At 38.4% G+C, this 100214-nt stretch carries 103 protein-coding genes and 1 pseudogene; 15 read left to right on the top strand and 89 right to left on the bottom strand.

Features of this window, described 5'->3' with window-relative positions; all coding sequences use genetic code 11:
• The first annotated feature begins 179 nt into the window (after positions 1–179).
• The 4 genes from BJ095_RS10600 (at position 180) to BJ095_RS10585 (ending at position 3476) form a co-directional block, all read left to right on the top strand.
• Positions 180–632, top strand: a complete 453-nt coding sequence (locus tag BJ095_RS10600) for a prepilin-type N-terminal cleavage/methylation domain-containing protein (RefSeq protein WP_107933071.1) — start codon at positions 180–182, stop codon at positions 630–632.
• A complete protein-coding gene (locus BJ095_RS10595; protein WP_107933069.1) occupies positions 625–1179 on the top strand; it encodes a PulJ/GspJ family protein in 555 nt (184 codons plus the stop codon). The genes BJ095_RS10600 and BJ095_RS10595 overlap by 8 nt, the downstream gene beginning before the upstream one ends.
• A 25-nt stretch (positions 1180–1204) precedes the next feature.
• A complete protein-coding gene (locus tag BJ095_RS10590) occupies positions 1205–2893 on the top strand; it encodes a hypothetical protein (protein ID WP_107933067.1) in 1689 nt (562 codons plus the stop codon).
• Positions 2894–3041: 148 nt separating this feature from the next.
• The gene (locus BJ095_RS10585) at positions 3042–3476 is read left to right on the top strand and encodes a hypothetical protein (protein WP_107933065.1); all 435 of its coding nucleotides are present in this window, start codon (positions 3042–3044) and stop codon (positions 3474–3476) included.
• A 60-nt stretch (positions 3477–3536) separates the two neighbouring features.
• Here BJ095_RS10585 and BJ095_RS10580 read toward each other — a convergent pair whose 3' ends face one another.
• From BJ095_RS10580 to BJ095_RS10560, 5 genes are all read right to left on the bottom strand, one after another.
• Entirely contained in the window at positions 3537–4415 is an 879-nt protein-coding gene (locus BJ095_RS10580) for a hypothetical protein (RefSeq protein ID WP_107933063.1), read from the bottom strand.
• A 277-nt stretch (positions 4416–4692) separates the two neighbouring features.
• On the bottom strand, positions 4693–5247 hold the full coding sequence (gene lepB / locus BJ095_RS10575; RefSeq protein WP_107933061.1) for a signal peptidase I: 555 nt from the start codon (positions 5245–5247) through the stop codon (positions 4693–4695).
• 248 nt (positions 5248–5495) lie between these two features.
• Positions 5496–5867 carry a VOC family protein gene (locus BJ095_RS10570; RefSeq protein WP_107933059.1) on the bottom strand — a complete coding sequence of 124 codons (372 nt, stop codon included), beginning with the start codon at positions 5865–5867 and terminating at the stop codon, positions 5496–5498.
• A gap of 261 nt (positions 5868–6128) precedes the next feature.
• A complete protein-coding gene (locus BJ095_RS10565) occupies positions 6129–6536 on the bottom strand; it encodes a topoisomerase (protein ID WP_235867638.1) in 408 nt (135 codons plus the stop codon).
• Between the two features lie 188 nt (positions 6537–6724).
• Positions 6725–7048 carry a hypothetical protein gene (locus BJ095_RS10560; protein ID WP_215534991.1) on the bottom strand — a complete coding sequence of 108 codons (324 nt, stop codon included), beginning with the start codon at positions 7046–7048 and terminating at the stop codon, positions 6725–6727.
• 127 nt (positions 7049–7175) lie between these two features.
• Here BJ095_RS10560 and BJ095_RS10555 point away from each other — a divergent pair, with 127 nt between their 5' ends.
• Entirely contained in the window at positions 7176–7394 is a 219-nt protein-coding gene (locus BJ095_RS10555) for a DUF5316 family protein (protein WP_107933055.1), read from the top strand.
• 61 nt (positions 7395–7455) lie between these two features.
• Here BJ095_RS10555 and BJ095_RS10550 read toward each other — a convergent pair whose 3' ends face one another.
• From BJ095_RS10550 to BJ095_RS10530, 5 genes are all read right to left on the bottom strand, one after another.
• Positions 7456–7650 carry a DUF6366 family protein gene (locus BJ095_RS10550; RefSeq protein WP_107933053.1) on the bottom strand — a complete coding sequence of 65 codons (195 nt, stop codon included), beginning with the start codon at positions 7648–7650 and terminating at the stop codon, positions 7456–7458.
• A gap of 163 nt (positions 7651–7813) precedes the next feature.
• Complete coding sequence (glnA, locus tag BJ095_RS10545; protein WP_107933051.1) at positions 7814–9148, bottom strand: type I glutamate--ammonia ligase; 1335 nt, start codon at positions 9146–9148, stop codon at positions 7814–7816.
• 79 nt (positions 9149–9227) lie between these two features.
• Positions 9228–9629 carry a MerR family transcriptional regulator gene (locus BJ095_RS10540; protein WP_107933049.1) on the bottom strand — a complete coding sequence of 134 codons (402 nt, stop codon included), beginning with the start codon at positions 9627–9629 and terminating at the stop codon, positions 9228–9230.
• A gap of 308 nt (positions 9630–9937) precedes the next feature.
• Positions 9938–10552 (bottom strand): Bax inhibitor-1 family protein, encoded by a 615-nt coding sequence (locus BJ095_RS10535; protein ID WP_107933047.1) that lies wholly within the window; start codon positions 10550–10552, stop codon positions 9938–9940.
• A gap of 192 nt (positions 10553–10744) precedes the next feature.
• On the bottom strand, positions 10745–11992 hold the full coding sequence (locus tag BJ095_RS10530) for a methionine gamma-lyase family protein (protein ID WP_107933045.1): 1248 nt from the start codon (positions 11990–11992) through the stop codon (positions 10745–10747).
• Between the two features lie 232 nt (positions 11993–12224).
• Here BJ095_RS10530 and BJ095_RS10525 point away from each other — a divergent pair, with 232 nt between their 5' ends.
• Entirely contained in the window at positions 12225–12890 is a 666-nt protein-coding gene (locus BJ095_RS10525; RefSeq protein ID WP_107933043.1) for a trimeric intracellular cation channel family protein, read from the top strand.
• A 173-nt stretch (positions 12891–13063) separates the two neighbouring features.
• Here the strand turns inward: BJ095_RS10525 and BJ095_RS10520 are convergent, their stop codons facing one another.
• From BJ095_RS10520 to BJ095_RS10460, 13 genes are all read right to left on the bottom strand, one after another.
• Entirely contained in the window at positions 13064–13366 is a 303-nt protein-coding gene (locus tag BJ095_RS10520) for a rhodanese-like domain-containing protein (RefSeq protein WP_107933040.1), read from the bottom strand.
• Positions 13367–13535: 169 nt separating this feature from the next.
• Positions 13536–13769 carry an RNA chaperone Hfq gene (gene hfq / locus BJ095_RS10515; RefSeq protein WP_107933038.1) on the bottom strand — a complete coding sequence of 78 codons (234 nt, stop codon included), beginning with the start codon at positions 13767–13769 and terminating at the stop codon, positions 13536–13538.
• Between the two features lie 63 nt (positions 13770–13832).
• Positions 13833–14750, bottom strand: a complete 918-nt coding sequence (gene miaA / locus BJ095_RS10510) for a tRNA (adenosine(37)-N6)-dimethylallyltransferase MiaA (protein ID WP_107933036.1) — start codon at positions 14748–14750, stop codon at positions 13833–13835.
• Entirely contained in the window at positions 14747–15661 is a 915-nt protein-coding gene (locus BJ095_RS10505) for an alpha/beta fold hydrolase (RefSeq protein ID WP_235867637.1), read from the bottom strand. Before BJ095_RS10505 ends, miaA begins: the two co-directional genes overlap by 4 nt.
• Positions 15662–15672: 11 nt before the next feature.
• The gene (locus BJ095_RS10500; protein WP_107933034.1) at positions 15673–17310 is read right to left on the bottom strand and encodes a glycerol-3-phosphate dehydrogenase/oxidase; all 1638 of its coding nucleotides are present in this window, start codon (positions 17308–17310) and stop codon (positions 15673–15675) included.
• 206 nt (positions 17311–17516) lie between these two features.
• On the bottom strand, positions 17517–19439 hold the full coding sequence (gene mutL, locus BJ095_RS10495) for a DNA mismatch repair endonuclease MutL (RefSeq protein ID WP_107933032.1): 1923 nt from the start codon (positions 19437–19439) through the stop codon (positions 17517–17519).
• Positions 19440–19738: 299 nt separating this feature from the next.
• A complete protein-coding gene (mutS, locus tag BJ095_RS10490; RefSeq protein WP_107933030.1) occupies positions 19739–22348 on the bottom strand; it encodes a DNA mismatch repair protein MutS in 2610 nt (869 codons plus the stop codon).
• A gap of 275 nt (positions 22349–22623) precedes the next feature.
• Positions 22624–23217, bottom strand: a complete 594-nt coding sequence (cotE, locus tag BJ095_RS10485) for an outer spore coat protein CotE (protein ID WP_107933028.1) — start codon at positions 23215–23217, stop codon at positions 22624–22626.
• Positions 23218–23989: 772 nt separating this feature from the next.
• A complete protein-coding gene (locus BJ095_RS19055; protein ID WP_181418038.1) occupies positions 23990–24148 on the bottom strand; it encodes a hypothetical protein in 159 nt (52 codons plus the stop codon).
• Positions 24149–24764: 616 nt separating this feature from the next.
• Entirely contained in the window at positions 24765–26282 is a 1518-nt protein-coding gene (gene tnpC, locus BJ095_RS10475) for an IS66 family transposase (protein ID WP_438695937.1), read from the bottom strand.
• A 122-nt stretch (positions 26283–26404) separates the two neighbouring features.
• The gene (gene tnpB / locus BJ095_RS10470) at positions 26405–26758 is read right to left on the bottom strand and encodes an IS66 family insertion sequence element accessory protein TnpB (protein ID WP_061401031.1); all 354 of its coding nucleotides are present in this window, start codon (positions 26756–26758) and stop codon (positions 26405–26407) included.
• Complete coding sequence (locus BJ095_RS10465; protein WP_081102078.1) at positions 26755–26949, bottom strand: hypothetical protein; 195 nt, start codon at positions 26947–26949, stop codon at positions 26755–26757. Before BJ095_RS10465 ends, tnpB begins: the two co-directional genes overlap by 4 nt.
• Positions 26950–27409: 460 nt before the next feature.
• A complete protein-coding gene (locus BJ095_RS10460; protein WP_107933024.1) occupies positions 27410–28450 on the bottom strand; it encodes a M14 family zinc carboxypeptidase in 1041 nt (346 codons plus the stop codon).
• A gap of 333 nt (positions 28451–28783) precedes the next feature.
• Here BJ095_RS10460 and BJ095_RS10455 point away from each other — a divergent pair, with 333 nt between their 5' ends.
• Positions 28784–29113, top strand: coding sequence for a BRCT domain-containing protein (locus BJ095_RS10455; RefSeq protein WP_107933022.1), 330 nt, complete (start codon positions 28784–28786; stop codon positions 29111–29113).
• A 32-nt stretch (positions 29114–29145) separates the two neighbouring features.
• Complete coding sequence (locus BJ095_RS10450) at positions 29146–29448, top strand: DUF3139 domain-containing protein (RefSeq protein ID WP_146223214.1); 303 nt, start codon at positions 29146–29148, stop codon at positions 29446–29448.
• 41 nt (positions 29449–29489) lie between these two features.
• On the opposite strand, the gene BJ095_RS10445 is transcribed toward BJ095_RS10450, so the two are convergent.
• The 13 genes from BJ095_RS10445 to BJ095_RS10390 all read right to left on the bottom strand — a co-directional run bounded on the left by BJ095_RS10445 (position 29490) and on the right by BJ095_RS10390 (position 37884).
• Positions 29490–30041: a hypothetical protein gene (locus BJ095_RS10445; protein ID WP_107933019.1), complete on the bottom strand. Its 552-nt coding sequence runs from the start codon at positions 30039–30041 to the stop codon at positions 29490–29492.
• Between the two features lie 125 nt (positions 30042–30166).
• Positions 30167–30508 carry a DUF4181 domain-containing protein gene (locus tag BJ095_RS10440; RefSeq protein WP_181418037.1) on the bottom strand — a complete coding sequence of 114 codons (342 nt, stop codon included), beginning with the start codon at positions 30506–30508 and terminating at the stop codon, positions 30167–30169.
• 42 nt (positions 30509–30550) lie between these two features.
• A complete protein-coding gene (locus tag BJ095_RS10435) occupies positions 30551–30745 on the bottom strand; it encodes a hypothetical protein (RefSeq protein ID WP_107933015.1) in 195 nt (64 codons plus the stop codon).
• Between the two features lie 61 nt (positions 30746–30806).
• Entirely contained in the window at positions 30807–31406 is a 600-nt protein-coding gene (locus tag BJ095_RS10430; protein ID WP_107933014.1) for a hypothetical protein, read from the bottom strand.
• Positions 31407–31422: 16 nt separating this feature from the next.
• Positions 31423–31572 carry a hypothetical protein gene (locus BJ095_RS19050; protein ID WP_181418036.1) on the bottom strand — a complete coding sequence of 50 codons (150 nt, stop codon included), beginning with the start codon at positions 31570–31572 and terminating at the stop codon, positions 31423–31425.
• A 39-nt stretch (positions 31573–31611) separates the two neighbouring features.
• Complete coding sequence (locus BJ095_RS10425) at positions 31612–31902, bottom strand: hypothetical protein (RefSeq protein WP_107933012.1); 291 nt, start codon at positions 31900–31902, stop codon at positions 31612–31614.
• A 40-nt stretch (positions 31903–31942) separates the two neighbouring features.
• Complete coding sequence (locus BJ095_RS10420; RefSeq protein ID WP_107933010.1) at positions 31943–32170, bottom strand: DUF3953 domain-containing protein; 228 nt, start codon at positions 32168–32170, stop codon at positions 31943–31945.
• A 164-nt stretch (positions 32171–32334) separates the two neighbouring features.
• The gene (locus BJ095_RS10415) at positions 32335–33516 is read right to left on the bottom strand and encodes an acetyl-CoA C-acetyltransferase (RefSeq protein ID WP_107933008.1); all 1182 of its coding nucleotides are present in this window, start codon (positions 33514–33516) and stop codon (positions 32335–32337) included.
• 16 nt (positions 33517–33532) lie between these two features.
• Positions 33533–34279: a 3-hydroxybutyrate dehydrogenase gene (locus BJ095_RS10410; RefSeq protein ID WP_107933006.1), complete on the bottom strand. Its 747-nt coding sequence runs from the start codon at positions 34277–34279 to the stop codon at positions 33533–33535.
• A 1-nt stretch (position 34280) separates the two neighbouring features.
• Positions 34281–35228 (bottom strand): 3-hydroxyacyl-CoA dehydrogenase family protein, encoded by a 948-nt coding sequence (locus BJ095_RS10405; protein WP_107933004.1) that lies wholly within the window; start codon positions 35226–35228, stop codon positions 34281–34283.
• 19 nt (positions 35229–35247) lie between these two features.
• Positions 35248–36558, bottom strand: coding sequence for a GntP family permease (locus BJ095_RS10400; RefSeq protein WP_107933002.1), 1311 nt, complete (start codon positions 36556–36558; stop codon positions 35248–35250).
• A 20-nt stretch (positions 36559–36578) separates the two neighbouring features.
• Entirely contained in the window at positions 36579–37211 is a 633-nt protein-coding gene (locus BJ095_RS10395) for a 3-oxoacid CoA-transferase subunit B (RefSeq protein WP_107933000.1), read from the bottom strand.
• Positions 37198–37884, bottom strand: coding sequence for a CoA transferase subunit A (locus BJ095_RS10390; RefSeq protein WP_181418035.1), 687 nt, complete (start codon positions 37882–37884; stop codon positions 37198–37200). The genes BJ095_RS10395 and BJ095_RS10390 overlap by 14 nt, the downstream gene beginning before the upstream one ends.
• Before the next feature lie 98 nt (positions 37885–37982).
• On the opposite strand from BJ095_RS10390, the gene BJ095_RS10385 reads away from it, so the two are divergent.
• Positions 37983–38582: a TetR/AcrR family transcriptional regulator gene (locus tag BJ095_RS10385; RefSeq protein ID WP_107932997.1), complete on the top strand. Its 600-nt coding sequence runs from the start codon at positions 37983–37985 to the stop codon at positions 38580–38582.
• A 66-nt stretch (positions 38583–38648) separates the two neighbouring features.
• Here BJ095_RS10385 and BJ095_RS10380 read toward each other — a convergent pair whose 3' ends face one another.
• The 5 genes from BJ095_RS10380 to BJ095_RS19045 form a co-directional block, all read right to left on the bottom strand.
• Entirely contained in the window at positions 38649–40265 is a 1617-nt protein-coding gene (locus BJ095_RS10380; protein WP_107932995.1) for a thiamine pyrophosphate-binding protein, read from the bottom strand.
• Between the two features lie 547 nt (positions 40266–40812).
• Positions 40813–40947, bottom strand: coding sequence for a hypothetical protein (locus BJ095_RS19410; RefSeq protein WP_268968882.1), 135 nt, complete (start codon positions 40945–40947; stop codon positions 40813–40815).
• Between the two features lie 86 nt (positions 40948–41033).
• Positions 41034–41639: a hypothetical protein gene (locus BJ095_RS10375; protein ID WP_235867635.1), complete on the bottom strand. Its 606-nt coding sequence runs from the start codon at positions 41637–41639 to the stop codon at positions 41034–41036.
• Between the two features lie 41 nt (positions 41640–41680).
• Positions 41681–42124, bottom strand: coding sequence for a hypothetical protein (locus BJ095_RS10370; protein ID WP_235867634.1), 444 nt, complete (start codon positions 42122–42124; stop codon positions 41681–41683).
• Positions 42125–42376: 252 nt separating this feature from the next.
• On the bottom strand, positions 42377–42550 hold the full coding sequence (locus tag BJ095_RS19045) for a hypothetical protein (protein WP_181418034.1): 174 nt from the start codon (positions 42548–42550) through the stop codon (positions 42377–42379).
• A gap of 156 nt (positions 42551–42706) precedes the next feature.
• Between BJ095_RS19045 and BJ095_RS10365 the strand changes: the two genes are divergently transcribed.
• From BJ095_RS10365 to BJ095_RS10355, 3 genes are all read left to right on the top strand, one after another.
• On the top strand, positions 42707–43486 hold the full coding sequence (locus BJ095_RS10365; protein WP_107932991.1) for an alpha/beta fold hydrolase: 780 nt from the start codon (positions 42707–42709) through the stop codon (positions 43484–43486).
• Positions 43487–43711: 225 nt separating this feature from the next.
• Positions 43712–44116, top strand: a complete 405-nt coding sequence (locus tag BJ095_RS10360) for an RrF2 family transcriptional regulator (RefSeq protein WP_107932989.1) — start codon at positions 43712–43714, stop codon at positions 44114–44116.
• A gap of 83 nt (positions 44117–44199) precedes the next feature.
• Positions 44200–45102, top strand: a complete 903-nt coding sequence (locus BJ095_RS10355; protein WP_107932987.1) for an NAD(P)/FAD-dependent oxidoreductase — start codon at positions 44200–44202, stop codon at positions 45100–45102.
• A gap of 67 nt (positions 45103–45169) precedes the next feature.
• Here BJ095_RS10355 and BJ095_RS10350 read toward each other — a convergent pair whose 3' ends face one another.
• From BJ095_RS10350 to BJ095_RS10275, 16 genes are all read right to left on the bottom strand, one after another.
• Positions 45170–45919 (bottom strand): hypothetical protein, encoded by a 750-nt coding sequence (locus BJ095_RS10350; protein WP_107932985.1) that lies wholly within the window; start codon positions 45917–45919, stop codon positions 45170–45172.
• 178 nt (positions 45920–46097) lie between these two features.
• Positions 46098–46367 (bottom strand): hypothetical protein, encoded by a 270-nt coding sequence (locus tag BJ095_RS10345; protein WP_107932983.1) that lies wholly within the window; start codon positions 46365–46367, stop codon positions 46098–46100.
• A gap of 157 nt (positions 46368–46524) precedes the next feature.
• On the bottom strand, positions 46525–46962 hold the full coding sequence (locus BJ095_RS10340) for a RicAFT regulatory complex protein RicA family protein (RefSeq protein WP_107932981.1): 438 nt from the start codon (positions 46960–46962) through the stop codon (positions 46525–46527).
• Complete coding sequence (gene miaB, locus BJ095_RS10335) at positions 46962–48509, bottom strand: tRNA (N6-isopentenyl adenosine(37)-C2)-methylthiotransferase MiaB (RefSeq protein WP_107932979.1); 1548 nt, start codon at positions 48507–48509, stop codon at positions 46962–46964. Before miaB ends, BJ095_RS10340 begins: the two co-directional genes overlap by 1 nt.
• A gap of 385 nt (positions 48510–48894) precedes the next feature.
• Positions 48895–49347: a hypothetical protein gene (locus tag BJ095_RS10330; protein ID WP_107932977.1), complete on the bottom strand. Its 453-nt coding sequence runs from the start codon at positions 49345–49347 to the stop codon at positions 48895–48897.
• 25 nt (positions 49348–49372) lie between these two features.
• On the bottom strand, positions 49373–50326 hold the full coding sequence (locus tag BJ095_RS10325; RefSeq protein ID WP_181418033.1) for a nuclease-related domain-containing protein: 954 nt from the start codon (positions 50324–50326) through the stop codon (positions 49373–49375).
• Between the two features lie 229 nt (positions 50327–50555).
• Positions 50556–51296 (bottom strand): 5-oxoprolinase subunit PxpA, encoded by a 741-nt coding sequence (locus tag BJ095_RS10320; protein ID WP_181418043.1) that lies wholly within the window; start codon positions 51294–51296, stop codon positions 50556–50558.
• Positions 51297–52166: a 5-oxoprolinase subunit C family protein gene (locus BJ095_RS10315; protein ID WP_107932971.1), complete on the bottom strand. Its 870-nt coding sequence runs from the start codon at positions 52164–52166 to the stop codon at positions 51297–51299. It abuts the gene before it with no gap.
• 3 nt (positions 52167–52169) lie between these two features.
• Entirely contained in the window at positions 52170–52865 is a 696-nt protein-coding gene (gene pxpB / locus BJ095_RS10310) for a 5-oxoprolinase subunit PxpB (RefSeq protein WP_235867632.1), read from the bottom strand.
• The gene (locus tag BJ095_RS10305) at positions 52858–53472 is read right to left on the bottom strand and encodes a pyroglutamyl-peptidase I (RefSeq protein ID WP_107932969.1); all 615 of its coding nucleotides are present in this window, start codon (positions 53470–53472) and stop codon (positions 52858–52860) included. Before BJ095_RS10305 ends, pxpB begins: the two co-directional genes overlap by 8 nt.
• 94 nt (positions 53473–53566) lie before the next feature.
• Positions 53567–55111 carry a methyl-accepting chemotaxis protein gene (locus BJ095_RS10300; RefSeq protein ID WP_146223213.1) on the bottom strand — a complete coding sequence of 515 codons (1545 nt, stop codon included), beginning with the start codon at positions 55109–55111 and terminating at the stop codon, positions 53567–53569.
• A gap of 131 nt (positions 55112–55242) precedes the next feature.
• Positions 55243–56367, bottom strand: coding sequence for a Ger(x)C family spore germination protein (locus BJ095_RS10295; RefSeq protein WP_107932966.1), 1125 nt, complete (start codon positions 56365–56367; stop codon positions 55243–55245).
• Positions 56342–57457 carry a GerAB/ArcD/ProY family transporter gene (locus BJ095_RS10290; RefSeq protein WP_107932964.1) on the bottom strand — a complete coding sequence of 372 codons (1116 nt, stop codon included), beginning with the start codon at positions 57455–57457 and terminating at the stop codon, positions 56342–56344. The genes BJ095_RS10295 and BJ095_RS10290 overlap by 26 nt, the downstream gene beginning before the upstream one ends.
• A complete protein-coding gene (locus BJ095_RS10285) occupies positions 57454–58797 on the bottom strand; it encodes a spore germination protein (protein WP_107932962.1) in 1344 nt (447 codons plus the stop codon). Before BJ095_RS10285 ends, BJ095_RS10290 begins: the two co-directional genes overlap by 4 nt.
• A 257-nt stretch (positions 58798–59054) precedes the next feature.
• The gene (locus BJ095_RS10280) at positions 59055–59921 is read right to left on the bottom strand and encodes a 2-oxoacid:ferredoxin oxidoreductase subunit beta (protein ID WP_107932960.1); all 867 of its coding nucleotides are present in this window, start codon (positions 59919–59921) and stop codon (positions 59055–59057) included.
• Positions 59921–61660 (bottom strand): 2-oxoacid:acceptor oxidoreductase subunit alpha, encoded by a 1740-nt coding sequence (locus BJ095_RS10275; RefSeq protein ID WP_107932958.1) that lies wholly within the window; start codon positions 61658–61660, stop codon positions 59921–59923. The genes BJ095_RS10280 and BJ095_RS10275 overlap by 1 nt, the downstream gene beginning before the upstream one ends.
• 314 nt (positions 61661–61974) lie before the next feature.
• Here BJ095_RS10275 and BJ095_RS10270 point away from each other — a divergent pair, with 314 nt between their 5' ends.
• Entirely contained in the window at positions 61975–62883 is a 909-nt protein-coding gene (locus tag BJ095_RS10270; protein WP_107932956.1) for a nuclease-related domain-containing protein, read from the top strand.
• A 637-nt stretch (positions 62884–63520) separates the two neighbouring features.
• Here BJ095_RS10270 and BJ095_RS10265 read toward each other — a convergent pair.
• The 31 genes and pseudogenes from BJ095_RS10265 to BJ095_RS10115 all read right to left on the bottom strand — a co-directional run bounded on the left by BJ095_RS10265 (position 63521) and on the right by BJ095_RS10115 (position 97982).
• On the bottom strand, positions 63521–63787 hold the full coding sequence (locus BJ095_RS10265; protein ID WP_107932954.1) for a stage V sporulation protein S: 267 nt from the start codon (positions 63785–63787) through the stop codon (positions 63521–63523).
• An 806-nt stretch (positions 63788–64593) separates the two neighbouring features.
• On the bottom strand, positions 64594–65391 hold the full coding sequence (locus BJ095_RS10260) for a TIGR00282 family metallophosphoesterase (protein WP_107932952.1): 798 nt from the start codon (positions 65389–65391) through the stop codon (positions 64594–64596).
• Between the two features lie 329 nt (positions 65392–65720).
• Positions 65721–67409, bottom strand: coding sequence for a phospho-sugar mutase (locus BJ095_RS10255; RefSeq protein ID WP_107932950.1), 1689 nt, complete (start codon positions 67407–67409; stop codon positions 65721–65723).
• Between the two features lie 191 nt (positions 67410–67600).
• A complete protein-coding gene (locus BJ095_RS10250; RefSeq protein WP_107932948.1) occupies positions 67601–68311 on the bottom strand; it encodes a CpsD/CapB family tyrosine-protein kinase in 711 nt (236 codons plus the stop codon).
• Positions 68304–69038 (bottom strand): YveK family protein, encoded by a 735-nt coding sequence (locus BJ095_RS10245; RefSeq protein ID WP_107932946.1) that lies wholly within the window; start codon positions 69036–69038, stop codon positions 68304–68306. Before BJ095_RS10245 ends, BJ095_RS10250 begins: the two co-directional genes overlap by 8 nt.
• A gap of 117 nt (positions 69039–69155) precedes the next feature.
• On the bottom strand, positions 69156–70127 hold the full coding sequence (gene galE / locus BJ095_RS10240) for a UDP-glucose 4-epimerase GalE (protein ID WP_107932944.1): 972 nt from the start codon (positions 70125–70127) through the stop codon (positions 69156–69158).
• Positions 70124–71308 carry a glycosyltransferase gene (locus BJ095_RS10235; RefSeq protein WP_107932942.1) on the bottom strand — a complete coding sequence of 395 codons (1185 nt, stop codon included), beginning with the start codon at positions 71306–71308 and terminating at the stop codon, positions 70124–70126. Before BJ095_RS10235 ends, galE begins: the two co-directional genes overlap by 4 nt.
• 10 nt (positions 71309–71318) lie before the next feature.
• Positions 71319–72065: a WecB/TagA/CpsF family glycosyltransferase gene (locus tag BJ095_RS10230; RefSeq protein ID WP_181418032.1), complete on the bottom strand. Its 747-nt coding sequence runs from the start codon at positions 72063–72065 to the stop codon at positions 71319–71321.
• A gap of 14 nt (positions 72066–72079) precedes the next feature.
• Positions 72080–73003 (bottom strand): O-antigen ligase family protein, encoded by a 924-nt coding sequence (locus BJ095_RS10225; RefSeq protein ID WP_181418031.1) that lies wholly within the window; start codon positions 73001–73003, stop codon positions 72080–72082.
• A 302-nt stretch (positions 73004–73305) separates the two neighbouring features.
• On the bottom strand, positions 73306–73995 hold the full coding sequence (locus BJ095_RS10220) for a sugar transferase (RefSeq protein WP_285842039.1): 690 nt from the start codon (positions 73993–73995) through the stop codon (positions 73306–73308).
• Positions 73996–74039: 44 nt separating this feature from the next.
• Positions 74040–75038, bottom strand: a complete 999-nt coding sequence (rfbB, locus tag BJ095_RS10215; RefSeq protein WP_107932936.1) for a dTDP-glucose 4,6-dehydratase — start codon at positions 75036–75038, stop codon at positions 74040–74042.
• 15 nt (positions 75039–75053) lie between these two features.
• Positions 75054–75947: a glucose-1-phosphate thymidylyltransferase RfbA gene (gene rfbA, locus BJ095_RS10210; RefSeq protein ID WP_107932934.1), complete on the bottom strand. Its 894-nt coding sequence runs from the start codon at positions 75945–75947 to the stop codon at positions 75054–75056.
• Between the two features lie 81 nt (positions 75948–76028).
• Positions 76029–76714: pseudogene (locus tag BJ095_RS10205) on the bottom strand (WbqC family protein).
• A gap of 99 nt (positions 76715–76813) precedes the next feature.
• On the bottom strand, positions 76814–77725 hold the full coding sequence (locus tag BJ095_RS10195) for a methionyl-tRNA formyltransferase (protein WP_107932929.1): 912 nt from the start codon (positions 77723–77725) through the stop codon (positions 76814–76816).
• A 40-nt stretch (positions 77726–77765) separates the two neighbouring features.
• Positions 77766–78992, bottom strand: coding sequence for an ATP-grasp domain-containing protein (locus BJ095_RS10190; RefSeq protein WP_107932927.1), 1227 nt, complete (start codon positions 78990–78992; stop codon positions 77766–77768).
• Between the two features lies 1 nt (position 78993).
• Positions 78994–80478, bottom strand: coding sequence for a lipopolysaccharide biosynthesis protein (locus tag BJ095_RS10185; RefSeq protein WP_107932925.1), 1485 nt, complete (start codon positions 80476–80478; stop codon positions 78994–78996).
• Positions 80468–81433: a glycosyltransferase family 2 protein gene (locus tag BJ095_RS10180; protein WP_235867631.1), complete on the bottom strand. Its 966-nt coding sequence runs from the start codon at positions 81431–81433 to the stop codon at positions 80468–80470. Before BJ095_RS10180 ends, BJ095_RS10185 begins: the two co-directional genes overlap by 11 nt.
• Before the next feature lie 196 nt (positions 81434–81629).
• Positions 81630–82535 (bottom strand): LCP family glycopolymer transferase, encoded by a 906-nt coding sequence (locus tag BJ095_RS10175; RefSeq protein ID WP_107932924.1) that lies wholly within the window; start codon positions 82533–82535, stop codon positions 81630–81632.
• Positions 82536–82613: 78 nt separating this feature from the next.
• Entirely contained in the window at positions 82614–83504 is an 891-nt protein-coding gene (gene galU, locus BJ095_RS10170; RefSeq protein ID WP_107932922.1) for a UTP--glucose-1-phosphate uridylyltransferase GalU, read from the bottom strand.
• Between the two features lie 17 nt (positions 83505–83521).
• Positions 83522–84811, bottom strand: coding sequence for a glucose-6-phosphate isomerase (locus BJ095_RS10165; protein ID WP_107932920.1), 1290 nt, complete (start codon positions 84809–84811; stop codon positions 83522–83524).
• Positions 84812–86143: 1332 nt separating this feature from the next.
• Entirely contained in the window at positions 86144–86278 is a 135-nt protein-coding gene (locus BJ095_RS19405; protein WP_268968880.1) for a hypothetical protein, read from the bottom strand.
• Between the two features lie 48 nt (positions 86279–86326).
• A complete protein-coding gene (locus tag BJ095_RS10160) occupies positions 86327–87613 on the bottom strand; it encodes a flippase (protein ID WP_107932918.1) in 1287 nt (428 codons plus the stop codon).
• 39 nt (positions 87614–87652) lie between these two features.
• Positions 87653–88810: a hypothetical protein gene (locus tag BJ095_RS10155; RefSeq protein ID WP_107932916.1), complete on the bottom strand. Its 1158-nt coding sequence runs from the start codon at positions 88808–88810 to the stop codon at positions 87653–87655.
• A gap of 58 nt (positions 88811–88868) precedes the next feature.
• Positions 88869–90194 (bottom strand): UDP-glucose dehydrogenase family protein, encoded by a 1326-nt coding sequence (locus BJ095_RS10150; protein WP_107932914.1) that lies wholly within the window; start codon positions 90192–90194, stop codon positions 88869–88871.
• A gap of 193 nt (positions 90195–90387) precedes the next feature.
• A complete protein-coding gene (locus BJ095_RS10145; protein WP_107933130.1) occupies positions 90388–91491 on the bottom strand; it encodes a DegT/DnrJ/EryC1/StrS family aminotransferase in 1104 nt (367 codons plus the stop codon).
• A gap of 11 nt (positions 91492–91502) precedes the next feature.
• The gene (locus tag BJ095_RS10140; RefSeq protein WP_107932912.1) at positions 91503–92543 is read right to left on the bottom strand and encodes a Gfo/Idh/MocA family protein; all 1041 of its coding nucleotides are present in this window, start codon (positions 92541–92543) and stop codon (positions 91503–91505) included.
• Positions 92544–92550: 7 nt separating this feature from the next.
• Positions 92551–93933 carry an NDP-hexose 2,3-dehydratase family protein gene (locus BJ095_RS10135; protein ID WP_107932910.1) on the bottom strand — a complete coding sequence of 461 codons (1383 nt, stop codon included), beginning with the start codon at positions 93931–93933 and terminating at the stop codon, positions 92551–92553.
• A gap of 703 nt (positions 93934–94636) precedes the next feature.
• Positions 94637–95008, bottom strand: coding sequence for a hypothetical protein (locus BJ095_RS10130; protein WP_107932908.1), 372 nt, complete (start codon positions 95006–95008; stop codon positions 94637–94639).
• A 351-nt stretch (positions 95009–95359) separates the two neighbouring features.
• Complete coding sequence (locus BJ095_RS10125; protein WP_181418030.1) at positions 95360–95875, bottom strand: hypothetical protein; 516 nt, start codon at positions 95873–95875, stop codon at positions 95360–95362.
• A 177-nt stretch (positions 95876–96052) separates the two neighbouring features.
• The gene (locus tag BJ095_RS10120; RefSeq protein ID WP_107932904.1) at positions 96053–97279 is read right to left on the bottom strand and encodes a GNAT family N-acetyltransferase; all 1227 of its coding nucleotides are present in this window, start codon (positions 97277–97279) and stop codon (positions 96053–96055) included.
• Positions 97280–97484: 205 nt separating this feature from the next.
• Positions 97485–97982, bottom strand: a complete 498-nt coding sequence (locus tag BJ095_RS10115) for a competence protein ComK (RefSeq protein ID WP_107932903.1) — start codon at positions 97980–97982, stop codon at positions 97485–97487.
• A 328-nt stretch (positions 97983–98310) separates the two neighbouring features.
• Here BJ095_RS10115 and BJ095_RS10110 point away from each other — a divergent pair, with 328 nt between their 5' ends.
• Positions 98311–98823 carry an RNA polymerase sigma factor gene (locus BJ095_RS10110; protein WP_107932902.1) on the top strand — a complete coding sequence of 171 codons (513 nt, stop codon included), beginning with the start codon at positions 98311–98313 and terminating at the stop codon, positions 98821–98823.
• A 280-nt stretch (positions 98824–99103) separates the two neighbouring features.
• Here the strand turns inward: BJ095_RS10110 and BJ095_RS19040 are convergent, their stop codons facing one another.
• Positions 99104–99253, bottom strand: coding sequence for a hypothetical protein (locus BJ095_RS19040; RefSeq protein WP_181418029.1), 150 nt, complete (start codon positions 99251–99253; stop codon positions 99104–99106).
• Positions 99254–99583: 330 nt separating this feature from the next.
• Between BJ095_RS19040 and BJ095_RS10105 the strand changes: the two genes are divergently transcribed.
• The gene (locus BJ095_RS10105; protein WP_110561295.1) at positions 99584–100126 is read left to right on the top strand and encodes a hypothetical protein; all 543 of its coding nucleotides are present in this window, start codon (positions 99584–99586) and stop codon (positions 100124–100126) included.
• Positions 100127–100214: the final 88 nt, after the last annotated feature.

Genomic DNA, 100214 nt, shown 5'->3' with positions numbered 1-100214 from the left:
TCGTTATAAGGAGTCAATTATTCAGAATTAAATTTCGTTGGCAAGTGGTTACATTTTTGATTGCCGTTTAATGCATTTTTTGCTTGCCAAATACATTTCAATTGGACATAATAAAAATATGAAGAGTAAATGTATTAATTGATAAGATTATTATAAATTTTTCCTTATGGAGTTCTTCAATGAAAAGACTAAAAAATAATTCCAAAGGCTTCACCCTTATTGAAGTCGTTGCTGCCATCATCATCATTACCATCATCCTGCTCAGTTTTTCGCAACTGTTTATTCAGACGAATCGGACGGCGGCTATGAATACGGAGAAGCTTGTGACGATTAATTTGGCGGATGCGATGCTAGAGCGTGTTCGTGCTAGGACTTATCCGCGGGCTACTGATATTCAGAGTTATTTTGTTGATACTACACAGACGAACAAGAAGCTAAAAAATCCCCCACTCGAGGTAGATTTGAATGGGAGAACTTATAGTGTTTCGTATGTTGCGAGCCAAAGTACGGCAAAATCTAAAAATGCCACTTTTTCAGAAAAGGATCTTAACCTCGTGAAGGTGGTTGTTACTGTCACAGCACCAAATGGGAAAACAAAAGGATCCTCAGAGGGGTATGTTTCGATTGAATAGAAAACGACTAAACGAAACTGGAATTACTTTAGTTGAATTATTAGCTGTTCTTACTTTAATGTCGTTTGTCTCTATTTTTACGATATCCTTAATAGTGAAAAGTACAGAAACGACAGATGCCATTCGAGTTGAAACGAGTCTTCGAGATGAGGCCGACATTATCGTGAGTAGCCTGATCAAATCCCTCTATACAACAAAGCAAGCACATATTATTCAAAATATTACAGATAATGATAATAGTTATTTAAATGTGTCTAGCTCCCCTGCCCTCTGTACGCGTGATACCACTGGCAATCTGATTTTGGATACTGCTTGCAGGAATAGCTTAAAGCCTATCGGATTCGTCACGAGTAATGGAAAGACAAGATTGCATTTAAGAAATGACATTTATGAGGTTTCCAACAATAATATCACCATATTGAAAAGCTCAAGAATTATTGGTGATCCGAATACTGCGACTTCATATCAAATCGTTTTAGTGCTTCAATATACAACGCGAAATACCTTAAAAGAAATTCAATTTGTCAATGAAGTCCAGCCCTTTTAACTGTTAGTCTAGGGAGTCGAATATCATGCACATCACGAAGTCCGAAAAAGGTTATGCCTTATTATTAGCACTAACCGTTCTCATTATATTATCGATTTTGGGGTTAAGTCTTATTACAATTACGAGCAATAGCATCGTTAAAAATGAAAATAGAGAAAATATTGTCCAAGCAAAGGATGTGTCCGATAAGGGCGTTGAATTTCTAACCGCTTCTATTCAAAAGGAATTGCAGACTTATATTAGTGCTGGGACTGTTGGAAAAGCTGATTTTCAAACAAAATTAAATCAAATCATTCAAAACTCTAGATATAGTTGCACTGCTGGTGGTGTAGAAATACCAAGCGAATCAGGTCAAACGAATGTATGTGTTGACGTGAACAATATCCAAAATGTCTACAATGAAAAAAACGAATTGCAGGAGCTAAAAAAAATCGTCCCCATCATTAGTACCGGTATAGTAAATGGAAAAAGAAATGTAACTACCTCCAGAGTAATGTTCGGGACAGATGCGATCCCTGATCAGCTCAGATATGCGATTTCTACCAATAATGGAGGGAATCTTTATTTACATGGCGGCGTAGAGGTTCAAGGGGATATAAAGTCAGATGGCAACCTGATATTATCCAGACAAGCCACATGGTTTTCCGGGACAACCGCTAGATGGGAAGACAGTGTAACGACACGAATTCGTCAGGCGGCAAATAGTGTAACACCGAAGTTAATATTGAATGATCAGAAAAATGTCTTTGTGTTAAACACCAACAATAAGCCTACCTACGATGAGCATGTGGCTGGCACAAGACTAACAAATACAGCGAACTATACACGTTTTAGTCCCACAGCTGCCAACGCTTCTGCATCGATATCAGCTCAATTTTTCAATAGTCCCCAGCTAAATGTGATTACGAAGGATTTATCTGACGATACCGTTGAAATAACCGGAACGATTTTAAACAAAGCAACGAGAGGCACAAACAAAAGATATACTTCTTTGAACATCACTACGTCCACTCACGAAACGAGGAGTTTTGCTAAAAACTACGAAACCCTTGTTGCTGGTGAGACGGATCAATGTGTGTCCTGGTTTGTTTTTTGGTGCACGAAATATGAAAAGACTTTAACGAAAAGCAGCCTTACTATTAACGGAGCATCGACTACCGGAAATCGAACGATTGATTTATCGGGAACGTATTATGTATATGGCGATTTGAACGTGACAAATACGAACCTTCGAACAGATGCATTAATTTATGTAGATGGGAATGTCACAATTCGTGAAAGTACTTTAAATGGGATAAGAGAAAATAGTACCCTTATTATTTTTGCAACCGGTGAAATTAATATTTCCAATATCTCCGTCGATAGGGACACCCCGAGTATCATAAAAGGCTTTTTCTACACAAAGTCCAACATGATTATGTACGGGGTTGGTTCACATATTCAATTACAGGGCGGCATTTCAGCGAATCGGCTCATACTTACTGCTGTACGGGGAAGCTCAAGGAGTAATACCTTTGAATCCGGTGCTGCGCAAGCTCTTCTGTACGACCATGACCGAAATCCAATCACGCCAAATGTGCCTCAACGAAATTCACGTTTAACGGTAATTTATGATCAAAATCTAATCTCGGAGTATACCGACTTTATGAGGGATAAAGAAGAGGAATTCATCACAGAAATTAATGCACCGGAGATTATTGAACGGTCACATTAATAGCGATGATAGCTAAATTTTGCATTAAATTGTAACAAATCTTTCTCAGAAAAATTGTCAATTCATGTAACTCTCTAGTCTTTTGCCCGGCCTTCAGTTACATTAAACTTAAGCAAGTGATTCACAATTGAACTAAGAAGGTGTATTTATGAAAGCACAGAACCAAAAAGGCGCCTCCACTACTAAAATTATCGCAATCACAATTATTATCTTGCTTCTTATAGGTGGAGCCGTAACAATTTTTTACGATGTGGCAGATAAAAGCGTGACATTTTCTGAGGAAGAGATTAGCTCAGCAACAGCTATAGCACAACAAGAATTAAACCTTGCCTCAACAGCCGCTGCGTACTTCACATTCGACAAAAGAGCAGCAGCGATTCAATCGGTCGGTTATGGTGAGCCAGAAATCGAGAAGTCCACAATGACCTTTGAAAAGCATAACGAATCAAACGTCTATGTATTATTAAAGCTACAGCCACACGAAAGCTACGAAGAATTATCTCGTGTACTAATTCAAATTTTCGATAAAGAAAACGGCGCCATGATTACCGAGCTTGATAATGTTTTGACATGGAAAAAATAAACGAAACCCACCTCCCCTTTAGCTAGGGTGAGGTGGGTTTTAATCATTTTAATACATCATTTATCTTCGTATAAATTCAGCTTGAGAAACAGCTGTAACACTCATGTATCTGCCGACTGCAAACTTACGTCCTTTTTCCGTAACAATCACATGTGTATATTCATAGAAACTGCCCTTTATACCAACATGCGGAACATTTTCATAGAATTCATATGGAATGAATTTTGTAATCTTCTCTTTTTCAATAGTTCCATTTGGACGCGTAATTGTGACAATACTTCCTTTTTTTACTGGATATTGGATTTGCACCTTTGTTACTTGCTCACTTACATTTAATTCATAAGAAAATGCAGATTTTGTCTCACTAAATTTAATTTCAGCTTCCCCACCTGCACAATATTCATTAACCAAATCTCCGGAATACATGCCGTGACATCCTTTAAATGATTTTGATTTTTCATCATAATACATAAAAGAAACGCCATCCATAAATTGATTATAATTATAATCAAATCCAAATAAAGTTGATTTTGGAGGTACTAGCGATTTTACTGGATATCCATATACTGCTATAGCCTGTTCGTATATTTTTTGTGGAAGTTGTTCAAATTTAATAATTTCATTTCCTTGAACTGTTACTCCCCCACCAAGATAATATTTAGTAGCTTCAGCTATTTTATTTAGTTTGAGATTGTCATACTTTCTAATTTTCTCAATGTCGTAAACACGGTATGCCTGTCCCTTTTTTCCGATAATAACGGATGTCGAACCATTCGGATTTTGCTTATACAATTTTACATCGGTAGAAAATTTAACAATCCCAATTTGCCCTGAATTTATAGTATAGTTTCCCCATTTTACTGTACTCGCCAGTGCATCCTCATTCACAAACAAATTACAGCTTATAAATAATAGTATTAAAAATACTAACCTTTTCATCTTAAACCCTCACCTTCTCCAAAAGTTATTAAGAATAATCCTTCAATTTTATTATTATTCTAGCATTATTAAATGCTAAAAGCGATATACTATAATATTTGAAGAATTTGACCTAATAACGCGACCGTGAAAAAAGGCGTAATTCTTACTGGAGAATTGCGCCGAATAAGGGAAGAATATAAACAAAGACCGATTCACCTTTAAAATTGAGCCCTTCATTTAAATAATGAAACCTGTATAGTAATCAATGACTTTAAATTAGGCACTCTCTATTGAATTAATTACTGTCTATTAATTGAATCTTTTTAATAGGATAGAAAACGAAATTCGTTGTTCCTACTACCTTTTCGATAGGTATAGCACCGATATGACGACTATCTTTACTGAATCTTCTATTGTCCCCCATAACAAATAAATGTCCTTCTGGGACTATATCACTTTGAACGGGAGTCTCTCGTAAAGTAAATGAATTAGTTAGCAATCCATCTTTTACTTCATGTTTAGCCTGGTCTAAGTAAGGTTCGTCGTAGGATATTCCATTTATAAACAAAGTATCATTTTTATATTCAATACGGTCTCCTGGCAACCCTATTACACGTTTTATATAGTCTTCATTCTCTGTTGCGTGAAAAACAATAATATCAAATCTTTTGGGTTCCCCTATTTTTGTTACAATCATACGTTCTTGATTATATAAGGTTGGTTCCATAGACGCACCATCCACCACAATTGGTGTAAAGAAAAATAGACGAATTACAAAGGTCAACGCTATAGCAATTAAAATAGCCTTAATCCATTCCATACTCTCATTTTTAATTTTATTTACTACCATTACTTCTCACCCTCTCAATTACTCTACTTTTAATATTTTTAATTCCATGTTAACATAACTTTCTATTTCACTTTCAGTATTTTTCCATAAAGTCTATTTAATAAATAAAGACCACAGTTCTATAACCGAAATGTGATCCATAATGATGTGTAACTTAACTTCACAAGGCCAGCTTTTTCTGAAACTTTATAGACATATAAACATTAAATATGAAGTTTCATTGCTTTATTGAAATAAGGTAACTTACCTTACCAATGTACTTGAAGTTTATTACCATTGGGGTCATAAAAGTGGAAAAAGGCATGGCCATTATCTTCTTTTATAGCCTCGACCTTAACTTGATTATCAATTAAGTATTGATGAAATTCAGCTAATTTTGGACTTGTAAAGCCAATGCTAAATTCTTGTTCGTTATCAATTGTAAAATGTACAAATGTTTCATCCTTGGTAGGAACTAAGATAAGTAAGAACGGTCCTTCATTTACTTTTAAAATTGCACGTTCTTCAGTATTGTTTAGCAACTGGAGCCCTAAGACATCTCTATACCATTGCGTAGACAGTTCTAAATCTTTTACAGGAATTCTAATATAATGTACTTGTTCAATAAATGATTTACTCATACATTTCCTTCTCCCCTTTATGTAATCCGGTATATCTAATAATTCCTTTTCTATATACCTTTTTCCTTCCTATTAGAGAAATAGCCTGCTCTTTAACGAACAATAAACTTCATAATTGACCACTTAAAAGGAAAAGACCCCTCTCAAAAGAAATGGGTCCCATAATTGAATTTAGCTACCGATAAAAAATGTAGATTTCTAGCATTAATAAAGTATGTTTCCTATTTAACAACTAAATTTTATGGTTTGGGAAGTTCACCGCTAGTATTTCTCGATTGTTATCGTTACATTTTCTTCGTTAATTGCAACATTCTCTGTTTCAGAAGCTCTCTGAATTGAATCTTCAATAATTTGCTGAATCTCGGTATCATCAACTTTTAAATCCTTCGGGAAACTTACTGAAATCGACATTTCTTTTAGATTACCACCTAACATTATCGCTATTGCCTCATGATCAATTTCCGTTTCTTCTGTAATAGCTGCTAGTATCTCAGTTTGTAATTCTGATAGTAAATTTATTTCATCGTTTTCCTCATTCGTTAAAGCGTCTACAGCTTCCTCCTCACTATCACTCACTACTAATTCTGTTACTTCTTCATTCTCTCCATTACAACCAACTAATAACATTGAGCTAAATACAACGCCCGAAATCAAAGCTTTCTTTATCATTATATAATCCCCTTTTATATTAAATACAAATTCGACAACCATATTCGATTCTTAAGTTTGACATTTGGTTATAGTAAAATTTCATTTTAATATATTTTTATACAATCCTTACCTTTAATAAAAGACTTACATCCCTGGGTAATCTTACAAATACTAAACAAGAAAATGAAGTCTATGTTATTTTAATGCTAAAAAAGATAGACAGTACAAAGCAATATTAATAACCCTAACGCTAATAATTTAACCTTCTGGATTTTACTAATCGACTTCCAGTTTTTAATAGTATTAAAAATAACCCCAATGAAAATTAAGCTGATTGCTAGCTTCGTTATAAAGTAATTATCGAAAAGTGTAATGTTACTAACAAAAAGCAGGTATCCTATAATTGTAATAATTTGAAAAAGAAGTGTCGAAGGTTGTTTTCTTCTTTCTTCTTTCAATTTTGTGTAATCTCTCTTTTTCAAGCCGAGGATGCTGGCAATTATAATAAATCCCGCGAAGAAAATTTGCATTATTAATTCCAAATTCAGTTTCCCTCCATTTCAATGTAAAGGAATTATATAAAAGTTAATAAAATGTTAAATTCTATGAACCACAAGTAATTAGAAAATGTATGTAAATGAAGAAGGAGGCATCTAAATGATGAAATTAATTCTTTATATCGGCGTTATCAGTATTATAATTTCCGGTATTTTTATTGGTGCTTGGACGGATGATCAACGACAAAGAGATAATTTTCAAACTGAAACAGAAACAGATAAGATTTTCAAAACACAAATAGGACTGATTTCTGGTTTAATAGGGATAATCTCTTTAGGAGTTGCTGGATTAATCTATTTTTTACAAATACACTTTTAACCCTTATTAGTTTATAAATTCTTCATTTTAAAAAATGACTTGATTCAGGCTAACTCGAGCTTTAGCTGAAGAAAGCTAAATATATTATTGAAAATAGTATTATTAAGAGGATAAGTATCCCTGCACCTTTCCAACCAATATCTCCAATCATATCTTGCAGACCAGCACCATGGATACTTCCTGCTGGGTTTCTTTTCAACTCTTCCTGTCTCAATCTTTCTCTTTTCTCACCTGGCGTTTCTTTATCTTTTTTCACTTCATTCACCTGCCCACTATTAATTTACAGCAAGACTGATCAACTAATCTTGACTAAATTATGCTACATAGCTTCTATAAATTTTAACATATATTCACAATTTCAATATTAAGTGTTTATACACAAAAAAACCTGACACAAAATGTGCCAGGCTCCATAAGTATTAATACATTTTTAGGTATTGCTCGCGTTCCCATGGGTGTACTGCTGTGCGGAACATATCGAATTCGATTTCTTTTGCTTCACGGAAGTTTGCATAGATGTGTTGACCTAATGCTTTTTTCACTACTTCGTCATTTGAAAGTGCTACTAGCGCATCATCAAGTGAAGCTGGTAAGTTATCGATTCCGTTCGCTTTACGTTCTTCTTCGTTCATCACATAGATGTTGCGGTTAACAGCTGCTGGAGGGGTTAACCCTTGACGAATACCTTCTAAACCAGATTCCAGGATTACCGCTAATGCTAAGTATGGGTTCGCAGATGGATCTACTGAACGAATCTCAACACGAGTTGATAGTCCGCGAGAAGCTGGAATACGAATTAATGGTGAACGGTTTTGTGCCGACCATGCTACGTAACATGGTGCCTCATAGCCTGGTACTAAGCGCTTGTAAGAGTTCACTGTTGGATTTGTAATCGCCGTGAAGCCTTGAACGTGCTCTAAGATACCTGCCATAAATTGCATAGCTGTTTGTGATAAGCCAATTTCAGCACTTGGATCATAGAATGCATTTTCTTTTCCTTTAAATAAAGAAACGTTACAGTGCATACCTGAACCGTTGATGCCGTATAAAGGCTTTGGCATGAATGTTGCATGTAAACCGTGTTTACGAGCAATTGTTTTTACTACAAGCTTAAACGTTTGGATGTAGTCACAAGCTTCGATGGCACTTGCATATTTGAAGTCGATTTCGTGTTGACCAGGAGCTACCTCATGGTGAGAAGCTTCGATTTCAAAGCCCATTTCCTCAAGCTCTAGCACGATATCACGACGGCAGTTTTCACCAAGATCAGTTGGTGCTAAGTCGAAGTAACCACCGTTATCATTTACTTCAAGAGTTGGTTCACCCTTTTGGTCAAGCTTGAATAAGAAGAACTCTGGCTCTGGCCCAAGGTTGAAATGAGTGAATCCTAACTCTTCCATATTTTTTAATACGCGTTTTAAGTTATTACGTGGGTCCCCTTCAAATGGTTTGCCATCTGGTGTGTAAATGTCACAGATGAAACGTGCAACTTTACCATTATCAGTAGTCCATGGGAAAACCATGAATGTGTCAAGATCAGGATATAAGTACATATCTGATTCTTCAATTCGAACAAAACCTTCGATAGAAGAGCCATCGAACATCATTTTGTTGTCTAATGCTTTGTCAAGTTGACTTACTGGAATTTCTACGTTTTTAATTGTCCCTAAAATGTCTGTAAATTGTAAACGAATATATTTTACTTCTTTTTCTTGAACTAGACGTTTAATATCGTCTTTTGTGTATTTACCCACAGCATTCCACACTCCTAATTTTCCCTTATTCGTGAATGACCTTGATCATTCACATGTTTCTATTTATAATTCACGCGTATTATTGGTAAAAACGCGATAAATCCCCTTGTCGCAATGACGTTTTTTGATTACGTCCACTATTAATCATCTCTTCACGCAAAATGCGGCGCAATTCAGCATCCGAAATTTCTTCCTTCGCTTTTGCTTCTTGAACTGCTGGATTATTTCTCATTTCAAATACTTTTTTAATACCTGCCATATTAACGCCCTGCTCTAACATGTCCTTCACATCTAGAAGCGTATCCACGTCATTTAAGGAAAACATACGTCGATTCCCCTCTGTACGGTGCGGCTGAATTAAATCATGCTCTTCGTAATAGCGAATTTGGCGCGCAGATAGTTCGGTTAATTGCATTACAATACTAATTGGTAAAAGCGGCATGGATCTTCTTAATTCACTTGATCTTCTTTCACTACCCATTTAATCCACCTCCCTCACGACTATCTTACTCCCAGTGAGGTTGAATGTCAAGGTTGCGTCAGAAAAACTAACATTAAGAGGCGAATAATAAATTATATATTTATTAGAATATAGCCCTTATAAAGAACTTTTACAATAGTTTAACTATTCATTTTATTATGACATCATTTGTCTGAAAGTTGCCGTCTTCTGACGTTCCCTGTTATATATCGGAGTTTTAATGTTATATCCAGATTCGCTATCCTAAAACTTCATTTTCCAGACAATTAAAAGACTGCAGTGCAAAATCTTAGCACTGCAGTTCCAGATTATCTTTTACGCGAAGAAATTAAGATATTGATAAGGATATAAGCAAGATTCAAATAAAGTCGAAGAGAATAAAACAGGACCTCATTTTCTCGGATAAGGTTATTGCGTATGCTATCCATTTCATAGACCGTGTAAAGTGCAAAAGCCAATACAAATATTCCGGCTACAACTAGGAAAAATGGACTGCTGACTGGAATGAAAATATAAATAAAGGCAAAGACAACAAAGACGATTAATATCGTAAACGCGTACATCAAAGCCTCAGAAATCTGGTACTCTATGAGTTTGATTCCCATAAAGGCGATCGATATGAAGATGATTAATGTTGCTATAAATACTGAAATGATTAGTGCGGCTCCCAGCCAATCAATAAATATAATAAGAAGTAAAAAATGCAGTACGCCAAACAATATAGGAATCAAAAAAATTATAAAGTTCCCTAATCTCATTAAAAAAGTAAGTACAACCAATGCGATGCCCAATAGCGAAAGAATAATCACTATCGAAAGCGGCAGCAACAACGCCACTAACAGCCCTATCACACTCAAAATCCACATACCGACAAAATAGAAGATTATGAGGTCGTAATTTCTATTCCTCCGATAATGCCCCATAAACAACCCCAATCTTAGATGATTTACTATCACTATATTTTTAAACAGTATATGTTATTAATAATTTTTTGCTTGGGGTGTAGGTTTTTGATGATAATAAGTTTAGAAGATGATGTTAATTTTGACTGTCTTAAGAAGCTCTCATAAAAAAAGACAGCCCAGATTCTAAAATCCGAGCCGTCATTATATCATTTATCTCAATTTTTGAACCGCACTGCATATCGCATATTTCACGTGCTCGTATGTTAAGCCACCTTGAATGAATGCCGTGTATGGTGGACGAATCGGACCGTCAGCAGTCAGCTCGATGCTTGAGCCTTGTACGAAGGTACCTGCTGCCATGATAACGTCATCCTCGTAGCCTGGCATATAAGCAGGCTCTGGTGCAAAATGAGCGTTGACCGGTGAAGCTGCCTGTATTTCCTGACAGAAGGCAACCATCTGCTCAGCTGTTTGGAAGGAAACCGATTGAATCAAGTCCGTACGCTTGGCAGTATAGTGTGGATACGTTGCCATCCCCACCTCCTCCAGCATAGCCGAGGTGAAGATTGCCCCTTTCAAGCTTTGCGCGACCACGTGAGGTGCTAAGAAAAACCCTTGGTAAAAGTCAGCTAAAGTATTCAAGGATGCTCCTGCTTCTGCCCCAATACCAGGTGACGTCATACGGTATGCACACTTTTCCACTAGCTCGGCCTTTCCTGCGATGTAGCCACCGATTTTAGCTAAGCCACCTCCTGGATTTTTAATCAAGGATCCAGCCATTAAATCTGCCCCTACTTCTGTCGGCTCCATTGACTCCACAAACTCACCGTAGCAGTTATCTACAAAGATAATTACCTCTGGATTAATTTCACGGATTTTTTTACACATCTCTTGGATTTCTTCTATAGTATACGAAGGGCGTGTTGCATAGCCTTTCGAGCGCTGAATGGCTACCATTTTCGTCTTTTCATTAATTGCTGCACGCACACCATCCCAGTCAATATCGCGATTGTCTATTAAATCCACGTGGGAATAGCCAATGTCGAAATCCTTTAATGAGCCAGTATCCTTCACTCCGCCATCAACAATAGATTGAAGCGTATCATACGGTTTCCCTGTAATATACACAAGCTCGTCACCAGGTCGCAGTACGCCGAATAAACTTAACGTAATGGCGTGAGTCCCAGAAATGATTTGAGCACGCACGATGGCTGCCTCTGCTCCAAAAACTTCAGCATATACTCTCTCTAAGTTATCGCGCCCTTCATCGTCATAGCCGTAGCCGCTCGATGGGTGCAGGTGAAAATCACTTACCTGGTGCTTACGAAAGGCTGCTAGTACCTTTTGCTGATTGAAAAATGCCATTTCGTCTACTTGAGCGTGGATGGGTCTTACTTTAGCTTCCACTTCATTTGCTAGCTGCAGCGTTTCCGGCTTTATTGTTGAAATAAATGTCATGAATAATTACTCCGTTCTATACAAATCGCACGAAGCGATCTTCTAATAAATAATGTCCTTTATTATCTTAACAATTCCTGCTAGCATTTCAACTATTTTAGAATTTTGGAGATTTTGTACGTGTTTGTTTTTATTATTCAAATAATTATTATTTTTAATAAAAAATTACTTTACGAAAAGCTATTAAACTGCTATTCTCAATCTTGCATGTTCATGTAAGGAGGCAATGTCTATGGCATGGGAAGTCTTTAGTATTATTGGCACCATCGCATTTGCGATTTCAGGTGCAATTGTAGCCATGGAAGAAGAATACGATTTATTTGGTGTATATTTATTAGGGATTGTCACTGCGTTTGGCGGGGGTGCAATACGAAATCTGTTGATTGGCTTGCCAGTTTCGACTTTATGGAGCCAAGAAATGATGTTTCAAATTGCCATAGCTGCCATTACGGTATTTTTCCTAGTACCCCACCATCTTATTAAGCATTGGAACCGTTGGGGGAACTTTACGGATGCAATCGGCTTGTCGGCTTTTGCGATTCAAGGTGCAATTTACGCTGTATCACTTGAGCTTCCAATTAGCGCTGTCATCGTGGCGGCAGTTTTAACGGGGTCAGGTGGAGGAATAATTCGCGATTTATTAGCACGGAGAAAGCCATTAGTTCTTCGTGATGAAATATATGCCGTTTGGGCGGCAGGTGCTGGTTTAATCATCGGGCTTCAGCTTTTAGATGGAGATATTTTCTTATATGCTCTATTCATCGTCATTACGGCGCTACGTGTTTTATCATACACGAAGCATTGGAAGCTGCCTGTAAGAACGCTGAAGCAAACAACAGAAACTGAGTCTAACAATACAACGATTAAAATTGATACAAATAAAAGAGCACATAGATGAGTAGATTTGCTACTCACTTATGTGCTTTTTTTGTGGATTGTCGGGATTAGTTGAGAAAGTGTCGGGAAAATTGATAAAAGTGTCGGAATTATAATGCGAAGTGTCGGGAAAACCAGCAATTTTGTCGGGATTCGCAATTCGCAACCAACTACACCCATTCCAACACTAACCCCTTACTTAAACTCTAATTCTCCGTCATAAGCCATCATGCCACCTTCAAGATTGATTACTTGGAAGCCTTGAGACTCTAGGTATTCGCCTGCATTTGCACTGCGAACGCCACCTTTACATACCATGATGTATTCCTTCGATTTGTCTAGTTCAGGAGCTTTTTCCGGAATTGAACCTAGGGGAATGTGGATAGCACCAGGTACCGTGCCTTGCTCCACCTCAAAATCCTCGCGTACATCGATAATGTTTAAATCTTCATTTGCATCTAATAGATTAACTAATTCTTCAGTTGTCATTGTTTTCATAATTAAAAACCTCCATCTTGTTCCATTTCAGCTCGCGAAACTACTTACACGAGCTAGCCCACTTTAGTATAATGAAAAAACGCACCCTTCGCAATTAACGTGATTTCACTCGAAGTTTCCCGTTTTTGGGCACCAAAAAATCGGCAAGTAAACTTAGCCGATTCGGTCATCATTGATCATCGTTGTCTGAAGTGATTGCTACATTTTTTGATGGAGAAAATGTTGAGATGGCATGCTTGTAGATTAAATGCTGCTTGCCGTCTACTTCTAGTAAAACAGTAAAATTATCATAGGATTTCACTAGACCCTTAAGCTGGAAACCATTTAATAAGAAGACTGTTACAAAAGTATTGTTTTTTCGAAGATTATTTAGAAAAGTATCTTGAAGATTGATTGATTTCAACGTATACACCTCGTCCATAGTTTTCTATAGTTAGATATTCGCCATCGAAATCGATTTCCCTTCTTAATATTTGAACAATTTAGAATATTTTTCGATTTTATTCCATTCATTTCCTATCCATTCGACATCCATCTTGTTACGGAAGTATGTCAGCTGGCGTTTGGCATATCTTCTAGAGTTTTGTTTTAGCTGCTCAATGGCGTCATTAAGAGTTAGACGATCATCCAAATAAGCATACAGCTCCTTATAGCCGATTGCCTGTACGGATTGCACATCACGAATGCCGCGCTCCCACAATCCTGTCACTTCCTCCAGTAACCCTTGCTCCATCATGATGTCCACTCGCAAATTAATGCGCTCGTAAAGCTTCTCGCGGTCCATATCTAGCCCGATAATCAAATACTGATAGAGTGGGATATTTCCACGATTGTGTTCCTCACTTGCCTTTGAAACTCCATGCAGCTCGACCATTTCAAGCGCGCGAATAACACGGCGCGTATTGTTCGGATGTATCGTTCCAGCCGTTTCCGGATCAAGCTCCATTAGCTTTGCATGCATTGCATCAGGCCCGATTTTAGCTAATTCGTCATAATAGCTTTTTCTCGCTTCCTCGTCCACGTCTTCCTTCGTGAATTGGAAATCGTATAATACTGACTGGACGTAAAGCCCCGTACCTCCCACAATAATCGGAAGCTTGCCGCGACCTTGGATTTCGGCAATTTTCTCCCGAACCAATGTCTGATATTCAGCAACGGAAAAGCCTTCTGTCGGCTCCTTAAAGCTTATAAGATGATGGGGAACGCCCTCCATCTCCTCTTCGGTAATTTTGGCTGTCCCAATATCGAGCCCCTTATAAATTTGCATGGAGTCGCCATTGATAATTTCCCCATTAAAGGCCTTTGCCATTTTAATACTTAAAGCTGTTTTTCCTGAAGCTGTCGGTCCAACTATGGCGACAACTTCGATTTTTTCATCATTCATCTATTTAACCACCGTGTAATTACAGAATATACATGTTTTCGATTAATCTCTTTTAAAATTTCGTGGCGCATGCCTTCAAAAAGATACACCACTACATCGGTTAGACCTGCTTCATTCATTCCTTTAGCAACCTTAAAGACCCCCGAGCCCTTACTTCCCACCGGATCTTCACTGCCACTAATCAATAAAATCGGTAAATCCTTGCGAATGTTTTTTATCTCTTCTTTTTGATTGATTACTAATAATCCATCTGTTAAATCTACGAAGTACTGATTGGTTGGAATGAAGCCGCAATATGGATCCTTCATATATTTTTCGACTTCCTCCTCGTTGCTGCATAGCCAATCGTAAATTGTTTTGGGATTTAGCACACTTCTACTAAAACTATTGAAGCTTAACTCGTTCATTATCGGACTTTGCACATTTTTCCCGTTCAAGGAGCAGAGTGAACGAGCAACTGTATTTCCTATTTGATGAAGAGCCGTTGTTGCACCCGTTCCACACAAAATACATTTGTCGATCATCCCACTATAAAGCTGAATAAATCTGCGAGCGATAAATGAACCCATACTATGCCCAAAGAGCACAATCTCCTGATTATTGGGATCCACACTGTAATGCTGTATGATGTCAAAAACATCATCTACCACACGCTGGAAGCCACCCTCATCACCAAAATAACCAAGCTGACCGTTGATTTCTGCAGTCTGGCCATGTCCTCGGTGATCATGTGCCGTGACAAAGTAGCCTTGACTCGTCAGGTTTTGTGCAAAGGCCTCGTAGCGTCCACCGTGCTCTGCCATGCCATGCAAGATATGGAAATTCCCTATCGGTGTACCTTTGGGTTTGTAAATGCGTACATAAACTTGATGACCATCATCCATTTGCAAGATCTCTGCATGCTCTACCAACCGAATTCACCCTATTTCATTGGATTTTTTGCTTCGTCAATAAATTGCTCTAGCTGTGCACGGTAAAATACCGTTTCACTTTCAGAATACCCTAGAATATTGCTCATAATCTCTAAAATGGCTTCCTTATATTGCTCTACTAATGCGATATTGAAATATAAGTAGCCCGTTCTACGGATTAAGAAATCACAAGGCGTCATAACCATTTCATAGTAAATTGCGTATAACAGCTCCGCATAAAGAGACGGTGGTATATCTAGCTCGCAGTTATGAACCGTTTTTACATATTGGAAAACCTCATCCACATTCGTTCCATATTTGCGAACAAGCCGTTGCGTATCGGAATTGCTAATCCCAAGCTCAGTGCCTTCTTTTGATTTGTTCGCTACATAATCCTCAAAATTTAAAGAGTTTAAGCCTCTCGCACCAGATAAAGCAAGTTCCTTCGTGATACATTCAGTAGCATGCTTGAATTTCTTCAGCCTAACAACCTTGTCAACAATGGTTTCTGCCATTTGACGATAGCCAGTTAATTTGCCGCCAGCCACCGTTAGAAGCCCACTCGGTGCAACCCAAAGCTCATCTTTTCGCGAAATTTCAGAAGGGTCCTTTCCTTCCTGGGAAATTAAAGGTCGCACCCCTGCCCACGAAGATTCAACATCATATTTCGTCACTGTTGCATCCGGGAAGATATAGCGGATTGACTTTAGTAAATAGTCTACATCTTCCTTTGTTGCGGTAGGTTGGATTGGGTTATCCTCATAGAAAGTGTCCGTTGTTCCAACATATGTTTTACCATCACGCGGTATTGCAAACACCATGCGTCCATCTTCCGTATCAAAGTAAACTGCCTGCTCTAAAGGAAGTCTTTTTTGGTCAATAACAATGTGAACCCCTTTTGTATGGCGAATCGTTTTCTTGTTCGTGATTTTATCCAGCTTGCGCACGTCATCTACCCAAGGACCTGTTGCATTGATAATTTGGTGTGCGTGAATCGTGATTTGCTCACCAGAAATTTCATCTCGAACATTTGCCGCAACGATTTTCTTCTTTTTGTAGACGAAATCTACTACTCGAGCATAGTTTAGACAAATCGCACGATATTCAACTGCTTTTTTCAGCACCTCAATCGTTAGGCGGGCATCATCTGTTTTGTATTCCACATAATAACCTGCACCACGTAAGCCCTTCGTTTTTAAGAGTGGAACCTTTTCCAATGCTTCTTTTTTAGAAAGCATTTGGCGACGCTCATCTTTTCTCACCTGTGCCAATCGATCATACAGTGTAAGAGCCGCACGTGTCGTCATTTTGCCAAGCGTTCCCTCTTTGTAAAGCGGGAGCAACATCCATTCAGGCTGTGTAACATGAACGGCATTTTCATAGACAATCTCGCGCTCACGTCCAACCTCTGCCACAAGTCCGACTTCTAACTGCTTTAAATAGCGAAGTCCACCGTGCACAAGCTTCGTTGAACGACTTGACGTCCCTGCAGCAAAATCCTGCATTTCCACCAGCGCCACAGAAAGTCCACGCGATGCAGCATCCAGAGCAATCCCTGCTCCTGTAATGCCCCCTCCGATCACAAGCACATCGAAAGTATAACTATCTAACGTATTAAGTATGTTCGGACGCTCCTTGAATGAAAACATTTGCAATTCCCCTTTACAAAATATTTAGGTGTATCTTCAGTATTTGATTAGGATTGAATGTGAACGCTATTTGGATGAAGCGGACATGTCTCGCATTAGCGTTCTTTTGGTTTTTGAATTGCGCTCAAGTCGCAAGGTAATCTTATTAATTTGATTATTACTCGCGAAGGCCGCAAGTACACCTCTATACTAACAACAACTCCCACCTACATTACTCGTTTAAACATTTTTTCCACTTCGTATGTAGAAAAGTGAATCAATACCGGTCTGCCATGTGGGCATGTGAATGGATTGTCAGCCTTTCTCAAATCATCAAGAAGTACAACCATTTGCTCTTTTGTTAAGTAATAATTGGCTTTGATTGATTTTTTACAGCTCATCATAATCGCCGCCTCTTCACGTAATTTCTTGACATCTGCACGTCGAGTTTTGAACACCTGCTCAATCAGCTCCTCAATCAGCTCCTGCTCGAAGCCTTTCGGGAACCAGGTAGGATATTCGCGAACCACAAAAGATGATTGTCCGAAATCCTCCAAGAACACGCCCACTTCCTCTAAAGCATGGACATTTTCCTTTAAAATCAACGCTTCATCTGCTGAATAATGGAATGTTAATGGCAGTAGTAGCGATTGTCTCTCATTTGGATTTACATCGCCGACTTTTTCGCGGTAGTATTCATATTTGATGCGTTCCTGTGCAGCATGCTGGTCGATTAAATAGAAGCCATCTTCCATTTGCGCCACAATATACGTCCCGTGTATTTGCCCAACAATCTCAAGTTCTGGGAATGGCTCTTTTTTCCCGGCTACTTCCTCTTCGATAACTGGTACTGCCGTTTCAACTGGCGTTTCATCAATGACTGTTGATGGTGTTGGATTTGGAGCTGACCAATCGATTTCTAGCTCCGTTGGGACATCCTGTACTACTGAGTTAGCTTCTTGCTCTGGTGAAATTTCTCCCACCCCAGCTACTGGACGCGATTGGACTTCCGGCTCTCTTACAATCGAATCCTCGGATGTTAGCTTTTGCACAATGGCATTCATTTTATTTTCATCAAAGGATGGGGTATACGGCTTCCAAATATTCATTTGCTCTGTTGGAACACGCACAGGCTTCTCCTTTTTCTCGGCTACCGGCACATGAATGGCCGCACGAATCGCTTTATTGATAGCCTCCTGCACTAACGGCAATAGCTCCTGCTCTTTACTTAAACGAATTTGAAGCTTTGCAGGATGCACATTCACATCGGTTAAATACGGGTCCCCCTCGATATAAAGTACCGCAATGGGGTAGCGCTCAATCGGCAAATACGTGTGGAAAGCATCCACTATCGCCTTTTGTACCAAGTAATGCTTCACCCAGCGACCATTTACGAAAATAGAAATATAGTTTTTATTTGCGCGCGTCACCTCAGTCAAGCTCACAAATCCATGTACTTTATAATCCTTTGACTCTGCACTGAAGGGAATCATCTTCTTGGCGTTTTGCATCCCATAAATGGCAGCAATCACCTGCTGTACACTTCCCCGTCCATTTGTCTGCAGGAGCGTTCCACCGTTATGTACAAGCTTGAACGCAATCTCAGGATACGCAAGGGCCAGACGATTCATATAATCAATCGAGTGACCTAGCTCCGTCTGAATTGTTTTCAAATATTTAAGACGCGCCGGTGTATTATAAAACAGCTGAGCAATCGTAATATCCGTTCCTCTACGAAAGGCAGTCGGTTTTTTCGAAACAAGATGCCCACCATCCATCTGAATCTCGAGACCATTATTCTCCCCATCAGAGGTTTTCAATGTCACCTTCGAAACAGACGCAATCGAGGCAAGTGCCTCCCCACGGAAACCAAGCGTACGGATTCGGAAAAGATCCGGCTCCTTTGAAATCTTCGAAGTAGCATGACGTGAAAAGGACTTCAATGCATCCTCTTCATCCATCCCACTTCCATTATCAGTTACTTGAATGGAGGTTAACCCCGCTTCTTCGAGAAAAACTTCAATTGATGTACTTCCTGCATCAATGGCGTTTTCAACGAGCTCTTTCACAACTGACGACGGGCGCTCAACCACTTCCCCCGCCGCAATCTTGTTCGATAACCACTCATCCATAATTTGAATTTTTCCCATTTGAAGAACCTCCTTTTTATTTTGACTAAAACACTAGATACTTAAGTGAATTGTTAAGAGAGTTGGGATAGCTTTTTTTGAAAAGTGCTCGGATTTGAGAATCTCGCCAGTTTTTGTCGAAATTCAGCCACTTCATAAAAAGCCCCAAAACTCGCAGTAACTTTCAATCAAACTTACTATTTTTTGATGTTTTTTGAATCGAGTTGTATGCTTCGATACTATATCCGCCAGTTTTAGAAATTTATCCGCCAACTTTCAGAAGATATCCGCCACTCTATCCCGTCCCAGAATTCTACAAATTATTTCTTACTCAACAAAGCTTGTTGTAGCTCATAAAGCACGTTAATCGCCTGTATTGGCGCGGTGCCCATGATGTTGATTTTCTCTATGCGCTGCAGTACGTCCTGCTCCACATCCGATAATACAGCAGCAGCTACTGCAGTCGCCTTTTCTTCCTCTGCAAACAGCGATAACTGAAGCTCAGCCTCAGCCACAACATCATTCACTACCGTAGCCGCAACATTCGCCACCCCGTGCTCCTTCGACTCGAACTGTTCCAGCAACACACGAGCACGGTCGATTATTGCGTCTGGCATTTCTGCTAGCTGGGCAACATGTACGCCATAGCTTTTATCTGCTGCTCCCTCACGAACCTTGTGCAAAAAGACAACCTTGCCGTCCTTCTCCGTTGCACTCACGTGTACATTTTGTAAACGAGAAAGCTGCTCCTCTAAAGCAGTTAACTCATGATAGTGAGTCGAAAACAGGGTGTTGGCACCGATTTTATCATGAATATATTCCATCATCGACTGAGCCAACGCCATCCCATCATAAGTCGACGTTCCACGGCCGATTTCATCGAATAATAATAAACTCTTCTCAGTCGCATTCGTAATCGCATTCTGTGATTCCAGCATCTCTACCATAAACGTCGATTGACCCGCTACCAAATCATCTGCTGCCCCAATACGTGTAAAAATCTGATCCGTAATTGGAAGCACTGCCTCATCAGCCGGCACATAACAACCCATTTGCGCTAGCACAACAATCAGCGCTACCTGACGCATATACGTACTTTTCCCGGACATGTTTGGACCTGTAATCAGCATCATATTTTTATCATCCGGCAACACACAATCATTTGGCACATACATTTGCTTATTTAGCATCTTCTCAACAACCGGATGTCGACCACCCACAATTTTCAACGCTCGTCCCTCATGGAAGGCAGGCTTCACAAAACGATACTTTTCTGAAACATGCGCAAAGCTTATATACACATCAAGCTCACTAATCTCTGAAGCAAGCGCCTGAACACGCGGAATAAAAGCCTTTAACTGATCTCGTAGCTCAACGAACAAATCATACTCTAATGCCAGGCTTTGCTCCTCGGCATTTAAAATAATCGCCTCTTTTTCCTTTAACTCCTCAGTAATATAACGCTCCGCATTCGCCAAAGTTTGCTTTCTCTCATAGCGAGACAAATCTGCACTCGCAATATTCGATTTCGTTATCTCGATATAATAACCAAAAACACGATTATAGCCGATTTTCAAATTCTTGATTCCAGTAAGCTCACGTTCCTTTTGCTCCAACTGGGCAATCCAGTCCTTCCCATTACGAGAAGCAAACCGCAATTCATCAAGTCTCTCATTATACCCCTCACGAATCACGTCCCCTTCCTTGATCGAAATTGGTGGATTATCCGTAATCGCTTGAGATAAAAATGCCTCAATATCCGCACACTCATCAAGCTTCTCTCCTAGGCGAGCAAGGGTCTCCTTCCCCGAATCCAGCAGCTGTTGTTTAATGGAAGGAACTTGGCGCAACGATTCACGAAGCTGGGCCAAATCCCTTCCGCCCACATTACCAAACGCCACACGACCTGCTAACCGTTCTAAATCATAAACGTTCTTCAGCAATTCCTTTAGCTCATTTCGAACAAAAAATTCATCCAGCAAATCCGTCACGATGGATAGTCGATTTTCAATAGCAGAACGGGTTGCTAATGGCTGATGTAGATACTGTTTGAGTTTACGACCACCCATAGCAGTGACAGTTTCATCAAGCAGCCAAAGCAATGTCCCTTTCTGATCACCACCACGAATTGACTCCAGCAGCTCTAAATTACGCTTCGAATTCGTATCGATTCGCAAAAGCTGCTTCGTTTCCGTATATGTAAACTCTTGAATATGCGACAAACTACGCATTTGAGTTCGTTCTACATATTGCAGTAAGCTTTTTGCAACGCCCTTTAATTCAATTGGTAAGCTTTTGATATATTGAGAGGCCTTCTCTTCTGGCATTTCCTCCTGCTCAATAGATAGTACAATACCGAGATTGCTTGCCTGTTCAGCCAATAAAAGCTGGAGCTGCTCTGTTACAACAAGCTCACGAATAGTAAAGGCCATTAATTGCTGAAGTAAAGCCTTCGTACCACCTTCAACTAACGCCGTATTTGCTTCACCAGTAGACACATCCAGGTAAGCTAGAGCGAATGTGTTATTTGCTAATTGCTCCGCACATGCAATGAAATGATTTGTTTTTCCATCAATTGTTTTGCCTTCCATAATTGTGCCGGGTGTAATTAGCTGTACAACCTCACGTCTTACAACCCCTTTTGCTTCTTTGGGGCTTTCAGTTTGCTCGCACACCGCCACTTTGTAGCCCTTTGAAACAAGGGTTTCGATATAGCCCTTCGCCGAATGAAAAGGGACACCACACATCGGAATTCGTTCCTTCAATCCTGCATCGCGTCCAGTTAATGTGATTTCTAATATTTGAGATGCTTTTACCGCATCATCGAAAAACATTTCATAAAAATCCCCAAGTCGATAAAAAAGGAAGGCATCCTCATATTCAGACTTGATGGATAGGTATTGCTGCATCATTGGTGTATATGTTGTCATTTTCATGGTACCTCTCTAAACTAAATCTTTCTTCTATAGTAGAAAACACGTTTTATCCGTGCGATTAAATTATAATTACATTCCTAAACAGTATAACAAAAATCGACTCATAAACGTTGGCTGGCGCGCATTTATTTTACTATAGGAATACTTTGGAAAAATGAAAACAGGATTTTCGCATAATGGAGCGAAAATCGCTGTTTTGTTGAAGCAATACAATAAAGAAGAGCGCCTATAGGTTCTACCTTTTGAAGGTAGATGGCGCTCTCACTTTATTAACGAAATGATGACGAGTCTTCAATAAATTTAAAGCCATCGCTAGAAGATGAAGACGATGATGATGAAGATGATGATGAAGAACTTGAGCTCGAGCTTGAGCTAGATGATGATTCATCTTGATATACCCATTCTTCTTCATAATCTACTTCGTGAACAGAAACAACCACTTTTGTCTCGCCAACGATTTCTACCACGAATTCACGTTCGATCACTACATTGAAGCAATCACCATTTTGGTTAATTACCGCTTCGATACAGTTTGGTTGTTGGATAACACGTACGTGGCAGTTATCTGATTCAATTACATCGTTATCGCGGTAGTGAAGCTTGATGCGATCCTTGTAACTGATTGTTTCAGAGTGAACTGCAGTTTTTGTATTATTATTGTACGCATACCATACGTTTACATCGAACTTACCTGTGATTTCTACATATTTCCCTACTTTTTTGGCATTGTAGTGATGGTTAATCACCCAGCACCCCAAAATACTGGTTGGCGTAGATGAAGGGCGAATTACTTCACTCGCTTCAATTCTTTTCTTACCTTTAGCGACAACCGCTTTTGTCACTATTTGACGCAAACGTTTCAACGCTTTTTCCTCCTTTAACATCTAGTCGAACTATACTATGCGGCATGTGCCTAATTGGTGAAATGTCACGGATTCGTTTTTCGTAGATTTTACAAATTGTTTTCTCTTGCACACTTGAGGAGCAATGTGACATCGTGACACTTCCTGGATGCATTAAACCTAGCCGCTACCTAGCCGCGCTCACCCCTCAAAAAGAAAACAATAGCGTAAATGTACTCTGGATTTTCGAATCTTTTGCTGCTGACAGTTTATATTATTATAGGTGGGCGAATAGTGTGACTAAAAAATAAATAAGGCGTATTCCCAGAAAATGACTTGCTCATAATAACCCTATAAATCTAAACGTTAGGAGCTTATTATGACTAAAAAATTTTTCAGCACAGCATCAATACTATTGCTATCACTCGGCCTCGCAGCCTGCAACAGTGAGGAACCAACGCCATTAGAAGAGGAAGTCGAAGCCCCAACAACAGATGATCCAAACACGGAAAACGACAACTGATCGTTTGGGAAGCGTTCGTTGTATATATGTGAAATTGGGTTTAAGTGGGGAAGTGGCTTTCATCTTGGTTATGAATGCCACTTTTTTTGTTTCAGAGTGTTGGAATGGCTTTCATCTCGGGTATGATTGCCACTTTTCTTGCTTCGGTGTGAGGGAATGGCTTTCATCTCGGTTATGAATGCCACTTTTCTTGTTTCGGTGTGAGGGAATGGCTTTCATCTCGGTTATGAATGCCACTTTTGTTGTTTTGATGTAGGGGAATGGCTTTCATCACTCTCGTGAAAGACACATTTCTTTGAATTCTTTTCCATACTGGCTTTCATCACTCTTATGAAAGGCATTTTTCTTTGACTCCTTTCCATACTGGCTTTCATCACTCTTATGAAGGACATTTTTCTTTGAATCCTTTTCCATACTGGCTTTCATCACTCTTATGAAAGACATTTTTCTTTGAATCCTTTCGCAAACTGGCTTTCATCACTCTTATGAAAGACATTTTTCTTTGAATCCTTTTTCAAACTGGCTTTCATCCCTTCTATGAAAGACACTTTAATTAGAATTCTTTTCCATACTTTCTTTCATCACTCTCATGAAAGACACTTTTCTTTGACTCCTTTTTCAAACTGTCTTTCATCACTCTTATGAAAGACACTTTTCTTTGAATTCTTTTCCATACTGTCTTTCATCACTCCTATGAAAGACATTTTTACTTGACTCCTTTTTCAAACTGGCTTTCATCACTCTTATGAAAGACACTTTTCTTTGAGTCCTTTTCCATACTGTCTTTCATCACTCTTATGAAAGACACTTTAATTAGAATTCTTTTCCGTACTGTCTTTCATCACTCTCATGATAGACATTTTTCTTTAAATCCTTTCTCAAACTGTCTTTCATCACTCTCATGAAAGACACTTTTCTTTGAATTCTTTTCCATACTGTCTTTCATCACTCTCATGAAAGACGTAAGCCCGAAATATAAAAATAGCGCACCTTTTCGGTACGCACGACCAATGGCCAGCTATCTGAAATTTTTTCGGATAGCTGGCTATTTTGCACATGTAGCTTGGATATTTTTCGACCAAGGCATGTAATCATTTAAAAGTTCAGGCTGTTGATTAATTGGTAAATTCGGCAACTCAGTCATCACCTTCACGAGGTATTGATAGAAATCGATGCCATTCACTTTTGCCGTTTCTGCCAAACTTAAACAGATGGTATTTGCTTTAGCACCAGCTTCACTAACAGAGAAAAGCCAGTTTTTTCGACCAATCACATTTGGACGAATCGCATTTTCAGCTGGATTATTATCAATTTCAATCCGACCATCAAACAGAAATGCCTTTAACCCATGTACACGATTTAAAGTGTATTCCGCTGCTTTTGCGAGTGCATTTTTTCCGAAGAAAGGTGATTCATCTACCCATTTCAAGAATTTCTCCACAATGGGCTTCGAATATTTTTGTCTTGCTTTTCGGCGTTCACTTGGTGAAAGCTGCTTAAATTGGCGTTCTAAGTGATAGAGTTGATCACAATAATTCACGCCAATTTGCCCATTTTTACTATCGGCTTTCAGCCAATAACGTCGAACGTGAGCCCAACAGTTAGCGAAGATGACATTAGGTAGATTACCATATGCAGAATAACCATCACAAATGAGGGTTCCTTTAAAGCCAGCCGTAAACTCTTCCAGTATGGTACGACTTCTAGATAAAGCGCTCTGGAAAAGAATAATGATTGGCCCCTGGCTTGGAACACTTCGGAATACCCAATTATAGGCGTTCGATTGACCACATTTCCCGTCTGACCGTTTAATAATTTGTGCATAGGTTTCATCCACATGGAGAACAGATTTTGCTATTAATATCTTTTTCATCTGTTCATAGACCGGTAGAAGCCAATCTTTAGCTACACGAATGACCCAATTCGATAAATTCTTATCATTAGTAAGTAAACCATATCGTTCCCATTCTTTTACCTGACGGTAAAGGGGTAAATACTGAATAAACTTATCGTAGATAAGCTTTGCTAAAACAGTTGGTCCTGCAATGCTTCGCTGAATGACAGCTTGCGGTGCTTTCCCTCTTTTGATTTGTGCCTTTTGGGAGGTATCCTTTTTACAATGCTTACACTCATAAGCATGTTCGATATGCTGAACACGCTTCATTGTAGCTGGAATAAATTTTGCTTCTTCACGTGCAATTGTTGTACCAATTTCAATCATCTCACCATGGCAACAGTCACACTGCGTATTGTCAGGATGATGGTGGACTTCTTCCACTTCAATCCCATCTAAAAAAGCATCATTCCGTTTTTTCTTATGTAATTTCCGAACAACTGTATACGTAACAGTTGGCGTGCTTTGTTCTTCTGTGTGCTCAGAATCGCTAAAAAACGGATCATCTTCAAATAATGAACCTTGTCCATCGGGCGCTTGATACTTAGATTTTTCTGATTTAGAACCGTATAAAGCCTTTGTTAATTGGCGAATTTGTTCAGCTAGTGCCTTATTTTGAGATAACGACTGATCTAGCTTAATTGAAAGCTCTTCATTTTGTTTTTTCATATAAGCTAATTGTTCTTCAAGTAATCGAATCACTTGTTCTGTTGTTGAAGCGTTATCCAAATCATTCACCACATTCCGTTCAGTATAAGTTATGAATGATTATATCATTTAGATGAATTAATTTAAAAGACACCTTTTGCAGATTTTGAAATTGCCTTTGGCTGTTGAATCGATAATCCTTCTAACAGCCAACGAAGCTCCTGTTGTGAAAGGTTACGTACTTCATTTTCATTTTTTGGCCATTGCAGCTTGCCGTTATCTAATCGTTTATAAAGCATGGCGAAGCCATCGCCATCAAAGTATAGGCATTTATAACGATCCTTGCTCCATCCTGAAAACAGAAAGATGGAATCACTATATGGATCCAATTCAAATGAATCTTGAATGAGTGTTGCTAGACCGTCAATTCCTTTCCGCATATCCGTTTTGCCACAGATGATATATATGTTTTTTACACTTGTAAAATCATGTTTCATCGATTGCTCAACTCCCTCATGATGACTTGGATAATGTGCTCATCTACACCATTGAAGAAGGAAATTTCAACACCAGTTGCTTTAATCATGCAGTTTGGAGCATGGACTTGTGGTTGCGATGTTACAGATGAGAGGTTGTTAATAATAGGATCTAATGTCACAGGGACAATCGTTAATTTTGTGGTTGGCATAAAAGTGGCACCTCCTTGAATTGATATGTCTATCGTATCGGAGATGCCAAGATGTTTATATGCGTTATTTGATTACGGGCTTACTGAAAGACACTTTTCTTTGAATTCCTTTCCATACTGTCTTTCATCACTCTCATGAAAGACACTTTTCCAAGAGACTTTTTCAAACTGTCTTTCATCACTCCTATGAAAGACACTTTTCTTTGAATTCCTTTCCATACTGTCTTTCATCACTCTCATGAAAGACACTTTTCTTTGAATTCCTTTCCATCCTGACCTTCATACTCCTATTGAAAGATACTCAGACCGAGTATTATCTTTATTTCCTTCTATCAACTCGCACAATGACAAAAAAAGGATAGCAGAATCGCTATCCTTTAGAATTCTCGGGTTTTTTACTTGTCAAAAGGTACTCAGTTGTTTAGAGTGACGAAATAAAAACCTAAAGATTGTCCCCTTTTTATTCAGTCTCACGTATCGTTTGTGTAGCTAAAGTATCCCAGAAGCTGTAATCAACCGTTTCGATGGACCCATCTGCAATTGCACGTACTGTTGCGTCAAGTGTTGTGATGGTTTGCTTGATTAAGTAGCCGTTACTTTTTTGGCCAATGACACGCGAAGGGTCTTCGTGATCTGACATTCCACGCATTTCGAATAATAGCGTGGCAATATCGTACTGTACCGCGGCACCGTTTCGGCCAATGTTTTCTCCACTACCACCATTGTATTTTCCAATATGACCCCATCCAGTTGAATCCACTGCGTTAAATACAACGGCACCAAGTTTTTGGGATTTCTCTAGCACTTCCGGTTTTACATTTTCGTTCGTTGGATAAAGCATAGAGCCAGAAACGAGTTTTCCATCTCGCTCGTAATCTGTTCCTTGGTGATGCAAATCGATCATGTAATCGATATCATATTTTTGGAGAACATTTTCATGCAGCGCTTGAGTTTCAGGCTGGATTTTATCGACATGGTCACGGTTTAAGTCCGTCCCGACTGCATTATAGCGAGTTAGATGACGTCCTCCATCTGCAATATAATCTTCAAGAGAGAAATTCACATCTCCCATTGCCCCATCCGCATTGAGCATCGGTACTATCAGGATATTCACATTCTCAAGAACGCCCTTTGTTTTATTTGTGCCGAGATGCTTGATAAATTCCAGGGCACCCTCTGTTGTTAATTGTTCGTTCCCATGCTGCTGCGTTAAAAAAAGAACGGTCGGATTACTTGGGTCTGTAATATATTTTGCCAAATAGATATCTCGTTTTTTGACCGTTTGCCCAATTACCTCAAGCTGTAGTGCGTCTTGCTTGGCATCCTGCTTTTTCAGATACTCTACCATTCCGTCGTAAGTATACAAGTTAGAGGTTTGGATGGATTCATTTCCACCATAGCTTGGACCATTTCCTACCGCCAAAGCCGTTGATGCAGCTGGAGTTATAACTCCTAAAGCTAATATTCCCGTGACAGATAGTGCGATAATCTTCTTCTTCATTTGACCCCTCCATATTTTCGTAATATTAAAACTATTCACTCTTTAAGAATATCTAGCAGACTGTCGAAAGTATATAGAGGGATACTATCAATTATTCGCCATGATAGTTAGTCAAAACATCACAAAATTTCGCGTTTAATCTAGATATTATGGAAGATTTCATTTGGAATCTCGCCACTTTTGGCAATAATTCAGCCACTTTTAACAATAATCTAGCCACTTTTTGTCGAAATCTAGCCACTTTCTTTTATAATCTAGCATCTTCCAAGTGCGACCACTTTTTATGATAAAATAGATTAATCATTACGGCCGATTCACTCAAGGAGAAGTTATATGAACGAAAATATAGACAACATAGAGGTTATTCAGTTTTCTAACCCGGCACAGCAATTAGTACATCCCTTTTCTAATAAACAAATTGTTTTTACGGGAGCTCTTTCCACTATGACACGTGTTGAGGCTGCGAAAAAGGTGCGCGCTTATGGAGGGGTTTTGCAAGGGGCTGTTACAAAGGAAACGGATTTTGTTATTCTTGGGGACAAACGCCGCGGGGTTAGCTCCAAGCAATTAAAGGCCGAGCAGCTGATAAGCCTAGGCGTGGACATTCAAATTATGCTCGAAGAAGATTTTCTTTGGGTTTTATCGATGAAAATAGAAAAGTAGTATCAGCTTCCACTTTAACAAAGGAGAATTCTATGAAAAAATTTTTGATTATTGTTGGGTTATTAGTTACCCTTGGAGGAAGTGTTTTCGGTTTCATAATCTATCAAAAAAACAATCTAGAAAATGCTGTAGTCGACTATTTAATATCTGAAGAGAAAATTGCAAAATCCAATATTATTACTAGTGAAGCCTTTATCGCAAATTTAAGTGGGGCAAGAAATTATATGGTAAGTGTAAAGTTGAAAAATGATGATAAAAGTTATCTTTACTACAGAGAAAATGGCAAAATTCATCTAGAATCCTATACAGAAAACGGAAGAGGGTTTGTTCAGTAAATAGAAAAGCGCTTAACCCACTTACAGGGAAAGCGCTAAAATCAGTATAGAGACTGCTGTGTATTTTCGTTTACTACGTCCGATGTTTCTAACACTTCGATACCTGTCCAAATATCTGTTAAGGTTTTCTTTCCGTTTGTAAGGAAGAATACAATCCCATCGATCCCTAAATAAAATATATAGAGAGCAATTGGGAAAAGTAGGTAATCATAGTCCATATTATTCCCTCGATGATAGGCATAAATAAATATAAAAAGACCCGCGATACCGTTTCTTATAAACCACCATGTAAACAATCGAAGCTTACCGGAATTTCCAAGCATTAAACCGTTCAATTTGTATCCCCATGTTAAGGTGAATTTGAAGTTTACACCAAGTGACGTCACCACAAACGCTAAAAAACCTAATAGCAGCAAACCATTTATAATTGCTGATAAAATCGGATTCCATGTTTCTCCGTAGCTTGCAACGAAAGGCAAGAATAGTAAAGTTATAACTGCTATAACTAGAAACGCTAGAATTGAAAGAATGATACAGAAAGCTATTGAAAGTAGAAAGTCTATTACAAAGCCACGTATACGTCTCACTTTCACATGACCACCTCCTACTAATATTTTACAATAGGACTCTGTGAATTAAAGGGTCTTTCTTCATAATACTTACGATTCAATTTAAAATTTCATTGCATAAAGAATAGGCAGTTTAATATAATTATCCACTAAAACATAAACATAAAAATATAAATTAGGCCAATCATTAACACCACTAGCGAAACCACATACTCCTTTGACTCCCTCAGAAACGTCCACTCCATGATTGCATGAAAACCTACTGCTAGTATAAGAAAAAATAACCAAAACCATCTCATGGTATTTGCTTCTAGAATGTCAAAAATAAAGAAAATACTACAGAGACCAATGATTGCAATTACGATTAATCCCCCTATTTGAATATATTTACCCTCAGTTTCAGAAACTTTTCTTCTATTATTTCCAAGAATTAATTTACTAAGAATGGCATTCGCAATACTGACAATCAATACTAAAAAACCAGCTGTCATCCCCATTTTAGCCCTCCCTCTATAATATTCCGGTTGATGAAGTTAGTCTTCCTTCGTACTCCCAAACATCCTTATCCCAAGCGCTCCCACAGAAAGCGTAACTATTATGACTGTGACAAAAAACATAGTTTCTCCTGTTGTAAAAAGGGTTTGTCTTTTTAGGTAGAACCAAACTATTTCCACAATCAGTATAAATACCCAAAGTAAAAAGGCTGCTTTTGTTTTTTCTCTATCCATTTTTCCACCTCATTCTCAATTTCTTTCACTTGCACAAGTTCCTCTTCAAATAAAATCGATTTTACCTATCTTCCGAAATCACATTATTGTAATCTATCTCCAAAAAGTAGATTGCTTCGCTTAGGGCATCATAAAAGAATAGGCTGAACTCCTTATCTCTAAATAAGAAGACTTCTATTTGCTCGTCGTTATTTTGATAGGCCTCATAAATTCGGTGGTTTCCGTTGATGCAATAAGGTTTATCGTTCGTTAGATATTTGCTTTGAAGTACCATTACAGGGTTTTTATGATTTGGTTTTATGCGATTTGGATCCTTATTGATGTTGCCCTGGTCGACAGCTTCAATAATTTTTGAGGGAGAGAAACTAACCGGTTGAATTCCTTTTGCCTTAATAAGTGCAGTGGCACCGTCAATATCCAAAGCATATTCAAAAACGCCAGTTGGAAATTCAGCGTATAATGAAAATGTCTCCTGACCAATCGGATGAATTACAGGATAGGCTTCATGAATTCGAGTTTCCTTTAGGAGCTCAAGCCATTTCACCGCAGCCTCTGCCCCATAGCTGGATTTCTGCTCCATCTCTTGAATACGGGAAATAAAATGCTGATAGGGGTTAAAATTTTGGTAGGTTTTTTCATAGAATTCAATTTTACTTTCCAACTTTAGCCCCCTCCTATCACAGCTTTCTTTTCAAATATTCTATTTCAGCTAAAATTTTTTCATTTTGAGCTTTTAATTCCTCATTCTGCTTCCTTATCGCGTGTCCATCAAATAACAGAACGAACATTATTATCATAAAGATAAGATACATAATAAACCCAGCCATAGCGCTACCGCCTTCCAAATTACTTCTTTGTTTTAGAGTTCAAATAACCCAAAACATACCTAAAACTATTAACCAGCTAAATAGTGTGATACCAAAAATGAAATTTTTCATTTTATTTCTTTTGTCTTTAGTAAAGCTATTTATGTACTGACGAATTCCTAAACCAATCGAAAAACTAACAATGATAAGTAAAAGTAAAACTATTATAAAATTCACATTGGGGAATGTTTCGTTTAATATACTGACAAACAAACTATTCAGCCCAAAATATAAAAGTAGAATTAATGCAATTCCATAACAACTTAAAAACAAGATTCTATTTTTAGCCATTTAAGTCTCCTTCACTATCCAACATAAAGAAATGTTGCTGTTAACTAAAAAATATATAAACACAAACAAAAATACAAAACCCCGCCGATAGGAAAGACAAATATGCATTCAGTTTATGCTTTTCTTGATATTCAGTAATGCCTGAGACTAAAGTGGTTAACCCAAGAAATAATAGAAGAATCGGGATTGTTCCAAATTCATCAGTCCATAAACTATATCCTGCTATCGCAAACACGATAATACATAAAATTATTTTTAGAAGCTTCATAACGATTCCTTTTCCATCCTTTTTGTATATTCACCTCCAATTTTAACATAAATATCCAATCTGAAGTGCCCAAATCAACCTTTTTTTACTAATAACTCGTTCAAATAAAAAAAGACGCATTTCCTAAGAAACACGCCATTTAATAGAAACTTATTTAAATCCTACTATACATTCGGATTCTCTAGTAAGATAGCAATTCCTTGACCGCCACCGATGCACAGGCTTGCTATGCCATATTTGACACCTTGTTTTTGCATTTCTAATGCGAGGGAGTAGGTGATGCGAGCACCACTTGCACCTACTGGATGGCCAAGTGCTACTGCACCTCCGTTGACATTTACTTTTTCTTGGTCGATGCCTAGCTCTTTTACGACTGCTAAAGACTGGGCGGCGAAGGCTTCATTGAGCTCGAATAGGCCAATGTCTTCTAAGGTTAAATCCGCTTTTCTTAATACGTTACGAATGGCTGGAGCTGGACCGATTCCCATAATTGTTGGGTCGACTCCTGCTGTTGCTGAAGTGACGATTTTAGCTAATGGGTTTAGCTGGTTCTCCTTTAAGAATTCTTCTGATACAACGACGACCGCTGCTGCGCCATCATTAATCCCACTGGCATTGCCTGCTGATACCGTTCCATCCTTTTTAAAGGCCGGCTTTAATTTGGCTAAGCCCTCCATCGTAATCTCTTCACGGATATGTTCGTCCGCTGTCACTTCAACTATGCCTTTTCTTGTCTTCACCGATACAGGTGCAATTTCTTCGGCAAAACGACCGGAGCGGCTTGCTTCTGCCGCACGTTTATGTGAATTATAGGAAAACTCGTCTTGTTCTTCACGGGAAATTCCATATTTAACAGCCAGGTTTTCAGCAGTCATTCCCATACCGCAGCCTGCAACCTCGTCATACAAAGTAGCCCAAAGCATATCCTCAACAAGAGGGGCTTTATTCGGTGAACCAAAGCGTGTACCGCGTAATACTTGCGGTGCCTGGCTCATGTTTTCTGTACCACCAGCAACTAATGCATGAGCATTTCCAAGCTCAATTTCCTGCGCAGCTGAGACAATCGCCTGTAAGCCCGACCCACATAGGCGGTTGACCGTAAGTGCTGTACTTTCTTCCTTCAATCCACTTTTTAAGCCAATATGGCGTGCCAGATAGGCTGATGAGCTTGTTGTATGGATAATATTGCCGAATATAATTTCATCGATTTGTGCTGCTTCCACACCTGATCGCTGCAATGCTTCTTTTACAGCGACAACCCCAAGCTCAATATCTGTTGTGTCTGCAAATGCTCCACCAAATTTGCCAAATGCCGTTCTGCTGCCGTTTACAATATATGCTGTCATCTGTTTCATCCTCCCTTTACATTCCACCTGATACACTTAACGTTTCGCCTGTTATTCCTTTTGCGTGCTTCGAGGAAATGAAGTATACCCCATCCGCAATTTCTTCTGCAGTGATAAAGCGCTGCATCGCTTGCTTTGGATAGACAATTTCATTCAATGCTTCCCCTTCAGTCATTCCCCTGCTTTCTTCAAGATCCTTTAGCTGCTTCACTAGTAAAGGTGTTTTTACGGGGCCTGGCAGTACAGCATTTACTGTAATCCCATGCATCGCCCCTTCAAGCGCTGCAACGCGAGTTAATCCAATCACACCATGCTTAGCTGCTACATAGGCGACTTTCTCTGGTGTTGCCAGCTCCCCATGGACAGAGGAAATATTGACAATCCGTCCATGCTGCTGCTTTTTCATATAAGGAAACACATATTTCGTCATTAAGAAGGGGCCCTTTAGCATGACATTTTGCAGTAAGTCCCACTTCTCTTCTGGAAAGTCCTCTATTTTCGCACGATATTGGATACCGGCATTATTTACGAGAACATGAAGCTCATTTTCCTTGCAAATATAATCTATTACACTTTTAACAGAATCTGAGTTGGAAACATCCAGCTCAATTGCCTCTACCTTCCCTGGATAAATTTGTGCCACTGACTGTGCATTTTCCAGATTTAAATCTGCTGCAAAAACATAATCTCCTTCCTCAACAAACTTCTTAACCATCGCTGATCCGAGTCCGCCTCCAGCACCTGTTACTAAAATATTACGCATCCTAGTTTCCCCCTTGTACTTTGTCGAATGTTTTTAGTTGTTGGATTAATGAACGATCTCGCTCGATTACATAGTGATCCAAGCCTTTTCCTGGATATTCAAAGAACCCCTTTGAAGCCTTAACTCCTAGATGACCTTGTTCTGTTTTCTCCTTAATAACGCTAAAGGAGCAAACATTAGATTCAATCTCAGGCTGTAATTGCTCCATTACAATGTCCCAAACATCTAATCCCCCAAAATCCATAATCTTCAGTAGGCCACTTGTCGCGAATCGAAAGCCAGGTCCTGCAAATATTGCACTCTCTAAATCTTTCTCGGAAACAACTCCCTCTTCCAATAACGATAATGCTTCGCGCGCCAAGGCGGTTTGTATGCGGTTTGCCACAAGACCTGGCTTCTCTTTTCGAACTTCAATTGTGACCTTGCCCACTTTTTCCATAAGTGCATTCACTTCATCATAGCTCTCCTGATTTGTTTCAGGTCCTTTTAAAAGCTCCACAAGCGGGACGATATGTGCCGGGTTAAAAAAGTGAGTTAGCATTACTTGATCCTTATGCTTTTCTACATCGCGAATGATGTCTGTAAGCTTCAAGCTTGATGTATTGGATGTCAGGATGGCATGCTCAGCACAAATTTCATCTAGCTGTCTAAAAATCTTCTGTTTTAGTTCGAGGTTTTCCGTTGCAGATTCAATGACTAAGTCACAATCAGCTACCTCCTGAATGGATGTTGAAAGTGTTAGTCTATCAAAAATCCCCTCATCTGAATCCTTAAACGATTTCTCTTCTTCACGAAAAATGGTTAGGTATGTTTTTATCTTTTCCTTTGCTAAATTCAACGATTCTTCTTTAATATCCTGCAAGACTACAGGAATTCCATTGGTGATAAATTGAAAGGCAATCCCAAAACCCATTGTTCCTGCTCCAATTACTCCAACTTTTTGTATCATCCTTTTACCTCCTTGAATTCTAGTAGAATAAAACTGCTGCTATTAGCATTGGGATACTTGCAATCAATGGTGCAACTACACAAGTGGCAAATACATGCTTGTAAGCGTCTTTATGCGTTAGCTTTGATGCAACCAATATTGTGATTACTGCTCCATTATGCGGCAGTGAATCCAATCCGCCTGCGGCAATGGCAGCTACTCTGTGCATGGCATCCGGGTTTAGTCCAAGCTTCAGGTAAGTTGAGGATAACGCTTCCATCGCTATCCCAAGACCACCACTTGAGGACCCTGTTATTCCGGCAAGTGCGGTTGTTGCCAGGAAAAGCGAAATAAGTGGACTGCCTGGAATATCCGTCATAATCTCGCTGAAAATACCGAAGCCCGCTGTAATGGCAATAACAGATCCATAACCAACGTCAGCACTTGTGTTGATGATCGGTAGGACGGCAGAGACGGCGCCATCATTAATCGAATCTTTTTTGATCGCGATGTGTTTCCAAAACAATACAACCGTTAGTACAACAACACCCATTAGCGTGTAAACAATTTCCACCTTAAAAATATTCAATAAGACCAGTAACGCAATCGGCGGAATAAAGCTTACCCATACATTTGGCAATACACGACCTTCAAAGTGATCCTTAATGCCTCCATCACTATCTTTATCTGGATTTGTCATAGCTGCATAGGTTTCCTTGCGTTGTTCTGAGCGTCTTAGAGCAAACTTCATATACCAAAGGTTAATGGCAAGGACAAATACCGTTGCAATAATCCCAAGTAAAGGAGCTGCCGTCACAGTTGTGTCAAGATACTTTGTGGGAATAATGTTCTGCACAGAAGGTGTCCCCGGCAGCATTGTCATGGTGAAGGTTCCAATACCGGTAAAAAAGGGTGCCATGAATAGATGCCATGGAATATCCAATTCCTTGAATAATGGCTTTGCGATAGGCAATACGGCGAATATTACAACGAATAAACTTATACCGCCATACGTTAAGAACGCACAAATAATCATTATCGCTACCAGCACTTTATATTTACTATTCTTACCTATGAGCCTTAGTAAAAGGTTGGCGATTTGGCGAGCTGCACCACTATCATCCATCAGCTTTCCAAACATCGCTGCAAATAAAAAGATGAGGAAGTATTTCTGAACATAGCCGATAAATCCTGTCATATATGCCCCTTGGAACGTCTCCAAAATCGGCAAGCCATTTGTTACCATTACGAACAAACTTACAACGGGAGCAATGATGATAATACTAAATCCTCTTAAAGCCAAAGTGATTAATAGAATTAATGAAATACCTATCGAGATTAAACTCCACATACCCTTCCACCCCCACTATTCTATTTTTGTTTTAACGGCAGCCCAATTCGTTCCTTTAGCTCCTCAAATGATAAATCACCATAGATATCGTCTATGAATATATCACTCTCCTGGAAGGTGAAGCTCGCATATTCTGTCACAAATTGCTCAACACGACGTTCACCACTAGAGTCCAGTGTCAATGATTCTACTAATTTAGGAGAGCCATCCTTTGTAAAGAGAGTACTGGCTACGATTACTTTCTTTGCTCCGGCTACTAAATCCATTGCACCGCCAACACCTAAAATTGGTTGATTAGGCACGGACCAGTTTGCTATCTCGCCATAACGGTCAACCTCGAGGGTACCCAAAACTGCTACATCAATATGATTTCCCCTGATCATCCCAAATGAGAAAGCGCTGTCAAAAAAGGAAGCTCCCGGCATAATAGTTACTGTCGCCTTCCCCGCATCTATCAAATCGATATCTACTTCATCCTCATTTGGTGGCGGCCCCATCCCGAGTAAACCGTTTTCTGTCTGAAGATATACTTTTTTATCACCAATATATTTAGATACGAGTGTTGGAATGCCGATTCCAAGATTTACTACGTCGCCATCTTTTAGCTCCTGTGCTATACGCTTTGCGATGATTTCTCGACTATCTAAATTCAACGTAAGCACCTCCTTGCTTTGTGTACTTGCTTTCAATTACATAATCGACATAGATATGTGGTGTTACGATTTCTTCAGGATTCAATTCTCCTATTTCAACAATTTCATCTACCTCTACAATTACTGTCTCTGCAGCGGTAGCCATTAATGGGTTAAAGTTTCTAGCAGTTGTATGATAGACTAGATTTCCTGCTTTATCGGCCTTCGATGCTTTGATGAGAGCAATATCCCCCTTGATGGCCTTTTCAAATAAGTAACGAACCCCATCAATTTCGCGAATTTCCTTGCCTTCAGCCAGTCTTGTTCCTACAGCAGTCGGTGTATAAAAGCCACCGATTCCGGCACCACCGCAGCGGATGGCCTCTGCCAAGGTTCCCTGCGGCAATAGACTAATATCCAATTCTCCCTTTGACCAAGCGATAACTGCCTCTTTGTTAATGGTGAAAAAAGAGCCAATTGCTTTAGTGATTTTACCTGCTTCAAAAACCTTATGAAGCCCCTTCCCATCATCCCCCAAATTATTGCTCACAATTTCATAGTTCCCTGCTTCAAATTTTGCTAAAGCATCCAATAACGTTAATGGTGTACCTGAAATTCCGAACCCCCCTACGAGCAATCGCATATTATCCTTGAATAGTGACGCTAATTCCTCTACATTCCTTAGTTTCTCCATTTCCATCCCCCTTTGACCAGACTGTAGTCTAATGTTATAATTATATTAACTGAAAAATATAAAAATTCCAACAAAAAAATTATATTTAAGGAGAAAAAATGGTTAATTTAGAGAATAAAACGGCAAAAGGGATTCAAACCCAGCTTCACATCATGGAGGTTGCAATCGGTTTATTTAAAAAACATGGCTATGATAACGTCTCGGTCGATCGAATTGTAAAGGAAAGTAAAACGTCCAAGGGCTCCTTTTATCAGCATTTCCCTTCTAAATCCAGTATTTTCATGAATCGTTTTATGGAATTGGATGAGCGATATATAAAAATATACGAGGAGCTAAAGCCACAATATCCTACGGCAATAGAAAGATTGGAAGCCTTTTGCTATGAAGTGCTTCACTGCATCGAGGAGGATATGGGGAAAGAGCTGATGCGGGTCATTTATTCCGCCGCAATTATTAGTAATGAGCATACGTTTTTTACAAACGAGGACCGCAAGCTCTATATAATTCTTCGAGAGATTATTGAGGATGGGATAAAGGATAACTCTATCAAAAACATTGAATCTACCTATATTTTTTATAAAATACTTGTACAAAGCATACTGGGAGCCATATACTTCTGGGGGCTACAATTAGATAATAATAAACTGGAGTATTTAGGGAGGCCGCTTATTAAACAGCTCATTATGAGCATTCGATAAGAATGGCGATTGCCCATAAAAAAGTGGTGACCGACTATTCCAAGCTAGTTCGATCACCACCGTTTTTTATTCAGTTTCTGGGAAGAATACCTGGGCCGTGCTGATATCTACTAGAGTCGGCGCATTCGTATTGAGTGCTTGTTCTAGCAGCGATTCAAGCTCTGTGTCTGACTCTGCACGGAAACCTTGCCATCCACAGGCCTCTGCTAATTTTATAAAATCAGGGTTGGTTAAATCGACCCCAATCTCCTTCTTGTTTTCAGCCTGGATTTTGTCCCGTTCCATTTGCAGAGACTCATTATTTAAGACAACGACTGTAATGTTGAGCTTATAGCGGGTAGCTGTCAATAAATCAGCAAGTACCATTTGAAGTCCACCGTCTCCCACAATTGCTACTACCTGCTTTTCAGGCTTCGCAAGCTTCGCTACCATAGCGGCTGGAAGTCCAAAGCCCATTGTACGCCAATAGCCAGAGAATAATACAGATTGCTCCTTTTGTCGGAAGATACGATTCGTCCAGACAGTATTATCACCTGTATCAAGGGCAAGAATTGCATCGGCTGCAACTGTTCGGTCAAGGGCGCGGATTATTCGCGCTGGATGAACAGGGAAGCCTTCCGTACTGCCTTCCTTCTCATTTTGAGCCGCCCATTTTTCTTTTACTTCCAGGCAACGATTGACCCAATCCTCTGAACGAGAGAATCCCTGAAGACTCTCCGTCAAGAATGGCAGGACTTCTTCTGTTTTGCCCGAGATTCCGAGCTCTGTTGGAATATCTTTTACAAATTTATCGAATTGACGGTCAATCTGGATGATTCGTGCATTCGTTGGGACATACCCTTCTGGCCACCAAGTCGAACCGGCAAGAAGCACCACATCCGCCTGTTTAAACAATTCAGCAGCATGTGGATTACCACCCTCCCCAATCCCTTGTAAAATATACTTGGAGGACTCATCGAACAATCCCTTTCCTCCCAAGCTTACAAGAATGCCGGCTCCCCACAATTCAGCAAGCTTCTCTAGCTCCTCTGTAACAGAGGTCGCCCCGGAACCAGCAAGTATCATTGGTCGCTTCGCTGTTTTCATGATTTCTGTTGCCTTTTTTAAGCTTTCCTTTGTGAAGACGGCAGGACCCTCAATCACTTCCGGTAACGCGCGCGGCTTTCCAGTAGCAGGCTTCAAGAAAATATCCTTAGGAACAGATATATGCGACACAACCCGCTGTCCAAGCGATGTTCGCGCCGCTTTCTGAAGCACGGCAATCGTCGCGTCCGGACTTGCTAGATTAGCTGAATACGTAGCAAAAGGACTCATCAGCTCCTGCTGGTCAACATATTGCTGATATTCCGTGCCAATTTTATCAGTCGGGGCCTGTCCAGTAATTGCGAGCACTGGCGCTCTGTCTGCATATGCATCACCGAGCCCATTCAGCAAATTGGCTGCACCTGGCCCCATCGTTGCGGTACAAACACCAAGCCCACCTGTTAGCTTCGCCTCCGCGGAAGCCATAAAAGCAGCTGTCGACTCATGCTTTACGGCAATATATTGAATTTTCTCCTGCTTAGCCAGTGCATCGATAAGCCCAATAGTCGCATCACCCACAACACCATAAATCCGTTTTACCCCAAACATCGACAATTGCTCCACCATCAACTCAGCAACCGTTTGTTCTGTCTTACCCATTTACTATGAACCTCCTCGTTAGATCTTTTGCCCCACCAGGCATAAAGCATCCTTTAATTTGCGTTCATACTATTTTTTCCCCAAATAGCGCCGATTAATCCTCATTTTCCCAAAGGAATGGGAGGATGTTTTTTTGGTTGTTGGGGTGAGGTTGGTTGGAATGGATTTTATGGGGGAATCTGGGGAATTTGTGGAGAGCGAAGTGAGGATAAGGGGAATTTTTCCTGTTAAGGCTTGGGGAGTGTGGAATTGGAGCTGAAATAGAGGGAGATTTTTCCGTTATTGTATGTGATGAGTAAATTTGAAGCTGAAATAAGAGGAGATTTTTCCGTTATTTTTGTAGAGAGCCTCTTTGAAGCTAATATAAGGGAAGGTTTTTCCGTTATCCGCTTAAAATAAGGCTAAATTATGTGATTTTATCCAAATAACAGGAAATTCTTCCTTTATTTTCATGAAATTATGGGTAGCTGGCAAAATAAGCGGAAATTTCTCCGTTAATCCAGTGACGAGAAGCTTTGAAGAGTTGAAATAGGAGGAGATTTTTCGGTTATTGAATGTGGAGAGCCTCTTTGAAGCTAATATAAGGGAAGTTTTTTCCGTTATCCGCTTTAAATAAGGCTAAATTATGTGATTTTATCCAAATAACAGGAAATTCTTCCTTTATTTCCACTAAATCATCCACATTTCCAATTTAACCGAAAATTTTCCCGTTATTTCAATTTTATAAGTAGCTCCCCCAAGTACTCTTCCCTTATCTCCACCCCGAGCTTACTGATGAACTATTTGCAATTTAATTAATGCAATGATTTTTTCGTCATTTCCAGGTTCAATAGACACTTGCTTAGTATTTTCAATTATATCCTTGTAGAAATCTTCCCCGGCCGGATAGTTACCATCCCACCGTAATGGCACGTTGTATACATTAATGGTTCCATCCCCATTTCCACTATAAGTGACGGACCCATCTACTAAACGAGAACCGGCTAGCTGGATCACATCTTCTGGATAGTTGGCACTTGTTTCATCATCAGGATTGATAGGTACACCAGCTGAAATCTTACGAACATTCAATTCATCGATCTCTTGGTTTGGTCCAAGCTGTAACCAAACTCGTGCATATTCAATTTGTTCACTAGAATATTGGGATAGTAATTTTTTGCTATCTTCATTGTCGTCATTCACGTCACTATTTTCAGAAACAACTGGATTTGTAATAGCAGTGGAAATTTCACTCGACGATGAATTTTCCGATGATTCTTTATTCACTTCCGACCGATTCTGATCCGAAGTCTTTTCTGATGAATTTCCACAGGCAGCCGAGATGACCATTACTCCGAGTAATAAGGATGTAACAAAAATTTTATTCTTCTTCAACTTTAAAACTCCATTCCTACAAACCAACCATCTTAAAATAGTTAGCTTAATTTAACTTCACCTGTATTTTTAAGCGATCTCATCCATTTCAATGCTCGCTCAGCTATTAGGAAACCAATAATACCTCTAATAATATTTATTAACAAAATAATTACTATTGGAATAATCGTCATGCCTCCAATAACCAAGCCCATTTTACCAAATAAATTGTGAATTAATTCAACGCCAATACAAGTGAGAGTGACGATTGAGAATGCTTTAAGGCTATTTTTTATTTTGAAAAGAACGGATAGGTATATTCCCAAAGGTAATAAAATTACGAGATTATAAAAGATAGCCGAATAACTAAAAGTAGAAATGTTGAAATGCATTATATCGAATAGGCCAAACCAAGCCCCTTCATAAATGAATGTGCTTTGACTATCAGCAGGGTCGATAAGTGGAAGTGTAATACCTCCAAACTTGATTTGAATTAAACTTAACAAATAAAATAGAAAACTATATAGAAGGATTCTATTTAAATTACTGCTTTTCGATTTTCTAAAATAGTCCAGAAATATATCTATAAATATGTAACTCAGTAAAAGTATGAACCCATAATCTACAATATTGTAGATTATATATGTAGATGACACAAAATTACCTCCTAAATGCCCTCACCAGATTTCCTTATTATACCAAAAAACTTTATAAAAAAAACACTCTTCTACATTAGAAAAGCGGTCAATAATTAATTATTATGCAAGGAAATTTTTAAAAAGATCAACGGTTAAAACCAATGTTAAAAGGCAACCAAAGGAAGTTAATAGTATCGTTTTTCGATTGTTTTGCTTTTCTTTCGGTTTATTGAATTCGTTAATTTGTATAAACCACACTGCCATCGTGATAAGGGCTAATATCCCCATTGTCAAAACGCTCACCTCCGAAATGCTATTCTTGCTTATTATTTTAACACAATTCCTCATAAGGTTATAATACATTAAACATTCATTAGATCGTTGATTAAATGAAACTTTTCATTCATTCAGAGCGTAGCATTTATAAAGCTATAAAAAGAGGTGAAATAATTGTCGTTACGTTATCAGGAATATGGGGATAAAAGTGCATCTCTAATGTTTTTTTTACATGGAGGTGGGGTTAGTGATTGGATGTGGGATAAACAAATTGAATACTTTACGCATTATCATTGTATAGTTCCCACTCTACCTGAACATGGATTAAACAATTTTGAAAATAAGTTTTCTATAAAAGATAGTGCAGAAGAATTAATTAAATTAATCGAAGAAAAATCCGGAGGAAAGAAAGTAGTCGTTATTGGATTTTCATTAGGCTCTCAAGTAATTATTCAGCTGTTAAGTATGAAGCCAGATTTAATCGATTTTGCAATCATAAATAGTGCGTCAGTCAGACCCCTTTCATTCGCTAAAAAATTTGTGAAACCAGCTATAACCTTAACCTTTCCGTTAATCAAACAAAGGTGGTTTTCCAAACTACAAGCAAAAACATTATATATAAGTGAAAGCTACTTTGAAAAATATTATAAAGAAAGCTGTCAACTAAAGCCCGAAACGCTAGTAAGAGTATTGAAAGAAAACATGTCATTCGAACTACCTAAAGACTTTAGAAATGCATCAGGAAGAATACTGGTAACTGTAGGTGAAAAGGAAAAGGCAATCATGAAGAAGTCTGCAAAAGATATTGTAGCAGCAAATTCAAATAGTATTGGTCTCCTATTACCTAATATCGGACATGGAGTAACTTTAGCAACACCAGACTATTTTAATCTGCTGGTAGAAACATGGATAAATGATGGAAATGTACCAAATGACTGTAAAGTGATAGGTTGATATTGGGTGCTGCTGAGGTGAGGATGCACGTAAAACGTCCCTAAAAAAGGATTCATATTAACCATCTAATTCCTGAAAGAAAACTTATTCTCAGCCACTATGAGAAAAAGAATTGTTATAACAGCGTATTTTATCCTAAGTAAGCCCCCTCTCCAAACCAAGTACTTGCCTTTAAAAACCTAAGTTGATATTATAGACACATTAAGTCTACAATTAGGTGATATTATGAAGTTAACGAAAGCAACGAATTATGCGCTTCACACCATGATGTTTTTAGCTGCGAACCCGCCTAATGCGCATATAGGTGTGGCCAAATTGGCTGAACAGCAGGATGTTTCAACAACCTATTTATCTAAAATACTTACAAAGCTTGTCAAGTCGGGGATGGTTGAGTCTGTTTCGGGTGCGAATGGTGGCTATAAGCTAAAAGCTGGGTGGGAAAAGCTTTCTATACTGGATGTTATTAATGCTATTGAAGGGTTGACCCCTATTTTTGAATACTGTCACAGTCATAATCCGGATTGTTTAATTCAGAAGGCAATCGAATCGGCTGAGGCAAAGCTTTTACATGAATTGAATCAAACACTTATCGTTGATCTTGCTAACAAAATGAAGAAGACATCTATTTAATTATTGATGTCTTTTATGTTTACTTCAATCATAGATATTATGACTCTATAATATACATTAAAAATCAGGAGGAGAGATTAAGAATGGAAAAATTTGATTGTGTTGTAGTTGGTGCAGGACCTGCTGGATTAAGTGCTGCATTAACTTTAGGGCGAGCCCGTAGAAAGGTGGCCGTCCTGGATAATGGAAGAAATCGAAACCGTGTTACGCAAGAGTCACATGGTTTCTTAACAAGGGATAATATTAAACCACAAGAATTTAAAGATATAGCAATAAAAGATTTAGAGCCATACCCTTCTGTATCAATTTCAAATGAAACGGTGCAAGAGATAACTAAGGATACTGAGACGAATCTATTCTTAGTTACGTCAGACAACAAAACCTATCTAACTGAAAAAATATTGTTAGCAACAGGTGTACAGGAGGAATTTTCCTTAGCGCAAATTAGACAATATTACGGCAAAAGCTTATACAGCTGCCCATATTGTGATGGCTGGGAGCTGAGAGACCAGCCCTTAGCTATCGTTGCTGAAAATGAAGATCACCTGCTTCATATGACTAAATTGGTTTTTAACTGGTCGAAGGATTTAATCGTTTTCACTAATGGTCATCAAATATCTGATAATACGCGAAATACATTTGAAGGCAAAAAGATTCAAGTCTATACAGATATGATTAAAAGCTTGCATGGAGAGAATGGGAACTTGGAAAGCATTGAATTAGAATCCGGTGAAGCCATCCCAAGAAATGGCGGCTTTGTAATTCCAAGCTTTTATCGCCCAAATAAATTCGCCGAGCAATTAAATTGTGAAGCGGATGAAAACGGAGGTATTATCACAGACGGTTTTGGACGTACAACAGTAAATGGCGTCTACATTGCAGGTGAGACAGAAAAAGTCGGTCCCTCTTCCTTGATGATTGCTGCAGCTGACGGCTTTAAGGCAGCTACCGGCATAAATATGGATTTAACGTTGGAAAGATTTTAAGGTGTAAGCTAATAAGGCACTTTCCTTTTTTCCACGGAAAGTGCCAAATTGTTAATTCTAATCCCATTTATTTAAATGTTACAAGCCAATCCAGTGTTTGGTCACCGAAATCTGTCATTGTATAAACGATGTTCTGCTTTTGCCATTTGGCTAGACTGCCGCTATCTTCTGCATCAACATGCAAATGACCATATTGCTTTGGAATTGGCAGCATATTCGTTTCCAGGAATTCTACCGTTTCTTTTGCTGTTGCCAGGCTTTCCTCTGATTTTTCTGTTGTTGAACGAGCGGTGATAGCCCAGCGCCCTTCATTCCAGCTTGTAAATAAGGACCCTGCTCCTCCATCCTGATAACCTGTGATGCCATGCCCTAAATCCACAGGTTCTCCATCAGCGAATACGGTTTGATCAATCTCTTCACCTGCAGCATCTGCTGTTTCATATTTAGTAATTACTAAATTTCCGATCAATTGACCAGATTTCTTTACATTCGGATCATTTATAGGTAGCTCTTGATCTGTTTCATAAAATTCGTAGGTTACTTCATTCTCCTCTGAAGATGTGATAGCAGTTAAATGCTTCCCTTCTGTGACAGGAAAATCCGTTGGTAATTTCACTTCCCAATCGCTTGGAATTGCACTTTGAAGGCTTTTTGGATCTGCTTCACTTGAATCAGCTTCAACAGATTCTTCATTTTCTTTCCCTTGTTCTCCCTGATCCTCTGCTGCTTCAACTTCTTCTACGATCTGTTCGTCAGTTTGCGGCTGCACTTCTGTTTCATCAGTTCCACAAGCAGTCAATACCACAGCGATGACCATCAGACCTATTAGTTTTTCCAGAAAAATTCCTCCTTTTTTTTGATTATATATTTTTTTTGCTATTTTCAGATTATTTGTAGTAACAAATTGCCCGGTTTTCTAGTTCCTAAACCTTGTTTTTGCTAGAAATTCAAAACTTCTGGTAGCACACCTCACGCGGTAAGGGCTGGAACCTTAATTAACCTATCGTCTTCTTAATTATAGAGATGAGATGATCCCTTTTGATAAAATTATGTCGATATTGGAAGAAAGCATCATTAAATTGATTGATTTCTAGCCAATGCTCCTCTTGACCTCCAAAGGATTTCACGATGAGTTTTTCTGTACGGATAATTACTTCCTCTAAGAATTGATTGCCCTTTACACTGCTTACCATTTGAAGAGTCTCATTCATCGTTTGCTCTTTTTTGATTAATAAATCATAAAGGCCAAATAATTCATCTATCATATACTCACTTCTCTCTCTTTTTGGCTTCTTGTTTTATTTTTCCCTCTCCCAACAATTAAAAAACTCATAATTTGGAGGTAGATACAAAACAAAATAGAAAACCCCTACAAACCATAGAGGATGTAGGGGTTCTCGAGCATTTCATCTTATTTAAATCTTATGAACAGCTTCCTGGTTCGCTGTTGCGCACTTTTGAGCCTGTTTCACCTTTAAGAATGTCGCCACCAGTTGATTCAACGATTTCATTTGTTACGCTATTAGCGATTGCGTTTGAAACTAATTGTAATAAATTGTTTACGTCCATTTGTGATTGCTTGAACTGTTGCACGATTGGTGTTTCATCGATTTCTTCTTCGATTTTCGCGATTTTGCCTTCAACTAATTTTACAGCTTTTTCTTTACCTAAATGTTGGAAATTTACCACTTGTTTTTGTAAAGTTTTAAGGCTCGCAATTTTTTCACGGATGTTTTGATTTTCATTGATTTGCTCTTCAGCTTTTTTGAAAAACTCCACTTCCTCCGTGTTAGCAATCATATGTGCGATTTCTTTTGCTTTTTCTACGATTTCATCTTTTGTGTAAACTTTAGTTGTCATTATACTTCCACCTCATGTCGATGTACGACCTCTACAAACTCACCACGTAGGGAGTAAGATTTCGCCTCGAGTATTTTTACTTTTACAATGTGGCCCACTAATTCTTTAGGACCGTCAAAGTTAACTAATCTATTTTTTCGTGTGTAACCAGCAAGTACGTCATCACGTTTTTTACTGCTACCTTCTACCAACACTTCAACTACTTGCCCTTCAAGTGGCTTCAATCCGGCAGCCGAGAACTCTTCTACCACCGCATTTAATCGGTGTAGACGCTCCTTTTTCACTTCCTGAGGAACATTATCAATCATTTTCGCAGCCGGTGTACCTTCACGAGGAGAATAAATATAAGTGAAGGCCATTTCAAATCCAACCTCACGATACAAATCAAGTGTTTCTTGGAATTGCTCCTCTGTTTCATTCGGATATCCCACAATGATGTCAGTTGTTAATGTTACATCAGGAATAGCTACCTTGATTTTACGAACTAATTCTAGGAAGTGCTCACGTGTATATTTACGAGCCATGATTTTCAGAATATCATTCGAGCCTGATTGCACAGGTAAGTGAATGTGCTCCACAAGGTTTCCGCCTTTTGCTAGCACCTCGATTAAATGATCGTCGAAGTCTCGCGGGTGACTCGTTGTGAAACGGATACGCGGAATATCAATCTTGCGCAGCTCGTCCATTAAATCACCAAGTCGGTATTCAATATCCTCAAAGTCTTTCCCGTAAGCATTAACGTTTTGACCTAACAGCATTATTTCCTGATAGCCCTGAGCTGCCAACTCACGCACCTCTTGAATAATCTCATCTGGACGTCGACTGCGCTCTTTCCCTCGTGTGTATGGAACGATACAGTATGTACAGAATTTATCGCAGCCGTACATGATATTCACCCAAGCCTTAATGGCACCATTACGTTGCTTTGGAAGGTTCTCAATTACGTCCCCTTCCTTCGACCAAACCTCGATCACCATTTCCTTGGACATGTAAGCTTCTTTTAAAATGTTCGGTAAGCGGTGAATATTATGTGTACCGAAAACCATGTCTACATGTTGATATGTTGTTAAAATTTTATTTACAACCGACTCTTCCTGTGACATACAGCCACAAACGCCGATTAACAATTCAGGATTTTGACGCTTATATTTTAATAGGTAGCCAAGCTCACCAAATACTTTATTTTCAGCATTTTCACGAATTGCACATGTGTTTAATAGAACAACATCTGCCTCTTCTATTCTGTCAGTAGGTTCATACCCAAGCTGCATGAAAATCCCAGCCATTACCTCAGAATCATGCTCGTTCATCTGACATCCGTATGTACGAATGAAAAACTTACGCCCATTGCCCATACGTAAAAACTCTTCATCAATATCGAAATCCTTGTGGTACTTTACTTCCTCTTTCCCACGCTTTTTCGCATCTTTCAAAGAAGGAGCTGTAATCACTCGTTCGAAATATTGGCTATAATCTTTTTCAGGCTTAGCACTCTTAGGCTTTGGTTGATTCACTTGCTGACTCGCTAATCGTTGTTCCTCATTCATTGAATCTTAGAAACTCCTTTCAAGATTGGTTTCATACATTCGAACTCCATTTAAATATTATAACTAATTATAGGTAGAAAGAACAATAACGTGTATTAAAATTATAATTTATTTTTGAATTGGAAGAAATATGAGATGAACATCTGCTTGGAGTGCGAGTTGGCGGGGGTTTAGAGGTGTGTGATGTAAGTTTCGGGCTGGGGGGAGTTAACGAATTTGTCACAATGAGGGGTTGGGGGTGGTGTGTGTTTACTGCTTTGCTTGGTGTTGGGTCGCGGGCGCGTGGAAGCAGTTTCAAGTTTGAGATGCGTTTGGTGACGCAGTCTCATAAAGCTACTTTTCCTTCCTAGATACTGCTGCGAACGAGAGGTATGTCCTTTGCAAACTAATTCGTCACAATAAACTCCAAATACTGCTGCGGATCATTCTTCTTCAAAATCGCGAGAAACGTAAAACATAGCTGCACCACCGAATGCCAATTCATCTGGTATCGCTCCTCAAACTGAAACTTAGGCAACAGCAAAACTTCTTTAAAAACAGCTTGCGGTTCCAGCTCCTTTACCTCCAAATATTTCAAAAACGCCAAAAAAAGCTTGTGATCCTGCACCGCAAGCGCCTTCTCCTCCACCAACTTGTCAATTTCCTGCACATCCTGCAACGAATTCGCCTTCCGAAACATCCTATCAAGCTTCTCATCCTGCTTCTGCTGTTTAATCGCGATGAAATCAATAATCTGATTCAAGCTGATGACCTCTTTTCCTTGAGTTTGGGGTACAGCATTAATGAAATCCGCCACCTTTGGACATATATCCGCCAGTTTTTCTAATATATCCGCCAAAATTTATTTATATCCGCCACTTTTTTCAATATATCCGCCAAACGTCTTTGGGGATAAGATAACGACGTCCTTTGTTGCTACCTTCATAGTAAAATTTCATTCTTTTTAATAATTTATTAGCAGAGTCTTCACTCTCTATCAAAAAAAACTCCCTAAACTCGCGATTCGCAATCCACTCGCTCCTCAAAAATCGATAGTCGTGCAGTCCTTGATACAACGGTTCTCTTAATCTTACTCCACAGGTACACACAAACTTGCCATAGTGAAACCTCATCCCACGCCCACACTCACAAATCGCCCCCATCCGAAGTGGCGGGATATCGAATCTCGGCACATAGATACTGGGCTTATGTATGCTTTGCAGATGGGATGTTAGGAGCTCGTAGTGAACGGGTGAAAGCACGGTGTTGCTATACTTTAATAATAACTTTTTTAGCTCTGCAGGCAAACCAATCGCATGGAAAATCTGAAATTCTTCTGGAATAGAGCCAATAATCGTGGAGGAGTCCGCAATCACAACCGCCTTGTGAATCGGCAGCGCCAGCCCCAAGCGCCCGACAACTCTATCCATCAGCTCTGCATGGCGCTGCACCTGATCAAAGGGGCTCTGAAAACTTTCAACCTCCCCCGTTCGCTTCCTGCGCAGAAACTGATGCTTATCTTCCTCGTACCAAATCGTGCCGGAAACATTCTTAATCTCGAGAATCAAAATAAAGTGGGGGCACACAAACAACGTATCCATCTGATGCGAATTGCCGATATCATTAGTAGTTTCATAGCTATGGAGAAGAAGAGCGTTGGTCGGCACGGCAAGCTCCTTCCATAGTCGGTCTACCTTCATCTCCCCTTGATAGCCGATTTCTGCCCGTCGCAACAAAGAACTTACGTAGCCATGCTGCGGATGATTGACATCAATCCGACGTTTTAAAGCATCCAAAACAGTAATTTTTGAGGGAATAGTTCGGTCTTTTATGAACAAAAGCATTCTCCTTTTCAGGTGGGATAATATGAATTGAGGTGTTTTAGTAGAGGAAATTTCGAGTATATAATTCTACTTAGATTTTAACTTGCTAGAAGAAAATCCTGCAATACATTCTCGCAAGATTTTATTTTGGCGGATATTTGAGGTGAAGTGGCGGATTTCACACAAAAATTGGCGGATATAATGAAAAAACTGGCGGATTTCTGCCTCAAAGTGGCGGATATACTTAATCAAACAAAAAACCATCCAGCTCACTAATTCTACGTGCAAACTGCAAAGCGTGCGCACCATCACCATGAATGCATAGGGTTTGTGCGTTTATTTTGATTACTTTCTTCTGAATCGTCCTAACTTCATTAGACAAAAGAATCCCTTTTACATGCTCGAACATTTCATCCTCATTCGTTATCAACGCTTGTTCATTGGAGCGAGAAACTAATGTGCCGTCTTCGTTGTAGTTGCGATCCGAAAAGGCTTCTTCAAAAACAGTCAGCCCCTTCTCCCGAGCAAGTTTAGCGATTAAACTACCCGCTAGGCAATATAGCTTCAGCTTGGGATTTAAATCATATACCGCATCGATGACAGCTTGCGCTTTAGCTGAATCATTGGCACTTTGATTGTAAAGGGCTCCGTGGGGCTTTACATGATGAAGCTCGGTCTTCTCCACGTCAACAAAGCCACGTAATGCACCGACCTGATAAATGATCATGTTATAAATTTCTTCGGGGGTGAAATCCATATTGCGTCGACCAAATCCCTGTAAATCAGGATAGCCTGGATGGGCACCAATCTTCACACCTTTTTCGATCGCACGCTTGACTGTTTGACGCATAATCATTGGGTCTCCTGCATGAAAGCCACAAGCCACATTGATGGAAGTTACATAGTCTAGTATTTCATAGTCATTTCCCATACGAAAGGCACCAAAGCTTTCCCCCATATCACAGTTAATATCCATTCGCATTATCTAGTCACCCTCCTCCATCAAGTGAAACATTACACTACCAAACGTACGCAGCTGCGTGAGCTTGCTCAAATCATCCTCGTGTACAGTTCCGATAATCGGATAACCGCCCACTGTCTGTGCATCTGCCATTAATACGATTGGCTCTCCGCTTGATGGAACCTGAATTGTCCCAAATTGTGTCGCTTCCGAAATGATTTCTTTCTTTTCCTGCAGCAAAAGCCCTTCGCCCTTAAAATAATAGCCCATACGGTTGCCACCTATGTATTGAAAGGAATGAGTCAAAAACCGCTCTACACTCTCATTCGTAAACAGCTCAAAATGTGGTCCCTTATAAACGCGAACTTGAACCACAGTATCAAATTTCGGGCGATAATCCCCCATTAGTCCTCGCATATTTGGAAGGGGCTCTACCTCGCTGCCATACAGAATACTGCCTACGTTTATTGACTCGCCGATGTTAGCAAGAGGATAGCTGGAACGGCTTTTCAAAACGAGCTCTACATTCAAGCCACCCCGGGGGATTAAATAAAGAATTGATCCCTCAACAGCACTTTTCAGAGATAAAATATCGCCTTTTTTCACCCGAAAACTCTTCCAGCTTTCAAGCACTTCTCCATTCAAATAGTAATCTCCCACTGCACCGGTGAGGACGTATGTATGATTACTTAATGCTTCAAATTCAAAGCCGCCCACGAAAATTTCCAAGCAGGCTGCATTTGCTTCATTATTTAATATTTGATTGCCAAGCTCGTAGGAATACCGATCCATCACCCCCGACACGGGAATTCCTTGTGCCCGATATCCAAACCTGCCATAATCTTGTACGCTAGCATGTACTCCCTGGCGTGTCACCTTGAGTAGTGGCTTCATTTACTACACTCTTTCCTGATTCATATTATAAAATTCTTGTTTAGTTATGGCGTAAAATGTGACGGAATCGCCCGTTTGAAATAGCGTCGGTTCGTTATTTTTCACATCAAATAAACGATGGGGAGTTCTCCCGATGATATTCCAGCCGCCTGGAGAATCGATTGGGTAAATGCCGGTTTGCCGCCCACCGATACCGACAGAAGAGGCATCCACAAGCTTTCGAGGTTTCTGCAATCGTGGCACATGGAGCCGTGAGTCCAGCTCACCTAAATACGGAAACCCGGGCAAAAAACCAACTAAATGTACAGCATAGCTTCTTCCACTATGTAAGGAAACAACCTCTTCATAGCTCAATTTCGTATGCTCCATCACTCGTTCCATATCCAGCGCGAACTCCTCATCATAGCAGATGGGCACCGTTAACTCACGCCCAATCAGATGCGATCCATTCATCGTTTCGATTTGGTAGTGCTGCCATTGTTCAAGCAATTTCTCATAGCTTACATGCTGACGTCCCTTTAGATAAACTGTAATCGTATAGTAGCCAGCTACTGTTTCTATAATCTGATGCTGCAAAAATTTGCGAATAAATCGATTAAAATGTTGGACTAACAGAAAGCTTTCCTGTGAAATTTCCTCGCTAAATGCAAAACGAAGTGTGTTCTGGCTGACCCACATCATCTTTGGAAAGTCATTCATTGGCCGAGCTGACCGTTTCCTTTATACATAGCTCTATAGCATTTACTAAATCGCGGATATTCCATCCTGGAATTTTGCCATGTTGAATCGCTAGCTCAAATGACGCAGGTATGTGAATAAAACCAGCCAACACATTGCCCTGATTCTTTGCATAAGCAAGCCCCTCATACATAATGTTGTTACATAGATACGTCCCGGCTGTGTTGGAGATTTCTGCAGGATAGCCCTCCTCATTCAATCGATCTACCATTCTTCGGACCGGTAAGGTTGTTAAATACGCATCCGCACCTTCTTCAGCAATTTTCACATCAACTGGCGCAAAGCCATTATTGTCCGGCTCCCCATCCTTTATATTGATGGCAATTCGTTCAGGTGTTATTTTGTAGCGTCCACCTGCTAGCCCTAGAGAAATAATGATATCAGGCTGCACGTCATCGATATACTCCTTCAATTGATTGGAGGACTTATTAAAATCGACCTCCATAATACGTCCGCAAATCTCGTAATCATCGAAGACTTTTCCATTCAGTACTTCGACAATCTGCATCGTGGGATTGATTTTAAAGCTTAAAAACGGTTCGAATCCAGTTAGTAATATTTTTTTCATTTCACATCGCCTCTATTTTTCTTGGTCTCTCAAAAATAACAAAAAAAACTATTAATCTCAAGTAGAATTCTGAAAATTAATAGTTTTTAATTTATTATATTGTAAACCTTTTAATAGCTGTTGTAAGCGTGCGAATATTTCTTGAGATTTTCTGAATCTCCTCGTGAATTTCTTTGTTAGCGTCAAGCTGATCGGTCGTTGAAGCGGATACTTGCTCGATCATTTTGGCGTTTTCCTTTGAAACCTCGCTCAGGTGCAAGGAGTTGTTGGCCACCTCTTTTGTATTTTCCGTGATGACGTTAATTGTCGATGCTACCTCTCCTATGTGAGGACCGATTTCATTTACTGCTGACACGATTTGCTGGAACTTCGATGCGGTTTGATTTGTCGTATCAATTCCAGTTTGAACGGACTGCAGTGCGCTGCTCATAAATTGTACAGATTGCTTGGAGTCCCCTTGAATCTTCTGAATGATTTCCTCAATCGCTTTTGTGGAATTAACGGACTGTATGGATAGCTTTCGAACTTCGCCTGCCACAACGCTGAAGCCCTTACCGTATTCCCCTGCTCGAGCCGCCTCGATAGCCGCATTCAATGCCAATAAATTTGTTTGCTCTGCAATGGAATTAATGATTTGTATAACCTGCTCGATATCCTTTGAGTGCTCTACTAAAATTTGCATCATATCATAGGATTTCTTCACGGCCTGTTCGATTTCATGCATTTGTTCATTGTTTAGAATGACAAACTGTACTCCTGCATTGGCTTCCTTAACCGTTTGCGTGATATTTTGTTCTATAAAATCAATTCGCTCTGCAATCAGGACAACCCCATCGGCAATTTCCTGTAATGCGTTGGTATTCACATTCAATTGCTCCGTTGACCTAATCGTGGCAGCTGTTAAATCAGACGCATCATGAGAGATATGTATCGATGCTTTTGTTGTCTTTTCTGAAGCAGCCTGTAGCTGATCATTCGCCTTGTGAACTGATACGGCACTTCGCTGAACTGTTTTTAACAGTTCCTTCACTTCGGTGGCCATTTGATTGTAGCTTAACATGACCTCGCCAAGCTCATCCTTTGAGTCATATTGGGCTGTCTGCGTAAAATCCCCTTGCTGTGCTTGCTTTAGCAGCCTTTTCAATTGCCTTGTTGGGAGATTCACGGACCTAGTAGCACCGATACTCAGAATGATAATGATTAAAATCATCCCCACAGAAACGCCTGTTAACAGCATGTAGCCGAATGCTATGTCCTGCTGATGGGAATTTAGTTGGCTTTCTGCTCGAGAAGTTACATATTCCTTCATTTCCTGTGATAAAGTCAGGATCTCGCCTCCATCACCACTTTCAAAGGCAGAAGCTAAATTCGTTATGTAAAATTGCATTTTCGAATCAAACTGATATTCCTTTAACGAGGCATGAGCTTCATTAGCCTGGCTTAGGTCACCTGTATGTACGAACGCCTCCATGTCAGCAATTGCATTAACAGCCAAAAGCTTTTCCTTATACATTTTTTCCGTGTTATTTTCCATTTTGCGCAAATAATCCATACTGAAAATTGCAAAAATACAGTTCGACAATATACAAACAATCATCAAAACTATCAGCCGGTCCTTTACCTGAATATAGCGTTTCATACGCACCTAAATGCACTCCCCTACGCAGTAATACTTTTAGCATAGTTTAGTACTATAAAGTACCTATATATAGAATGTAAAATTTTTGTAAATACAAAAAACGCCTGGAGAATCCTTCTCCAAGCGATTGACTATTGAATTGCCCCGGTACTCTTTAATCCTGGGATAACTTCCACTTCAATTTTTGCATTTTTGTACGCTTCTTCCCATTCTTCGTCCGTCATGCGTTTATTATGCCAAGTCCGTGCCTTATAATCTATACCAAAACCAATGGGGTCATACCCATTCTTGACCAACTCCGTAAGAGCTTCTACAAAGTTCTCTTTCCCCTCCTGTTTAAATAGCTGGTTATAGTAAGTTAATTCTTCTGGGTCTAATGCCTTTTTCGATTCACTTATAAATCCATTTAGATGTATTTTTATATCAAGTTCTACTTGATTGTTGTCTAGAATCTTCACTTTATATTTGGATTTTATTGAATCTATTTTTGTAAAAAAATAGTGCCCTTCTTTTTTTACGAAAAGATCCGCAACCTCCACATTCTTTAATATCATGTTAACTAACAATGTAGCATAGGTATCAAGTTCATGTGGCTCGCCATCATTTGTAAATATTAGGGATTTATTAACCTCGAAATGAGACTCCTCTTTTTTAACCTCGATAATGGGTAGTATTATATCTATACTACTTTCCTTCATTCTTCTAGCGAAATCAAATAAGTAAGTTGATACAATGTATTGACTTTCTGTTCCAATACCGTCAAAGTAGTTAAATAATGCAGGATAAGCTGCATTTTCGCCCTTAGGAATCATTTTTACAATCTTCTCTGCAGAAGGCCTTCCAACCGCAACCCAGGAAATCAATTGGATATCTGGTCTTCTCATTAAAAAATCCAGTAACTCCATCGCTTTATTTTCCTTTAAAAGTTCCTCTCCGATTACGATTAGCTTCGTATGACCAAACTCCAATTCTTTGTCTGAATAGGTTTCCAGGATACGTATTGCCTCAGTCAGTGTCTCCCCTGAGTGCGAAATATAAGAATATTCGGGTTCAGGAGATTGTTTAAAAGATGCAGTAGGTACGTAGAGCTTCAAAGTAATTTTGTAGGGCTTATCCTCTTCCTCTGACTTATCTATGCCAATCATTGAAACAAATACATCCTTATCTATGTCCTTAAATTCGCAACCTGATAGTAAGGTAATTATCGGTATTAGAACTAGAAGAAATAATTTAGTTTTGTTTTGCTTCTTCGGCATCCTTCATTCTCCTTTTTATAAAGAAAAAAAGTATTATCATTAACGGGAAAATTATTACTAAACCGTTATATAAAGTGCTGGAAATTTGGAATAATTGATATTCATTAAGTCTACGGACTAAAAATAAGGATATAGCTATAAAAATAGACACCGGGATAAATTTCCCTACCTTAAAGCCCTTGAATTTAATATTGTCTAAATTGAAAACAAACCTCAAAAATTCCATCGAAACATGCCAGTGAATCAGTATACTTAAAAAAGCAATCCCCAAATAGAAGAATAGAAAAACAAACAGCACACGTTCAATCATGAAAAATTCCATCCTCAACGAATCACTGGTTGAAATCCATGGGTAAACAAGTTTATCTATGCTCTCAAAACCGTTGAATCCTATTGGGATAAAATAAGTAGTAAATAATGTTAAGGTAGCGATAATACCGATTATCGAAATATGCTTCAATTTGAACTTTTGTTTTTGTGTAAAAAATCGGTTAAAGATAAATAGATTGGCTACACCTAGAAATAAAAAAAAGCATGCACCGAATGAATTTACATGCGGCATTTGATTCACATATAATGCTGCTTCCTTAACAAAGTCCCAATTCAAACTCTTACTGCTATAAGCCTTGTAAAAAATAAATAAAATTAATGGAAAAGTAAGTAACAATACAAGTTCAACAGTATATAACACACGGTCAGTCCTCATGAGACACCCAAAAATGACAGATAATATAAGTGTCAGACTAATTTGGGTAATTGGCATCTCGGGAGTAACATATCGTATTAGAAGGAAGGTAAATGTTACTAACGTTATTAATCCTGCCAAAAACCACATTACAGCCAATAAAACCAAAAATGGCTTGTAGAACCATTTAGAGGTCGTTTTCTTTAATAAATCAGGTAATGTCATCCCTGGAAAGGCATTAAAAAAACGTGTATAAACAGTGACGAGAATAGTACCCGCAACTATCCCAAATATCATCGAAGAAACCGCCCCATCCTTATGATATTGGAACAGAATCGCTGGCACTGAAGCGATAATATTGGCCACCATATTAATCAATATTAAGTAGTAATAATATCGGCTCACGTTTTCTCCTCCGAGCTTTTCTTGTTTTTCGAGAAGGCATATATTCTCAAATATGGCTCTCCAAAACTATCCATGTTGACTAAATACATCAGTAATACGAAAAAGCCTAATACTAAACCGGCCAAACCAAATACGCTTGTAATTAGTATCAGTAATAATCGAACAACCCTTATTGAAAATGCCATTTCGTTTACTGGAATAACAAAGGTCGAGATAGCTACAGCCGAAACGATAATAACCATAATATTGGATGCAAGCGATGCTTCCGTAACAGCCGTCCCAAGAATCAGACCTCCTACTGTAGTAGCAGTCGCACTCACTGCTTTTGGCAGTCGAATACTGGCCTCCAATAGTAATTCCATAAAAAACAGCATGAACAAAACTTCTATAAAGGAAGAAAAGGGAACCCCGACTCGACTTCCTGCTACCGTCAAGGCCAATTCAGTTCGGAATACTTCAGGAGTAAATGAAGTAACTCCTACATAAACAGCAGGTAGAAGAAGACTTAGAAATAGTCCCGCGTAGCGAAGTATCCTTAAAAATAAGGAAATCACGAAAGTATGATAATTATCTTCCATGGTTGTCATGAAATCGAAAAATACTGCTGGCGTTGCCACTGCTTGCGGGTTTCCATCTACAAAAAGAATAACTTTACCCCCGGCCAAATTGTAGATGATTCGATCGGGACGTTCAGTCATAATCATTTGAGGGAAAATCGTGATGGGCTTATCGTTTATATAGTTATTCAATTGAGTTGTTGACGAAATGAGCTGTTTATCAACCTTTTGAAGCTTTTCTCGAATGGTATCCAAAACATTGGTTTTCACTTTATCTTTATCATAGATAATCGCAACTTTATGCTGGTTCACTTCTCCTTCAACAATATACTCAACCGTTAAGGAAGGCTGGTGATAGTTTGTTCGGATGATATTAATGTTGGTTGCCAGGTTATCACTGAAGGCAAGCTGAGACCCATGAATCGTGGTCTCGATGGATGTTTGATTAACCTCGTCGTTTTTCGATAATCTAAAATCAAGCAAGTAATATTCATTTTGAATGACAATTAAAGTATTGCCCTTCATCACTTCCAGCTGTACCTGTTCTTTTGATGTAATCTCCTGAAACTGCGGCAATGCGTGCAAATATAAATTAAGCTGCTCCTCCGATGACATCTCAAAGAAGGGTTTAATCACAAACTTTTCAAGCATATCCATATCAATAAGCGATTTTATATAAAACAGCAAAAGATGTTTATTATCGTATTCCATGTTCTTTTCGATTAATTCATTCGTATCCTTGAACTGATCATATATCCACTTGATGCTATCCTTTGAAGACATTTTAATTCCTCAATCCTCTAGTAAGAATCATCTTTAGCTTAACCAATAATAGGATGACGATTCATTGTTTTGGTAAATTGAACAAGGTTTGTTATTGCGGGATTCGTGTGGAAGAATGAGCATGCTCTGGGTGATAAAAGTTTGTGACTTTAATAAATTTTTGCCTTGTGGATTTGAAAGTGGCTTGATTATTGAAGAAAGTGGGTGTCCCCAAGCAAATAAAAAAACTCCCACCAAAAATGATGGGAGCCTCTTACTTACATAAATTCTTTTACTAAATCGTTAAATTGACCTTCGTCCAGGTTCATGTCTAGTTCAGAAAGTGGTTGTTCTGAGTAGCCAGGAACTTTTTCTTGGTATGACTTTGTTTCTAGGTCTTGGTAGATAATACCCGTTACTAGGCCTTCTTTTTCCATGACTGTTTGCATTGCTAGCTCTCTGTTTTGAGGGTCATAGCCTTCGATGTCAGCTAGCTTTGTTAGGTTCTCTTTGAACCATTCATATGTGTTGATTTTGTTGTAAGTTACACATGGGCTGAACACGTTGATGAAAGAGAATCCTTTGTGCTGGATACCAGCTTCGATTAAAGCTGTTAACTCTTTAATGTCAGTTGAGAAGCCTTGTGCTACGAATGTTGCCCCAGCAGATAATGCTACTTCCAACGGTTTTAATGATGGCTCGATTGCCCCACCAGGAGTCGATTTCGTGATGAAACCTTGTGCTGAACGTGGAGAAGTTTGCCCTTTTGTTAAACCATAGATTTGGTTATCCATTACTACATAAGTTACGTCGATGTTACGACGGATGGCATGTACTGTATGTGCCATACCAATGGCAAATCCATCTCCATCTCCACCTGACGCGATTACGTTTAGATCACGGTTGGCCATTTTCAGACCTTGTGCGATTGGTAACGCACGACCGTGAATTCCGTGGAATCCGTATGAGTTGATGTAACCAGCGATACGACCTGAACAGCCGATCCCAGCAACAACTGCTAATTCATGTGGCTCGATGCCAACATTTGCTGAAGCACGTTGAATTGCTGCTTGTACTGAAAAGTCACCACAGCCTGGGCACCAGTTTGGTTTCACTGAGTTACGAAAATCTTTAAAAGTTGCCATTAGTCAAGCAGCTCCTTTACTTTATTTTCTAGCTCACGAGGTAGGAACGGTGTACCGTCATATTTCGTGATGCTGTGAGTTTTGCTGTGACCGCCAATATTTAACTTCATAATATTCGCAAGCTGAGCTGTTTTGTTGTTTTCCACAACGATAACCTTTTTCGCACCATTTACTAATGCAGCCATTTCCTCTGATGGGAATGGGAATAGTAAACGAATATGTGCGTGGTTTACCTTCTTGCCTTCAGTAGTTAAACGCTCCTGCACTTCTTCAAGTGCACCGCGAGTTGAGTTAAATCCTACTAATAACACATCCGCTTCATCATGAGGTGCATTCACATAAACTGGCGTATCGAAATTTAGCTTCTCTAGCTTGCGGAAACGTTTGTCCATTTGAACTTGACGGTTCCCTGCAGATTCACTTGGCTTACCAGTTTCGTCATGCTCAACACCAGTAACGTGGTGAATTCCGTTTTCAGTACCTGGTAATACACGTGTAGAAACGCCGTCTTCTGTATTTTCATAACGCTTGAAGTAATCTTTGTTTTCTGTTGGCTCAAGATCCTCGAAGGCAATTTTCCCCCGACGAATTTCGATTTTACTATAGTCAAATGGTTCAGTCGTTTGCTTACCAAGTGATAATTGTAAATCTGTCATGATGATGACAGGTAATTGTAATTCCTCAGCTATGTTAAATGCTTGGATTGTATCGAAGAACGCTTCTTCCAATGTTGAAGGCGCGATTACCACTTTCGGAATTTCACCGTGTGTACCGTATAGCATCGCCATAAGATCTGACTGTTCTTGCTTTGTTGGAAGACCAGTTGATGGACCTCCACGTTGTGTATCCACAATTACTAATGGCTGCTCAGTCATACCTGACAACCCGATTGCTTCCATCATAAGTGATAGACCAGGACCAGCTGAAGCTGTGAATGAACGCACGCCACCGTAGTTTGCACCGATTGCCATTGTTGCTGCTGCGATTTCGTCCTCTGTTTGGATAACTGCACCACCAAATTTTGGGAGCTTTTTGATTAAGTATTCCATAATTTCAGAAGCCGGTGTAATTGGATAAGCTGCCATGAAGCGTGAACCTGCTGCAAGTGCTCCTAAAGCGATTGCATCGTTCCCGATCATGAACATACGGCGTTTTCCATCAGCTGGAGCAAGCTCCCATTCACCAACGCGATCGCCTAGAAGCTCACTCATGATGTCATATCCTTGTTGGATTGCCTCCATGTTTTTCTTAACGACTTCTTCACCTTTGCGTCCGAAGATTTCATCGACTAGGCTTTGGAATACAGAAGTATTTAAGTTTAATAATGCCGCTGTCGAGCCAATGGCAACCATGTTTTTCATAAGTGACGTTCCTAATTCTGTTGCAATTTCAGTAAATGGAACGATGAAAACAGGAGCTTTTGAATCTTCTGGCTGAACCGGCTTGAACTTTGCATCCGCTAGAATAATACTTTTTTCTGTAAGCTCTTTGTAGTTAACCTCGATTGTTTCTTGGTCAAATGCTACTAATATATCTAAATCGTCCGCAATAGAACGTACCTCTGTTGGACGAACTGTAATTTTATTATTCGTATGGCCACCTTTAATGCGTGAAGAGAAATGACGATAGCCGTATAGGTGGTAACCTAAACGATTCATAGCCATTGAGAAAATTTCACCCGTACTCTCAATACCTTCACCTTGCTGCCCACCGACTTTCCACGAAAGCTGATGTAACATAATAACAACTCCTTAAAAACGGTTTTTATATCTTTTTTTCCTTCATTAGTTTAACACGAACAAATCTCATAAACTATCGTAAATACTGGATTTTCTTTAAAATCAGACCTTTGACGGAAAGTAAGTTCACGAGATTGTTGACATTAGTCAGCGCTTAGTATGAGCTTGATTAGATTAGAAGAAAATTTTACCAATATCCTAATTTTCATTTATTTTTCCATAGTAAAAAATTATTTTGGAGATTTGTTAGATTTTAGGTAATTTTTTTACTAAAATATAGGTATCTAATAACCTAGCGAAAGGACTTAAACAATTTGATTTATAAAGCCCGAACAGAATCCCCAGAGCTAAAGCTACTAAAAGCCCTCAAAAATCGGTACCCTTCCCCCATAACAAATCAAACCTACTATACTCTCAATAAAGGCTATGTAGGCGAGGTATTATTTGATCAGCTAATCGAAAAACTTACATGTCCATGTCTAGTTTTGAACGATCTACTTCTGCAAGTAAACAATCAAACCTTTCAAGTGGATGCATTAATGATTTTAAGTAATCAAATTCATGTTTTCGAAGTGAAAAATTTAGAGGGTGATTATTTTTACGAAAAGGAATGCTTTTTTCCGAGAAATAAACCCGGAAATGAGATATCCAATCCCTTACTGCAGTTAGAACGAGCAACCTCCCTGCTACGTCAGCTTTTACAAAAATTAGATTTCCCCATTTCGATTCAGTCTTCAGTGATCTTCATCAACCCTAAATTTGTTTTATATCAGGCTCCTATGGATAAACCGATACTCTTTGCAAATCAGCTCGACCGTTTCATACAAAAATTTAATTCAATCCAAACCCCATTAGGCAAAAAGCAACAACAGTTAGCCGCAAAATTACTTTCATTAAATGAAAACGAAACCCCCTACAAAAGGCTCCCCACCTACCAATATCAAGACCTACGCAAGGGCATTACTTGCTCAGCTTGTCATTCGTTTTCGGTGGAGGTCCAACATAGCAAATGCATCTGTAGCGATTGCGGATTTGAGGAAAAGGTGAAAGCTGCCGTTCTGAGGAGTGTGGAGGAATTTAAGATGTTATTCCCGGACGAGAAAATCACGACTAACCGAATCTATGAATGGTGTAAGATTATTGCTTGCAAAAAAAAAGTGCAACGTATTTTAAGCAGTAATTACAAAAAAGTCGGAGTACATCAATGGAGTTACTATGAATAAAACTTAGTTGAGCTTTTGAGATTTAGTTAGTCTTTTGATTGATTAAAAGAGAGAGATCAACTTGCAACAAATAAAGTGTCCTTCATCTACACGGTGAAAGACATTTTTCTTGTTTGCTATCATGCTAGTGTCCTTCATCTACCGGATGAAAGACACTTTTCTTGTTTACTATTAAGCTATCGTCCTTCATCTACCCGCTGAAAGACACTTTTCTATTTTACTATCATGCTATCGTCCTTCATCTACCCGCTGAAAGACACTTTTCTTGTTTACTATTAAGCTATCGTTCTTCATCTACCCAATGAAAGACACTTTTCTTGTTTACCATTAAGCTATCGTTTTTCATCTACCCGCTGAAAGACACTTTTCTTGTTTACTATTAAGCTATCGTTCTTCATCTACCCAATGAAAGACACTTTTCTTGTTTACTATTAAGCTATCGTTCTTCATCTACCCAATGAAAGACACTTTTCTTTTTACAATCAACTTATTGTCCTTCACTTCTCTAATGTATTTCCAATTTCCATCTAATCTATGCACATAAAAAACAAAGTAATATACTCCCACAATTCACACTAAAAAAGCCCTCCAAACCAGCATCTCTGCCGGTTTGAAAGGGCTCCAACTTTTTAAACGTTTATCGAGTTCTTTTTTCAACGACTAACTTTAATGCCGTGCGATCTTCCCCACCGATAGTGATATCTGCGAACGCGGGTGCACAAATTAAGTCCGTGCCACTTGGCGCAACGAAACCTCGTGCAATCGCAACTGCCTTTACTGCCTGATTTAATGCACCTGCACCTACAGCTTGCATTTCTGCATACCCTTGCTCTCGAATAACAGCAACAAGCGCACCTGCAACAGAATTTGGATTAGAGCGAGACGATACTTTTAATGAATCCACATTTATTCCTCCCCATATTAGCTATATTTTTAGATGTTGAATGAAGCATCGGTTAGTAGGCGTTCATTCAAAGGACTTCAACTTAGTGTCCGTATCACATTTTATGTCGCTAATTTACAAATTAGAATCGCATCTAGTCCAAATTGGAAGTTAAAACGATTTATTTTTTCGAGATTTATAGAAACCTATTATTATTGTGGGGATGAAAACTTACCTTGGGGTGCGTGTTTTTGAGTGCAAGAAATGGGATCTAGTTCTTGTAAGGAGCTTAGATTTATTTAAGAGAATAAAGATTAGTTGCTTTCATTTTGTTAAAAAGCGCACACTTTTGAGAATCTCGCCCGTTCAATATGAAATGAATCATAATAAATTCTCAATAAATTTGGCACAAATTTATTAAACACTCTTGCTTTTTCTTAACTAGGTTGCAAGCTTTAGTTACTCAAGTGAATTGTTAAGGGTAAGGACTTAAGGATTAGTTACTTTCTTAAATTGCAAAGCGTACGCATCTACTGAATCTTGCCACCTCTAGCAATAATCTGGCCACTTTTTGTAAAAATTCAGCCACTTTCTTCAATAATCTAGCCAGTTCAAAATTCCACTTGCCTTTGTAGTTTATAATTAATAAATTTAGCATAAATTTATTAACACTTTCTATCTTTTTTTATTATTATTCGCGTAAGTAATACTCCGAAAATATATCCGTCAGAATCATTGTTGATCTGCCAGTTTGCCCTGCCAAATCAAAACGTGCAATGCACCTCCAGCAACTATAAAAGCCCACCAAAATTGGTGGGCTTTCAATACTACCCTTTAAAAGGATAATCTGCATTGATATAAATACGTTCGCAGTGCAGAGCTTTTCCTGTCTTATCATCAATCTCAACGAAGAAGCCGCTCAGGACTTCGCGACCTTCTTTAGGGACTTCGAAGCGGGCTGGCATGTTGGTTTGGAATTTGTAGATGACGCTTTCTTTTTGCATTCCCAGGATTTCATCGTATGGGCCTGTCATGCCTACGTCAGTGATATAGGCTGTGCCTCCTGGGTAGATGCGGCTGTCTGCAGTTTGGACATGTGTGTGTGTGCCCACTACTGCTGAAACGCGGCCGTCTAAGTGCCAGCCTAATGCGATTTTCTCACTTGTTACTTCTGCATGGAAGTCGACAAATACTAATGGAGATGTTTTGCGCGCTTCCTCGACTAGCTTGTCGGCCATTGCAAATGGGTCCTCGTGGGGTGGCAAGAAGACACGGCCATGTAAGTTGATAACCGATAATGTCACACCATTCTTCGAAATTTGGACCATCCCTTTACCGGGCGCCTCCTCGGAGAAGTTGGCTGGGCGAATTAAGTAATCTGCATCGTCGATAAATTCGAAGATGTCTTTATTATCCCAAGTGTGGTTCCCCATTGTGATGACGTCCACACCAACCTGTAGCAATTGCTGGTAAATCTTTTGTGTAATTCCGCGACCCGCTGCTGCGTTTTCACCATTGGCAATCACGACATCGGCAGCATATTTTCTTTTTAAACGTGGTAGATATTTTTCAACGGCTTCACGGCCTATCGATCCTACGATATCACCAATAAAAATTACTTTCATGTTATAAATCACTCTTTCTCACTAAATCAGTCTATTCATTTTAACACTCCAATCACATTTTGCGCAAAATAACTGGAAAAATAAAAAAATCACTAGTGCACCCTCGCCTAGTGATCATGGTTTCAATGCTCGACTAATCAACTGAAACATGCTAAACATAGCTATCCATAAAGGAATCGATAGCAAAAACGCTATAAAGACCCCTTTGAAAAAGTTTCCGTCTTCTTTCATTAATAACAAACCCTTTTTCCCTATTACTTACCAAGTGAAAACAGGATTATTCAACAAAATAAAAAACCGCACCCCAAAACTAAAGGTGCAGCCCAACATCAAAGAATGCCTGATTTAATTTTCTCTAACAACAAACTTGCTTCCTCATCGCTCTCTGCTACTACGCCAAAATAATATTTGCATTTTGGTTCAGTGCCTGATGGGCGGATGGCAATCCATGCATCGTTTGCTAAGACGATTTTGATTGCATTTTCTTTTGGTAATGTGATATCCAACGTTAACCCATCTGCTAACGTCGCTACGCTACTTAGATAATCCTCTACTCTTGCAACTGGAATGCCTGCAATTTCAGAGGGGATGTTTTCACGGATTTTGTTTAGAATGGCGTTCATTTGCTCCTGACCATCTTTTCCTTCAAATACCTGTGAAACAAGGGCTTCTTTATGGTAGCCAAATTCTTTATGCAAATCGTTTAGGACGTCCAATAAGGATTGGCCTGCCTTAGAATAATATGCTGCCATTTCCGCAACTTTTAGAGCAACTTGCACTGCATCTTTGTCGCGGGCGAAGGTTTTGATTAGGTAACCATAGCTTTCTTCATAACCAAATAAGAAGGTACGCTCACCAGACTTTTCAAATTCCTCAATTTTTTCGGCGATGTATTTGAAGCCTGTTAATGTGTTAATCACATCGGTATTATAATGGGCGGCAATTTTAGCACCTAGCTCGGCTGTTACGATGGTTTTGATCATCACACCATTTGCAGGTAATGTCCCGTTATGAAGATGTGTTTGGAACAGATAGTGTAATAATAAGGCACCTAGTTGATTTCCTGTTAGCAGCTCGTAATTGGCACCATTTCGCACGGCTACACCTAACCGGTCAGCGTCAGGATCTGTTGCTAATAATAATTCTGCCCCTACCTTTTCACCAAGCTCCATCGCTAATTTAAATGCTGCTGGCTCCTCAGGATTTGGATAAGATACCGTTGGAAAAGCACCATCTTGGATTGCTTGTTCTTCTACAAGATGCACGTTGCTAAATCCAAATTGCTTTAACCCTTCTGTTACAGGCACCAATCCAGCACCATGTAGTGGTGAATAGACAATTTTCATCTCGGAATCGATAGCACTGTTTTCTTTTAGTGTCAGTAGGTTATCCATAAACTTTGCGTCTAGCTCATCTAAAATCCACTTTACATATCCTTGTGATTCTAGTTTCTCTATATCCTCGACCACAATTTCAAAGATATCCTCGATTTGCTCCATATGTTGTACGATTTGCTTTGCTCCAGTAGGAACAAGCTGTGCACCGTCTTCACCATAAACCTTGAAGCCATTATATTGTTTGGGATTATGACTAGCTGTAATAACTACACCGGCAAATGCATTGAGCTCCCTAACAGTATAGGATAGCTGTGGCGTTGGGCGGGGCTCCTTGTAAATATATGTAGTAATCCCATGTGCACCTAGTACACTCGCAGTTTCTACAGCAAATTCTCTTGAGAAATGGCGTGTATCATAGGCTAGAACAACACCACGTTTTTTCGCTTCTTCCCCATTTGACTCGATATAGCGGGCTAGTCCTTCTGAAACGCGACGAATCGTGAAGATATTCATACGGTTCGTGCCGGCACCTAGTACACCTCGCATTCCACCTGTTCCAAAGGATACATATTGATAGAAACGATCCTCAATTGCCTTCTCATCTTGTAAAATTGAATCTAGCTCTTCTAATAAGTAATTTGGTAGATTATTTGATCTCCATTTTGTATAAAGTTCCTTCATAAAACACCTTCCTAGTCCATTAGCAACAACAATTTAACTTTTCTATTCCAGATTATACACTAAATTACATAAGCTAATTGTCGAAACATGTATATAATATGTAAATTTATTCAAAAAACAAGTCACTTTACCTAAAAAAATAAAAGTTGTCCCTCCACGTAGCAGTGAGAAACAACTCCGAACACGGAAGCTTAATTTGAATAGGCATAATAGTTTTGATAATGATCTTTTGGCATTTTGTAGTTATTTAACACAGCTCCGATAATTCTTGCTTTAGAAGCTACAAGTATTTCCTCTGACTTTAAAAAATCCTTTTTCTCAGAAATACCAGAGTTCACGACTAACAATGTGCCGTCACATTTATTTCCTAAAATTTGTGAGTCGGATACAGATATAATAGGTGGTGCGTCAAAAATAATAAGGTCGTATTTTTTCTTTACTTCCTCCAGAAAATTATCCATATTACTGGATGCTAGTAATTCAGATGGGTTTGGCGGAATCGGTCCACTCGGAAGAAAGTGTAAGCCTGCAATCGGTGATTCTTGAATTACATTAAATAAAAAATATTTTCCAACCAATATATGCGTTAAGCCTGTCAGGTTTTTAAGATTAAACGTGTAATGCAAAGTAGGTTTACGTAAATCTGCGTCAACTAACAGCACTCTTTTTCCTTCCTGTGCAAAGACAACCGCAATATTTGCCGCATTTGTTGACTTTCCCTCTCCCGGAGAAGAAGAAGTGATTAAAATCGTTTTTAGTTCATCCTCCGGCATAGAGAAATTGATATTGGCTCGGATTGTTCGAAATTGCTCTGAGATTAAGGAATTATTATCTGAGATTGTAATAAGAGTTCGTGGCATCTTTGCTTGTTTTTTCAACTTTCTCTTTTTCTTGTTAAACAATTACATTTCTCCTTTGCTCTTGGAGTTTCTTCTTAGACCTATTTCTTTCCTCTGATTCAAATGGGCTTATTACTCCTATAATCGGGATACTCGAAATTTCCTCAATGTCTTTTTCGGTTTTAATCGTTGTATCGAAAACTTCGATTAAGAAGACTAGTCCAATGCCAAGTAGGAGGCTAACTACACCAGCAATTGCAACGTTTAGAATTTTGTTTGGTTTAATCGGCTTAGCATTTTCGTTAAATTTTGCCGATGATAAGATATTGATATTATCAACGTTCATAAGCTTTGGAATTTCTTCTTTAAAGACATCCGCCGTTTTATTCGCTAAGTCTACTGCCTGTTTCTCATTTGAATCTCTTGCGATGATATTCACTACTTTTGAGTTGACCTGGTTCGAGACTGTGATTTGTTGAGATAATGCTTCTGAGGTGCTGTCCAGTTTAAGCTCTTCTATTACCTTGTTTAAAATGGCTGGACTTTTGATAATGACATTATACGTATCAATCAACTGTAAATCAGACTCGTTTCGTGACCATGGATCTCCCTCTGGACTCGTACTTTTTTGGTTAACTAAAATTTGTGTTTGAGCCTGAAAAATATCAGGAAGGAGATAATAATTGATTCCTGCTACTATTCCTGAAACAATTACTACAATACTTAAAATTAGGAAGATTCTTTTCTTAATGACCTTCACTATGTCTTGTATGCTATTTTTTTCTAACATTTTATCAATCCTCCCTGTAGAAAAATAAAATGTAGCAGCTTATTTTCAAATCTATGAGTATATGCTTTCTTTTTATTCTATAAACTTTAATTGTCTTTTATTCTAACTTTATTTCTATTAATATCTTTGGTTTTTATGCCATTTCCAAGCACTTTCAATAATTTGCATTAAATTTTGCTCAGCTTTCCAACCAAGCTCCGTTTCAATTTTTTTACTTGCTGCTACCAATCTACCAGGATCTCCCGCACGTCTTTCACTTTCTTCCACTCTAGCCTTCAATCCCGTTACCATTTCACATGCTGTAATCACTTCTTTAACAGAATAACCTTGGCCATTACCTAAATTATAAATCTCATTTTTCACTTTGCCTGAAAGCAATGCATCCAATGCTATGATATGGGCCTTTGCGATGTCTGTTACGTGAATATAATCACGAACACAAGTGCCATCCGGTGTAGCATAATCTGTCCCAAAAACAGAAACCTTTTCACGTACCCCAACTAAATGCTGTAAAATAATTGGAATTAAATGCGTTTCAGGTGTATGACTTTCACCAATCTCACCAGTTTCATGTGCACCAGCTGCATTAAAATAGCGTAATGCAATATACTGAAGACCATAAGCATTACCAAAGTCAGCAAGCATCTGTTCAATCATTAATTTAGATTGTCCATAAGGATTGATTGGTGCTGTAGCAACTGTTTCATCAATGTGTTCTATATCCGGCAAACCATAAGTAGCTGCAGTAGAAGAAAAAATAAAGTTTTTCACATCATGCTTTAACATGGCTTTTAATAAATTGAATGTCGCAACGACATTATTTTCATAATATTTTAATGGATGACTAACTGATTCCCCTACTAAACTTGCGGCAGCAAAATGCATCACTGCTTCAATCGGATACTTTGAAAAGAGATTGTCTAAAAGCGTGGCATCCCTTAAATCTCCTTCTACAAAATCCGCTTTATAATCTAAGGAAACAAGATGTCCAGTTGAAAGATTATCAAGTACTAATACTTCCCTATTTGCTGCCAGGTCTTTTACAAGATGGCTACCTATATATCCTGCTCCACCAACTACTAAAATCATACATTTACACCTATTTTGCTAGAAATAATTTCATCCTCTCGTTGATAGTGCTCACAGACTAAAAGTTCTAAGTGCTGCTTATAGATATCACACCGACTATCCCATGAATTTTCCTTGGCGATTTTCAGGCGCTCCATTGTACGTTTTTCGTAATCACTTTCAATCGCTTTTAACACTTTTTCTGTAAAGGCATCTACGTTCTCACCAATTTCAATCAAATCCTCAAACAAAACTAAATCTGGAAGAGCAGTTGCAACAATTGGTTTCCCTGTTGCAAAACACTCAAAGAGCTTCGCTGGGAAAGTCCCTTTCGTAAATTCCGTAATTTTATAAGGTAAAATGAATACATCACTATCTTTTAAGACATTTGGTAAAGCCTCATGAGAAACTGCGTGCTGGTGAATCAGCTTTTCATGCTGAATAGGAATTCCTTCAGCTGCTGGACCAATCAATTTCACAACGACTCCCTTGTCCAACAAACCCTCAATAATAGCCCAATCGATTCGATACAGGTCAATTCCACCAAAATACGTTGCTATCAATGGATTTTCACTCCGTGTTTTCACATCATAAATTGAATGAAAATTTTCAAAATGAACAGCAGCTGGTATCTTTGCAATTTTTTCATGTTTGTCCCTATGTTTTTTATAGAGATGCACTGAATCAACAATTAAAAGATCGGATTTAGAAATTAGCTGATTCTCCGTTGTTAGCATATCCTTGGGGATTCCAGGAAACATTTCGAAATTTAACACACAGTCATATACGACTTTTGCAGGGTTGAGTTCATGTATAAGTTGAAGAGCACTTGATGTTGGCAGGTAAGAAATGAATACGATAGGTTTGTTGGATGATTGCTTAATTTTTTTAGCTAATGTGGGTATAAATAGACCTTTGTTTACGAGTCTAAAAATTTTTAATGTAGGTGGTAGAACAAATGGAGGAATGATTTTCAGGTCATCGATTTTAGCACTTAACCTATTTTGTATTTTGCTGCGATTTAAGCCTCTATTAACTCGTTCAATCGCTTTAAGAAAATTTGGATTTCGTAGCCCTGTTGTTTCAACAAAAGTTACATCTGTATATTGAGCAAGATATTCTGCTATGATTTGATGTCTCTGCCATAAAAAATCCCATTTAATACTTGATAAGATGACAACATGTACGTCGTTAAGCTTCATATATCCTCCACTATGGGTTTGATAATTTAATAGAAAATACCTTTGCTATATATTTCATATTGCCAAATATATAGCGTTTAAATAACCGTCTCGGTTCCTGCATCAGTCTAAAAAGCCACTCAAATCCGAGCTTCTGCATAAAAAGAGGTGCTCTTTTAACATTGTTCGCATAGTAATCAAATAATCCGCCGCATGTAATAATTGCCTGTACTTGAAGGGAATCGAAATATTCATCGACCCATTTTTCTTGAACTGGATTTCCAAATCCAACGAAGAGAATATCGATATTTTGAGCATTGATGTCGTTAATAATTTGTTTGCTGTCTGCAATCTTATCAAAATATCCATGATGGGTCCCCACTATTTCAGTATGTGGATATCTATTGGCGAAATTCGATTTTACTCTTTCAGCTGTATCCCCTTTACCGCCTAGTAGAAAAATTCGAAGTGGTTTTTTATGTCTATTCAAATAATCTAGTAATGCAGGAAAAAGGTCTGTTGTGGCAATCCGTTCCACCGCCTGGGGTATCTTCAGGATCTTTTGTGCGTAGATGACCCCCATCCCATCAACGTATACTAAATTTTTTTCCTTATTTATTAATTTACGGTAATCAGCATCTGACCAATATTGAAGCATACAATCCGAGTTAATAGCATAATAGGTTTGCTTTCTACGACTTTCAATATTCGAAACGATTAATTCAACCAATTGTTTTTGTGTATTTAAATACAATTCCTTTTCAATATAATTTCTCATTTTGACTTCATTCCTCATTGAATTATCGTCTTACTTTGCTGAGAAAAGGCTTGCTTATTATTAAAGAGAAGACCGACAAATATAAAATACAGAACGATTAGCCAATTAGATCCATCAATATCCTCTACTGCAAATAGGGCAGTCATCAATATTAGACTTATCTTGACCAAAAGCTCGGCCCCGTTTAATTTTACTAATAGAATTTTAATATTGATAACGATGAAAAGCATTAAACCAATAACAAAACCGACAATTCCTGTTTTATAGATAAAACCAATATAAGTTGAATGTGATCCCAAGGGGTACCCTAGTATTGAGCGATCCTTAATGCCCATCCCAATCAGGGGAGAATTATCGAAACTTACTCGAATACTTTCTAGCATTAAATAGGTACGGCTATCGTTACTTCCCTCTCTTGCTTGAAGTAATTCCTCAACAGCCTGATAAATCGTATCGACCACACTAGAATAAAAGAACATCAGCACTAAAACTGATAAAATACTACATATTAAAATAATAAACTTTTTTCTATCTATCTTTTTATAGAGGTAAACGAACACAAAAACGATAATCCCTACTATAAAAATAAGATAGCCGCTCCGTGAATAGGTACTAATAATCGGTAACACACCGGCCAGCAGTAAAAGTACACGAAGAATTTTGTTTTGAAAGCTCTTTATGTGCCAGTAGTAAAGTGGATATAAAAACAAACTAAACATAATAATTAAGTTTGGGTATTCCATAAAGCTAACAAATCGAAAAACCTCATGATCATTAAACCATTCGGAATAATGCAGCATTTTCCCGAAAATAATCACTTCCCGAAGCCCTACAATATAAAATAGAAAAACACTCATTACCCACAGACCGATTAAGATTAAATAATTCACAAAGGCAATTTTCGTCAAATCCTTAAAGCGAATCGAACTATCCTTCATGACGAGGTAGAATAAGAGCCCCACCATCCAGATCATAAGTGAATTCAGCGTTGCTAACAGTCGTTCACTACTGAACGATGAAAACAAGATATTATTAGTAACGGAAAAAATATAAATCGTAATATAAAAAATTACTAAATACGAAACTAGGTCAAAATATATTTTTCCCCTACTTAAAAACAGCACAAGTAAAATTCCAAGCAAGACAAATTGTACTTCCTTCGGGGAAAAAATCAGCGGCCATAGTAAATAGAATATTAAGAAATCATTTTTTAGTATTTTAGCCAATATATATCACCATTTTAATATGCATTTTTGGAGCCAAATAAGACGAATACCGTTTTAAAAATTAGGAGTACATCCACCAAAGTATTTCTTTCACGGATATATTTCAAATCTAATTCGATCCATTGTTCAAAATCCAAGCTGCTTCGTCCACCCACCTGCCAATAACAGGTTAAGCCTGGCTTTACTCTTAAACGCTGCATTTCATAGGCATTGTATTCAGCAACCTCATCTGGAAGAGGTGGTCTAGGTCCTACGAGACTCATTTCTCCTCTCAGTACATTGATTAGTTGAGGCAATTCATCAATACTTGTTTTCCTTATCAATCTGCCTACTTTTGTTACTCGAGGATCATCCTTCATTTTAAAAACTGGTCCAGTTGCTTCATTTTCCCCAAGCAACTCTCCCTTAATAGCCTCTGCATTACTGACCATTGAACGGAATTTGTACATGTAAAATTCACATCCGTCTTTACCTGTACGTAATTGTTTAAAGATGACTGATCCATTCTTATCTTCAAATTTTAGTAGAATTGAAACAAAAAGTAATAGAGGAGACAAAACAATCAAACCAATAATTGATAAACAAATGTCCATCATTCTTTTAGTAATAAAGTAGAGTAGATTGTTTTTGATTACGATGGGCTCTACAGATTTATTATTGTGATTTTTTTTGGAGTCAGTTTCATGAATTGTAGAAATATCCAAAGATACTCACCAACCCTTATAAAAAATAAATAAATCCTGTACGATTAATTTTGGATATGCTTTTCTAAAAGCAGTGGCTCCCACCATTCTCGGTGACATAGATACCACTGCACCGTTTCCTCGATTCCTTTTTCAAAGGAGTATTTTGGTGTCCAGCCCAATTGTTCTAATTTTGTCGGGTCAATGGCATAGCGCTTATCATGGCCTAATCGGTCCTCCACAAATTCAATCAACGTCTCTGGCTTACTAAGAGAACTTAAAATTGTTTTCACTACCTCAATATTTGTTCGCTCATTATGTCCCCCAATATTGTAAACATCCCCATTTACACCTTCATGCAATATTTTATCTATAGCAGTACAATGATCATATACATGTAGCCAATCACGCACATTGCAGCCATTCCCATATACGGGAATCGACTTTTCCTGATAGGCCGATAGAATCGTTAAAGGGATTAGCTTTTCCGGATATTGATAGGGACCGTAATTATTAGAGCAGCGAGTAATATTCATTGGCAATCCAAAGGTTCTATGGTAAGCCTGTACTATAAAATCTGACGCAGCCTTACTTGCACTATAAGGACTATTTGGCTGAATCGGTGTACTTTCTGAAAATAACAAAGTGGCATCAAAATCCAGTTCGCCATATACCTCATCCGTCGAGATGTGAACAAATTTTTCAACCCCGACCTTTAAGGCTGCATCCAGTAAAGCTTGCGTACCCATTATATTCGTTTGCAAAAAAAGAGAGGGCTCGTTGATTGACCTATCTACATGGCTTTCTGCTGCAAAATGGAGGACAAAATCAAATCGCTCCCTTTCAAACAAAGAAATCATCTTAGCTCGATCTACGATATCTGCATGAATAAAATGATAATTTTCATTGTGCTTAATGGCACGATGCTTTAACAAATCTCCTGCATAGGTTAAGGCATCTAAATTATAAATATCGTAATCTGGATATTGGTTCACCATATAGTGAACGAAATTACCGCCTATAAATCCTGCTCCACCTGTTACTAGTACCTTTTTCTTTGGCAAGGCATCTTCCCCTTTTTAGTTTGCTGTTATAAAGGAATAATCGATAGTTTGTGAGACTTCCATCAAGTATTTACCGTAATCTGTTTTCATGAGCGGTTTAACAAGTTCTAATAATTGTTCTCGATTGATATAGCCACTGCGATAAGCAATTTCTTCAACACAAGCGATATATAGTCCCTGTCTTTTTTGAATCGCTTCAACGAAATTAGAGGCTTCCAGTAGAGACTCATGTGTCCCGGTATCCAACCAGGCTAATCCCCGCCCAGTCAGTACGACCTTTAGCTTCCCTCTTTTTAAGTACTCTTCAAGAATTGACGTAATTTCCAACTCTCCGCGCTCTGAAGGCTGTACTTGTTTTGCTATTTCTACAACCTGATTATCAAAGAAATATAATCCTGGAATAGCATAAGAGGATTTTGGATTTTCTGGTTTTTCTTCTATTGAAATAGCATTCTTATTTTCATCTATCTCTACTACGCCATATGCCCTTGGATCATTGACATAGCAGCCATAAATCACACTTCCAGAAGTAACTGCAGCTGACTCTTTTAATAGCGTGCTGAAATTCGAGCCATAGAAAATATTATCCCCTAATACTAAGGCAACTGGAGAATCCCCTATAAATTCTTCTCCAATGATAAAAGCCTCTGCCAGTCCATTCGGTTCTTCTTGCACGATGTACTCAAAGTGCATGCCCAATCGACTACCATCACCTAAAAGATCATTAAAAGCATCGATATCTCTAGGAGTTGAAATGATTAAAATTTCTCTAATTCCTGCCAGCATTAAAACCGACAAGGGATAGTATATCATCGGTTTATCGTAAACGGGAAGTATCTGTTTGGAGATAGATTTTGTAAGTGGATACAATCGGGTACCCGAACCACCTGCTAAAATGATTCCTTTCAAACATTCACCTCTTCTATTTAGTCACTTCAAAATTCGTTTAGCAATTATCCATAAACCTGATGAAAATTCATCAGGTTTTGTTTAAGAGATTAGTTCATACTGATCTAGCATCTCTGTAATAGTTGATAGATCGTTAAACATCATAATATCGATTATTGAAAGTCCTGGTACGAAGTTTTTGTCGAACTGGTTATAGGGTGTAAGTTTGGATTGAATAAATTTAATATCGATTCCCTCGTCTAAATATTTTTGTTGGTTATAAAATTCAATGCCACCTATACCATTGATATACCTTGTCGCATTGGAATCCATAGAAACGTGCAAACCCCAGTCATCGGATTCACTTGCGTTGTCGATATGAGGGAAGTTTTCCGAAAATAGCATTATGTTTGTATCAATGCCTAAATAACTACAAATCATTTTGATCAATCGAGTATTAAAGTCGCTTAAGTTCGTTTCACTTTGTGCAAAACTTTCTTCTAGCAGCTCTCGCACAACCATATAATTTGGCGCATTTTTGTAATAAAAGCATTGATTCAAAATTTTCTCTTTCCAATCCAAATCATTGTTAATCATAATATCTTTAATCTTTGTCTCTCTTTGCGCCTTACGAACAGGATGAAGACCGTCTCCTTATGCTCATTTAAAATTCGATTACGGTTCATCCAGCTACGTCTTACATATTGAGCATTATCGAAAATAACAAATTCATCCACAGATTTAATAAGCTGAAAATAACCTATATAAGGGAAAAAATAGGGCTGCATGAGTGCGATATTCATCGTAATTTCCATTCTCCTTTAATAGGTAAAACCCCCAGTAATTAATTTAATAATTCTTGTAACGCTCGATAATCTAGCTAATAATTACCCAACCACTTTAGCAAAGCCTTTTTTCACTTCTTCACTTTGTTCCATCGTCAGCTCCATATAGATTTTCCCTTGGCCGCAACTTACAAAGTACTGTGAATCTTCTTTAAAAACTTTACCTAACTCGAATGGCGAGTCTTCACAACTGTAATTTAGAATTCGCCATTTTTTGATATCCCCTTGAATTTCAGATAAATCAAAGACATTTAACCAATTTTGAGTGCCTCTTAACAAATGCCAAATCCTCACAATATCCCATGTTTCCCAGTCAATAATTTCTTTATATTGCTCTGGACGGATTTGTCTGGCTCTTTTTGTTGAGCCGTCTACCTGTTGTTGGATACTTGGTGCACAATCCTTTTCGATATCCTCTATCGCTCTTAGCAGCAGCTCGATTCCTATTTTGTTGATAAGGTTATCGAAAAACTCTTCTTCTGTAGCTCCAATCGGTAGGTTAATACTCTCCTGATAGATGATATTGCCTGTGTCTTCGCCTTCATCGATATAGTGCACCGTGACGCCTGGATTTAAATCGAAATGGTAGTACATCCAAAATATAGGGTAGCCCCCACGATATTTTGGCAGTAGCGATGGATGCAAATTGATGCAGCCCTTCTTTGGAATATCAATGATATTTTTCTTCAAAAGCTCTGACATACCAAAGATTACTATTAAATCGGGTTCCAATTCTTTTAACCAGTTTTCGAAGTTCACGCTACATCCATCATTCATGAAATAATAAGGAAGATTTCTTTCTGAACAAAAATCTCGTAATTGATTCGTTTGTTTTGACGGATTCTTTCTCTTACTTTCTACTAATCCAACCACTTTTGCTGACTCCAAAAGCGAATGCAGTACCTGAGTAACCTCCATTGTTATAAATACTACTTTCAAATTGGATTGCTTCAATTTTTGATCATCTCCACACTATTAAAGTGATTTTTTTCTATTAAATAACGCTAGATAGAGATAATGTATCTCCTACCTTTACTTTCACAAAATTCGTCACATTTTCCATAGTCTCAACCATTTCTTCCATTGAGGAGAATTTCAAAAGCATGATTCCTAACCCTGCATTTCCACCCGTTAGTGCTGAAATACGATCGCCTTTTTCTACAAATAATTCATACTCAACCACATGATTCTTTTCGAAATCTGTATCAAATTCAACACCGTTAAAAACTCCGCTGTCAGCACTATTGATTAGATAATTGGACCAATATCCCTTTGTCTTAGCCATTGTTAAATCACTACAGTCTTCTCCCAGTGCAGCCTTAATGGTATATTCAATCAAATCTACTCCGGTTGCATATTGGATGACTTTTGGAAGCCAGCCACCACCATTTCGTGGACCCATCTCGATGACATGGACATCTTCGTTTTCATCGATTTGAATATCAAAATCATAAGGGCCAGTTTTCATATTTAGTAGAGTTAACACTTTTTGAATCTCATCGTGAATTTTAGTTTCCAGACGTTCGGGCATTGTGCTGGGCCATGTAGATGCAACTGGAACAAATGGATTTAAGTCTAATTTGGAAAAGTAGGTATTCGCAAAGCTTCGAAAGACGAGCTTTCCATCTACTGAAAAACCATCTCCGGAAATGTGGGATCCATCTTTCTTAATATACTCTTCAAGAATAAATCGTTTGGATTTCGAATAACTTAATGCCTTTTCTACTAATTCCGGAAGCTCGCGAATTGAATTGAACTTGGCAACACCTCTACTGCCTGAGGAATCAGCTGGTTTAATCATTACTGGCATTTTGAAACTATGAAAATCAGCCTGAGCTTCTTCTAATGAGGAATAACCTTTTGATCTTGGTGAAGTCAAATTATGCTGGGATTGGAATTCTCGGAACAAATCCTTCTGAATCATTGTTTCTACAGACAAATAGGGCTGATTTTCAAATCCTAATTTTTCAGCTACATATGCAACTGTTGCGGCTGCAAGATCCGACTCATAGCAAACAATTCCGTCGATTCCTAATGACCTCGCTAGATTCAATACCCCATCTTTATCGGTAATGCTGACCTGATAGGACTCATCAGCATACCGGTGACCTGGATTGTCTACAATCGGATCACAGGTAATAACATAATGTCCCATTTCTTTCGCCTTTTTGATCATGGGAATTTGTGTATTTCCCCCACCAAGGACTAATAATTTTTTCATTTCACACCTCATTATGAATGCTATAGTTTGATTTTCTTTTACGCCGCCACAACAGTTCCTTTGTGGTAGTCAGTAGATATGAAAAAGACTCCATTTTAAACATATTGGATAGAACGACATATAAAAGCACTCCTAAGAACATTTGAGTCATTAAAGTTATTGGTGCTGACAGGCCGATCCATTGTATTGGGTAAACAAAAGCCCCCATTAATAAGGAGAGTGTTAAGGATGGGAAAAGATCTCTCCATTGCTCCTGAAAACTATAATCGAATAGCTTCGAGTTGGGGTACGTATTTATAAATGTTGCGACTACTCCACCAACTAAGGCACCGATTGCCATAGCATGCACTCCAAAAGGAATACAAATGGCTAGAATCGCAATACCTACAATCTTTTTGACAATTTCCAGCTTCAAATAAATATCGCTTCGTCCAAGTGCATTCATAGCCTGTAAATTTGCAGTATGAATTGGCCATAAAGCATATACACCGCAAAAAATCTGAATAAACGGAACAGAAGGCAACCACTTTTCTGTCAATAAAACAATGACTAAAGGCTTTGCAATAACCGCTAGTCCAACCATCATTGGAAAGATGATATAGGAGCTCGTCACAATTGACCTTCGAACCATTTCCTTGATTCGTTTTTTATCATCCTGAAAAGCTGACAAAGCAGGCAGCATCACCGACTGAATTGACCCATTTATGTTATTGATTATCAGATTCGGAAATTGTTCGCCCCGATTGTAAAAACCAACTATGGCAGGGCTAAAAAACTTCCCAATACTAAGAATCATTAAATTCGCATAAAGCGTATCAATTACAGCTGAGACCATTAGCTTCCAACCATATGAAAACAACCCTTTGACTCGCTTCCACGAAAAGAGAAGCTTTGGTCTCCAGTCAACAGTAAAAAGTAAAATCAATGCTGCCAGAAGTTGATAGGTTAACTGATGCCAAACTAAAGCCCAGAGTCCAAAATCGGCAAATGCCATCCCTATCCCAACAGCGCCAGCTATAATAGCGGCACATAAACTACTAAAAAATAGCTTTCTAAACTGCATGTTCCGCGCAATAATGGCGTTTTGTATGGAAGTAAACGATCCAATAAATAATGTTAGTGAGAGTAATCTGATGAGATTTATTAGCTGAGATTCATCAAAAAATGCTGCTATAAAAGGTGAAGTGAAATAGAGTAGGATATATAGTATCGTTGAGATAAGTAGATTAGTATAAAAGGCAGATGAAAAATCGGTATCATCTACACTCTTCTTCTGAATGAGTGCTGTGTTCAAACCACTTTGTGCTAATAGATTTGCTAAAGAGATAAAAACAGTTACCAGAACAATAATTCCGAACTCCTCAGGCAACAAAAGCCTAGCCAGCAGAACCATCACGATAAACTGGATACCGTAGACCCCGCCTCTTTCTAATAGCTTCCAAAAAAGCGAAGAGATAACTTTACTTTTTGTGATGTCATACTCCACTCAGCCACCGCCTGTTTTTCCTTAAAAAGCTTGAAAAATGTGGCGTATATTCATCGATGAATAAAATCAATTTTCTTTTAATATTTAGTTCCTTATAATGCTGCTTATACTTACCTTTTTTGATTTCTTTAAATTTTCTCTGCTGGGTTAACAGTACGATTTCATTTTCTATTTTTCTTCTATCAATTGCAGTGTCATATTGAAAGTTTGTATATTGGTTCAGTTCATCCAGCATTAACGAAATTTCCTGATAATGTTTGATAGTCTTATGGAAATTCGCTAGATTTTTACCCGTCCATGATGTACTATCTCCAACCCTATAGGCAGACATATATTCGTCCATATAATAGACGTCACCTACTAATGATAAATAGATAGCTAATGGATAATCACTCACTGTGGCATTTTCATAAAACTTTGGTTTGAACATTGAAAATTCCGTTCTGAAAAACATCGAATTGGTAATGAAAAGCCCTCCGCCACCTTCAATGATTTCTTCAGGTGTAAAGTACTTGCTTTGTCTACTTGGTCTGTTATATTGAAGGATTTTTTTGTCGTAGGCATTTACGACATATCCCCCATGTACACACAAGCTGCATTTGGGATGCTTCTCCATAAACTCTACTTGTTTTTGGAGCTTTGAAGGGTCGGACCAGTAATCATCCCCCTCGCAAATGGCAATATACCGTCCATTTGCCCTTTCATAATTTAGTTTTTCTACCGCTATCCCTCTAGAATATTGATTTTCCGTTTGATAGATTGGCTTAATAATCTCTGGATACTGTTTTTCATATGCTTTAATAATTTCTGCTGTTCGATCAGTAGAGGCATCATCATGAATCAAAATCTCGAACCTAAAATCTGTTTTTTGCATTAAAAAACTTTCAATCGCATCACCAATATACTTTTCATGATTAAAAGCAGTGCAGCTAATACTTACTACTATTTCGTTCAATAATGATCCTCCTAAACAAATTTCAGCCAAACTTTTTTGCTACCTCAATCAAGTTAGAAAATCCTAAAGCAAATCATTTTTTTAGGAAAATTTTATCAGTAACAGCTATCTAGTTTGCATTCTATTCATTTCGCTTTGGCTATATAACCTACTAAAATAGAAAATAGAGTAGCAGATAGAATCTTTGCTTTTGATATTAAATATCCAATTGAGTTTTTAATGTATCCTGCAGCGTTTTTAGTTCCTCTTCATTTGGAATATAGTAATATATTTCATTCATCATCGAGCCTGTTCCATTGTTTAGGTAGAGCTGCTCAATATTGGCGAAACTATTTCGATAGTCCTTTTGTATGTTGAGGAGCTCATCAAAGGTAATACTCATTTCTAAATTATTTTCTAGTGTATCCATGATAGATTTGTAATTGAATACGGTATTCAAGGAGCGACTCTTTTTTAGGACCTGTTGAATGACTTGTTTTTGTCGATTTTGGCGGCCGAAATCTCCTTCTGGATCATCATAACGCATTCTGACATACTTCAAGGCTTTTTCCCCGTCTAGCTCCAATTGTCCAACAGGAAAATTCTCATCTTCATAGAAAAATTCAAAGGCATTGTCAACCTCGATGCCACCCACGATATCAACAATTTCCACAAAGCTCTCCATATTAATTTTCGCTACGTAGTCTATTGGGATATCTAATAACGCCTCCACAGAGCTTACTGCCATTTTCACGCCGCCATATGCATAGGCGTGATTAATCTTATCCTTTGAATTTGTGCCAACAAGCTCGGTATACGTATCCCGCGGAATACTTAACATCTTGGTTGTTGCAAGCTCTGGATTTACCGTCAGTACAATCATCGTATCGGATCTTCCCTGATCCCCTTGCCTTTCGTCAACTCCAAGAATCAGGGCTGAGAAAGGTTCCTTTTCCGTCACATCAATGGCTTTTTCTCTTTTAACAGATAATTCATCATGAAATGGGGTGTACACTACTTCGACCGTTTCCTTTACATCGCTATAGACCTTATAGGAAATGGTCAAACTGACAGCAATAATGACAAGCCCCCCCAGCGCTAGCCACTTCCATATTTTTTTCATCCTTCTACCCCTTTACAACCAGTGCCAAATTTAAAAATAGTTATGATAAGAAGCTTATATATTCACAGATGTTTTTAATCAAACTCTATTGTTTGAATAGGCTCTTTTAGCCAGGATCTCCCGAAGTAATTCCTCCACTTGAGGACCAATCTCTTCATGCTCGATTGCAAATTCCAGTGTTGTACGAACAAAGCCTAATTTTTCACCTACATCATAGCGTTTCCCTTCAAAATCATAGGCATAGACTTTTTCCATTTCGTTTAACCGTTGGATAGCATCTGTTAACTGTATCTCTCCCCCAACGCCAGTTTCTTGCCTCTCTAAAAACTGAAAAATTTCAGGAGTTAAAATATATCTTCCCAGGATTGCTAGATTAGAGGGTGCCGTACCTTGTTCAGGTTTTTCTACAAAATTTCTTACCTGATACAATCTACCATCTCGTCCGATAGGGTCAATAATTCCATATCGATTGGTTTGGCTATCTGGAACCGTTTGAACTCCTATTACGGAGCTGTTAGTAGCCTCATATTGCTCCATTAATTGTTTGATTGCGGGCTTTTCACTTTGCACCACGTCATCCCCTAAAAGCACTGCAAAAGGTTCATCCCCTATAAACTTCCTTGCACACCAGACTGCATGTCCAAGTCCTTTCGGTTCTTTTTGTCGGATATAATATATTGCAACTCCTGGAGGCCCTTGAATTTTTTCAAGCAAATCCAACTTCCCCTTGCTCTCTAAGCTACTCTCTAATTCCATATTCCGATCAAAATGATCTTCTATGGCACCTTTCCCTCTCCCTGTAACAATCATAATTTCTTCAATGCCCGATAGTACTGCTTCTTCCACGATGTAATCGATTGTAGGGCGGTCTACTATTGGGAACATTTCTTTTGGTATCGCTTTTGTTGCAGGTAGGAATCGAGTCCCTAAACCTGCTGCTGGAATAATCGCTTTTTTCACTTTTTGCAATATACTTTCCCCATTTCTTAGCTCACAATTGTTTTTTCATTTAATAAGTCCCTAATCTTCGTTTTATAGGCTTCAACACCTGGCTGATCAAATGGATTCACATCCTGTAGATAAGCACTGATGGCACAAGCTTTCATGAAGAAGTAAAGGAGATAGCCAATATGAAAGGCATCTAATCGCTCTAGCTCAATCTGAATAATGGGAACGCCCCCTTCAAAATGGGCTAACACTGTCCCCTGTTCAGAAATATGGTTAATGTCATTGAAGCTGCGATGACTTAGATAGTTTAGTTGATCATCATCGAGCTCATTAAATGGCAAATGACAATCCTCCGATAGATGCTTAAAGCTAAGGAAGGTCTCAAACAAAAGTGGATTTCCCTCTTGTACATACTGGCCAAGTGAGTGTAAATCTGTGGAGTAGTTGACTGACGCTGGAAATAATCCCTTTTTTTCTTTCCCTTCACTTTCCCCAAATAGCTGCTTCCACCATTCATGTATATAGGAAAGACATGGCTCAAAGGAAGCTAATAATTCCACTTGATAACCGCGGGAATAGAGCTCATATCGAAGCACTGCATAACGATAAGCCTCGTTTTTTTCTAAGTCTTCTTCGTTTAAATCAATGACTGCTTGACATGCTCCTCGAAGTATTTCGGTAATATTAATGCCTGCAACCGAAATTGGAAGTAAACCGACTGGTGTTAGCAGTGAGTAGCGCCCACCTATATTTGAAGGGATATCCAACATGCGATATCCTTGTGCCAACGCAATTTCTTTTAAAAGTCCTTTTTCCGAATCCGTTGTGACAATAATTCTATTTTTAGCATTTTGTCCATAGCGTTCGATGGAGTAATGTCTTAATACACGGAAGGCAATGGAGGTTTCTAGAGTTGTGCCTGATTTAGAAATAACATTTACGTAAAAGTCTCGATTATGTAAACTCTCGACCAATCGTTTCATATAACTCCCACTTAGGTTATGTCCGACAAAGAGGACTTCAATTCCATTCTCTTTCTTCGTAAAATTGGGAGCTAAAGCTTCCTGTACTGCCTTTGCTCCTAAATAGGAGCCACCTATGCCTATCACGAGTAAAACATCAGCATTTTCTTTTATTTCATCAGATAAATTGTGAATTTCATCTACTTCTTCAGCTGTAATATTCAATGGCTGCTTTAACCATCCTGTTAACTCATCTTCAACTTCCTCCAGATGATGATGGATCAATGAAATAGAATGTCCAAAGTTCATGAAATCCATATCAAACAACCGCTCATTAAACTTCGTTGACAGATTTAGATGCGTCAATACATTCTTCCCCCCAAAAAATATAAATCCATTGACTTAAAATATTGAAATGTATTACGGAATACGAAAAATTCATAGTACTTGCCTCTCTTATCTATCGCAAATCGACGTACATAAATTGGAAATTGACTAGGAGAGGAAAACTAATAACTAAAATACTCTTAATACTATAGAAGCATTTGTACTAGAATATGCCTAAATACACAGAAAAAAATTATCCCTTTATCGCTCCCCCCTGAAAATGCTTTAACTACTGGGAATACAGGGTAATTTCAGGAGCAAACAGGAAGTATGAGAGTGTCTTCGCTCTAAAAGTAATTTAAAATAAGCTAGCTAAAACGGGCCATTTTATCTATTTTCTTTAAGATGTTTCTTCGTCATGTCACCGCTAATTTTTTTGTGATTCAGGACTTTTAACTTATACGTTTAATATTCGAAAATAATAAGAATCGTAATGAAGGTTGAAGTGATTTAAGGAGGGAGATAGGGTTTTTATATAGATTAGTTTAGAATTTAGTTGAAACTGGATTGGATGAATTGCGACGATTCAAGTGGTGGCTCGCTTCGGATGGTCGCAAAACATGCGGGATTGCTACGTTTCAAGTGGTCGCTCGTTTCGGATGGTCGCAAAGATTGTAGGATTACGACGATTCAAGTGTTTGCTGGCCCCACATGGTACCAAAGCAAGTCAGTTTGCTACGTTTCAACCTGTGGCTCGCTCCGGATGGTCGCAAAGATTGTAGGATTACGACCATTCTAGTGTTTGCTGGCCCCAGATGGTAGCAATGCATGCCAGTTTGCTACGTTTCAACCTGTGGCTCGCTCCGGATGGTAGCAAAACATGCGGGATTGCTACGTTTCAACCTGTGGCTCGCTCCGGATGGTAGCAAAACATGCGGGATTGCGACGTTTCAAGTATTTGCTGGCCTCAGATGGTCGCAATGCAAGCCTGTTTGCTACGTTTTAACTTGTGGCTCGCTCCTGATGGTCGCAAAGATTGTAGGATTACGCCGATTCAGGTGTTTGCTGGCCCCAGATGGTAGCAATGCAAGTCAGTTTGCTACGTTTCAACCTGTGGCCCGCTTCGGATGGTAGCAATGCAAGCCCGTTTGCGACGTTTCAGGTGTTTGCTGACCCCAGATGGTAGCAAAGCAAGTCAGTTTGCTACGTTTCAACCTGTGGCTCGCTCCGGATGGTAGCAAAACATGCGGGATTGCGACATTTCAACCCGGCTCTCGCTCTGAATGGTAGTAATGCAAGACCGTTTGCTACGTTTCAACCTGTGGCTCGCTCCAAATCGTCGTAAAACATGCCGGTTTACGACGTTTCAACCTATCGCTCACTCTGAATCGTCGCAACGCAAGCTGATTTACCCACATTCTCAATGTACCCTCCCCCAACTTGTAGCAATAATAAAATCACTGGAGATAATCTAGCATCTCCAGTGATTTCAGTAATGTTTATCATTATCTCGCTAGTTTCATCAATAATCTCGCTACTTCACTATAAAATCTCTTAAGCTTTCAAACGCTTAAATAAGACAGCCTCAACAATCAATTTAAAAAGCGGTCTCGTTTTTTTAAAGAATACTAAAGCAATCGTTGATGAGATAACTTCAGCTAAAAGTGTTGCAATGGCCGCTCCGATTGCCCCGTATTTTGGGATAAGGTACAGATTTAACGAAAAATTGATCACAGCTCCTATCCCAAGAAAATACTTTTGATAGCTGATATGATCCTCCGTTAATAGCCATATAGACCTTGTCACACCGATTAACGAAAAGATCCGAGACCAAACTAAAATTAGCAAAATACTAATCGATTCTAGGTATTCTTCTCCAAAAATTAATAAGATGATTGGCTTTGAGAAAATCGTGATGAATAGCGAGGCCATGATTCCAATCCAAATAACTGCACAGTATAATTGTTTATAGCGACGTATATACAGCTCTTGGTTTGACTCCTTTGCCCCCATTACAATTGGTCGAGCGGAATCTATTAAAGCCATCGGGATAAAAACCCACATCGTAGCAATAGTCATCCCTGCGGCATAGATTCCCACACTTGAAGCGGATGCCATCTTCCCTAGCATAATTTTATCCATCTGTGTGTAGACCGTTACAAGTAAGCCTGCTATTAAAAAATGATAACTCTTCTTTAGTAAATCCTTTGAAATCTGAAATGAAAAAGCTAGCCGATCACCTTTATGTTTGTAGTAAAACCATAAAAGAAATATGCCAATGACAAACGCTTCTAAAATTGTAGCAAATGCAAAGTAAACTACTGATACGTTGAAATAGATTAGGAGTAAGCGGAAAATGGAAATAATGAAAAAAGCAATGGATTTAGAGATAACGGCATACTTTGATTGTAAATTCGACTGAAACCAATAAGACACTGTATCAAATGCTATAAAAATCAACGAAATCGATTGGATAAATGTGAGGATTTGAATTGTAAGATTATCAGGCTCTAAAAATAGTAAAAGTATGCAAATAATAATGATAGATATGAATGCTGAGGCTAGCCTGAGAAGAATGGTTGTCCCAATAATTTTGCCTGTATGATTTCTATTTTTGATGATTTCATGAACGATAATACTATCTAACCCTAATTTACTTAAAATTGTAAAGATTGCTATATAAGCTAAACCATAATTGATTTGACCATAATTGTATGTCCCTAAGTAACGCGCTACCAGGGAGGTTACTACCAGACCTAGAAGCATACGGAAAATTTGTTCAAACAGTAACCAGCTCGTATTTTTAAGGAATTTGCTTCGTATTACACTTATTAAATTCATACAATAACCTTCTTTTTATTTTAAACTGTTCATGCAGGTTTATTTTAAAAATGGAAGGAATTTTTGTTTAACATTATGACTTAAGATTTGAACTAATTTTTTATTTCGCCCATATAATTTCAAATAATATTGAAGACTATTATTCATTGAAACTTTATTTACTTTGTTGTGACTTTCTATACTAGTATCATATAAGAAGATTTCATGACCTTCCCTGTTGTTAATAATGTTCAATTCATGAGGACGATATTCGAGAGCAAAGCTTTTAATAATTTTATAGTTTAAATTTTTTTTAGATAAGACAAATCGCCTCTCTTCATAACAGGTATGATGTCCATAAATATCAACAATCAAGTCCTCATTTGCTATACCTAAATGCTGAGCAAGGCATTCCCTTTCAAAAAATGAATCATAGTATACAGCCTCCGGATCACCAAACACCGGGAAATTTAACTGGTTAATACCTCCTTCATGAAGAGGTACCTGTAATCTTGTTTCTTTCATTTTTGTATGGACCCCTACGTCACTAAAACAGGTTGAAAAGGATGTATAGGGGTAGACAAAGTATTTGTTCTTCTCAATACAATATTTGATATGATACTTTAACCAGGATGTAGCTGGCCAGCTCGCTAAAAACGATGGCATATTGGGCTCTTCCTTCAACTCTCCCGAATTATTCTCATACCATTCTTTAAATTCAAACCATTGTTTTTTTAACCATACTTGTCCCCATGACTGGGCATATTGCAGAAAATACGCATCGAATTTCGTCTTACTAGGTAAGAAAGGGAGGTCGACTTGTTCATTTAACAAATGAGTATACAATGAGATGCCAGCAACATTCTCATCCTTCGAGTAAAATTGTACAGCTTGTTTAGCATATTGATAAAATGAGGTCGCCGGTACGATATCATCTTCAAAAACAATCAGTGCATCATAATCCTTTAAAATATCCCCACAGGTTAAAATGTGCTTTCTTAGTCCAAGTCTAGAAGGATGTGTAAGAATGACTTTTTCACCTTGCTTCCAAGTGATTGTTTTTGCATAGTTTTCTAATTCATCAGTTCCTGAATAATCGATACTTATAAATAATGTCACATTATCATTCTCGTATTCTGCTTGATTTAAGGCATTGACTAGCCTCATCATACTTGGAACTCGATTATAGCCAATTGCAACAATGGCAATTTTTTTCATCTTACCAATTCCCCCTTACTTTGAACCCCTAACTAAATTGCCAATAGGATAATCACGATTAAAATAACGCATTTGCGATTTCAGGCTTAACTACAGGTCTTCCAATTGAATGATATTCTATCCCTGACTTCTGTAAACTTTCTAAATCAAAACAATTACGGCCATCAAATACAATGGGTGTTTTCATTTTCCTGAATGATTCAATATCGATTTTCTTAATCTCATCCCACTCCGTAAGAATTAATGCAACTTCAGCTTCTTGAAGAGCTTCCTCTACGGAACTTGCATATTTAATAGAAGGAACTAATACTTTTTTGGCGTTTTCCATGGCAACTGGATCATATACCACAACATTTGCCCCTTGGTTTACGAGTTCTTCGGTAATGACAATGGAAGCCGCTTCACGCATGTCATCTGTGTTTGGTTTAAAGGCTAACCCTAATATCGCAATTCTTTTATCTTTCAGAGTATCGAATCGATTGTTTAATTTTTGCAGTAATAGCTCCTGCTGGTTTTTGTTGACCATAATGACACCCTTTAATAGCTCAAAATCGTAGTCCACAACCCCCGCGATTTTGAGTAGTGCCTTCGTATCCTTTGGGAAGCAAGAGCCGCCATAGCCGATTCCAGCCTTTAAAAACTTATTACCGATACGTTGGTCCATCCCAATACCCCTTGCTACTTCCTCTACATCGGCCTCCACTCTTTCACAGATGTTCGCAATTTCGTTTATAAAGCTAATCTTTGTCGCTAGGAAAGCATTGGCTGCATACTTGATCATTTCGGCACTTCGAATATCTGTTTGAAAAATCGGTATTCCAAAAGGTTTGTTAATTTCCTCCAAGATTTTAAAAGCGTACTTGCTGCTTGCTCCTATAACAATTCGGTCACCGTGGAAGGAATCATAAATGGCAGTGCCTTCTTTTAAAAATTCAGGATTAGACACGATTTCTATTCTTAAATCACGCTCTTTATGTTGATTTATGAGGTCTTGAATTCGATTATTTGTCCCTACAGGAACGGTACTCTTTATAACCACAATCGTATCCTGGGTAACAAGCTCGACAATTTTTAAGGCGACATCTTCTACATAAGTCAAGTTGGCAGAGCCGTCTTCGTTTTCAGGAGTACCAACTGCTATGTAAATCACATCTGCGCCTTGAAATCCTTCACTGTGTTTTGTAGTAAAAGTTAAACGATTCTGTGCAATATTTTTTTGCATTAATTCACTTAACCCTGGTTCATAGATAGGAGACTTCCCCTTTTTTAACATCTCGATTTTCTCAGTGTCAATATCAATACACCAAACCTGATGACCGATTTCAGATAAGCTAACCCCTGTTACTAGCCCCACATAACCTGTACCTACCACTGCGATTTTCATGTAACACCCTCCGAATCGGTTAAACTAAACAACATTGTACCCAAAATTGAATCTATGAATTTTCTACTACAAATTATGTTTTACTACCGTACATTATGTTTAAATATCGGTCCTGAGTAGATAAAATAGCAGCTTACTAGAATCAATCTTTTCAAAAAAATAAGCTCTCAAAATGAGAACTTAAATTCTTGCACTATTCCAGGATAATGCTACAAATTCTATCAACTTCCTCGAGAGTTAAGTCGGAATATAAAGGTAAAGTTAATATATTATCGGCGATATTCTTTGCAACTGGCGTATCTTGAATTGCAAACAAACCACTATATGCACTAAACTCATTCGTAAGAGGATAAAAATACTTCCTAGCAAAGATATTATGCTTTTCTAGTAATTCGGCTACTTCATTTCTGTCTTTTCCAAACTCTTCTTTATCAAAAACAATTGGGAAGTAACTAAAATTAGAAACCACATTTTCTTGTATGTCACATAATTTGATGCCTTTTGTTCCTGATAATCGCTCTCTATATCGATTCACTGCTAAACCTCTATTGGCAATCATTTCGTCTATATGTCGAAGGTTGCAAATACCCATGGCCGCGTGAATTTCTGTCATTTTAGCATTCGTCCCAACAACGGGTACCGATTCCTGCCCCTCCATTCCAAACTGGCGGAGCTTAGCAAATCGTTCTGAATAATCCGGATTACTATAGGTTAAGCCACCACCTTCAACCGTGTGGAAAACCTTCGTCGCATGGAAGCTAAACATGGAGACATCCCCAAAGTTCCCAATTGCTGTATCATTTACCTTCATGCCAAAAGCATGTGCAGCATCATAGATAACCTTTAAGTTGTATTTAGCTGCGATTTCTTCAATTTTATATACATCACAAACGTTCCCAAACACATGCACTGGCATGATAGCAGATGTTTTATCTGTGATTAATTCCTCAATTTTTTCCACATCGATTGTATAATCATTTTCGTTAATATCACAAAAAACCGGGATTAAATGATTGCGTACAATCGCCTGTGTTGTAGAGGCAAAGGTAAATGGCGTTGTAATAATTTCCCCTGTCAATTGAAGCCCATCAATAGCCAGCTCAAGAGCAAGATGACCATTGGCAAATAACGAAACATTGTTCACTTCTAAATATTCACATAACTCTTGTTCTAATTTCTGGTGTTTCGGACCTGTATGAGTAAGCCATCTGTTATCCCAAATTGTTTTGATTTCTTCAATATATTCTTCGTAGGGCGGCATTGAGGGCTTCACAACTGGTATCGATTCATTAGTCATGGAAATATTGGTCATCTATTGAACACTCCATTCTGACTTTTTATAAAAATATCATGAACATGTTGACTTTGTATTTCGATTTCAGAATAGGTGTTTAATCTAGTAGCTTCATCTGTTATACAGTTTGAAAAATGATTTAAGGAACCCAAAAACTGATCGTCCTCTGGAACTTCCAATACTTTTTCTTGTCCATTATTTAAAAACAAAGTTACCTTAAGATTGGCCGGTGCCGTAAAAATTCGTGGCGCCAATAGATAGCCATTACTGCCCCAAATTTCTAATTCACATTTATAGAAGTTGTCCATCCCGAAAGAAATATGGGAGGTAATTCCTTCATGATTTTGTAAAGTTGCACTACCAAATAAATCGACATTGTGTCCCCTTGCCATATTGAGAGAGGCTGTCGTTATTTGAGATTCGTTTCCAAGTAACATTGTCGACAATTTAACAGGGTAGCCACCACAGTCCAACAATGCGCCGCCACCTAAACTTTGGTCATATCGAAAGTCTGAAGAGCCTCTATAAGGAAATCCAAAGGCCGTACGAATTTGCCTTACTTCTCCAATCTCTCCTGAAGCAATAATCTCACGAATTTTTTGGACTTGCCCATGATAGCAAAATGCGTAATTTTCATGAATGGCTAACTTTTTTTGTTTGGCTATTTTCAGTAGATTTTTTGTGTCTTCTAAATTGGTTGTAGAGGGTTTTTCCAGCAAAACATGTTTGCCATTTTCTAATGCTTTTTTAGCCCAATGATAGTGTAAGGCTGGCGGTAAAGGTATATAGACAGCATCAATATTATCTGAGGAGAGTAATTCTTCATAACTATTATAAATAGTCCCATTAAACGTATCTTTAAAGTTCTCAGCCTTTTCTATCGATTTTTCAGAGACAAAATATTGGACGTCCCCGAATTTCGTGACATTTCTTTCTTCAAAATTGGCAATTGCCACACATGTATACTCAAAGAAGCTGTTTTTTTGGAGTGCGGGCAAAAAGCGCCGAAAAGCTATATCGGAAGCACCTAATATTCCAATTCTCAACTTTGTCATATGAATTCTACACCTCTAATAATGAAAGTAGATTACGCAACTGTATATTTAGACAATTATTCACTTGGGTTAATGTATTAAGAGTTTTAAAATCACTCCAAAAATACCCTGATGGTAAATCTGAAGGAATCTCTTCATTGGTCAATTCAATGATAATATTTCGATTTTGTTCATGATAGAAACGTCCACCTTCCTCTGAAAGCAATACGTCGATTGTGATGCCTTCATGAGATGAAAGCTTTTTATAGAATAGCTTCGTAATCGCGTCCTCTTTCTCATCATGCACGGCTTCTTGTTGGATAGTTGGTCCTAATTCGATTCCATCAAAGCATCCAATTTCAGGCGTTGCTTTAACCAAAAACTCCTTTGTACCATTTACTTCACAGCATATTAAGCCAAAAGTGGCAATCCCCTTAGCCTTAAAAAGTGGCTGTGTCCAATTTTTCACTTCACGACCTTCTATCGAAATATCGCAAAATATTATTTCAAAGGGCGATGGATGCTCACAAACAAAAGAGCCATTCTCCATATACCAATGCTCTAATGAATAAAGTTCGACTAATTGATTCTCTGTCTCATAAAACATTTTATAATCATTAATATATGAAAATAGATTAGTTATTTCATGATGGTTTGCTACACCTGATAAAGAATGCAGCAGGGATTGATCATTACAGGAAGGCTCCAATTTTTTAAGTTCTTCAGCTTCTAAAGTCATTAAGGAAAAAGGAATACAAGATAGCACAGTCCGCGTATCCATATTTACTAGATTATCGTATCTCATTAATTTCTTAAGTTGACCAAGCGTCATCCATTTATGGTAGGACGACTCTTCAATAGGGGCATCAATACATAAAATCACATTTCGATTTCTCTTCTTATAGAACCTTGAGGACTGCTCAGATTGTATTTGATCCACAATAATTTCATGTGGTTTTGCATTCAAAAAGTAATCAAGAAATGCCGGTTTTCTTCCCCCATGTCTTTGTGTAAAATTACTTTTCGTCGCCTGTATCGTAGGTGAGATTTGAACTTTATTGATATTTCCTGGCTCTATTTTCGCCTGCATTAGAAAATGAAACACGCCATTAATTTCTTTGCAGATGATACCAAGAAACCCTATCTCGTCTTGTAGTATGATGGGTTGTTCGTTGACAAGTATTCCATTTTGAAATTGACGTATACCAGAAATCGAGAAAAAACTATTACTTTTGTTCCCAATTCTCCCATCTGCATAAATCCAAAAATCACTATCTTCTAAGTGAATCTTCTCTATCTTCACTTCAAGTGCTCTATTTTGCTCATGTATCCAATCTAATAGGAAATTTGTTGAATGAAGTCCTTCTTTCGCAAGCCAAGAATCTAGTAATTTATAAGAATTGCTGTTCAAATTGAATCACCTCCTAAAAATAGTTTTATATTAAGGGTTTTGGCTAACTCTCAAGGGTGGGGCAGGTAGGGATGGGGGGCTTGTACAATAAATCCGCCAGCTTCTGCAATATATCCGCCACTTATGCAGAATATCCGCCAATTCCAAATCTGGCACTCTCTTTATTGTAATTATCTATCATACTTATTAACTTTCAATATTCTATTAATCAAATAGAAGCTGCTGCCGAATAGATTTTCAGCAGCCGGTGAGAATCTAGCCACTTTCGTGAATAATCTAGCCACTTTTTGTCGAAATCTAGCCACTTCGAAATCACACTATCTTTTCATTGTATTTATCTATTAAACTTATTAATTTATTGATTCACTATTAGATAAAATTGAAGCCTATGTAAATACGTCCTCCAACTTTTCAAATCTCTTAATACTATAGAAATCTACGTGTGAAAATATGACTAAAAATCTACGTTTCTACATTTTTATTTTTAAATAAACTACAAACTTTATATCTAAAAGCCTAGTCACTGGTTTTACACAAGGTAGGATTGTCAAAGATAAAAACCCCCACCAACAAAAGTTGATGGGGGGTAGAAGTGTTTTTCACTGTATCGTTTCTGCCTACTGTGCAGTAAAGGAATTCATCTAAACTTACTTTGTGCCGATTAGTTCTGAATGATAATTCAAACACCTATGAAATTAAGTAATCAAGAAGCAACTATTGTCCTTAAAGGAAGATTGGTCTCATCATCTATCCAATGATCCAGCCCACTATTACTACCTTTAGAATGGATGAGTACTTTGGTACCCGAAACAGAGCCTTGAAATGGTTTTATGACTTTGAACAATCCAGAGCCAATAGACTTAATATGTCCTGTCTTTATCAATTCTTTGATTGCCCTTTCTGCAGTACCAGTTTTTTGTGTTTTAGGGTGCATATTTGGCTCTAACAAAGAATCAGGAAAAACAGTAATATTACTCGAAATTGGATTATACCACCCTGTGGCCATTCCAGGAATACGAACAAGACGACCATCCTTATTCAAAGTTACATTATCTACATTAACCATTCTACTCATCGTGGTTCCCCTCCTACACACTTATACTGTATCTTATGTAATAAAAAGGGAAATATTACAATTACTTCTCCAAATAATTAGTATATGCAGTTATTTAATAAATTGTTTAAAAATTTCCGATTTATTTTTTTCAAATCGTGTCATAAAAAAATTCTCTTAGGACTCAGTAGCAATAGAATACTTCAGAGTTACAGTTTGCCTAATTGTTTCTGCTACTGGGCAGTAAGAGTATTCAACTAATCCGACTTTTGAAAAGAATCTAACAATATCGCTACTGTACAATATGGGACTAATATCAATTACCATTTCGAATTTTCCGTTAAAAAACTTTCCAATGCCAATAATTACTTACTACTCAATACTCTCAAGTTTTTGCATTCGCTCATAGACAAGTTTTCCTATAACTTCATAGCCTTTTTCATTAAAATGCGTTTTGTTAGTCAGCAAGCTTGGTGGGATTCGACCGACGCCCTTTGCCGCTATGTCATCATAGGATGGGTTCATGCCCGCCAGTTTCAAACCACTTATACTTAGTAGCTTCCGAAGACTTATATAATTTTCTCCAAAGGACGCCTCCATTGAGATTTCGTTTTGAAGCTGTGCTTTAGTCACAGCAGTAGATATCCCCAACACTAAATAGTTGTCATGAAGCTTTTTCTCTTTTAGGATTAACTCAATTTTCTCAACCATCTCTTGGCTGCTATCGTTTCCAGCATTTTGTCCAACCACAATTAATGGGACACTTCCCTGTTTTTCTAGAACTACTATTTCTGGTGGTTCTTGTTCGATTGTCTCACGAAGTAAGTTCGCTATATACTGCTGATTCACGCCAACTGCTTCTGCATTCGCAAATTGTTTGAGGTTCACACTCAAAAAAGTGACTATAATTACTAGCCCTATTAAATTCGCTACGAAAAATTTGGTTTTCAACTTCATTCAGATTTACACCACCTATGTACTGCTGTACTATCCATTGTTTCAAACAAATTGGGTAAATATACATTAAGTAAAAAAGCCCTCAAAACGAGGACTTTCACTAATAAATCAAAAGTAATCAATAAAAGTAGGAATTCCCACAGGAAGAATATCCTCTAGCACCGCAATCGTATCCCCGGTTCCCTTTAATCGTTCGATTTTCTCCAGGTATTTCGGACGTTTGTAGCCCAAAAGCATAGTCGTTAGGGTTTGGATCGACATTTTTACAGTGATGTCTTCACGGTCGTTTTCTTCGAGTTTTGTGATTTTGACCTTCCAATCCTCTGATTTGATGTCATAGGTGCCGTTGTTCCATTCGACTAGGCGATCGGTTACTGTAAAACGAATGTGGAATTTGGGTTCGTCGAAGGGATAGGTTTCTAGGAATTTTTCCACGTCCACAATTCTTGCCATGAAGTAAGGAGAGACCTTTTGAATAATTTCGCTGTCCTCCAGTAAGAAAGCAACCGGTTCGTTTCCAGCCGTTTTTCCGTAGGCATTGTAGACCATGGATTTGTGGGCAGAGACGAAATTCCATAGTCCCTTTCTTGCCTCTTCTTGAAGGTAAACGATTTCATCGATGTAGAAATTTTCCTCCATGATTCGGTAATAGATATAGCCCTGTGGTTCGTTGTCTTCGTTGTAGTAAACGGCTGCTTGAAGCTGAACGTCGGTATCGACAAATTTTTCTTCCCAGAAGTCCTCGTGAAATTTTTCATTCCACGCGATGGTATTTCGAATCATGGCGCCATGTGTGCGAGAGGCATATTGCTCGTAAATGCTCACCACGTCCACTGCCCGCGTATCCACACGACGAATTTGGCCAGGTAGCTCCATATAATTGGGGAACTGGGTATCCTTCACCTGGAATTCCACAATGTCAGACATTATCTCCCAGCCCTTTTTACGATAGTATGGTATCGAAAATGGGAACAGGTAGGAAATATAGCGCTGTTCGCTGCGCATCACCGTTAGCGTCTCTTTAATAAGTTTGTCCATCAGCCCCTGCTTGGAGTATTCCGGGTAGGTTCCGATTGCCGTGATTCCCCCCATCTCATAGGGCACACCGTAAATATTCACTTGGAACGGAAGACTTAGGATTTGGGATACAAGGTGGTCACCATCAAACCAGCCCACCGCATGCCCAACGTGAAACTGCCTACTCTTCTCACTGACAAACCGACGATCCTTCTTGATGGACATGGACATTTGAAACACATAATTCAACAGATCAATGGATTTCCCCATTTCATCCATCCGTATTTCCCGCATCACTAGCCCTTTTCTTGGATTCATAATTATCACCTGATTGTTAGTATTTACTACCAAGTATATGTAAATACTTCATAATTTCTTCACGAATACCTATTTTTGTTTAAAAAGCTCATGAAAAAAAGGGTTGCTCAGCTTGTCGTTGGAGTACCCCCTCTTTGTGGATTTAATATTAAAGTTTCATATTACCTTCTCATGATGTATTTAGAATATGTATTTTTTGGATTCCTTATTTCGCCGCCACCTTGTTGAAAAAATGACTCTGAACGAATATGTAGGCGTTTTCATAAAGTAAATTTAAGGCTTTTAATTTTCTTTTTTCTACTAGATTTGCCGCTAAGGAGCTTTTGAGTTTTACCTGATTGCTTAAGATGATTTCGGATGTGTTATTTGGAAGGCTTCCGATCATTGAATTTTCGACATCCATAATCCAGATGGTATCTAAGTTGTTTTCACATGGGACCTGATAGGCAGCAATTGAATTGAGCTGCGATATAAGAATTGAGGGGTTTTTCACGTCTTTGGAGCGTTTTCTTGATGAGAGCTTTCGTCCAGATAAGCTTGAACCGTGCTGTAAGCAATAGAAATTGATAATATCGTTTACCTTATATCGGGAATAGAACATCTCTTCAGGTGTATAGATGATGGATGCATACTTTTCATGATAATAAGGGCCAACCGCTAAAATACAATGTTTTTTCAAAATCTGCTCTTCATATTGACTCATTCAAACTCTCTCCTTTTTCATCCGTTTCTCTTTAACTAAAACCTCCACACCTAATACCTTTTTACCACTACAAAACTCCTATCAGGTGCTATAACAATATTCTAAAATATGTAAAAGTAGTTTAAAAGACCATTAGAAAGAAAATTGTGAAAAATTAGTGAAATTTCTATAATTTTCTATAGTTATGTATCGAATTGCATATAAAAATCCGTTCGATTCCCCTAGATTTTGAACTAAATTCCTCATTCGTATCTTTTCAAAGCTTCCCCTACGATAGAGCTACCCGGGAATAATCGATCTGTGCACAGGTCACAAGGTGTAACCCAAAATGGAAAATTTTGAAGAAGTTCTCAAGCAATATGAACCGATGATTTCTAGCATTCTTAGAAAGGCCCATGTCTATAAAAATCACGACCAATTTCGGCAAGCAGCCCTTATCGCCCTTTGGAAGGCTTGGAGTAACTTTGATGCTACTAGAGGCAGCTTTACTCCCTACGCTTACAGAATGATGCTCACTACCGTGTATACAGCTATGCGAAAGGATAACCAGTATAGCGAGAGTCAAATCCCTTTCGAAAAAGACAAGCTCACAACACTTGCCCAATCGGCAGATGTCGAAAACTCGTCTAATGATTATTCATCAATACTTGATGCCTTTTCAGAGCTCCTCACTCCTGAAGAGTTCCAATTGCTCAAGGACCTCTACTATGACCAATACAAGTATGATGAGCTCACTGAAAAATACAATGTATCGGTTGCCGCACTAAAGAAGAGACGGGACCGAATTTTAAAAAAGCTAAGGCAGCAGCTGAAAGACCATTATACTATCGAGAAATTTTAAGCTTATCAAAATACATGGGAAATGCCGCTAAATACAGCATTTCCCTCAACAAAGGAGAAAACCAAATGAACAGAAGAATAATTGACGAATCACCACTACTAATACTCCCAACTCTAGCTGCAAAAGTAGGATTAAACTAAGCAATCATACTTCAGCAAATTCACTACTGGAACCAAATCTCACCAGAGAGAATACTTAAGAGAATTAAATAAAAATATATTGTTTTATAACTATTACTCTAAAAAATGAAAAAAGGGATTGTCCAATGATGTGACAATCCCTACGTATTTGCTTTTTCAAATAAAGGTCTTAGCTGACTTGTAATCTCCTGCAGCAACTCTTCAAGAGTGATTCCCATATCCTCATTACCCCGTTGAATAGCAAACTCTAATATTTGTTTAAATTCCTCCAGCTTCTCCGGCCTATCCAAGTCCATTCCTCCTAGTCAAATCCCACTTTATGTAAAAAACTCCCTAATCCTATTATATTAGGATTCTTTGAAATTGCTACATTTTTTATGTTAAATTTTAGAAAATGTTAATTCAAAAGTAATAGAATTATACCGTACCATTTTCCTTATAAAATTAACAAATTTGTCAAAATAAAAGCTACTAGTGGGTAGATTTTTATTTTTCTATAAGTGTACAATTAAATTAAGAAAATTCTCATTATTCTTCAAAAAATGAAGATTCTCGTCAGTAAATTACATACCACTATAACGCTCCCTTTAAACATGGGGAAAATCTTAGGAGGAAATAATATGAATCATGAACAATTATTGTCGAAAAGCTATTTGGATTTGCTTGAGCTCATGGATGACCTAATAACGATGCATCAAAAAAACAAGGCTTGGCGTCAAAGGTTTTTGTCTGAAATCACGCCACTCCTTGAACAGCTGACTCTATATCATGACTATTACGATATAAGGTGCGAGACATTCGAAAAGAATTCCGATTGTTATATACAGCTCCTTGAGATATTAAAAAGCACTAAGATCATAGCAAATGAACTCCTTCAAGGCAGCGCGCAACGTGTAGAAATACTTAAAGAATTAGACTACCACAACCCAAATATTAACCTATCCAAAAACAAGCTACTCTATTTAGCAGATCATGCACCAACAACAATCGATCTATATGAATTATTAGTCAGCAAGCTATTAAGAAATCCAGCCTTATTCCGTGTAAACGCTGAAGAAACCTACAAGGAACTAGCGGATTGCCTGGAGCACTCGCTATTATTCATCAACGCCGTCCACTCAAATCCATCAAATACGGATCTTGCCAATTACCTAATTGTTTAGTGCAAAATAGAAGTACAGAGTTTTGAAAAGGAAAAGTACATAACGTTGCAACTCAAGTTTCAACAAAAAAAGGCTTGCCAGCCTCACA

Origin of the sequence: Ureibacillus chungkukjangi (assembly GCF_003217295.1) — a bacterium.
Classification (GTDB): Bacteria; Bacillota; Bacilli; order Bacillales_A; family Planococcaceae; genus Ureibacillus; species Ureibacillus chungkukjangi.
The sequence above is the reverse complement of the archived record's forward strand: the minus strand, read 5'-3'. Positions and strand labels throughout refer to the sequence as shown.

Coding starts and splice junctions, on each gene's coding strand:
- BJ095_RS10115 (WP_107932903.1), bottom strand. CDS start 97,982: ATGAGTCAATATGAAGAGCAGATTTTGAAAAAACATTGTATTTTAGCG.
- miaB (WP_107932979.1), bottom strand. CDS start 48,509: ATGAATGAGGAACAACGATTAGCGAGTCAGCAAGTGAATCAACCAAAG.
- BJ095_RS10600 (WP_107933071.1), top strand. CDS start 180: ATGAAAAGACTAAAAAATAATTCCAAAGGCTTCACCCTTATTGAAGTC.
- BJ095_RS10315 (WP_107932971.1), bottom strand. CDS start 52,166: ATGAAGCCACTACTCAAGGTGACACGCCAGGGAGTACATGCTAGCGTA.
- BJ095_RS10305 (WP_107932969.1), bottom strand. CDS start 53,472: ATGAAAAAAATATTACTAACTGGATTCGAACCGTTTTTAAGCTTTAAA.
- BJ095_RS10145 (WP_107933130.1), bottom strand. CDS start 91,491: ATGACTAATGAATCGATACCAGTTGTGAAGCCCTCAATGCCGCCCTAC.
- BJ095_RS10110 (WP_107932902.1), top strand. CDS start 98,311: ATGGAAAATTTTGAAGAAGTTCTCAAGCAATATGAACCGATGATTTCT.
- BJ095_RS10525 (WP_107933043.1), top strand. CDS start 12,225: ATGGCATGGGAAGTCTTTAGTATTATTGGCACCATCGCATTTGCGATT.
- BJ095_RS10420 (WP_107933010.1), bottom strand. CDS start 32,170: ATGAAGCTTCTAAAAATAATTTTATGTATTATCGTGTTTGCGATAGCA.
- BJ095_RS10380 (WP_107932995.1), bottom strand. CDS start 40,265: ATGGGTAAGACAGAACAAACGGTTGCTGAGTTGATGGTGGAGCAATTG.
- BJ095_RS10555 (WP_107933055.1), top strand. CDS start 7,176: ATGATGAAATTAATTCTTTATATCGGCGTTATCAGTATTATAATTTCC.
- BJ095_RS10355 (WP_107932987.1), top strand. CDS start 44,200: ATGGAAAAATTTGATTGTGTTGTAGTTGGTGCAGGACCTGCTGGATTA.
- BJ095_RS10440 (WP_181418037.1), bottom strand. CDS start 30,508: ATGACAGCTGGTTTTTTAGTATTGATTGTCAGTATTGCGAATGCCATT.
- BJ095_RS10590 (WP_107933067.1), top strand. CDS start 1,205: ATGCACATCACGAAGTCCGAAAAAGGTTATGCCTTATTATTAGCACTA.
- lepB (WP_107933061.1), bottom strand. CDS start 5,247: ATGGTAGTAAATAAAATTAAAAATGAGAGTATGGAATGGATTAAGGCT.
- BJ095_RS10235 (WP_107932942.1), bottom strand. CDS start 71,308: ATGAAGCTTAACGACGTACATGTTGTCATCTTATCAAGTATTAAATGG.
- BJ095_RS10450 (WP_146223214.1), top strand. CDS start 29,146: ATGAAAAAATTTTTGATTATTGTTGGGTTATTAGTTACCCTTGGAGGA.
- BJ095_RS10300 (WP_146223213.1), bottom strand. CDS start 55,111: ATGAAACGCTATATTCAGGTAAAGGACCGGCTGATAGTTTTGATGATT.
- BJ095_RS10415 (WP_107933008.1), bottom strand. CDS start 33,516: ATGACAGCATATATTGTAAACGGCAGCAGAACGGCATTTGGCAAATTT.
- miaA (WP_107933036.1), bottom strand. CDS start 14,750: ATGAATGATGAAAAAATCGAAGTTGTCGCCATAGTTGGACCGACAGCT.
- BJ095_RS10585 (WP_107933065.1), top strand. CDS start 3,042: ATGAAAGCACAGAACCAAAAAGGCGCCTCCACTACTAAAATTATCGCA.
- BJ095_RS10140 (WP_107932912.1), bottom strand. CDS start 92,543: ATGACAAAGTTGAGAATTGGAATATTAGGTGCTTCCGATATAGCTTTT.
- BJ095_RS10260 (WP_107932952.1), bottom strand. CDS start 65,391: ATGAAAGTAATTTTTATTGGTGATATCGTAGGATCGATAGGCCGTGAA.
- BJ095_RS10560 (WP_215534991.1), bottom strand. CDS start 7,048: ATGCAAATTTTCTTCGCGGGATTTATTATAATTGCCAGCATCCTCGGC.
- BJ095_RS10350 (WP_107932985.1), bottom strand. CDS start 45,919: ATGGTCATCGCTGTGGTATTGACTGCTTGTGGAACTGATGAAACAGAA.
- BJ095_RS10230 (WP_181418032.1), bottom strand. CDS start 72,065: ATGAGAAATTATATTGAAAAGGAATTGTATTTAAATACACAAAAACAA.
- galE (WP_107932944.1), bottom strand. CDS start 70,127: ATGATTTTAGTAGTTGGTGGAGCAGGATATATAGGTAGCCATCTTGTA.
- mutL (WP_107933032.1), bottom strand. CDS start 19,439: ATGGGAAAAATTCAAATTATGGATGAGTGGTTATCGAACAAGATTGCG.
- BJ095_RS10360 (WP_107932989.1), top strand. CDS start 43,712: ATGAAGTTAACGAAAGCAACGAATTATGCGCTTCACACCATGATGTTT.
- BJ095_RS10565 (WP_235867638.1), bottom strand. CDS start 6,536: ATGATAAAGAAAGCTTTGATTTCGGGCGTTGTATTTAGCTCAATGTTA.
- BJ095_RS10390 (WP_181418035.1), bottom strand. CDS start 37,884: ATGGAGAAACTAAGGAATGTAGAGGAATTAGCGTCACTATTCAAGGAT.
- BJ095_RS10530 (WP_107933045.1), bottom strand. CDS start 11,992: ATGACATTTATTTCAACAATAAAGCCGGAAACGCTGCAGCTAGCAAAT.
- tnpC (WP_438695937.1), bottom strand. CDS start 26,282: ATGAAAAAACAAAATGAAGAGCTTTCAATTAAGCTAGATCAGTCGTTA.
- BJ095_RS10540 (WP_107933049.1), bottom strand. CDS start 9,629: ATGGGTAGTGAAAGAAGATCAAGTGAATTAAGAAGATCCATGCCGCTT.
- BJ095_RS10460 (WP_107933024.1), bottom strand. CDS start 28,450: ATGAAGAAGAAGATTATCGCACTATCTGTCACGGGAATATTAGCTTTA.
- BJ095_RS10105 (WP_110561295.1), top strand. CDS start 99,584: ATGAATCATGAACAATTATTGTCGAAAAGCTATTTGGATTTGCTTGAG.
- BJ095_RS10275 (WP_107932958.1), bottom strand. CDS start 61,660: ATGTTACATCAGCTTTCGTGGAAAGTCGGTGGGCAGCAAGGTGAAGGT.
- BJ095_RS10340 (WP_107932981.1), bottom strand. CDS start 46,962: ATGACAACTAAAGTTTACACAAAAGATGAAATCGTAGAAAAAGCAAAA.
- BJ095_RS10150 (WP_107932914.1), bottom strand. CDS start 90,194: ATGAAAATCGCAGTGGTAGGTACAGGTTATGTGGGGCTAGTAACAGGG.
- BJ095_RS10465 (WP_081102078.1), bottom strand. CDS start 26,949: ATGCCAACCACAAAATTAACGATTGTCCCTGTGACATTAGATCCTATT.
- BJ095_RS19405 (WP_268968880.1), bottom strand. CDS start 86,278: ATGATAAACATTACTGAAATCACTGGAGATGCTAGATTATCTCCAGTG.
- BJ095_RS10130 (WP_107932908.1), bottom strand. CDS start 95,008: ATGAGTAGAATGGTTAATGTAGATAATGTAACTTTGAATAAGGATGGT.
- BJ095_RS19050 (WP_181418036.1), bottom strand. CDS start 31,572: ATGGCTGGGTTTATTATGTATCTTATCTTTATGATAATAATGTTCGTT.
- BJ095_RS10190 (WP_107932927.1), bottom strand. CDS start 78,992: ATGAAAAAATTATTAGTCCTTGGTGGGGGAAATACACAAATTCCCATG.
- BJ095_RS10535 (WP_107933047.1), bottom strand. CDS start 10,552: ATGGGGCATTATCGGAGGAATAGAAATTACGACCTCATAATCTTCTAT.
- BJ095_RS10175 (WP_107932924.1), bottom strand. CDS start 82,535: ATGAAAAAAATATGGAAGTGGCTAGCGCTGGGGGGGCTTGTCATTATT.
- BJ095_RS10255 (WP_107932950.1), bottom strand. CDS start 67,409: ATGAAGGAACTTTATACAAAATGGAGATCAAATAATCTACCAAATTAC.
- BJ095_RS10295 (WP_107932966.1), bottom strand. CDS start 56,367: ATGCCGAAGAAGCAAAACAAAACTAAATTATTTCTTCTAGTTCTAATA.
- BJ095_RS10225 (WP_181418031.1), bottom strand. CDS start 73,003: ATGAAGGATAGTTCGATTCGCTTTAAGGATTTGACGAAAATTGCCTTT.
- BJ095_RS10160 (WP_107932918.1), bottom strand. CDS start 87,613: ATGAATTTAATAAGTGTAATACGAAGCAAATTCCTTAAAAATACGAGC.
- pxpB (WP_235867632.1), bottom strand. CDS start 52,865: ATGAATGACTTTCCAAAGATGATGTGGGTCAGCCAGAACACACTTCGT.
- BJ095_RS10345 (WP_107932983.1), bottom strand. CDS start 46,367: ATGATAGATGAATTATTTGGCCTTTATGATTTATTAATCAAAAAAGAG.
- tnpB (WP_061401031.1), bottom strand. CDS start 26,758: ATGAAACATGATTTTACAAGTGTAAAAAACATATATATCATCTGTGGC.
- mutS (WP_107933030.1), bottom strand. CDS start 22,348: ATGACAACATATACACCAATGATGCAGCAATACCTATCCATCAAGTCT.
- BJ095_RS10155 (WP_107932916.1), bottom strand. CDS start 88,810: ATGAAAAAAATTGCCATTGTTGCAATTGGCTATAATCGAGTTCCAAGT.
- BJ095_RS10425 (WP_107933012.1), bottom strand. CDS start 31,902: ATGGCTAAAAATAGAATCTTGTTTTTAAGTTGTTATGGAATTGCATTA.
- BJ095_RS10245 (WP_107932946.1), bottom strand. CDS start 69,038: ATGTTAGAAAAAAATAGCATACAAGACATAGTGAAGGTCATTAAGAAA.
- BJ095_RS10570 (WP_107933059.1), bottom strand. CDS start 5,867: ATGAGTAAATCATTTATTGAACAAGTACATTATATTAGAATTCCTGTA.
- BJ095_RS10500 (WP_107933034.1), bottom strand. CDS start 17,310: ATGTTTTCATTCAAGGAGCGTCCGAACATACTTAATACGTTAGATAGT.
- BJ095_RS10385 (WP_107932997.1), top strand. CDS start 37,983: ATGGTTAATTTAGAGAATAAAACGGCAAAAGGGATTCAAACCCAGCTT.
- BJ095_RS10455 (WP_107933022.1), top strand. CDS start 28,784: ATGAACGAAAATATAGACAACATAGAGGTTATTCAGTTTTCTAACCCG.
- BJ095_RS10520 (WP_107933040.1), bottom strand. CDS start 13,366: ATGAAAACAATGACAACTGAAGAATTAGTTAATCTATTAGATGCAAAT.
- BJ095_RS10435 (WP_107933015.1), bottom strand. CDS start 30,745: ATGGATAGAGAAAAAACAAAAGCAGCCTTTTTACTTTGGGTATTTATA.
- BJ095_RS10410 (WP_107933006.1), bottom strand. CDS start 34,279: ATGCGTAATATTTTAGTAACAGGTGCTGGAGGCGGACTCGGATCAGCG.
- BJ095_RS10285 (WP_107932962.1), bottom strand. CDS start 58,797: ATGTCTTCAAAGGATAGCATCAAGTGGATATATGATCAGTTCAAGGAT.
- BJ095_RS10280 (WP_107932960.1), bottom strand. CDS start 59,921: ATGGCAACTTTTAAAGATTTTCGTAACTCAGTGAAACCAAACTGGTGC.
- BJ095_RS10400 (WP_107933002.1), bottom strand. CDS start 36,558: ATGTGGAGTTTAATCTCGATAGGTATTTCATTAATTCTATTAATCACT.
- BJ095_RS10120 (WP_107932904.1), bottom strand. CDS start 97,279: ATGAATCCAAGAAAAGGGCTAGTGATGCGGGAAATACGGATGGATGAA.
- BJ095_RS10580 (WP_107933063.1), bottom strand. CDS start 4,415: ATGAAAAGGTTAGTATTTTTAATACTATTATTTATAAGCTGTAATTTG.
- BJ095_RS10405 (WP_107933004.1), bottom strand. CDS start 35,228: ATGATACAAAAAGTTGGAGTAATTGGAGCAGGAACAATGGGTTTTGGG.